The organism is Prochlorococcus sp. RS04 (assembly GCF_001989455.1).
Classification (GTDB): domain Bacteria; phylum Cyanobacteriota; class Cyanobacteriia; order PCC-6307; family Cyanobiaceae; genus Prochlorococcus_A.
On sequence record NZ_CP018346.1, the window covers coordinates 397,227 to 508,461 of the forward strand.

Here is a 111,235-nt window from a genome sequence, read left to right on the forward strand (position 1 = left end):
TATCTAAGACAGCTCGGATAACAGCTGCATTAACACCTTGAGATCCAGACGTAAGGATATTATGTCCTTCCTCTGCTAAAGACCGTGCTATCAACTCAATTAAGTGGATATCTACAATCGGTACGTGTCTAGTACCTAAAAAAGCAATTCTCCTTTTCCCATTATCTTGGAGTTTTGCAAGTTCTTGAGCTAAGGCATCAACACCTTCAGTTGCTGGTAGATCTAAAGAGCGACTCAAAATAATAAAGTTCCTATATTTGAAATTAGCATTTATCTGAAAAATTGCAGGGAAAATCTATCTTTTCGAGAATTCTTTTTAGATTTACATGCTCTTGAACTAATTGAATAGCATAAGAAGCTTTAATAGATTCATGTATTCTGACATGACCAAAAGCTTGTTCAATAATTTCAACGGAGGAAAGAGTATCTAATTCCACCTTTAAAATTGGCACCTCCAATTCCTCCGCTCTATGAATCAATTGTGACAAAGGATCTCCTAAACCAGTTAAAATAAGGCATTGAGTCGAAGCCTCTAAAGCAGCAAGTTGGATATCAGTTCTATCAGCTCCTGTAACTACAGCCATATTTCGTCTTCTCCTGAAAAATTCCATTGCAGAATTCACACCCATTGCACCAATACTCAATGTTTCGACAAGCAATTGATCTTTTTCTGAGCAACAAATAACTTGGGCATCTAGTCTTCTTACAAGCTCACCTACGGTGACACTTCTAAGAAGTGGTGATTTAGGCATCACTCCAAATACTTCAATACCTAGATCTTTAAGAGAGGGTATTATTTCATTTTTAACTTTTTCGACTTCTTGCGGCAAAACTCCGTTTAATACAACTCCAGCCAATTTCTCACCTAATTGTTTTTGCGCATCAAGTAATGCATCGACACTTTTACAATCTTCCCATAAATTCACAATTAAAACTTTCGCATCTAAATCCTTAGCTAGTTGTGGGAGACTTAATCCATAAATCATACCCTCATGAAGACTTCCGGCTGCCTCTAAAATATTCAGACCTTCAAAATCATCATTAACCAATCCTTCAATCTGATCAAAACCTTTTCCTGGAAGTAAGTCTTTATTGAAGATTCTTTTTTCAGCTGAGATATTATCCAATAATCCTACTGAGGAAATTAAATTCTCCTCTTCGATATTTAATGTTGATCCAATAAACTTAACATCATCATCTATTAATCCTTCATAAGACATTGAGGGAAGATTAGTAAGTTCAATACATGTTGCTAGAGGTTTTCCTATGCGTACTTTTTTTTTCTTCTGTAAAAGTTTTTTTGCTATCCCAAGAACCATTGCAGACTTACCACTAAATGGCTCACATGAGCCAATTAACAATATATCGCTCATAATTTAGTAAATTTTTTATTAATAGGTTTAAGATAATATTTTTTTCATAACTAAACAAATATTTATTTATGAGTTTTAATCAAATAAAAAAATAAATAATCTTTTTTTGATAAATTTATTTTAATTCTTTGGTATCTAATAAAAATCAAGCAAAATGATAAATCCAACCAAAAACGAAAAAACCATAGGGATTACTGGAGCCTCAGGTGCGCTAGGAAAAGAATTAACAAAGTTGTTTCGTCAAAAAGGATATAAAGTGATTGGATTTACTCATAGTAAAACTAATTATGAAATAAATCTTGAATCTCCAAATGAATGGATTAAATGGGAATGTGGGAAGGAGTCTTCATTAAAAAAACAATTAGAGAATATAGACATTTTAATTTTGAACCATGGTATCTATGATTTGAGTAGAGAAAATTCTAATTATGAAAACTCAATTGAGATAAATGCATTAAGCAAATTCAAATTTTTAAATTTATTTGAAGATATTGCTCTAAGCAATGATTCACAAGTAAAAAAAGAGATTTGGATAAATACATCTGAAGCAGAAATATTACCCGCCCTAAATCCGTCATATGAGATTAGTAAATCCCTTATTGGTCAATTAGTTTCGTTCAAAAAAAATCTACTGGACAAAAATACAAAGAAAAAATTAATAATTAAAAAAATCATTTTAGGGCCTTTTAAATCAGAATTAAATCCTCTCGGAATAATGAGTCCAAAATTTGTTTCTAAAAAAATTTATGATTTAGCTAATTCAAAAAATTATTTAGTAATAATTAGTCCAAACCCTTTAACATATGTACTTTTCCCATTGAAAGAATTTTTTAATTTTTTATATTGCCGAATTATCTATAAATACAAATCTTAGTCCCTAAAAATCTCGATCTGTCAATATTTCAATACCATCTTTTAAAACAACTATTGTATGCTCCCATTGGGCCGATAGTTTTCCATCTTTTGTTATTACTGTCCATCTATCATTTAATGTTTTACAAAATTTAGTCCCTTCATTAACTATAGGTTCCACCGCTAATGTCATTCCTTCGCGAAGGACGACGTTAGGCAATTCTTTGGTCCGAAAATTAAATACGGATGGTTCTTCATGAAGATTTCGTCCAACTCCATGACCTGTATAGTCTTCTACAACACTAAAGCCATTTTCTACAACAACGTCTTCGATTTCCCCAGCCACATCAAGAAGTGTATTCCCTGCCTTGATTTTCGAAAGCCCCGCATACAATGCTTTAAAAGCTATATCACTAAGTTTTTGAGCCTTTGGACTAACTTCTCCTACACAAATTGATATACAACTATCTCCATGGAAACCATCTAAATATGCCCCTGTATCAATTTTAACCAAGTCACCATTTTTAATTATTTTATTTTTACTTGGAATTCCGTGAACAACCTCATTATTAATACTAGAACATATACTTGAAGGGAATCCATGGTAGCCCTTGAAACTTGGGACAGCTCCAAAACTTTTTATTCTCTTTTCTGCAAAATCATCTAAATCTTTTGTACTCATTCCAGGTTTAATTAAGTCATTAATTTCTCTCAAAACAGTAGCTACAATTCTGCTAGATTTTTTCATCAAATTTATTTCCCGTGAAGACTTTATTTCGATTCCTCTTCTCCTCTGAATAAATGGAACTTGATCATTAGCTTTGGAATTATTTTTATTTAACAAAAGATCTGCAAAATGTCTCATTGGAATAAATAATAGTAATAGGTAAATATCTTCAAAATAGCCTTTATGATCTTGGCTACCTTAAATCTATCAATAACAATAGGAAAGAAACAAAAATGAAAACTTTATTTAATTCTAGGCAATTTCATAAGGCTTTGGCGCCCTGGATTTTTCTTCCATTATTTATATCTTCAATTACTGGTCTTCTTTATAGGGTTTCAAAAGATTTACTGGGTTTCTCTAGAGAACAAGTTCATTGGTTAATGTCTCTCCATGAGGGCGAATGGCTTGGAGATAATGGAGAACTTATATATGTGATATTTAATTCCCTTGGAGTTTTATGGATGCTCGTCACAGGATTCCAAATGTTTTCAAAAACAATTTCATTTACCAAAAAGGTTACTAAAGGCGAGTCAAAAGGTTAAGATATAGAACTTGTAGGATAATAATGACCAAAATGGCCAAAGAGAAACAAGAGAAGGATTTAGAAACCGGTATTAAAGCTGACACATCAGTTGATGTAACAGTTGAACAAAAAGAAAAAAATACGGTTTCTGAGACTACGCAAACCTTAAGCGCATCAAATCTTATTAAGGAATTTGAGAATGAACAATTAAAAAAAGAACTACCTGAAATATATGTTGGGGACACTGTTAAAGTTGGAGTGAAAATTACAGAAGGTAATAAAGAAAGAGTCCAACCTTATGAAGGCGTTGTCATAGCAAAAAGACATGGAGGAATAAACCAGACTATTACAGTTAGAAGAATTTTTCAGGGTATAGGTGTTGAAAGAGTATTTATGCTACATAGTCCACAGGTTGCCTCTCTAAAAGTTGAACGTAGAGGTAAAGTAAGAAGAGCTAAATTATTCTATCTGAGAGATAGAGTAGGAAAAGCTACTCGCGTAAAACAACGCTTTGATCGATAAAGTTGTAAATTAATCAACTTTTTGTTCACAAAGACGCTTATAATCATTTAAATGCGTCGTTAGTTCAGTTGGTAGAACGCAGGTCTCCAAAACCTGATGTCGGGGGTTCAAGTCCTCCACGACGCGTTTGATCAACATTATGTAAATCATTTTTTCATAAGATGGAGTTAGATCTTCAACCTGGGGACGTAGTTAAAGTCCTAGAATCAGCAGCTTTAGGATGGGTTCGTGCAAGAGTTATCAGAGTTAAGTCTGGTGGGAGAGTCGTCGTACAAAGTGACCAAGGCAGAGAATTTACTGCTAGAGGCAATCAAGTTAGGTTGATAGAGCCTGCTGGTTTTAGACCTCAAAAATAAATAGTTGTTTAAACTAAGTCAGTTAAAAAACTAATTATTTCTGTAAATCCTCAAATTAATAAATTTTTTTTATTACAACCCCATAAATTAAGTATTATGATCTGATAATTTTAAGAATGAAGTTCTAAATAAATTTAGAACAAAACTCTGGGACCGTAGTTCAACTGGTTAGAGCACCGCCCTGTCACGGCGGAAGTTGCGGGTTCGAATCCCGTCGGTCCCGTTTTTTCTAAAAGAAATTTGGAAAAACGTTTAAGACTAGCCCCGAGTCCAACGGGTTTATTTCATATCGGGACAGCACGAACAGCACTATTCAATTGGTTGTATGCACAAAAAATAGGTGCAAAATTTCTTATCAGAATAGAAGATACTGATTTTCTTCGATCTAAATCTGAATATACAAAAAATATATTAGAGGGCTTGAAATGGCTTGGACTTAAATGGGATGAAGAACCTATAAAGCAAAGTGACCGAATTTCGATTCACAAAAGTTATATCAAAAAACTATTGGAATGTGGAGCTGCATATAGGTGCTTTACATCAGAAGATGAAATATCTGAATTAAGAGAAGAACAAAAAAAGAAAGGATTACCTCCAAAGCATGATAATAGACACAGAAATCTTTCAAAAGAAGAAATAGAAACATTCATATCCCAAGGGCGGACTTCAGTAATAAGATTTAAGATTGATGAAAAAATTGATATTAAATGGATAGATCAGATAAGAGGCGAAATCAAATGGCAAGGGAAGGATTTGGGCGGTGATTTAGTTTTATCAAGAAGGGCTAAGGGATATGAGATTGGTGATCCTTTGTATAATCTTGCAGTTGTAGTTGATGATAATTTCATGCATATTACTCACGTTGTAAGGGGTGAAGACCATATTTCGAACACTGCAAAACAAATATTGATTTATAAAGCATTAAATTTTAATTTGCCAACTTTTTCGCATACACCCTTAATACTAAATAGCGAAGGGAAAAAATTATCTAAGAGAGATTGCGTTACTTCAATCGACGAATTTAGAGAAATGGGATATTTACCTGAGGCCCTATCGAACTATATGGCATTTTTAGGTTGGTCTCCAAAATCTGCCGACAGAGAAATACTTTCACTTGGAGAGATATCTGAAATTTTTGACTTATCAGAAATAAATAAAGCTGGAGCCAAATTTAGTTGGGAAAAACTCAACTGGATTAATTCTCAATATATAAAAAATATGGAATCAATAAAGTTAATTGAGATCATCAGAAAATACTGGGATGACAATGGTTGGGAGCCTCCATCTCAAGAATGGGCACATAAATTAGCAATTTTGATTAGAGACTCTATGACTCTTTTAAAAGATTCAATTGATCAATCAAAACCATTTTTCTTAATACCTACAATTCAAAAAGAAGGTCAAGATTTTTTGGAAAACCGGGAAAGCAAATTATCTTTAAAACTAATCTTAAATTATTTAATTGAGCAAAATACAATAAATCTAAATAAAGAGAAAGCCAAAGAAATAATTAACGAAATCTCAAAAAAGCATAATATAAAAAAAGGGATATTAATGAAATCATTAAGAGTAGCCTTTTTTGGATCTCTTAGTGGTCCAGATTTAATTCAAAGTTGGGAGCTTTTCGCAGAGAGTAAAACTGATAGAACTCGAATTGAAAGATGTCTTTAATCAATCAAGATTATTTTTTTGGCCTAATTTAAGTCTATTTACCAAAGGTTTAGCAGAAAGTCCTTGTATTCCTACCGTCATCAAAATAGTAAGAAAAACTAAACCTTGTAGACGGCCAGCCCCAAGGATACCAGCCTGCTCTAATCTGATAGAAAAAAGAGAAGCTACAGCTGCAGTAACAATACCTCTTGGAGCTAACCAGGCTAAAAATATTTTTTCTTTTAAGTTCAAGTCTCTCCCCATAGTTGCTATCCAGATAGAGATAGGGCGAACAATTACCATCAACATAAAAACGCAAACAACCCCTCCCCAGCCTAGGGGACTTAATTCACCCCAAGAAACGTCAGCGGCCAAAAGAGGGAAAAGAACTGTTATTGCTAATTGAGCTAATTCACCTATTAGATTATCCAATCTCTCCTTATCTATAACTTCTCTTTTGCCTACAATAAAACCTGCAGCGACTGAAGCCGGCAAGCCTGATTCTGGTAAAAAATATTCGCAAATTCCATACACAAGGAAAATAAATCCAAGGGTAACTTGAAGCTCTATACCAAATGAGGCTTCATTTTTTATTTTTTTTAAAATTTCTGATAGTAACCATCCCGCACTTAATCCGATTAAAACTCCTCCCCCTAATCTTTGCATTAATGCTATAAATACATCTCTAATCCCTCGAAGATCCCCTAAAGTCAATTCTAAAAGCAGTAATGCTAGTACTGCACCGATTGGTTCAAGCAGCAACCCCTCAGCTTTTAAAACTTCCGAGAGTGGGGAAGCTAATTTTATTTGTTCCACTAATGGAGAGACAACTGTTGGTCCAGTAGCTAGAACTATGGCGCTATATATTCCTGCGACTTGCCATGAGAGGCCAGCCAGCCAATGAGCAATGAAAATTCCAGCTGATAATGAAATAAAAAGTCTTACCAATGAAATTTTTAAAACAGTAGTTCTTATATTCCCCTCAGGCAATTTTAAATTTAATCCCCCTTCAAAAAGAACCAAACAGACCAAAAGCCCCACAATAGTTTCAAGCCCTTGCCCGAGATCTAAAGGCTCAACAAGTCCCAATCCTGATCTTCCAATTAATAATCCAGAAAGCAATAAAATAACAACACTTGGGAATCCTGTAAAAGAAGAAAATAATCGAGCGAAAGCGCCTGCAAATACAGTTATCCCCCAAAGTAATCCAAGCCTTTCAGGCGTCATATAAAATTATAAATAATAAAAACATTCATTATTTTGATTAAATCAATAATCTTATCTCTAGTCCAATAAAAACAATACTTTTTAATTTAATTAATCAGCTAAAAGAATAATTTTAAAAATTTTATCAAAACTACTTTTAAAAAAAATTAATTTTATTTCTATTAAGAAAACTGGCTTATTAAAGCAATAATTATAAAAATAATTCCTATGCCAACAGTTGCCATCCTTCCATTCCATATTTCAGCTTGAGGGGTAAAACCTCTTTTCCACAAATTCAATTCCTTTTTATCAACGAAGTTTTTTGTCTCTTTAATCTCGATTTTAGGTTGTTTGTTCATTGAAATTAGAAAGGAGGGTTTTCTTCATAAAGGGTATTTGCTTGTTCAATTGATAGTCTTCCTGCGACTCCTAATTTAAGGGAACTTAAATGATCCTTAAATTTGATTCTGAACAACGCCGCCGCTCCAATCATTGCCGCATTATCTGTACAAAGATCGAGAGGAGCTAAATGAACTTTAATAGATTTTTTACTAGCTTCACTAATCATCATTTTTCTTAATGTATTGTTAGCAGCTACTCCCCCAACCACAACAACATTATCCAAGCTATGATCTTCTGCGCATTTTATTGTTCTCTCTACCAAGACCTCTGCCACTACTCTCTCAAAACTTGCAGCAATATCTGGAATTGGAACGGTCTTCCCAGCCAAATTTATTCTCTCAACTAATCTTAATACGGCAGTTTTTAAACCACTAAAAGAGAAATCATATTTAAGAAATCCACCTTTTTTATCAGAGATCTTACATTTTGGTAAATTAAATTTCATTGGGTCCCCATTTTTAGCAATCTTTTCAATTGCCGGTCCTCCTGGATAACTAAGACCTAATAGTCTGCCAACTTTATCAAAGGCCTCTCCAGCAGCATCATCAAAACTTTTCCCAAGTCTTTGCATCCCCCTACTATCATCTACCTTTATCAATTCAGTATGCCCACCGCTAACAAGTAATGTAAGAAAAGATTTTTTTGGATAGTTTTCTGAAAATAGAATTGAAGATAAATGCCCCTCCAAATGATGAATTCCCAAAAATGGTTTTGAATGTAAAAGGCAAAGTGATCTTGCGGTTATAGAGCCAACTCGTAAACAACCAACTAATCCAGGGGCTACAGTTGAAGCAATATAATCGACTTCCTCAATTTTAATTTTTGCTTCTTCTAGAGCCTTATCTAAAACAAAAGGTAATAATTCTAAATGTTTTCTAGCTGCAAGTTCAGGCACAACTCCTCCCCATTTTGAATGATCTTCAATTTGAGAGGCAATTATATTTGAATGTATTCTGAAAGTATCGCCAATATTAGAAACTATTGAGACAGATGTCTCATCACAACTTGTTTCAATAGCTAAAACTTTATGCATTTTTGATTCAACTTGTTCTATTTTAATATTAATTTCTTACTTAACACACTATAAGGAATTAAAGATTGCAACTTATGAAATTCTTTTTTTCAATCATAACCTCAGTTTTTCTGTTCCTCGGAATTACTCCAATTGCTCTAGCTGCAAATGGGCCTGCTTTAAACGCAGATAGAGCTAGCACAGAATATACCGCTTCAGCTCTCACAAAATGCTCTGAAAATCCTAAATTCATCGAGAGAGCAAATTCTGCAACTACTCAAAAAGACATAGCAAGATTTGAAAGATATGGAAAAGCATCATGCGGAGATGATGGTCTTCCTCATTTAATAATTGGACCTCCTCTTGAGCCATGGGGGGCCCTTTTAAATAGAGGTCATGAAGGAGATTTACTTATCCCCGGAGTATTGTTCATTTACATTGCTGGAATTATAGGTTGGTCAGGAAGAGAGTATCTCATTGAATCAAAAAAGACTAAGAATCCAGCAGATCTTGAGATCATTATTGACTTAGACTTAGCTAGAAAATGTCTTGTAAAAGGAGCCCAATGGCCACTTCTTGCTAATAAACAAGGTAGAAATGGAGATTTAAGAGAGAAAGATAACAATATTACACTTAATGGTCCTCGCTAAACATCCTTAAAAACTTTCATAAAACAAATGTTCAAAATTCTAAACACAAAATTTGTCAGATCTGCTCCAGTAGTAGCAGCAATTTGGCTAAGCCTTACAGCTGGAATAATTATTGAATTTAATAGATTTTTCCCAGATTTATTATTCCATCCAATGAGTTGATGAATAGAAAATAATCAAGTTTTTATTAACTTGATTATTTTTTTTGCTGTTTCATCAACATTGTGATTTGTTAATGCAAAATCAAATTCATTTGATACTGAAATTTCATAATTAGCCCTTAAGAGTCTTTTTTTAATTGCCTCTTCTTTTTCTGTACCTCTATTTCTTATTCTTCTCTCTAACTCTTCTTTATCCGGTGGAAGTAAAAATATTGACTGTGAATTAGGAAACTTATTTTTTATTTGCCTTGCACCCTCTACTTCAATTTCAAGTAGTACGATAAATCCCTTTTTTATTTTCTCATTAACAGAAGACAAAGGCGTTCCATAGTAGTTTCCAGCAAATTGAGCCCATTCAAGGAAAAGGTTTTGTTCAATCATTTCTTTAAACTTTTCTTGGTTTAAGAAATAATAATTTTCTCCGTCCTTCTCTCCCTCTCTAGGTTCTCTTGTAGTTGCAGAAATTGAAAGCCAAAAATTTTTTTCTTTACATAATATTTCTTTAACAACTGTTCCTTTACCTACCCCGCTGGGTCCAGTAAGGATAATAAGTTTTTTTTGATTTTTCATATTAAATTTTTTACAGTAAAATAGATATCTTGTGAATTAAAAAAGAATAATGCAAAAAGGTGTTCCACAGATAATGGATATTACATCTATTAGATCTGTCTTGCATTATTTGACAAAAAACATTTTACCTACAAAGTTTGAGACTGCCCAACAACCAGAGCCTAATACAATTCAATTATGTTTCAGAGGAGTTGATTCTCAAACATGGTTAGAAGTTTCATGGAATGGCGACTCTCCAAGAATACTAAAGATAAATAAGCCAGAAAAGATTGGGAGAGAAAGCACACTTTCTAAACAAATAAGATACGGATTAAAGTATATGGCTTTAATTTCGATTGATCAAGATAATTTCGAGAGAGTTATAAAATTTAGTTTTGCGAAAAAACCTGGAGATGAAATTAATAAGTATTTAATTTTTGAATTAATGGGAAAACATAGTAATATTTTTTATCTGGACAATAAACATAAAATAATTGCCGTTGGTAAACAAATTAAATCAAGTCAATCTAGTTTTAGAACAATTTCAACAGGATCGATTTATTCTGGCCCTCCAGTCAATCTCAAAAAACAACCTAGAGAAGATGAGTCTTTTCAATCATGGAAAGACTCAATTTCAATAGTACCTGAGTCTTTAAAATACTGTTTAATAAATACCTATCAAGGAGTAAGCCCTATCCTCACAAAACAATTAGAGGTTGCTAGCGCAACTGTTAATTCAGAAATAATGGAAAAAAATATTGACTTCATTAGCAACTCAGACTTAAAAGAGATATTTAAAAATTGGAAGATTTGGATAAACAGGTTTAAAAACAATAATTTTAATTTTTCTACATTCAACAAAGATTTTTATTGCGTTTGGTTTTTCGATAAGGAAACTAATTGCGAAAATAAGATAGATTTATGCACTAGCTTAGAGAATTATTATGATTATCATCTGAAACAAAAAAAACTTGAATTATTGGGAAAGAAAATTGAAGGGATAATTTTTAAACAGACCAATACTGAGAAAAAGAATTTAAATATTCAATATGATCTTCTGACAAAATCAGAAAACTACGAAATATATAAAGAAAAAGCTGATAATATATTCACCTCACATGAAATTAAAAAAAAAGACATTATAAAGGGACAAAAACTATATAAAAAATCAAAAAAACTAAAGAGATCTAGAGAATTAATAAAAGAAAGATTAAGTATTTACAAAACAAACATAGAGAGATTAGACGAATTCACTACGCTTCTAGAAAATTTAAATTCTTTAAATCATGAAAAACTTTCTATGAGAATCAAACTACTAGAAGAAATTATGGAAGAAATTAGTAACGAGTTTAATATTAATATCAAGAAGCAAAGAGAAGATCAGAAAAGTACTTATGAGATAGAGTCTTCACCAATTCAAGTTGACACTCCCACAGGATTAAAGCTTCAGGTAGGGCGAAATATGAGGCAAAATGATTTAATAAGCTTCAAGTTCTCGAAAAAAGGCGATTTATGGTTTCATGCACAGGAATCACCAGGCAGTCATGTAGTTTTGAAGTCTTCATCTCAAGTAGCATCTGAACAAGATCTTCAAATAGCTGCAGATTTAGCTGCTTTATTTAGTAAGGCAAAAAGAAACATTAAAGTTCCAATTAATTTAGTAAAGATTAAAGATTTGCAAAAAATCAAAAACGGAGGACCGGGTTGTGTTTCCTTTAAAAATGGAGAAATTATTTGGGGAAATCCTACAAGAGGAGAAGATTACATTAAAAAAAATCTTAAAACAGTAATTTAGTTTATAATAAAAAAAATTTTAAATCTAAATGTTTGATTTTCTTTTAGGCACTCATGAATTTTTAGGTAATCATAGTTTTCCAGAATTTATTGTTGGATATCTATTTGGTGCTGCATTAATAATTGGTGCTCCTACTGTTTTCTTACTACTTGCCTTCGTGAGCGCTTTAATGAAAACAAATGGGAAAATGGGTGGATATAGAGAATATGAAACTTATGGTGAATCATCTTTAAATGATGCCCCTCCTTTCTTATTACCAGATCCAACAAATCCTAAATTAAGCAAATAATTAAATTTATCGAAAAATAAATTGGACTTTGACAATAGTAGTTTTAAACCTTTTTTTTACACAATTTTTATCAAATAATAATGAGAGGGACAGGTCAAAGGGAAAAAAAATTATCAGCTTCGATGACTTTTAGTGATCATTTAGAGGAGCTTCGTCAAAGGATCTTAAATTCAATTTATTCAATACTTATTTCAATATTCTTTAGTTTTCTCATCATAAAGCCATTAATATCTTTTTTAGAAATTCCAGCTGGTGATATTCATCTACTACAACTTGCTCCAGGAGAGTTTTTATTTGTCTCTATTAAAGTTGCAGGTTACAGCGGATTGATAGTTTCTATGCCCTATATTTTTTATCAAATAATATTATTCATTTCTCCTGGTTTAACAAAACAAGAAAAAAGCCTTATCTTGCCTGCAGTTTTTGGTTCAGGTCTTCTATTTTTTTTAGGATTAATTTTTTCATGGTGGATATTAGTCCCTGCAGCAATAAATTTCTTCATTAGTTTCGGTGCTGATATTGTTGAACCAACTTGGTCTATAGAAAGATATTTTGATTTTGTTCTCTTATTAATGTCCAGCACTGCAATAGCTTTTCAATTACCAGTATTACAATTTATTCTTGGTTCTCTTGGAATAATCACAACAGAAAAAATGATTTCAAATTGGAAGATAGTTGTAATTTCCTCTGCAATATTATCTGCAGTGATTACCCCTTCAACTGACCCATTGACTATGTCATTGCTATCTATATCGATTGTGTTTTTATTTTTTGTGGGTACTGGATTAACTTACTTATCAGAAAATCTTAAGTCAAAAACTCTTTCATCTTCTCATTAAGATCTAATTGCAAGCTGACAGCTCTACCTAACCTTGGCTTAGCATTGACTTTCTTTAGCCATTCCCTTACTTCTTCTGAATATCCACATCTATTTAAAATCTCGATTTTATCAGCTATCGATTTTTTATATTCATCTTCACTTAAAGGGAATGATTCCTGTCCAAGAAATCCCCACATCATTTGAAAATACACGAACTTTCCTCTTCTAAAGAGTCTAAAATCATATTTTTTTCCCCAGCGATGAATCAAATAATGTATAACTTCATCTACTAGCAATGGGTTCATTTAAATCAATTAATTAAGACTTTCTAAACTTTTACTTTAAATTATTAAAAGTCCTATCTATTTGCAACAGAAATTGAGCAATTTGCTCCATAATAACTAATAAATAACAGAACCAAGTAGCGAATGACTCAATTAAGTTCCAATGATGTCCCTTCTATGGGTCGAAGGCAATTTATGAATCTTCTTACATTTGGTACTGCAACTGGTGTAGCTTTAGGAGCCCTTTACCCTGTAGCGAATTATTTCATGCCTTTAAGAGCAGGCGGTGGTGGAGGTGGAACTTCTGCCAAAGATGAATTAGGGAATCCAATAACTAAGACGGGTTGGTTAGCTACCCATCAAGCAGGAGATAGAAGTCTAGTTCAGGGTCTAAAGGGAGATCCAACTTATCTAATAGTTAATGAGGGTGGGGAAATAGGAGAATTTGGTTTAAATGCAATTTGTACTCATTTAGGTTGTGTTGTCCCATGGGATAGTGGTGCTAACAAATTCATATGTCCTTGTCATGGCAGTCAGTACGATACGAACGGGAAGGTTGTAAGAGGTCCTGCGCCTTTATCTTTAGCTCTAGCTCATGTCGATATTGAAGATGATGCTGTACTCGTCAAACAATGGTCAGAAACTGACTTTAGAACTAATGAAAATCCATGGTGGGCATAAAAAAATGAAAGGTCTTAAAAATCAAATCATGAAAAAAACAAGTTTACTTATCTGTACTCTGCTTTTCATTTCAAGCATTGTATTTTATCCAAAAATCAGTTTTGCTTATCCATTTTGGGCTCAGCAAAACTACGAATCCCCAAGAGAAGCCACAGGTAAGATAGTCTGTGCAAATTGTCATCTAGCTCAGATGCCTACAATTGCAGAGGTTCCACAATCTGTTGGAGCAGACAGTGTTTTCAAAGCTGTAGTCAAAATACCCTACAAAAATGATTTAAAAGAGATAGGGGCTGATGGTTCTGAAGTCCCATTACAAGTCGGTGCTGTTGTAATGCTGCCTGATGGCTTTAAACTTGCTCCACAAGAAAGATGGACCGAAGAAATAAAAGAGGAGACAGAAGGGGTTTATTTCACTAACTACAGTGAAGAGAAAGATAATATTATTATTGTCGGACCTTTACCTGGCGATACCAATAAAGAAATCGTTTTCCCTGTACTTTCCCCTGACCCATCCACTAATAAAGAATATCACTATGGGAAATACTCATTACATATTGGTGGCAATAGAGGTAGAGGTCAGGTATATCCGACTGGAGACAAGAGCAATAATGTAGTATTCACTTCTTCCACCGCAGGAACTATAAATTCAATAGCAACAATTGAAGATGGTAGCTATCAAGTCAATATAGAAAACGATAATGGTGAAATAACTACTGAAGCAGTGCCTGTTGGTCCTCAACTTATAGTAAAAGCGCAAGACAAAATTAATGTAGGTGACCCTCTTACTAACGATCCCAACGTTGGTGGCTTTGGGCAATTAGATGCTGAGGTTGTACTTCAGAGCCCTTATAGAGTTATTGGATTGATTGCATTCTTCATTGGTGTAGGCTTAACACAAATTCTTTTAGTGTTAAAGAAAAAACAAGTAGAAAAAGTGCAAGCAGCAGAGGGTATCTAACTTTCTCTAAATGCTTATACTTCAAGCTTTTATACAATCTCCAGGAGAAACTTTTTTAAATTTAGGATTTATAACTATTAGATGGTACGGACTTCTTATTTCGTTTTCAGTTTTAATAGGCCTATTTGTCTCTAAAAAACTTGCAAAGGCAAGAAATATTAACCCAGAGTACATTAGTGAAATACTTCCATCATTAATAATCTCTTCAATAATTGGCGCTAGAGCTTATTACGTAATTTTTGAGTGGAGACAATATAGCGGAGAGAACTTTTTTACTTCTTTTGAACTATTCAACAACATCATTCAAATACCTTCTTTTCTTGCAGTTTGGGAAGGAGGCATAGCAATCCATGGAGGTTTAATTGGAGGATTAATATCTATTATCTATTTCTGTAAGTCGAAACAAATTAATTTAAAAACCTTTATAGATATCTTAATACCCTCGATTATTCTTGGACAATCAATAGGAAGGTGGGGAAATTTTTTCAATAATGAAGCCTTTGGAGTTCCTACAAATTTGCCTTGGAAATTATTTATACCTATCCAAAATAGGCCTTTAGAATTTATTAATTATGATTTTTTTCATCCTACATTTCTCTATGAGTCATTGTGGAATCTTTTGATTTTCATCGTCCTTCTTTTTACCTTTAATAAACAAAATAAAACAGATTTTTTCAGGCCTGGCTTTATTAGCTGTCTTTATTTAATAAGTTATAGCTTTGGACGATTCTGGATTGAAGGTTTAAGAACTGACCCACTATGCATTGGTGGACTTCCACCTTTCTGTGATGGCGGTATAAGAATGGCTCAATTTATAAGTATTTTTCTATTTTCTTCTGGATTAATTGGAATATTTTTTTTAAGATTGAGAACATCTAGTGGGAAAAATAGAAAAAATGGATAACAAAATATCCTTTATTGGTGTTGGTCCAGGCGATCCAGAATTATTAACTTTAAAAGCATTAAAAAAGATAAAAATTGCAGATGTCATTATTTGGACTGATTCTCTAATTCCTGAAAAGATTTTAGATTCTGCAAAAGAAGGTTCTGAAAAAATAAAAACGAGTTCACTTAACTTAGAGCAAATCACCTCAATTATGATAGAAAAATTTCAGGCAGGTAAAACTGTTGTAAGGTTGCATGATGGAGACCCTTGCCTTTTTGGAGCAATTAGAGAGCAAATCGAAATTTTAAAAAATGAAAAAATTGAAATCGAGGTTGTTCCTGGAGTAAGTGCTTTTCAAGTTGCTGCAGCATATCATGAAGCTGAGTTAACCATCCCTGACATAACGCAAACAATAATTTTAACTAGAGCAGGAGGTCGAACAGGGATGCCAGAAAAAGAATCTCTGAAAGATCTTGCGAAACACAATTCCTCTATATGTCTATATCTAAGTGCTAGGCATGTGAAAAGGTCTCAAGAAACTTTACTAGAGTTTTACCCTCCAGAGACTAAAGTGATTGTTGGATTTAGAGTATCTTGGGATGATGGTTGGACATCATTAATAGAATTAAAAGATATGGAAAGATTTTCTATTGAGAAAAAACTAATTAGAACAACCATTTACATAATTAGCCCAGCAATTAGTAATTCGCAAAAAAGATCTAATCTTTATAATCCTTCTTATAAGCATCTCTTTAGGAATAAATAATCTTAAAGTTGATAGAAAAATATTAATTACTATAATTAGTAAAAATTTATTTGCTTTGAAAGAAATAAAATCTGTTTCGGAAATCAACAATAAAGGAGGAGATCCCTCTTTAAAAAGAATTGGAAATTTCATTAAAGAGGCTAGGTTAAGTAAAAATCAATCAATTGAAGAATTGGCTTCTGATTTAAAAATTGGAGCTCATCAACTAGAAGCTATAGAGGAAGGTAATGAAGAAAAACTACCTGAAAAAGTATTTATCAAAGCAATGATTAGAAGGATTTCACAGAAGCTAAAACTTGATACAGAATTTTTAATGGATGAATTCAAGACAGAGAGGAAAGAAGTGAAAATTGAAGAAATAGTTGAAGAAGTTTCCAAAAAAAACTATAAAACTAGGCAATCTAAGAATTTTAATCCACTAGGATTCCTAATATTTATTTTAATTTCAGGCTTTCTCGGACTAATCGCCTCTTCCTTAATTTTCAATTTATTTTCAGATTCTTCTCAGAATCAAACTCCAAAACAAGAACTTATTAAGAAAACTAAATAACTTTTAATTCCAAATTCTTTAGTTCTTTTATTACATTGCGGCATAATCCTAAGTTCCATTTTTCAAGAAGAAGATCATGTTTTCTATCTAAAGGTAAAAGTTGAAATGTAAGATTATTTTCCTGCAATTTTATTTGAACTGAGGAGATCACCTTGTCAGGTCTTTGATCAAGAGCAGCTGCTAGTCTCAGGATTAATGACATTTCTAGAACTAATGTTTTATCTTCTTTGGATATTAAATTTTGCCAAGACTCATGTCTTTTCTTGGGTAGAGTCTTTCTATGGTATCTAGCAATTGAAGCAATAATATTTGTTTCTGCTTCAGAATATCCCAACAACTCACAATTTTTTATTAAGTACCAAGAGTGTTTGTGATATGAATCAACATTCACATATTTCCCACAATTATAAAGATTAGAGGCTGCCCAAAGAAGTTCTTTAGCTTTAGGGTCATTACCGCTATGAAAGATATTTTTAGTCTGATCATAGATTTGAAAGGCAATATCAATAACTTTCTCAGCTCTTGTATTATCTACTCCAAACTTTCTGGCCTGATGAATTATGGTTGTTTTTCTAATATTGCCTTGAATATTTAACTCATTTTTAATTATCCCTTTACGTAGCATCCAATCCACAACCAAACCCTCTCGAAGCGCCCTCTCACTTATTATTAATTCATCAAAGTTCAACATCTCCATTGCGGTGTTTAATATCAATGCTCCTGGAATAATTATTTCTGCTCTTCTCTCACTTAATGAAGGTATTTTCTTGATTTCCGAAACTGGCAATTTAATTAGTTTTTCCAATACATTTTGTAAATTTTCCCTTTTAAATTTATAACCATGCAACTTTTGTTTAGATTCTCCCAAATCATCTGCAATCAAATTTCCTAATGAGGTTGCAGTGCCACTGGTTGCAATCATAGATAAATGCTTATCTCCCTTAGATCTACTCTTTATTTTTCGAACAGATGGTTCTAAAGATCCTTTAATAAAAGTTGTTAAAAAACTCGATCTTTCTGAAGTTATAGAGCCTTTATTTAAAAAATCATTTTTAAGTCTTACCGCACCAATTCTCGAAGTGGTAAGAGCTATAGCATCTTTTTTATCTGCAAGTATTAATTCTGTAGATCCTCCTCCAATATCTATGATTACAAAAGACTGATCTTCAAAAGACATACCAGAAAGAACACCAAGGTAAATTAATCTGGCTTCCTCAGATCCACTTATCATTTCTATTTGAATATCAGTTTCATCAAGAACTCTTCTAATAAAATCTTGACCGTTTGGAGCTTCCCTAACTGCACTTGTTGCTGCTGTTACTATTTGTTTTACTCCATTACTTTTACAATATTCCTTAAATCGCTTAAGAGTAACTAATGCCCTTTGGATTGATTCTTCAGTAAGATTACCCTCCTCATCTCTTTCTCCAAGACGAGTGGTTGATTTATCCGTAAATTTTATTGAAAATGATTTTAATTCTAGATTAATTTCTGCTACCAAGAGATGTGTAGAGTTAGTTCCAATATCAATAGAAGCTACTAAAATTTGCTTTTCTTGAAAATATCTTAAATCTTGTTTCAGTATCATTTCTCTTTATAAGACGAAGATATCTTTAATCCATTAATAAATATACCCAACATTGATTATTAAATAATAGAAATCATTTAATCCTAGTAAGATTATTTAAAGTTATGAAATATACAATAGGTAATATGCAAAATAAAAATCGACAAATTAAATTAAGTACTTTTTTTGAATTATTAAGGTGGAATAAGCCGACTGGAAGAATGATCTTACTTATTCCTGCTGGATGGAGTTTATATTTAACCCCAGATGCTAATCCAACATTTTTAATGTTGCTCAGAATAATACTGGGAGGACTACTAGTAAGTGGATTAGGCTGCGTGGTAAATGATATTTGGGACAAAAAAATTGACCAAAGAGTTGTTAGGACAAAAAATAGACCTTTAGCTGCAAATAAAATCGGTCTTAAAACAGCTTATTCAATTCTTTTGTTTTTAATTTTATGTAGCTTCTTTCTAACTTTGTCATTACCTCAGCCTGGAAGAAACCTTTCAATTTCACTTGCTTTTTTAGCTTTACCTATCATTTTAATTTATCCTTCTGCCAAAAGATGGTTTAAATATCCTCAATTAATCTTATCCATATGCTGGGGTTTTGCTGTCTTAATTCCCTGGGCCGCAAATGAAGGCAATTTAAACAGTATTGTTTTATTATTTTGCTGGCTAGCTACCATTTTTTGGACTTTTGGCTTTGACACGATTTATGCTTTAGCAGATAAAAAATATGATATCAAAATTGGAATTAATAGTTCCGCTGTTAACCTCCAGAACAATACAAGAATAACCATTCAAATTTGTTATTTTTTAACTTCTTTTTTTCTCGCAATATGCGGATTTATTAATCAAATGGATTTTATTTTTTGGCCAATTTGGCTTGCAACGTCAATCTTAATGCAGAGAGATATACTAAAAGTATTTCCTGAGGAAAAGCAATCAATAAAAAATATTGGCAATCACTTCAAAAATCAATCAATTTATGGAGGCGTCATTTTATTAGGAATTTTTATTGCCTCATAAATTCTAAATATGGTTTTTAGATTAAAAAAAGGGGATTTAATAGATATTTTAGCTCCAGGCTCTTTTATTGATGAAGACGAAAATTTTCAAAAAGGCATAGAAATCTTAAAAAACTGGGGTTTGGAAATTAATGAAAATAATTCTCTATCAAAAAAATTTGGTTATTTTGCAGGTGATGATCTAACTAGATTTGAAGAACTTGAAAAAGCACAAAATAGTAAGCTAATCATTTTTGCAAAAGGAGGCTGGGGTTCAGCAAGACTTTTAGAAAAAGAACCTTCTTGGCAGCATGGTTTAATGCTTGGATTCTCAGATACATGTTCTTTATTACTATCTAAATATTCTCAAGGATTTATAGGTTCTATCCATGGCCCCATGCTTACTAGCCTTTTCAAAGAACCAGAGTGGAGTCTTGAGAGATTAAGAAATTTACTTTTTGAGGGATATGTTGAGGACATAATAGGAATCCCTTTAAGAGGTGGGGAAGCTAAAGGAGAGATAATAGTTTCTAACTTAACTATTGCTACTTTTTTAATTGGTACTAATCACTTTCCAGATTGCAAAGGGAAAATAATAATTTTTGAAGACATTAATGAAGATATTTATAAAATTGATCGCATGTTGACTTACCTTAGGATGACTAAAACAATTTCTGAAATTGCGGGTATTGGATTCGGAAGTTTTTCTAATGATTCCTGCGACCTTGAATGGAAAGATTTACTAAAAAACTGCATTATTGAAAGACTTCAAGAGTTTGATTTTCCTATTCTTTTTGATCTCCCAATAGGCCACATATCAGGGAATGCATGCATCCCGTTAGGGTATGAAGCAACCTTAAATGGTGACAACGGCATTCTTAGTATCGATAAACCTTTTTAACTAGGAGTTCTTCACAAAAAGTTTTGCTATTTTCAAATCTATAGGGGATGTAATTTTTATATTTGAATAAGTTCCTTCAATAATCTTTACTTTCCAATTAAGCATTTCGAATAGAGAAGCATCATCTGTGACTTTCCAGTTTTTATCAATTGCCATCTTATGAGCTTTTTTTAATCTATCTACTAAAAAGCCCTGAGGAGTTTGCGCTGCCCATAAATAATTTCTATCTGGTGTTTCTTTAATAAAACCTTCATTATCAACAATCTTAATAGTGTCTGTTACCTTAGTAGCTAAAATTACAGCTTCATATTCATCTAATTGCTTAGCACATAGGTCTATCAATTCAGGATTAATTAGACATCTAGCCCCATCATGTATTAAAACTTTTTCAGCATCTTTTGGTAACGCTTTTAAACCATTAAAAACTGATTGTTGTCTGGTGTCACCACCATTAATCCAATGAACTTTATGGGCAAAATCCTTAGCTGAATTTAGTAATAAGTATTTATCTTTCGTTTGCCCAATTATTCCAACCCAGTTTGTTGAGCTTGCAGAAAATACAGATTTAAGTGTCCAATAAATCAAAGACTCTCCCTCTAAATCAATAAGTAATTTATTTTTTCCAGCTTTCATTCTGCTACCACTCCCTGCAGCTGGTATTAAAAAATGCACAATAAAAGGACTTAATATTTTCTAGACAATTATAAATAAAAGCAATATCTTTACACAAATAGTACTACGATTGAAAATTATAAAATTTCATAATGTCCAATACAGATTCATTATCAGGCAAAGTTGCTTTAATCACTGGAGCTAGCAGAGGAATTGGTAAAGAAATTGCTTTAGAACTAAGCCGCCTAGGAGCAGAAGTTTTTATTAATTACTCTTCTTCTGATGAAAAAGCTGAAGAAGTTGTAAATTCAATAAAAAATTCGGGAGGTAAAGCTCATAAATTAAAGTTTGATGTATCAAGAGAGGATTCTGTCAGTTCAGCTTTTGAAGAAATCATAAAAATTAATGGTTCCATTGATATTCTTATTAACAATGCTGGTATTACTAGAGATGGACTATTGATGAGAATGAAATCGGAACAATGGGATGATGTATTAAATACAAACTTAAAAGGGGTTTTTCTTTGTACAAAATATGCTTCAAAATTTATGATGAAAAAAAGAAGTGGTAGTATCGTAAATATTTCATCTGTTGTTGGAATAATTGGTAATCCCGGTCAAGCAAATTATTCTGCAGCTAAAGCTGGAGTTATTGGATTCACCAAAACTTGTGCTAAAGAATTTGCTTCAAGAGGTATAAACGTAAATGCAATAGCTCCAGGCTTTATAGAAACAGAAATGACTGAGAAACTTAATACTGAAGAGATACTTAAAGTTATCCCTTTAGGAAAATTAGGAAGTTGTACTCAAATTGCAAACTTAGTGTCATTCTTAGTTTCAAGTGATGCAGGAAGTTACATTACAGGGCAGACAATCAGTATAGACGGGGGTATGAGTATTTAGTTATGTACTTTCATAAGGCTGACCTAATTCATCTCTCAACCTTCTAATTTTTTGTAAAAGTTTTAGTCTTCGACTTCTAGCAGTTAATGTTAAGAAAAATCTTAAAGGAAAGTATATTAGTGTCATAGCAATCGCGAGGATTGCGGTAAGAGTAAAAATAAGATTATTTGTTTCTTCCATAACTTAAAGATACTCTTATTTGAGTTAATTTGTATGTTCTATCAAAAGAAATTCGGCTTTCCCCACTTAATTAAATATCCCCTAAAAATGATTCTATGGGAGATTAGAATAAGACAAAAGATCGAGTAAACATGGCTAAACAGTTAAGTTTTTCTAATGAATCAAGAGAAGCGCTAGAAAAAGGTGTTAATTTCGTAGCTAATGCGGTAAAGGTTACTATTGGGCCGAAAGCAAAAAACGTTGTAATAGAAAAGAAATTTGGTTCACCAGATATAGTAAGAGATGGATCTACAGTTGCTAAAGAGATCGAGATTGAAAACCCTATTTCTAATTTAGGTGCGAAATTAATAGAACAAGTTGCATCCAAGACAAAAGAGAGTGCTGGTGATGGAACAACAACAGCAACCATTTTGGCTCAGAAGATGGTTCAGGAGGGATTAAAAAATATTGCCTCTGGCGCCAACCCTATGGAGTTAAAAAAAGGTATGGAGGCAGGCCTAGCTTTTGTCTTAGAAAAATTAAGTTCCAAAAGTATTTCATTAAATGGTTCTGATATCCAAAAAGTTGCAACAGTTAGTGCTGGAGGTGATGAAGAAATTGGATCTATAATTTCTAAAGCAATGGATATTGTTACTTCAGATGGTGTAATAACTGTCGAAGAATCTCAATCACTAGAAACAGAATTAGATATAACTGAAGGTATGTCTTTTGATAGAGGTTATAGTTCTCCATATTTCGTAACAGACCAAGAAAGACAAGTTTGTGAACTTGAAAATCCTAAAATATTAATAACTGATCAAAAAGTCTCAACTTTAGTTGATCTAGTTCCAATACTTGAAGAAATTCAGAAGTCAGGCTCACCTTTTCTAATTCTTGCTGAAGATATTGAAGGAGAGGCTTTAACTACTCTGGTTTTAAATAAGAATAGTGGGGTTTTAAATGTTGCTTCCGTAAGAGCTCCTTTATTTGGCGAGAGAAGAAAAGCTGCCCTCGAAGATATTGCAATTCTCATAGGGGCTAAGTTAATTAGCGAAGATAAATCCATGACACTTGATAAAGTATCGATTAATGATTTAGGAAAAGCAAAAAAAATAACTATCACCAAGGATAAAACTACAATTGTTGCCTTCGAAGACACTAAAGATTTAGTTAAAGCGAGAGTAGAGCAATTAAAGAGAGAAGTTAAAATAACTGAATCTGAGTATGATCAGGATAAAATAAATGAAAGGATAGCCAAACTAGCCGGAGGAGTAGCGCTTATCAAAGTAGGAGCTGCTACAGAAACAGAGATGAAGCATAATAAGTTGAGAATCGAAGATTCCCTTAATGCTACGAAAGCTGCTATTGAAGAGGGTGTTGTTTCTGGAGGAGGACAAACTTTAATTGAAATATCAGATGACCTTTTAAATTTAAGTGAAACATCTTCAGATGATTTAAGAACAGGGATAAATATAGTCAAAGAAGCCCTTTTGGAACCCACCAAACAGATAGCAAAAAATGCTGGTTTTAATGGAGATGTAGTTGTCGCTGAAATTAAAAGACTTAACAAAGGTTTTAATGCTAATTCAGGAAAATATGAGGATTTAAAAGATTCAGGAATCTTAGATCCAACCAAAGTAATAAGATTAGCTCTTCAAGATTCAGTATCTATTGCAGCTATGCTCCTCACAACAGAAGTTGCTATGGCAGACATTCCAGAGCCTGAAGCCGCAGCCCCTGGAGGACCAGGTGGAGATCCAATGGGGGGAATGGGTGGCATGGGAATGCCAGGAATGGGTGGCATGGGAATGCCGGGTATGGGTGGCATGGGAATGCCGGGAATGGGTGGCATGGGAATGCCAGGAATGGGTGGCATGGGAATGCCGGGTATGATGTAAAAGCTAACTAGCTTTTTTATCGTTGTTAATCCACTTTCTTAAATTTTTAATATAAGGTAGGGGTAATTTTGGGGTTTCAGTAAATTGATTTATTTTATTGGAATTTTGATTTTTACTAGATATTTCATTGCTTCTAGCAGTTTCCAAGCTATTTGATTCTATCTTTGTTTCTTCAATATTTTCAAAAGTTTTTGATAATTCAAGCTTAATTTGTTCCTGATTTTCTTCATACACTTCATCAATTAAAGAGATATGTTCTTGATTTTCTTCTTCACGCTGATTTTCTTTTTGTAGTGAACTATGGATTAATAAATCATTTAATGAATCAATCCCAAATCTATGGACCCACTTAAGAACAACATTTTCTTTAAGCAAAAAATTATTTTCTAAAGAGGCTTGTTTAAAAACTTCTATTAAATGATTTTTTAAAAGCATAAAATTTCTAATTTAACTTTCTATTTAACAGAGGCCTTATAATAATCAAGGAAAAAACTGTTAAAGAAAATAAAATTGAGATACAACTCTTACAAGTTAAATCACCATATGGGGCATGTAAAGCCACTAATTCTAAATCAATAGTTTGTGTATAGGCAGTCCTAATAGGTTCAATAGCAAAAGTTAATGGATTTAATGAAGCTAACCAGCCCAGCCAATTTGGCATAAAAGAGATTGGAGCTAAAGCAGTACTAGCAAATAGAAGAGGTAAATTTATTACGAATATAAGAGCGATTAATTCAATATGTCCCGGCAAAACAAACGCTAAACATAAACTCATTGATGTCACAAAAAGAACTAATAAAATTAGTGTTGTAAATACAATTCCTAAACCATATAAGTTGGGCCATCCATAACCCAAAATGTATGAAACAATCATTATTACAATACTCTGAACGAAGCTCAAGATTGTTATGTAAAAAAAAGAAGATAAAACTATGGATAATCTACTGGTTAAAGGAGCCACAAGTAATCTATTAAGAAATCCAAACTCTCTATCAAACATTAAAGGAAGACCAGAGTTTAGGGCTCCGCTAAAAGCAGTAAAAACAATAAGCCCTGCTCCTAAAAAATTACCATAAGAATCAACACCTGGTAAGAAACCTTCAGGAGCTTTAGAGAATAATGCCCCAAATAAAAAAAGCCAAATTATTGGTTGTAATATTCCTGCTAAAAGAGTTGATGGTCTTCTTTTTAATTGAATAAACAATCTCTTTGTCAAGGCAAATGTTTCTTGATATAAAAAAAATATTTTATACTGTTGTAATTCCATAATTAGCCGTAATTAGAATTCATTATAGTGAGTTAACCAAAAGTTTTTTTATCGCATCGATTGCTTTGATTCTTTTTTTAGGTCTCTTTTCCCTGCCATAGAAATTTCAGCATCCAATAATGTTTTCCCAGTTGCCTGAAGATATACATCATCCAAGCTTGGCCGACTTTGGGTAAGAGAAAAAATTTCAAACTTTGAGAAAGCCAATTCCACTTTTAGCTTTGTAAGTAAATCTTTTTGCTTATCTGCTACGAAATTTATCGAGAACCCTTGAGCTTCATTTATGATAATCTGACTAATTCCATCTATTGAAGATAAAATTTTAGATATATTATTTGCTTCTTCCTGATTACTAAATTCTCTGACTTTCAAAGTTACTCTATCTCCTCCTAATTTATTTTTGAGCTCTGCTGGAGTCCCTTTTGCTATAACTCTTCCATCATCAATTATCGCTAATCTGTCTGCCAATTTATCTATTTCATCAAGATAGTGACTACTTAAAATAATAGTCATTCCATTATTTCTCAAATCTTTCAAAAGTTGCCATATAATATTTCTACTTTCAATATCTAAACCAACTGTAGGTTCATCCAAAATTAATACTTGGGGCAAATGTAAAAGTCCAGCTGCCAGATCTATTCTTCTTTTCATTCCCCCTGAATAAGTTCCGCACTTACGATCAATCCAATCATTCATTTCTAATTGATCTATTAATTTATTTATCCTTTCAAATTTTTTATTTTTGTTGATGTGATATAAATCTGATTGAAAATCCAAAAGCTCTCGTCCAGTTAATATTTTATCAAGTGCAATGTCTTGGGCAACATAACCAATTAATTCTCTAATTTTCCTTGAATTTTTTATCAGATTAATATTATTTATAAAAACTTCTCCACTATCAGGCTCTATTAAAGTAGCAAGTATTTTTATTAGTGTTGATTTGCCAGCACCATTTGGTCCTAGTATTCCGAATAATGTGCCAGCTTCAATTTCTATAGATAAATTTTTTAATGCCTTGATATCTGAATAAGATTTTGAAAGCCCTTTTACTTTTATATAATCCATCAAACTTACAATTTACTTAAAAAACATTTTACATCTAATTTAATTACTAAGCAGGGATACTATAGATAAAAATATTTGCATAGATTGTTGCTCAAATTCTACAGATAGTTGGGTTCTGGAAATTAATAACAAAAGACAAATACCAAACATATATAGAATAGACCACCTAAAGAGAGACTTTGCTCTTGAAAGATCATCAGGAGATTTGTTTAATTCATTTATTAATTGCAAAAATCTTCCATTAAATGGTAATAATATAATTCCGTATAAAAGACCCCCTTCAGGCAAGGCAAAAACTCCCATAACACTCATTAAAATTGTTGCCCATCCATAACGAGAAATCGCTTTAGCAGTAAAAACAGATCCTTTAACGGAAGGGAGCATAGGAATACCAACAGATGCGTAATCATCCTTCAACAAAATTGCAAGTGCCCAAAAATGAGCTGGGGTCCATAACATTACTAAACCAAACAACCACCAACCACTAAGACCTACATGCCCTGTAGCAGCAGATGCTCCAACTAAAGGTGGTATCGCACCAGCAACTCCTCCGAAGACAATATTTTTTGTTGTACGAGGTTTCAAAATAACTGTATATAAAATTACGTAGCTAAATAAACCAAGAAGAGTTAATCCCGCAGCCAAATAATTTACACCACTTACTAAAAGCATCGAAGCTGCCAAAGTACATGATACGGCTGCTAAAAATACAGTCTCAGATGACAACTTTCCAGCTGGCAAAGCTCTTTTGCTAGTTCTTATCATCCTCTTATCTAATTCCATTTCCCACAAGCAATTAAGAGCTCCTGCGGCTGCTGCTGCCAAAGCTCCGCCTCCTAAAGTACAGATAAGTTTTGGTGAAGACAAAGGCCATTCTTCAGTTAAAGCCATTCCTCCCAAAGTTGTTGCCAGTAAAAGTGGGATTAATCTGGGTTTTGCTACTTCAAGCCAAGGGGGCAAAGTTATTTTTTTTCTTGAAGGTACAACTTCATCCCTAATTGAAGATTTATAGTTCAAGTTTTCTAAGTTACTACTGTTCATGAATTGATCCCAACCATTTGAGAATTTAGGGAGTGGTTTAGACCTTTTTTGGTCAAAGGATTTCTAAAAATTAATGTTGTTAATATCGCAATAAATAAAGAGGCGTTAAGTTGATGACCGATAATAAAAATAGGTTCATTCAAATTTGTTTTAAGACTTAAAACACCCAAGGAAATTTGAGAAAACAATAGAAAAATAAGTGCTGAGAGATATTTCCAATTTTCATTTAGCAAACTTCTCTTGTAAATTGCAGTAGCAATAATCAATAGAATTGAAAAAGCAATTGGAAAAGCAAATAATTTATGAGTATTTAGAATTAAACATTGTTTATTAAAAGATAAACAAATATGTGCTGACCAGGTTGATGAAAGCCTTACTCCAATAAAAGATTGAATAAGAGTAAGTAAAAGAGGGAAAAACAATAAAAATCTCCACCAAATTAATGGCTCTTCTACATCGTCATTTTCTAAATTTTGATTTATTGAAATAGTTGTGATGAGAAGAAGAAAAGCTATTAAAAGATGGCCAGTAACAGTATATGAATCAAGCAAGTTTATTACTGTTAAAGCTCCAAAAGATCCTTGGACAATAACGAGAAAAAGTAATAGTGAATAAGTTTTAGGTAACCAATTTGGAATTTCATTTTTCCAAATAATTGAAAGGGAAAATTTAAAAAGAATTAATATTCCAACCAAAAAAGCATCTAGACGATGAAACCACTCTAGAAATACTCTTAGGTTCATATGATTAAAAGGCAAAAAAGATCCATAACATAATGGCCAATCTGGACAGGCAAGTCCAGCCTCCATGACTCTAGTAGCACCTCCAATTACGATTAGTGCGATGAGTGCGAATACACTATGACTTCCCAACCTTTTAAAAATTGTAAGATATTTTGATTTATATAATTGATTATTAATCAAATGGATAAAACCTATTATTTTGCATAATAAATTAGATTTAAAAACCAAACATTAATTAAAAATTAATATGTTTAATTTGAAAAATAATTTACTAATTTAATCTTTTTTCCCTGACAATTAACTCTAAAAAGTTATTAATAATACGCCTTTTATTTCATAAATCTTAAGAAGTTGTGAATTTAAATGTTTTTCTTTTAACAAAAGATGCAGAATTAAAAAAATTGAATATCTTGAGGATATAAATACAAATTTTTATAGCTCAATTGTTAAATAAAAGCTTTTATTTAATTCTAATTATTTCCCTCGTTTTTGCTATATCTTTTTGGATTGGTTTTAATGTAAATTTGCTCCCAGCTGAAGCAAGTATTAACGCACCAATTTACGATGAACTTTTTAAAATTCTTTTCATCATTGGATTAATCATTTTTATAGGAATGACAATAGCTGTTATATATAGCTTATTTAAGTTTAGGAAAAGAAATGATCAGATAGGCGATGGCATAGCTTTAGAGGGAAATTTAAGCTTAGAAATTGTATGGACAATTATCCCTTCAATAATTGTTTTATTAATTGGTTTATATAGCTACAACATCTACGATCGAATGGGAGGGATGAAAGAACTAAATCATAACCACGAAATGATGAGTTCCAATACTGAAAAAATTTGGGCTGGAATAAGTCAAACCTCGGATAATGAAACAGCAATAAATAATTTGTCAATTGAAGTTTCAGCTATGCAATTTGCATTTCTTTTCAATTATCCCAAGGGCAATTTCATATCAGGAGAACTACACGTTCCTGTTGATCAAAAAGTATCAATGAAAATGGAATCCAAAGATGTGATTCATGCTTTTTGGGTACCAGAGTTCAGAATTAAACAGGATATTATTCCTGGACAACCGACTATTCTAAATTTCACTCCAACAAAAGTAGGAAAATATCCGATAATTTGCGCAGAATTATGTGGTCCATATCATGGAGGAATGAGAGCCTCCATAATTGTTGAAGAAGAATCTGATTACAACGAATGGTTTAACAAAAATAAAAAATCAGAGGTAAATTTATGACAATATCAATTGATCCACAAAAAACTAATAATGAAAGTCTTCAACCTAAAGGCTGGCTTAGATACTTTAGTTTTAGCCTTGATCATAAAGTAATTGGGATACAATACTTAGTCTGCGGTTTTCTTTTTTATTTAATAGGCGGAACGTTAGCTAGCGCTATAAGAATTGAACTAGCTAGTCCGATGTCTGACTTTATGCCGAGAGATGTATATAACCAAGTTTTAACCCTTCACGGAACAATAATGATTTTTCTATGGATAGTGCCTGTAGTTAACGGTGCTTTTGGGAATTATTTAATTCCATTTTATGTAGGTGCTAGAGATATGGCATTCCCAAGATTAAATGCTGTGGCTTTTTGGTTAATTCCTCCTTCAGGTTTGATGCTGGTAGCAAGCTATTTTGTTGAGGGTGCTGCTCAGGCTGGATGGACGGCTTATCCTCCTTTGAGCATAACTACTCCTCAATCAGGACAAATTATTTGGATTCTGAGCGTTCTATTACTTGGAGGCAGTTCTATTTTTGGTGGAATAAACTTTATCGCGACCATTATCAAATTAAGAAGGCCAGGATTAAAACTTATGCAATTGCCAATGTATTGTTGGGCAATGCTAGGGACAAGTCTATTAGTTGTTTTGTCAACTCCTGTTTTAGCAGGCACTTTAATTCTACTTAGCTTCGATATCATTGCTAATACAGGTTTTTTCAATCCTGTTTTAGGCGGCAATGTCGTAGTTTATCAGCATTTATTTTGGTTTTATTCTCATCCAGCTGTATACATTATGGTCCTTCCTGCCTTTGGTTTAGTTAGTGAAATACTTCCTGTACATGCTAGAAAACCACTTTTTGGATATACAACAATGGTTTTTTCAATAATGGGGATAGTAGTTTTAGGTTTAGTTGTTTGGGCGCATCACATGTTTACGAGTGGAACTCCCCCCTGGATGAGATTGTTCTTTACTATTGCAACAGCATTTATTGCTGTTCCAACAGGTATAAAATTTTTCAATTGGGTTGCAACATTATGGGGAGGTAAAATTTCCATCAATAGTGCAATGTTATTCTCTTGCGGATTTATTATAAATTTTGTTTTTGGAGGTATTACAGGAGTTGCGTTGGCACAGGTACCTTTCGATATTCACGTACATGATACCTATTTCGTTGTAGCCCATTTTCATTACATAGTTTATGGAGGGACTGTTTTTATTATTTTCTCTTCAATTTATCATTGGTTCCCAAAAGTAACTGGAAAAATGCTCAATGAAAAATTAGGAATTTTACATTTTATCATTACCTTTATTGGGTTTAACTTGTGCTTTGCTCCTCAACATTGGCTTGGTTTAAATGGAATGCCAAGAAGAGTTGCAGAATATGATCCTCAATTCCAATTCGTTAATCAAATTAGTAGCCTTGGAGCTCTTTTGATGGCTATCAGTACAATTCCTTTTTTAATTAATGTATTCCTTAGTGTGAGAAATGGAAAAGATGCTGGAGATAACCCTTGGAATGCTCTTACACCTGAATGGTTAACATCTTCTCCACCTCCAGTTGAAAATTGGGAAGGAGAAGCTCCATTAGTTGAAGAACCTTATGGTTATGGTAAAGAAATCTCTTAACGAATATAAAAACATATGACAACTCTAGATAGCTCAAAAGAAATTCAAAAAAATAACTCTGAAGTTAAAGAAACACATGAAGACTTCAGAATGTTTGGTCTTATTACTTTCCTAATTGCGGACGGAATGACTTTTGCTGGATTCTTTGCTGCTTATTTAACTTATAAAGCAGTAAATCCATTACCTGATGGTGCTATTTATGAATTAGAACTACCAATACCTACACTCAATACAATTTTGTTACTTGTTAGTAGTGCAACTTTCCATAAAGCAGGCAAAGCACTTTTAAAAGATAAAAACTCTGAATCCCAAAAATGGTTATCTTTTACTGCTTTTCTTGGAATTATATTTTTAATATGTCAATTATTTGAATATTTTCATTTACCTTTTGGATTAACCGATAATTTATTTGCAAGTACTTTTTATGCTCTTACTGGTTTTCATGGATTACATGTAACTTTAGGCACTTTAATGATTTTAATTATTGCTTGGCAAGCGAGAATCAAGGGCGGAAGATTAACTAGTCAAAATATGTTCCCTTTGGAAGCTGTTGAATTGTACTGGCATTTTGTAGATGGAATATGGGTTATTTTATTTATTATTTTGTATCTTTTATAAAAAACTAAATTTTAAAAATTAAATATATTTTTTATTAATTTATATTGCCACAGTTCTCCTTTTTAGTAAGAATATATAATTAGAAATTTGTCAGATAATGCTAGAAGGAAAAGAACTTCTTGAAAAAGCAAAATTATTAAGTAAAAAATCTGAAGATGAGATAGCAAGAGGTTGTGGGTACGTAGGTCCTAGTGGAAGAATCTTAAGAAAAAGTTTTTATAGGGCCCTTATTGAAGCTAAGGGTTACAAAATAGGAAATGGTCGTCAGGGGAAAAATGGTAATAGAGCTTCAAGAGGCAGACAAACAGAATTCAAAACTAAAGTTCATGGCAATGGGAACCTATTAATTGGTCATGCCTACACCAAAAAATTAGGACTAGAACCTGGTCAGGAATTTAAAATCGATCTTAAAAAAGAATCAAAAACAATTTATCTGATTCCATTAAATTAAAAAAATATTTTACCAACCGTTTTCTTTAAGCCACTCGGAAGAAATAGCATTTGAAGATGAATCTTGATTACTATTTTTATTAAATAAAAGTAATTTCTCTACATATTTAATTAGTGCATCTGCCTCAAGGTTTACGAAGTCACCGATATTTAATTTTTTCAGATTTGTGTTATGCCAAGTATGAGGAATTATCGCAATAGTAAATATTTCTCCTCCCTGCTCATAATTTGCAATCGTAAGACTTATACCATTTACAGAAATACTCCCTTTATTAACTACATATTTTGAAAAATTATTATTTTTCCACTTTATTGATAAGAGCCAAGATTGCTCTAATTTTTCTATATTCTCAACTGTTCCAAGGCCATCTACATGTCCGCTGACTATATGCCCTCCTAGACGGTCAGAAACCCTAAGAGCGGGCTCCAAATTAACAATCTGATTAAGGTTCGACTTTACTCCTAAAGTTGTTTTTTTTAATGTCTCCTCACTAACATCAACAGTAAATTTATTTTGAAAAATCTCTTTAACTGTCAAACAAATTCCATCAACAGCTATGCTGTCACCGATTGCCATATCAAATAAATTATCTAGAATTTCAATTTCTAAAATATTTTTTTCTTGTCTTAGTTTTCCAACTGATTGAATTATTCCTGTAAACATAGGTTTAAGAAAAATATTTTTGCAAAATTTTGTATTCACTTTAATTTACTTTAAATGATTTTCAACTATAAATAAATTAAAGAGTAAATAAAAAGAAATTGATCATATTTAGATGATTATTAATTCACAAAAAAGATCATTTGGTAGAGGGGCAGAAGTGAGCTTATTCACCTTAGGGACAATGCGAGCAACTGAAAGTCTCGAAAAAATGTATAGCATAATAAAAAATGCATATTATGTAGGAATTAACCATATAGAAACAGCACCCTCTTATGGTGATGCTGAATCACTTATTGGAAATTCAATAAAAAAATTAGCAACAGAAGAGAATATAAAAGAAAAAAATTGGGTGATTACTTCCAAAGTTTTACCAAAGGGTGATTTTGACTTTTTAAAAAATAATTTTAAAAAGTCTCTTAAAGATTTAAATCGCGAGAAAATTAATAATCTTGCAATTCACGGACTCAACTTAAAACAACATCTAGATTGGGTTCTTGTTGGAGAGGGTAAGAAATTCATATCTTGGATACTGGAGAAGGAACTAGTTGATCAAGTTGGTTTTAGTTCTCACGGAAGTTATTCACTAATTAAAGATGCAATTAACTGTGAAGTTTTTACTTTTTGTAGTCTTCATTTACATTATTTAGATCAATCTAAGATTGCTTTAGCAGAGGAAGCTATAAAAAAAGGTATGGGAGTTTTAGCAATATCACCTGCTGATAAAGGCGGTAGATTGTATTCTCCAAGTGATATTTTGATAGAGGCCTCTAAGCCTTTTCATCCATTAGAATTAGCTTATCGATTTCTGCTGGCAAAAGGCATTACAACTTTATCCTTAGGGGCTACAAACAAAAAAGATTTTGAATTTGCGCATAAACTTAGAAACTCATTCGAGAAGCTTTCAAAACTTGAAAAAAGCGCCTTGAATAAAATTGAGGAAGTTTCTAATAAAAGATTAAATTCCACCAAATGTGAACAATGTAGATCTTGTCTTCCATGTCCAAATGAAGTGCCAATTCCAGAAATACTTCGTTTAAGAAATATATCTATTGGTTATGGCCAATTAGAATTTTCAAAAGAAAGATACAATTTAATAGGAAAAGCTGGCCACTGGTGGGAAGAAAAAAATTCCTCATTTTGTCAAGAATGTAATGTATGTGTTCCTAAATGTCCTAGTAAATTAGATATACCAAATTTATTAAAGGAAACTCATAACTTATTAATTGAAAATCCTACAAAAAGATTATGGGGATAAGGACTCACTCCAGATATTTTTAAGATTAATTTTTTGTTCATTTGTTAAGACAGGGAAAGACCAACTATTTTCCCAACATTTCTCAGAAGGTCCTGAGATGGGGAACATTTCAGATTTATATTTACTTTGCAAATAATCACTTTTGAATGGAAGATACCAACCCTGGCTTACTAATTTATCTACTATTGATTTATTTTCTAAAGATTTAATCCATTTTATTAATATTGCATTGTTTAGATTTGATCGACTAAGTAGAAAATGCCACATCAAAGGTACGCCTTGGCTTGGGAAAACTAAAGAAAGTCTTGGATCTATTTTTAAATATTTTGAACAAAGACTATGAGGAACTATTGCGACAATAGCATCAGAATTAATCAACCAATTGAGCATATTTTTATCATCAAATAACATTGCTTGGCTTTTGAGTTTATTTAAAGAATTAGATGAATTAATTTTTTGAGCAATTGACAAAATTATTCTGGAACTTTGTGGAAAAATAATTTTCCCAGTTAATTTTTTAGAAAGAAGAAAATCCCAAGATGTTCTTGCTGAATTTATTAATTCTTTATTATTTTTAATGATAATTGTATAGGGTACTACGCCAATAGGTAATAATTTACGCCTCTGATTTTGATTAAAACTTCCCAAAAAATCTTTCGATCTCTTATCCAAATTTTCGAACAGGGCATATTCATTTATTTTTTCAAATCCTGAAAAATCTATACTAGAAATCCATCCATCATTTATTAAAGTAAAGTCAGAATTGGAAATTGTGTTTCTATTTTTTTGTAGCCGAATATTTTCAAAATTAATTTTTTGCTGCTTCCAATCTTTTGGAATCGTATTTTTAAAAGATTCTGGATAAAAAGAATTTTGTAATGCAATTTTTACTTTATTAGGTAGATTACTGCAAGAGTTTAAGAAAAACAAAAGCGAAAGCTTACCACAATTTAAAAATTCTCTTCTGGTTGCAAATTTTGAAAACATTTAGCAATCCTTCTCTAAAGAAATTTGACCTAGGCCCTTCATCATTTCCAGATTTAGTTGACACAATGAAACTATTTCTTCATTTTTAAATCCATCTAAGAAAGCAAGCAATGATATTCCACCAGCACCTACACCTTCTTTTACATGACCTAATTCATAATCCCTCAATTCTTTGTATTTTGAAGATTTAAAATTTAAAGGACTGGCTAAACCTAATAATTTGACATCATATTTTTCATTAATTAGATTTACTAAATCAATTAGAGAATTATCTTTCACAAGCCACCCAGTTGTCGCAATAAAAACATCTTCAATAAATTCATCTTTATTTTTTTTATCTAAAAATTCTAATACAAGCAAAATGACTGCTAACATCTGACTTCCTCCAGACAAAATTACAGGTTGTTTTGCTAACCTGGCACCAATTAATAGACCCATTGAGAAAGCTTGGAAAGGATCACCTACTGCCGCGACAACGTCAAAAGAGTCAGAATCAGCCTTGAAATTTGCATTGAAAAGTCCTCTTTTAACTACTTGTCTTCTTAGTTCTCTTGGAGCTTTAAATAAACTACTACCTACTAAATTAGATACTTGCAAACCAAAAGCTTCCATTACTGCCTGAGCAGTTGTGGTGCCCCCCGGTACAGATTCAGAAATTAAAACTGGTTGTTTTAGGGATTTTCCTATCGCAAAACCTTTTTCATAAAGATTTAAAACCCTCTCTTTAGTCATCGATTTACCTGTAGTAACACAATTTGATGGGCCCAAATTTCTATCTTCAACAACCAAATGATTAAAATAAGGCTTTGCTCCTATTCCCAGAGGAACAATAACTGGATAAATATTTATAAGCTTTGAACAAACATGACTGATAAGGGCCGGAGTTACTCCTGCATTGAGAAGAGGTAATTTATATTTATGATCTTTTGAAGCACCCTCAAGCAAAAATTCGGCATCTGCGAGAGCAGTTTTTCTCCTTGATTTTGCATTAATACCTGCTGCGGAAATTCCTGGAATTTGAGATGTATTAGTGCCAGCAATTATAAGAAATATTTTTAAATTTTTAATATTCTTTTTCAGTATTTCTATCTTATTAAGTTGTCTTTTTTTATTGGATTCATCACCAAAAAAAATTATCCCTAATTCCTTACTGTACATTCTTACTTTTTTTAATTATTAAAATCAACTAAGCTATTTAATAATTTTGGAGGATCTGGGATGGTTAATTTAAATCTAGGAAATAGAGAATAGGCAACTACATGCACAGTTAAAACATAAACTATTTCTTGAAAAATTATTAATAAAATTGCACCTAATTGTATACTCAAAATTGAGGGATATAAAGGTAAATTAAATAATCCAATTAACTTTTCTATTAGACCATAACTCGCTCTAGTAATTAACACCCAAAGATTATCTCCAACCAAAGTAGATAATGCAATTACTCTTAGTAAGAAGCCAAGAGTTCCAATAACAACTCCCCCTGTTAAACTAAGTTTCCAACTTTTTTCTTTAAACCAACACCAACCTAACCAAAAAGCCAAGATCCCGTAAGGAAATAAAAATAAAGTTCCTCTAACAGGACCCATAATTATGAATAAAAGTAGAAATTGTATTAAAAGTCCTTCCAATGCAATTTTAGTTCCTCTTCTCAAGTGCAACAAGATCATTGGGAGGGGTAAAATCAACCTTAATAAAGCTCCCCCAATTGGCAGATAATATAATGCAACCCATAATAAAGACGAAAGAGAGGCTAAATAAGAGGTCTCGACAATATTTAATGCTTCATTTTTTGTTGTTATTTTCATTTTTTGTTAAATTTTTTAATTAATTTTTATTCATACTTTTATTTTTTGAATCTAAGATACGTTCAATCTTTTCTATTTCAAAATTTACCTCAGAATTACTTAATATGGAACTTAACTCTTCAGTAGGATCTTTTGGATCTACATCTTTTAAAATGAATATTATTTTGTAAGATTGAAGATCAATATTTCTTTTTCTTGTAGATTTCTTAATTTTTTTATCTTTTATACCATTAATTTCTTTATTTTCTTTTTCTAAATTTGTATCCTTTTTATTTACTAGAACATTTTTTTGCTTTTCTACTTTTTTAATTTTTTTATCTTTTATACCATTAATTTCTTTATTTTCTTTTTCTAAATTTGTATCCTTTTTATTTATTAGAGCATTTTTTTGCTTTTCTACTTTTTTAATTTTTTTATTTTTTTTATCATCAATTTCTTTATTTTCTTTTTCTAAAATTTTGTTATTTACTAAATTATTTTGTAAATCTTCATTTTGGCTTGTTTTTTCTAGATCATTAAAACTACTTTCAAGAAAATTTCCAATCCTTCCTCCAGAGCATGATTGCAAGAAAATTAAAAAAATTAATAAAAAAAATTCTTTTTTTTTTAAAATCATACTGTTTTCTAACTTTTCTTTTTCCTTGTAGTTTTTTTATTACTTATCTTTGTTTTTTTTAAAATAGAGCCTTTTTTATCTTTTAGTTTTTCCTCTAAAAGTAATACAGCATCATCTATTGTAAATTTTTCTAAATCAGTATCTTTTGCGAGAGAAACATTAGTTTTGCCATATTTTAAATAGACACCATATCTTCCATTTAATATTTGAATTTTTTCTTTAAATTCTTTTGGCTTTCCAAAGTCTTTGAGTACCTCTTGACCACCCCTACCCATTTTTGGCATCGCAAGAATTTCTAATGCTCGTTTTAAATCAACCTTAAAAACATCATCCTCTTTTTTTAATGATCTGTTTTCAGATTCATTTTCATTTTTAGTCCATTTAATATAAGGGCCAAATCTTCCTCTATCAGCCTCAACAACACCTCCTTCAGGATGAGCTCCTAACAATCTAGGCAAACTTAAAAGTACAAGCGCCTCATCTAGAGTTAGATCATCAGTTTTCAACTCTTTGGGTAATGAAGCTCTCCTTGGTTTAGCTTTATCTTGATCATTATTTCCCAATTGTACGTAAGGACCATAAGGGCCAAATCTTAAAAAGACTTTTTCCCCAGTTTTTGGATCAGTTCCAAGATCTGATGGCCCACTTAAAATTTGATCAACTTGCTTTTTATCTAAATCTCCAGGAGTAATATCCATTGGAAGATTACCTTTAGCCTGAATTTCGTTACCTGATTCATCAATTTTCGTACCTTCAAGCCATGGTCCATTAGAGCCTATTCTGACTACGCAAGGAAGGTCTTCGAAATCAACTTGCCTATAAGCCTTACCATCAATATCACCTTCTGTTTTCTGAACTTTTACCTCAAGACCATTTTTACCTTTATAGAAAGTCTCAAGATATGGTAGCCACTCAAGATTACCTGAAGATATTTCATCCAATGAAGATTCCATTTTTGCAGTAAAAGTAGTATCAACCAAATCAGGGAAATGTTCTTCTAATAGAGCGGTAACAGCAAAAGCTGTAAACGTTGGAGCCAAAGTATTGGAAGATATATTTGCATAACCTCTATCCACAATTGTTCCAATAATGCTTGCATAGGTAGATGGTCTTCCAATCCCTTCTTTTTCAAGAACTTTAACCAATGCAGCCTCTGTATATCTTGCGGGCGGTTTAGTTTCATGAAAAGTAGATTCTTTATTAGTAACTTCAAGACATGTTCCGATAGTTAAGTTTGGGAGAATAATTTCTTGTTGTTCAAGGGATGAACTTGGGTCATCACTTCCCTCGACATAAGCTCTGAAGAATCCTGGGAAATCAATACTTTTACCACTAGATTTAAATAATCCATCCCCAACACTGATTTCAGCATTAATCATTGTTAGCCTAGCTTCCGCCATTTGACTTGCTACAGTTCTTTTCCAAATTAAATCGTAAAGAGATAAGTCTCTACCTGTTAAATTAGTTTCCTTTGGTGTTTTAAATATCTCACCTGCAGGCCTAATTGCTTCGTGTGCTTCTTGAGCATTTCTTGCAGTCGAATTAAATTGTCTTGGTGAGTTAGATAAATATTCTTTTCCATACATAGAGCTGACACATTCTCTAGCAGCTTTTGTAGCTTGTTCGGAAAGATGAACCGAATCAGTCCTCATATATGTAATGAAACCTCTTTCATATAGCCCTTGGGCGCATCTCATTGTTTCTCTTGCAGACAAACGAAGCTTCCTATTTGCTTCTTGTTGCAATGTACTAGTTGTAAATGGAGGAACTGGCTTACGAGTAGATGGTTTTTTTTCGATTTTTGAGACTAACCAATCCTCAGAAGAAAAAATCTTCAATAATTCATTAACTTTTTCTTCTCCGATTATTAAAGATTTATTTCCTTGTTTTAATTTGCCGGTCTGTTCATCGAAATCGGAACCATTAGAAATTCTTTGACCATTTAAACTAAATAATTTAGTTTCGAAAGTAACATTATCTTTTACTAGGGAAGCTTTAATCCCCCAGTAAGTAGCTTTTTTAAAGGATCTCCTCTCTCTCTCTCTCCTAACAAGAAGTCTTACAGAAACTGATTGAACACGACCAGCAGATAATCGGGGGGCTACCTTCTTCCAAAGTAAAGGAGATAATTCATATCCAAAAAGCCTATCCAGGATTCTTCTTGTTTCTTGAGCCTGAACAAGTTCCATATCAATTTCCCTTGTTTGGTCTAAAGCTTTATTAATTGCCTTTTTCGTAATTTCATGAAAAACCATTCTCTTAGTTGGAATTTTAGGCTTAAGAATTTGCAAGAGATGCCAGCTAATACTCTCTCCCTCTCTATCTTCATCAGTTGCCAGTAATAGCTGAGTCGCACCTTTCAATGCATCTTTTAACTCTTTAACAACCTTTTTCTTATCTTTTGGAACTATATAAAGTGGTTCAAAATCTTCTGTTGTATTAACTCCTATCCTTGACCATTTTTCCTTTTTAACTGCAGCAGGTATTTCAGCAGCTCCTTTTGGAAGATCTCTTACATGTCCCATTGAAGCTAGAACTTCATAATTAGAAGGCAAAAACTTTCTTATAGTTTTTGCTTTGGTGGGACTTTCAACAATAACAAGTGTGTGATCCAAGGTTTATTTCAAAAATTGGTGTTTTTGTTCAGTTAGGGCATATTATGATTATTTGAAGCTTTTTCAAGTAATTTCTTTTTAAAATTTCAAAAATCATACTCACAAATTATAATCAAGTTAAGATTAACTCTTAGACCCTTACAATCAAACATCTAATTTAATCCAATTTAATAAAGTGCCCAACGAAATCTTTACAATTAACTTAAATGCTCAAGCCATTATTCCAGAGGCTTTTATTTTATTAGGTATTGTTGGAACACTTCTTGTAGATCTAGCTGGAGAAAAAACTGCATCAAAATGGGCACCAATAATTTGCTATTTATCAATTGGCAGCTCCCTTGTTAGTTTGGCATTGCAATGGAGTAATCCGGTAGAAAGCGCATTTCTTGGGTCCTTTAATTCAGATAATTTAGCAATCGCATTTAGAGCAATAATTTCTTTATCAACCTTAATATCTCTACTTATAAGTTGGCGCTATACAGAACAAAGTGGTAGCCCAATTGGCGAGTTTGCCGCGATAGTTCTTTCGGCCACCCTTGGAGCAATGCTTTTGTGTGGATCTACTGACCTTATTAGTGTATTTATATCTCTGGAAACTTTATCTGTAGCAAGTTACTTACTTTCTGGTTACCTCAAGAGAGATCCAAGAAGTTCAGAAGCGGCCTTAAAATACCTCCTTGTTGGATCAGCGGCTGCTGCTGTCTATTTATATGGATCCTCTTTTCTTTATGGATTAAGTGGTTCAACAAACTTAGCGACAATAGGTTTAGAGATTATCAATAAGCCATCCTTTATTACATCTCTAGCTCTTGTATTTGTCTTATCAACAGTTGCATTTAAAATTGCTGCTGTTCCCTTTCATCAATGGACTCCTGATGTATATGAAGGTTCACCTACACCTGTAGTAGCTTTTTTATCTGTTGGTTCAAAAACAGCGGGCTTTGCATTTGCAATAAGAATATTGAGTACAACTTTCTCTTCTTTTGACGAAGAATGGAAACTTTTATTTACCATTTTGGCCATATTGAGCATGGCTCTAGGCAATGTTGTAGCTCTAGCTCAAACATCAATGAAAAGGATGCTAGCTTACAGTTCTATTGGACAAGCCGGATTTGTAATGATTGGAATAGTATCTGGCACGCAAGATGGTTTATCATCAGCTGTTTTATATTTGGCTGCATATTTGTTTATGAATTTGGGTGCATTTTCTTGTGTAATACTTTTCTCACTAAGAACTGGTTCTGACAAAATTCTTGATTACTCCGGACTTTACCAAAAAGATCCCCTCATTACATTAGGTTTAAGCCTTTGTCTTCTATCTCTCGGAGGTTTACCTCCAATGTTAGGATTTTTTGGAAAGATATATTTGTTCTTTGCAGGTTGGGCAAATCATCAATATCTATTAGTAATAGTTGGATTAGTAACTTCAGTTATCTCTATTTATTACTACATTTCAGTGATAAAAATGATGGTTGTTAAAGAACCACTGGAAGCTTCTGAAATAGTTAAATCATATCCTGAAATTAATTGGGGCATTGTAGGATTACCTCCCTTGAGGATTGCACTATATACTTGTGTCGCAGTAACTGCTCTTGGAGGAATCCTGTCCAACCCTCTTTTTAAATTAGCCAATACAGCAGTTTCAGAAACTCCTTTCTTACAAGATATTATTGCTACAGCAAACAATATTTCCTAGAAAAATTACTCAATAAATGTCTAATAAAGTCGCGAGTTTAGAAAATATATCTAAAACATATGGGGAAGAAGATCTAACTGTTAAAGCTTTAGACAGCATAAACTTAGAAATTTATAAAGGTGATTATTTAGCTGTAATGGGAGCTAGTGGCTCAGGCAAAAGTACAGCTATGAATATTATTGGATGTCTAGATAGACCATCTGAAGGTATTTATAAATTAAATGGTATTCCTGTTGAGAATTTATCTGATGATGAGCTCGCAGAAATACGTAACCAAAAATTAGGCTTCGTTTTTCAACAATTTCATCTTCTATCAGACGCAACTGCACTTGAAAACGTAACTTTGCCAATGATTTATGCTGGTATTGACCCTGAACAAAGATTAGAGCGAGGTAAGAATGCATTAAAAAAAGTTGGCCTTTCAGAAAGGATGAATAATCGTCCAAACCAATTATCCGGAGGTCAACAACAACGAGTTGCTATTGCGAGGGCTATTATCAACAACCCTGCAATTTTGTTAGCAGACGAGCCTACTGGAGCACTAGATTCAAAAACCACTGAAGATGTATTAGATCTTTTTGAAAAGCTGCATGAATCTGGAATAACTATAGTTTTAGTTACCCACGAAGATGAAGTTGCGAATCGCGCAAAAAAAATAGCCAAATTTAAGGATGGAAGAATAGTTGAATTAAAAGTAAATTAAACTCAAAACCTTCTAATTACCTTCAGTTGAGTTTTATTTTCAATTCTTAAATTCCCATTGGAATCAATATCTTTAATTTTCCATTTATGAGGACAATAACCACTTGGCAAAAAACTTTTAGTCAGAAACTTATTTGCAGATTTAATCACATATTCTTTATTCTTATTAGATTCAATTGAATCATAAAAAGCTTTAAGAACTTTGGCTGTCCAATAATATTGATTAATATTCTTAGTTTGAAGTACTTTTGATAATGAAATACCCTCTGATGGAGTGTAATTTAAAACATTCATGCCAAGTCCTACTCTTACATAGATAATTTCTTTGCCTCTTGTTATCACCCTTGGTAAAAATCCAATCAACTTTTTTGAACCAAAAAAAATATCATTTGGCCATTTCAAACAAACATTAATATTCTCTTCTCTAAGTATTTCACATAACTTAATACCTAAAGACAAATTAAATATTTGACTTGCAAATTGTTTTGAAAATATTGGGTAAGCGGCACTTAACCAAATTCCGCCATTTGGAGAAACCCAAGTTTTTGAGTTTTGTCCAAACCCTGAGAATTGTTCTCTCGCGATTATCGCTACTGGCTGGTTTTTCTTTATTTCAGAATATCCAAGCAGGTTTGTTAGCTCATTTTCAGTACTTTTACATTTTATTTTGTAAAGAAGTCTCCAGCTTGGATATTGACCCTGAATTTTCTTTAAATGAAAAACTGTCTTAGCTGCAGACCCAATAACTTTCACAAATTCTTTATTAAAACAACGAGCATCTTTTTGAAGATTAGATTAACTTTAGTCTTAATAAGTAAATTTTACAAATTGGACAAAAAGTATTTGCCAATAGTGAATAAAAGAAATCCACATCCATTAAAAAATTGTCTTGATAATTTCAAAAAATCATGGGGAGATTTAGATAAACTTTCCAAAATTAATGAAAACTGGAAAAACTTAATCGGTTTGGAACTATTTCAAGAATGCAAACCATTAAATATTGAAAAAAAAATACTTACTATTGCAGTAAATCATCCACAGTGGCGCCAAGCTTTAATTTATAACAAGCATAAATTAAAAGAGAGAATCGAGAAAATTGGAATAACTTTAAATGAAATAAAAATAATACAAAATTACGAAATTAAAAATAAAAATATTAAAGCTAATAATGCAAAGATAGTTTGGGCAAATCATCCAAGCAGAGTCCATAAAAATAATATGTGCATTTGTACTCTCTGTAATTGCCCAACTCCTGAGGGCGAAATCAAAAGATGGGGAAAGTGTTCTTTTTGTTGGAGAAAAATAAAAAACTAAATTCTTTATTTAGTTAAAATAAGTATTCCCATTTGCGCCCCCCAAATAGTCCTATATTCGGCTTTTTTAAATCCAACTTCCATAGCAATATTTATAAGTTCTTTTTTCTTTGGAAAATTTCTAATACTTTTCTCAATATATGCGTACTCTGGACCTAAATTAAAAAGCCGCGAAATGGTTACCACAATTAATCTCAAATAAATTTTCTGAAAAATGTTGGATAAAGAATTTTTTTTTGAGTGATTAAAATCCAAAAATCCTGCCCTTCCTTTATCCTTCAAAAGATAAAAAACTTTTTTTATTCCTTCTTCAACATTATTCAAGTTTCTTAGTCCATATGACATGCAAATCCCATCAAATTTTTTTGAATGATTATTAATTTCCAATACATCTTTAATTTCCCACTTAATAAATTTATTTTTTTTTAGATCTGATTTTTTCTTTGCAATATTTAAAATATCCTCAGCACTGTCAATTCCAGTTATTGAGCCCATTGGACTAACTCTCTCAGAAATTAAAAATGCTAAATCTCCAGTTCCACAGCATAAATCAGCCCAATCTTCACCATTTAAAGGTTCCAATAAATCAACTAATTTTCTTTTCCATAATCTATGCAGCCCAAAACTTAATAGATTATTTAAAAAGTCATATTTATAAGAAATTTTATTAAATATATTTTTGACTTCGATAGTTTTTGTGAATTTCATTTTTAAAGTTTTAACTTATTTATTTTTGTATTAAATTAAATTTTTTATTCATATGGTCTAATTGGAAGCTTTTTTTCGAGGAGGAAAGTCTTTATTTCTCTTAAAGAAAGTTTATTATCATGAAGTAATGATGCTAAAAGTGCGGCAGATGCCCTGCCCTCATTGAAAACATCATAGATATCTTCTAAAGAACCCGCTCCTCCAGAAGCAATCACTGGGATGTTAACAATACTGGCAACAGATTCAGTCAGATGTAAATCATATCCATTCTGCGTGCCATCACCATCCATGGAAGTAAGCAAAATTTCCCCTGCGCCTAACTCCTCAACTTTCTTTGCCCAACTTAATACATCTATTCCAGTATTTTCTCTCCCTCCTTTTACATATACCTCCCATTCATCAGTCTTATTAACTTTTCTTTTAGCATCAATTGCTATAACGATACATTGATTGCCAAATTCTCTAGAACTTTGAGAAATTAAATCGGGATTTCTTACGGCTGAGGAATTCAAACTCACTTTGTCCGCGCCAGCTCTTAAAAGATCATTAATTGAAGAAACAGAATCTATTCCACCACCTACTGTAAATGGGATTTTTACTGATTTTGCGGTCCTAGAGACAAGGTCAACTAATGTATTTCTATTTTCTACACTAGCTCTAATATCTAAGAATACTAATTCATCTGCACCCTCATCAGAATACCTACAAGCCAATTCAACAGGATCGCCTGAGTCTCTCAAGTTAACAAAATTTACGCCTTTCACCACTCTGCCATGGGCGACATCTAAACAAGGAATTAAACGAAGAGCTACCATTTTAGTAAAAATTGTCCAAATGCTGTTAATCTTGCATAATAGCTTCCATTTTACCTCTTATGGCTGAAACAAAATTATTACCCAAAATCGGTAGTAAAATCAAAATTAACATTAACAAAGTAAAAGATAGACTACCAGCAAAATTAATTGATCAAATATCCTCGAATCCTAAGGCCGTAATAACAGGCTATAAAATGACAGACGGCAGAAGTATTGGAATCACCGCAAAATTTCAGAATGGTGAGCAAAATTGGTTTTTCCCAGAAGAAATTGAGAAAGGTTAAAGATTAAAGTGAATGATCCAAAACAACTATTAGGAATTAAGGGTGCCTCTGAAACATCAAGTATATGGAAACTCCGTATACAGTTAATGAAACCCATAACGTGGATACCTTTGATATGGGGAGTTATTTGTGGAGCAGCTGCAAGTGGGAATTTTGAATGGACATATAGTAATGTTTTAGCTTCATTAGCATGTATGTTGATGAGCGGACCACTTCTGGCTGGTTATACCCAAACCATAAATGATTTTTTTGATAAAGAAATTGATGCAATTAATGAACCAAATAGACCAATTCCTTCTGGGAAAATTTCAATTAAAGATGTAAAAATACAAATCTGGGTATTACTCATAGCGGGTTTAATAGTTGCTTTTTTATTAGATTTATATGCTAAGCACAGCTTCCCCTCCGTCTTACTTTTGGCATTAGGAGGTTCCTTTGTTAGTTATATATATTCTGCTCCACCACTCAAATTAAAACAGAATGGTTGGCTTGGAAATTATGCATTAGGAGCATCTTATATAGCTTTACCTTGGTGGGCAGGACAAGCCTTGTTTGGTAAATTAACTATCGTGACGGCGATACTAACACTTGCTTATAGCCTCTCAGGACTTGGAATTGCTGTTATTAATGATTTCAAAAGTGTTGAAGGAGACTCAAAGCTAGGCTTAAATTCTCTACCAGTAGTATTTGGAATTAAAAATGCAAGCAGAATAAGTGCAGGACTGATTGACATTTTTCAATTAGCAATGGTTGTAGTATTAGTTATTATCGGTCAACATTTAGCCTCAGTAATTTTGGTTTTATTGATAATTCCACAAATTACATTTCAAGATATGTGGTTACTAAGAGATCCTCTAAAGTTTGATGTCAAATATCAAGCAAGTGCCCAACCGTTCCTTATAACTGGAATGTTAGTTACAGCTTTAGCGATAGGACATAGTTTTTTAGTTGCTTAAGGTGCAAAAGATTAAATTCAAATCTTTTGTTTTAATAATTCCAATATTAATTTTTTTTGGAATATCTTTTTATTTTTTTAGTCTAATATTTAGTACCTTAAAATTTGACGTTTCTAAAAATAAAAAGTCTCGGGAAACCAAATATTCTTACGTTATATCATCTTCTGATAATAAGATACTAAGCAAATTAAGCCGCAAATTTGAAATAGATAATAGTTATCATAAAATTCCATTTTTTCTTAAACATTCTTTTATATCTTCTGAGGATAAAAGATTTTATAAACATAATGGAATAGATTTAAAAAGTATTTTACGTGCCCTTATTCAAAATATTAGAAGTGGTTATGTTAAAGAGGGAGGGAGTACGATTACACAACAAGTTGCTAGATTACTTTTTCTAAATAATGATTTAAGTTTTCAACGAAAAATCAAAGAAATATTTATATCACTCATACTTGAATTTAGATATAACAAAAATCAAATTTTAAAATTATATTTAAATAATATTTATCTAGGATCAGGAGCATACGGGGTAGACGAGGCTGCCCAAGTTTATTTTGGAAAATTTATAGATGAATTGACATTATCAGAGATCGCATTAATTGCAGGCTTAGCTCCTGCTCCATCAATTTATTCACCTTATCAAAATTTAGAACTAGCTATTAAAAATAGAAATAAAGTTCTTGAATCAATGTATGTTGATGGATATATTTCTTTTGCAAATAAGAATAAGGCTATTAAAGAAAAAATAAAGTTAAATTATCAAACAGCTGATAATTTTTTAGATGATAAATTACTAATAAACTTTATTCTTCAGGAAACAGATAAAAAAATTGGAAGTAAAAATGATTATAAGTTTTTAAGAATTAAATCTTCTATCAACAAAGATTGGCAAGAAAAAGGTCAGAAAATATCAAGATTCGCAGGGCCTAAAGAACTTGAATTTGGACTGTTATCTATCGAATCAAACACAGGACTAATCAGGACAATGATAACCAGCAAAAATCCATCAATTAATGAATACAATAGAGTTATTTCATCTGTAAGACCTTTAGGTTCTACTTTTAAAATAATCCCTTATGCTGCTGCATTAATAGAAGGAATAAAATTAAGCGATAAATTTGAAGACTTACCAATATGCTGGGAAACTTATTGCCCAAAAAATTTTTCAGAAGAATATAGAGGTTCAATATCTTTGATTGAATCATTTAAAAGTTCATCAAATATCGTTCCAATATCAATAACAAAAAAAATCGGCTTAAAAAATATTATTAATTTAGCTAATTCATTTGGACTAGGTTACGAACAAGAGTTTAAGGAATTTCCATCATTAGCTATTGGCGCCTACGGAGATAATCTTTTAAACATCACAAATGCATATTCTGCAATAAACAATAATGGGAAGATTCAAAGCCCTGAAATCATAGAAAAAATAGAATCATTTAAAAAACAACCTATTTGGGGAAATAAATCTATTTCCAAGAAAATATTAGATTTAAAAATAAACAAGAAAATAAATAAACTTCTTGAAAAATCTGTAAAAGAAGGAACTTCAAAAGCAGCCTTTATAAAAGGAAAGCAAATTTATGGGAAAACAGGAACATCTGATGGAAATAAAGATCTCTGGTTTATTGGTTCCATTGATAACCTTACAACAGGGATCTGGATAGGTTACGACGATAACAAGGAATCTGAATTATCTAGTGGGAATGCAGCTTATTTATGGAAGAAGTTCATATCTGAAATTTATAAAATTCCAATTAAAAAATAAATTATATTTTCAAGATTTATAAGAAATTATTGCAGAATAAAATCCATCACCAGGATAATCCAAGCTAGGTAAAATTTGCTTTTGGCTAACCAATTTTAAAGTTTTGTTTTTTTCAATAAATCGTTCAATTAATAGATTATTTTCGTCAGGACAAATAGTACAAGTTGAATAAACTAAAGTACCATCTTTTTTCAAAAGAGGTAAAATATTCTCCAAAAGTTTTTCCTGTAATAAAGTTAAAGATTTTATTTTTTCTTTACTTAAAGACCATCTAGAATCTGGATTCCTGGAAAGAGTTCCAATGCCTGAACATGGAGCATCTAATAAAATCTTATCAAAATAAGATATAAAGTTAGGATTTAATTCAATCAAACTTGTAGCATCAGCCTTAAGGGTATTAACAGATTTCAAATTTAACCTTTCTAAATTTGAATGCAGTATTTTCAATCTTTTTGCTGATCTATCTACGGCAATGATTTCAGCACTATCATTTGTTAATTCTGCAAGGTGGGTAGACTTACTTCCTGGGGCTGCACAAGCATCTAAAATCTTTTCACCTTCTTTTGGATTTAATAGAGGTGCTATCCACTGAGAAGATCTATCTTGAATTGTCCAAAGTCCATCACTATATCCTGGTAAATTTTTTATAGATCTTGGATTAGATTTTAAAGTAATTCCATTATGTAAATCTTTAATAATTTCAGCATCAATTTTATTTTCATGAAGTACTTTCATAAAGTTATCTAAATTAGTTTTTAATTGGTTAATTCTCAAATCAATTGATGGTTTTTTATTAAATGTCTTAATGATATTTTCACCCTTGCTATTGCCGACCCATTTATAAAGATCCTTCACAAGCCATAATGGAAATGATTCAAGATATGAAATTCTTTCTTTTCTATCAGAAGATAATTCCGGAAAGATTTTTTGTTCTAATTTTCTTGATGCATTTCTCAATATCGCATTTACAGTTCCCGCTAAACCATTTAAATCTGTTTTTTTAGCTACTTCTACAGTGGTAGAAATAGCAGCAGGAAATGGGATTTTATCCATTTTCAATAGTTGGTACAAACCTATATGTAGAAGCCATCTTAACTTTGGAGGCTGCTTTTTATGAGTAATTTTTGATGTATGATCCGTCCAAAGATCAAGAAATTTTCTATACCTTATGCATCCAAAAGATAATTCCGTAATAAAAGCTATATCAAGAGGATTAAATTGATAATTTTTTAAAACCTTTTCAAGAGCATGATCAGAAAAATCACCAGAACTAACTTTTAATAAAATTTCCCAAGCTGCCTTTCTTTGTAAATATCCTATGCTCAAAATATAATTAATTTTTTAAAGATAACTTTAATATACAAAAAATTCAAAAATTTAAACTCCTTTTTCAATTGAAGAATTAAACCAAATAAAAGCTAAGATAGAAATAAGTGAAAGATTAAATCCTAAAAAAAGAAAGATATTTAAAGAATGGATTCTTTCCCGAAAAAATATTTTTTTCTCTTTTTGATACTTCATTATTTAAATAAAAACTTATTCAGGATTTCAAACGACAACCAATATTGATAGATCCTGCATCAAGCATTCTGCCTAATTTAATTGCTATGGATTCCTCCAACCTAGTGAAATTAGATTGATGGGTAGTTATCCAATCTAATTCAGAAAAAGTGATAATTCCCGTCGAATTACTTTTTAAAAAAAGTGTTCCAATTTCCAATAGATAAATCTAATTTTTAATAAATTAACATCCGTACTTAATATTTCTTCATAACATAATATTCTTTTAATTTTTCAAAGACAACTGTAGTTTATTACTCTTAATTTATTGAATATCTCTTAAAAATTTATCGGCCGTTTTTAAGTGATTATTTAATTTTTCCTCTGACATTTTATCGAGATTTCTCGTTAACATTGCCAGACGATATTGCTTTCTAAAAAAGCTTTCATTATCTTTAATAAATTTCCAAAATAAGCCATCCCATATTTCACACCATGGGCCACTTTTAAAATTAGACATTTTTTTTACATAATTAGAGCTTGATATATATGGCTTTGTTGAAAAGATACCACCATCACTAAACTGACTCATTCCGTAAACATTTGGGACCATAACCCAATCATAGGAATCAATAAACATTTCCATAAACCATTTATAAACTTGGTTGGGATGAATTCTACATAGAAGCATAAAGTTGCCAACAATCATTAGCCGCTCAATATGATGACAATAACCAAATTTAATAATATTTTTTATAACAACGTCTACTGGTTCAATTCCTGTATTTCCTTGATAAAAAGATTTTGGAATTGGCTTATCTTCAAAATTCCAAAAATTACTATTTCGCATCTTTGTTCCGTACTTTTTATAGACGAGGCAAATAAATTCTCTCCATCCAATAATTTGACGAATAAAACCCTCTAGAGAGTTAATAGGAACATTATTATTTTTTGCAAAAAGTAATGCTTTATTTACTACTACATCTGGGGTTAATAAGCCGCTATTTAAAAGAGGAGAAAGTAAACTGTGCCATAAAAAAGAATTTTCTTTAGAAATAGCATCCTCGTAATCTCCAAATAAGAAAAATCTATGTTTAAAAAAATCATTTAACCATTCATCTGCCTCTTCAAAATTGGTTGGATATAAAAAGTTATTACTTTCTCCAATAAACTCGATATCATAATTGGTTAATGACCTTTCTGCATTAACTACAAATTTATTTTTTTGTAATTTAGGTGTATCGGGTATATTTATTTTTTTTGGTAATTTTTTTCTATTCATTTCATCGAAACTCCATTTACCACCTTCAGGTGTATCATCAGGATTAACTAATATCTTTTGGCTCTTTCTTTGATTCTCATAAAATCTCCCCATAAGAGGTTTTTTTGCATTTGATGCGAATAAATCTTTTAAATCTTCACTGCTCATAAACATAGGTGAAGGCAAAATATTTAAAGCTAAACTATTACTTTCAACAAAATTATTAATCCTCTTCATTATTAAAAAATCATGAGGGTCAATAAGATTTATTTTCTGATATTTATTTTTAATAAATTCTGATAAGTAATCAACTGTAGAAACATTATTCTTGTTTTCGATATATAAAACTTTAAAGCCAGATATTTCTAAATAATTTTTATAAGCGAGCATAGATGCTCTATGAAAAACTAACTTATTTTTATGGTTAATTAATTTATGAAATTTATCATTTCCAAAAAATAATGAATCTTCCAAAATCAAAACATCACAATTTATTTTTAAGATTGGGCTTTCTCTAAAAAGTTGATTAGGGAAAATAATTGATACTTGTTTCATCTTTGCGACTTCCTGTTACTGCATCTTTTTGAACAGTAGATAACATCATCCCAACAGTTTTTCCATTTTTTACGCCACTCAAACGGCCTTTTGCAAACAGGACAAGTTTTAGTAGAAAGATTTTTCAAAATTTATAATTTTCTTTTATGAGTAGATTTAAATCTAGTTGAATCTTTAAGGGCCATATGTTTTGTATTTCTTCCCGAAACTCTCTTTCTCCAGACTTTGAAAGATTTGGGTTTAAGATTTTGACGCATAATTTTTATCGCTTCTTCCTCTTTTAAACCAAATTGGTACTCGATAGCTTCAAAAGGTGTTCTATCTTCCCAACACATTTCTATTATTCTGTCTATGTCGATACTTTCCATATTTATCGTTCACATTGTGAGGTACAAAGTTTTTCAATATCGGATCTACCTGTAATTTGAAGTCTATATTTTGCCCAATATCTGTAAACCATTCTCAATAATGGAGATAAGAGCTTAATCTTCAAGGGATAATAAACCCAACCTAAACCAACTATTTCATAAGAATATGCAAGTACATCTAGTCCCCTAATAATTTCACCATTTTCAATAATCCCATGGAGGTTTGACATGGCTTCTGAATATGAGATGTCATTAAAAAGACTCCGATCATAATCTTTACTATTAATATCTATAAATGCAATTTGATTTAAGGTATCTCTTTTTTTAAGAAAATTTGTTTCTCTCAAACAAAGTGGACAACCACCATCGAATAAAAAAGTTAATTTATTTTTCATATTTTTATTCAAATATAGAAATTAAATAACTTTTTTGTGGAATAAAAAATTTTTTTTAGAGTACAAGCTTTATAAAGCCTTAATAATTGCCAGTTCTAATTTAGTGAAATTATATTATCTTATTAATTAATAAGCCATTGATTAAGGGATACATCAATGGTTTAAAATTATTTATGATCAGTCATCTAAAAGATGAACTCCTTCTCCTATGTCAGGAGTAAATTTACAATATTTTTCAAAAATAAGTCCAACACCTCTCATTTTTTCTCCTAATTCATCGTTAAATTTATTCCATTCTTCCGATTCACGATCAGGTAAATCCCACCCTTGTTTTTCAACCATACTTGTTATTACTGTATAGTCCCATTCTATATATGCCATTGAGTTGACTTAAACTACTAAAATAGTATAAACGAAGAGATTTAATAGTTAATCAATATTTTTTGAATATAATTTAAAAGTGTGAAAAAATTATAAATGTCAATTTTGCCAAGAAGATTTGAACGAATAAAAAGTGTTTTAGATTGCAGAATGAAAAACTTGACTGTTTTAGTTGAGGATGTAAATAAACCACATAATTTATCTGCGATATTAAGGACATGTGATGCAGCAGGAGTTTTCGAAGCAAATTTTATTAGCAAAACGAATGCCGTTAAGACTTTTAATAGTACTGCTCAAGGAAGTCAAAAATGGGTAAAATTGAAAAATCATGAAAACACTATCTCGGCAATATCTGATTTAAAGAATAAGGGTTTTAAATTATATGGAACGACTCTTAATAGTGAATCAGTAGATTATAGAAATTTTGATTATTCTCAAAATACATGTTTTGTTTTAGGAGCAGAAAAATGGGGACTAAGTAATGAACTTATATCAATGGTTGATCAATCAATTTTTATACCTATGAGAGGTATGGTTCAATCTCTAAATGTTTCAGTTGCTGCTTCTATATTATTATTTGAAGCTGTTCGCCAAAGAAAAAATAAAGGTATATTGCCCGCTAATGGAGAAGGGTTAAATATAGATGAATATCAAAAAACACTTTTTGAATGGTGTTACCCAGAATTAGCTGCGGTGTATAAAAAATCTGCTAAAGAATATCCAAAGTTGAATTATCAAGGAGAAATTGATCCTATTACAGATAACTAAATTTATTCAGAATTTTTACTATCAAAAATTTCTTCAAGGTCCTCTCCTATAAAAGAAAGACCTAAAACTAAAAAAAACATTGCCAAACCTGGGAACAAAGCCGTCCACCAGATACCTGTTGGTAAAGCGGCAAGAGCCAGATTTAAATCACTCCCCCACTCTGGGACATCTGCAGGAACGCCAAGGCCTAAGAATCCTAAACTTCCTAATACCAAAACAGCATCTGCAGCATTTAGCGTAAGCAGAATAGGCAATGGTGTTATTACATTTGGGAGAATATATTTAAAAATAATTTTTTTAACATCAGCTCCTGCAACTTGAGCTGCCTCTACATAAGTTTCGGATTTAACCAATATTGTCTGATTTCTGATTAATCTAAAATATTGAGGAGAGTAAACAATACACAATGCAAAAGCCGCGTTAAGGATACCCTTACCCAATACAAAAGCCACAACAACTGAAAGCAAAATTACAGGTATTGAAAAAATAGTATCCATTATTAGTGATAAACATTTATCAAAAAAACCACCAAAATATCCACTTAATAATCCCAATGGCAAACCCAAACTTAATGAAAAAAGAATAGCTAAGAATACAACTTCTATAGCTAATGATGATCCTTGCAAAGTTCTTAAGCAAACGTCTCTTCCTAATCTATCTGTGCCACAAAAATGATTAAGAGAAGGAGGGGCAAAGATATCATTGCTTAACATTGAAAATGAATAGCCAAAAAAATTATTAGCCTCTAAAAATTTCATTATTAAAACAACAAGAAGATAAAAAAGTACAATTAAAAATCCAGCTTTTCTGATATTTGCGCCGACACGATTAAATGAGTTAATATCCAAAATCTTTTTTTAAAGATATAAATGAAATATACCCAATTCTTTTAAAAATAAATAGCTGTAAATTTTAAATTAAAGGAAATTACTGGTTTAATTTCAAGACTGCCATAAAAGCTTCTTGAGGAACTTCAACTTTACCCATTGCCTTCATCCTCTTTTTACCTTTGGCTTGTTTCTTTAAAAGTTTCTTTTTCCTAGAAATATCCCCTCCATAACATTTAGATAAAACATCTTTTCGCAAAGCACTTATGCTTTCACTTGCAATAATCCTGCTACCGATTGATGCTTGAATAGGTATTTTAAATTGTTGTTTTGGAATAAGTTCTTTTAATTTCTCAACTAAACTTCTGCCAATTCCATAAGCCTTATCTTTATGAACAATAGAAGTTAATGGATCTGCTCTTTCTGAATTTATTAGAACATCTAATCTAACAAGGTCATTTTTTCTATAGCCAATCAAATGATATTCCATTGATGCATAACCTTGGGTTCTACTTTTCATTTGATCAAAGAAATCTGTAACAACTTCTGCTAATGGAATTTCATAAATCAAGGTAACTCGATCTGTTGTTATGTATTTCATATCTATAAATACTCCCCTTCTTTCCTGACATAAACCCATTAATGTTCCATTAAATTCATTGGGTGCATAAATTTCCATTTTCACATAAGGCTCTTCTATTGATTCTCTAAGTTGTGGATCTGGAATTGTAGAAGGATTATCAATAAAGATATGTTCCTGCTGATTTAAATTAACTTTATAAATAACTGATGGTGCCGTTACGATTAGATCCAAGTCATATTCTCTTTCTAATCTTTCTTGAACAATCTCCATATGAAGAAGTCCTAGGAATCCGCACCTAAATCCGAAGCCCATTGCGCTACTGGTTTCGGGCTCATATTTTAAAGCTGCATCAGATAATTGTAATTTTTCAAGAGATACTCTTAAATCTGGGAATTGATCAGCATCAGTCGGGAACAAGCCACAAAAAACCATAGGATTTGCTGTCTTATAACCAGGCAAAGGATCTTTAGCAGGTGAATTTAAAAGAGTAATCGTATCTCCCACTCTCGCATCAGCAACTGATTTTATAGACGCAGCTAAATAACCAACTTCTCCTGCATGTAATTCATCAACTTGCTGCTGATCAGGGGCCATTATTCCTATCTCATCCAGTTCATAATTTTTTTTACTCGCCATTAATAATATCTTTTCTCTCTTATTAAGAGACCCAGATATCACCCTGAAATAAACAATAACTCCCCTATAAGGATCATAATAAGAATCGAAAATGAGTGCCTTTGTAGGTAGTTTAATTTCCTCTTGAGGAGGAGGTACTCTTCTTACGATTGCTTCCAAAATATCTTTAATACCAACTCCAGTTTTTGCTGAACAATTTATTGCATTAGATGTATCAAGTCCAATAATTTCCTCTATTTCTTGTTTTATTTTTTCAGCATCAGCACCTGGCAAATCAACTTTATTTAAGACCGGAATAATTTCAAGATTATTTTCTAAGGCAAGATAAACATTAGCTAAGGTTTGAGCTTCTACTCCTTGACTTGCATCAACAACGAGTAAAGCGCCTTCACAAGCTTGAAGAGATCTACTAACCTCATAAGAGAAATCAACATGCCCTGGAGTATCTATTAAGTTCAAAACATATTCTTGGGAATCGTCAGCTTTATATTTCATCCTAGCGGCCTGTAACTTGATAGTAATTCCTCTCTCTCTTTCAAGATCCATACTGTCCAAAAATTGTTCTTGCATATCCCTTTGCTGCACAGTACCAGTATCTTGAAGCAACCTATCTGCAAGGGTAGATTTACCATGGTCAATATGAGCGATTATGCAGAAATTTCTAATTTTTGAAACCGATATATCAGTCATATAGAAAGAAAAATTCTCCTCTTATTACATCTTGATTAATACTAGCTAATTAGAATTATGGATGGAAACCAAAAATGGAATTATTTCTTTTTTTAATTTCTTTTATGAAGGTACTGTAATTTTCAGAGACTGATAGTTCTGGATAAATTAAGTCATTTATTTTTTTCTGAAGATTATGCTTATTATTTAAAAATAAAACAGATTTTTCTAGAACCTCAACCATAATTGAAACCGCAGTACTTGCTCCCGGAGAGGCTCCCAACAAAGCAGATAATGATCCATCAGAAGAATTTACAATCTCAGTTCCAAATTTCAAAGAACCGCCACCTTCAGTTTTTTTAATTATTTGGACTCTTTGACCAGCATTCTTTAAATACCAATCAGAAGGATTAGCTGATGGCATCATATTCTTTAAATTCTCAACTCTTGAGTTATGGTTCTTTAATGATTGTGATATTAGGTAATTAATTAAATCGTTGTTCTTGAAACCAACGTCTAACATAGAAAAAATATTATTCTTTTTAATTGAACTAAATAAGTCAAAGTATGAACTTTGTTTTAGAAATTTCGTTGTGAATCCAGCAAAAGGTCCATATAAAAGAAGTTTTTTATTATCAATCCATCTGGTGTCTAAATGAGGCACTGACATTGGTGGCGATCCAATATCAGCTTTACCATAAACTTTTGAGTTATGTTTTTCTGTTAGATCTTTTTTCTCGCAAATAAGCCATTTCCCACTAACAGGAAATCCACCATAACTTTTTGCTTCTAGAATTTTTGATTTTTGTAAATAATTAATTGTTTTTCCACCAGCACCAAGAAACACGTAGCCAGTTCTAATTGAAGTTTTTCTACCTTCAGAACTGATTTCTAGTTCCCATTGTTTTTTATCAATTTTCTTTAAATCTACTAATTCTGTTTTGTATCTAATTTCAACATTTTTGTTTAAGGAAACTAATGACAAATACTCTTTAGTTAAAGCCTCAAAATTAATATCAGTTCCTCTACCTATTCTGGTAGCAGCAATTTGAGTAGATGGATTTCTATCTTTTGTTATTAGAGGAGCCCATGATGAAATTTCATCAAAAGATGTAGAAAATTCCATATCGATAAATTCAGGATTTTCGGTCATTTTCTGAAATCTTTTTTTTAAAAAAGAAATATTATCCTGACCAGAAACAAAGCTAATATGAGGAATAAATTTTAGAAACTTCTTAATATCAATTTTCCCGGCTTCATACAATGAGGCCCATAAAGACATGGATGTTTCAAAAGAACGATTTATTGAGAGCGCTTTATCTATTTTTAGATTTCCTTTTTCATCTAAAGGGGTGTAGTTTAATTCGCAATTAGCGGCATGTCCTGTACCTGCATTATTAAAAGCGCCAGTACTTTCACTTCCTGAAGCATTTAATTTTTCTATAATAAGAAATTTTATATCTGGTAAAACTTCTGAAATTAGAAGGGCTAAAGTACTACTCATTATCCCTGCTCCTACTAAGACTGCATCAAAGTAGCTATTGTCATTAGTGGGATTTTTAGATGAAGTCACAACAGAAAATTATCTTTTTTGCAATTAATCAGATTCCTTTCTAGGCTTATTATAAAGTTAATCCAAAATTATGAGTACTGAAACACTCTCGCTGACAAACGAAAATGTAGAAAAAGTCCTTGACGAGCTAAGACCTTTTTTAATTTCTGATGGAGGTAATGTAGAGATTGCAGAAATAGATGGTCCAATTGTCAAAGTCAGACTTCAAGGAGCATGTGGTAGTTGCCCAAGTAGCACTATGACTCTCAAAATGGGGATTGAAAGAAAGTTAAAAGAAATGATCCCTGAGATAAGCGAAGTTGTCCAAGTTTTATAAAAATTTTCAACTGAAATATATATTATTTAGTTTTTAATTCCTTCAACAAAGATGATTCCATATCAAGGCAATCAATTGGAAGTCCTTGACCAATAGCGATTAAAAGTGGTGCAAGAATTCCTAAAGTAAAAACTAAATTTGATTGGCTTACATCATATTTACTCAAAGTAAAAGTTATCAAATAAATAATTGAAAAATAAGCATGTAGTGAAAAAAATTCTTTTGGCTTTAACACTGGCCACCTTAAAGTATTTCCCAAGAAATATAAAAAACCTGTCATAAATAAATAGTTACATGAAGATTAAACCAAATATAAACATAAACCTTTTTAGAGACTATTTATAAAAAAATTTACCTAAGATAATAATTAAAAAAACATTAAATCTTCGTTTCTATTTGTAAAAGCTAGACATGCCGTCAAAAATACGCTTATAATTATTTGGTAGCGATTGCTACTTTTTCGTTCACCCTCATTTGAGGGCGCAGTTCGAGTCATACCATGGAACGGGGGATGGCCGTGTTGTCACATCGAAACATGACTACTTTAACTTACAGAGGTAAAAACTACGTTCAAAACAAAGAAGCTGCTAAAAAGCAACTTGTTGAACTTACCTACAGAAGAAACGTATACACCAACAGAATGGATGACGCTTCTTCAAGTAATGAAAAAGCAGAATTAAATTACAGAGGTGTTAACTACACTAAATAATTTAATTAAACAAATTAAAAGCCCCTTTATAGGGGCTTTTTTTTTGGCTATATTTATCAAGAGTCCTTTAAAAAATATGTCTGAAAGTTGCTGTAATACAAAATCATCGAATAAAGCACCTAATCAATTCGATCATAAAGATGCGATTCAAGAAAGATATGGCTCAGCGGCACAAGAAAAAGAAAGTTGTCTTTGTACACCAGTTGGGTTTGATCCCGTTTTACTAGAAGTAATTCCTCAAGAGGTTATAGAAAGAGACTATGGGTGTGGTGATCCAACAAAATATGTTCAAAAAAATGATATAGTCTTAGATCTTGGAAGTGGTAGCGGCAAAAATGCCTTCATTTGTGCCCAAATTGTTGGGAAAGAAGGGAAAGTTATTGGAGTTGATCAGAATCCTGACATGCTTTCTTTATCAAGATCAGCATCTAAAGAAGTTACAAAAAATATAGGTTTCAACAATACAGAATTTCTTGAAGGTTCAATTGAAAAACTTGATGAATTAGATAAAGATTTAAATCCATTAATCGCAGATAAATCAGTTGATATTATTTTAAGTAATTGCGTTTTAAACTTGGTAAGTCCAGAATCTAGAAATAACCTTCTAAATAACATAAAAAGAGTTTTAAACGATAATGGAAGAATTGCAATTAGCGATATCGTCTCTAACAAAAAAGTTCCTTTAAGATTGCAAAATGACCATGATTTATGGACAGGATGTATTAGTGGAGCATGGTATGAGCCAGAGTTTATAAGTGATTTTAAAGAACTAGGATTTAAAAATTTAAAATTTGTAGAAAGGAGTGCTGAACCTTGGAAAGTAATTGAGGATATTGAATTTAGGACAGTAACTTTAGTGGGCAATATTTAAAAAATTCAAGAGTTGAAAATATAATATAAATTTCCATGAGAAATAATCTAAGAGATCAAATACCCGCATTAAAAAATAAGTATTATTTCAACTATGGCGGTCAGGGACCATTACCAAAATCTTCTCTAGAAGCAATAGTTAAAACTTGGGAGATTATCCAAGATTTAGGACCATTTACCAATGATATGTGGCCTTTTATTTACAAAGAAATATTGACCACAAAAAGAATCATTGCGCAAAAATTAGGTGTCAATTCAAAGAATCTAGCTTTTACCGAAAATATCTCTTCCGGTATGATTTTGCCCTTTTGGGGAATAAAAGTAAAAGAGGGAGAAGAGTTGTTAATAAGTGACTGTGAACATCCTGGAGTAGTGGCTGCAAGTCGAGAATTTTGCAGAAGAAATAAATTAATATTCAAAATTTTGCCAATCCAAAAAATTAAAAATCTAAACGACGAAAATATAATTCTAGAGATTTTGAAAAATCTAAATAGTAAGACTAAGATTCTAATTATTTCTCATATCTTATGGAACTTTGGATATAAAATTCCTTTAAAAGAAATTTCTATCGAATTAAAAAATAATCGAGAAAACTCTTATTTACTTGTTGATGGTGCTCAAACCTTTGGGCACATAAATATTGAAAAAGAAGTTTTTTATTCTGATTTATATTCAATAACTTCTCACAAATGGGCATGTGGACCAGAAGGACTTGGAGCCATTTATGTCTCAGATAGATTTATTCGTGAAACAGATCCAACAATAATTGGTTGGAAATCATTAAAAAAAGAACAAGGCATTTATGAGCCTTCAGATAATCTTTTTCATGATGATGCAAGGAAATTTGAAATAGCCACCTCTTGTATTCCTTTACTTGCTGGGCTTCGGAATTCTTTAGATCTTTTGGATAAAGACTGCCATGAAAAAGAAAAAAACAAAAATATCAAAAAATTAAGTGGAAAACTTTGGGATGAATTAAATCAATCAAAGGGTGTTGAATTAGTTTTAGAAAAAAAATATTTAAATGGGATTGTTAGTTTTAATATCGAAAATATTAAAGATAAGGATAAATATGTAAAGAAACTTGGAGAAAAGAAAATTTGGATTAGAGTTTTAGAAGATCCAAAATGGTTCAGAGCATGCGTACATCAAATGACTACAGAAGCTGAGATTGATTTACTTGCTAGAGAAATAAAAAAAATATTGACTTAAAGATCTATTGATATAAAAAAAATTTAGTTTACCAAGGTATCTCCGAGTTGTCCCATGCAATAAATTTTCCTGTAGATTCTGGTGATTGATTTTTAATAATATTGATCAAGAATTGGGAGGATTTTTCTTTACTAAATAATTTATGTTCTGGAACAAATTTATGAAAAGGTCTAGATAAATCAGTATCTACTGTTCCTGGATGAAGCAATGTGATAGCAGCCTTTGGGAAACGTCTAGCCCATTCAATACTTAAAGATTTAAAAAACTGATTTTGCGCAGATTTTGCAGCTCTATATGAATACCAACCTCCAGTTTGATTATCTCCAATGCTACCAACTCTTGCACTTATACTTGCAAAATTAAAATCAAAATCTTTTGGTATGAATTCTTCAATCGCTTTAGCTAATAAAATAGGAGAAAAGGCATTTATTGAAAAGCTTTCCATCATATTTTTTTTATCAAGATGTTGTAATCTTTTTTCTGGTTGAAGAGAATCACTATGAAGTCTACCTGTAGCATTAACAACTAGCCTTAATTTTGAAGGATGATTTGATATTTTATTTTTCAACTGCAAAAGGGATTGAGAATCCTCTATATCTAATTCCCAAAAAGGGTTAAATTCACTTTTTCTTCCACACAAAACAACCTCTAAATCTTTTTCACTTTCATTCAGATCTTTAGCTAGTTGTGTTCCAATTCCACCTGCGCCTACAACTAAGGCTAAGCCTTTCATTTTATTAAAAATAACTATATTGATTCTAAGAAACTTTTCTTGTGATTTGCGTAAAAATCTTTCTTATTTAATAAGGAAATTTTATTGAGATTTATTTTTTTCTTTTAATAATTTATAAGCTATTTTTTTATCATCAAAATAAATAACTTTATCATTGAGAATTTGGTAGTCTTCATGTCCTTTTCCTGCAATTAAAACAATATCTTTTTTATTGGCAAATTTAATAGATTCATTTATTGCTTTAAATCTATCAATTTCAATTGTTATTTTTTCTCTTTTTTTTATACCCATCAAAATATCATTTACTATCTTTTGGGGTTCTTCTGATCTTGGATTATCTGAGGTTATAAAAAGTTGATCAGACAACTCTTCAGCTATTGATCCCATCAAAGGCCTTTTACTACGATCACGATCTCCGCCACAGCCAAAAACAGTTATTAGTTTCCCTTCACAAAGTTTTTTAATTGATTGCAAAACTTTTTTTAATCCATCAGGAGTGTGGGCATAATCAACAATTACTGTTGGAAGAGATCTTGAAACGTCATTATCATCAATTTGTATTTTCTCCATTCTCCCAGGAGCACCAGGGAAAGATTGTATTAACTTTGATAAATCTTTTAAAGAAAAATTCAGTTTATACAAAATTGTTATTGCTTGAATCGCATTCATTAAATTAAATTCACCAACAAGTGGAACAAAAAGTTGAATTTTTTCCCTAGGTGTATGAAAAATACAAGTGGAACCACTTTCAGTAAATTTTTTATCTGTTACGAAAAAAAAATCATCATTTTCAAATTCACTTTCAGTAATCTTTGTAGAGACTAATAAAGATCTTTTTTTAAGATCAGATGATAATTTAGATATCCAATGGTCATCATGATTTAATACACAAATCCCATCTTTTTCTTTTAAGTAAGGTGGGAAAAATAATTTTCTTTTTGTTTGAAAATATGATTCCATATCTTGGTGATAATCAAGATGATCTTGAGTTAAATTAGTAAAAATAGCCGCCTCAAATTCGCATCCTGATATCCTGTTTTGAGCAATAGAATGAGAACTTACCTCTAATATCGCGAATTCAGATTCTGCCTCAAGAGCAGCATTTAATTTATTTTGAATTTTATCAGCGAAATCAGTTGTATGAGAAGCTACTTCAGAGAAACCGGGCCATCTATTGAATAAGGTCCCAAACAATGCAGTTTTTTTTCCTAATTTTTTTAAAAGATATTCCAATAAAAAAGTAATCGTCGTTTTTCCATTTGTACCCGTAACACCAATAAGTTTAAGTTTTCTTGAAGGCCTATTCCAAAACTCAGCGACTATTTGACCAAAAATATAATCTAAATTATCCTCTATAACCAAAATCCTTTTTCGATCAATAGATCCAATTTTCTGTTTTGCAGCAGGCCCAATAATGGCAGCCTCTGCGCCATTTTCAATTGCCTCAATACAAAATTTTCCTCCATCAACATTTACACCAGGCATTCCTAAAAATAAAGTTCCTTTTTGTACTTCTTTAGAGTTAAAAGAAATATTATTAATTTCTTGATCGATAAGATTTGATGAAGGAATAATTCCTACCAAATCTAAAAGTTTATGTAATTTTATAGATCTCATATAAAAAAATTATTTCTCCAGAATGGTACTAATATTTTTTTGAAACCAATTCTTTAATTGATCATCTTTTAATCTTGGAGAAATGCGAGGCAATTCTATGATCTCCTCGGACCTAATTCTTTCAACAGCAATAACAGGTACTTCATAATCATATTTTTTATATTTATCTTTATATAAATCGACCCTATCAATATCAATTTCTTTAAGCTCCTCTAGATTAGGAAAAAACTCATTAAGATTTATTTTTGCCAGTTTGTTTTTTAATGAATCACAAAGGCAACATCCCTGCCTAACAAAAATAAATATTTTCATTCATTTAGTCAGGCACAGGGTCACATCCACAGGGAGTTAAAGGATGACATCTGCTTAATCTTTTTAAAGTTAACCACCCTCCCTTCCAAGGACCATGTCTAGTAATTGCCTCATATCCATAAGAGCTGCAACTTGGAATAAATCTGCATCTTGGTCCAAAAAAAGGAGAAAACCACTTTTGATAAAACGAAATCATAAAAAGAAGTATAGAAGTAATTGATTTATTAATAGTTTTGAACACTTTAATGATGTAAAATAATATTTCAAGTAGTAATTAGTTTAATTGAATTTAATCAATTATCCAATTTATTGCAATTTTTTATTTAATTTAAAATTATGTCAAGATACCGCGGCCCCAGATTAAGGGTTACGCGTCGCTTGGGAGAACTACCAGGTCTCACTAGGAAAGCTTCAAAGAAGTCTAATCCTCCAGGTCAGCACGGCCAAGCCCGTCGCAAGCGATCAGAATATGCAATTCGTCTAGAAGAAAAGCAGAAACTTAGGTTTAATTATGGAGTTTCTGAAAAACAACTAGTACGTTATGTGAAAAAAGCTAGAGCTCAAGAAGGGTCTACAGGTACTAACCTACTAAGACTTTTAGAAAACAGACTTGATAATGTTTGTTTTAGATTGGGTTTTGGAGGTACCATTCCAGGCTCAAGACAGTTAGTAAACCATGGCCATGTAACCGTTAATGGAAAGGTTCTTGATATTGCTGGTTATCAATGCAAATCAGGCGATGTAATCGGAATTAAAGAAAACAAAGCAAGCAAAAAACTTGTAGAAGGTAATATAGAATTCCCTGGCTTAGCAAATGTCCCACCTCATCTTGATTTAGACAAGCCTAAATTAACGGGAAAAATAAATGGGAAATGCGATAGAGAGTGGGTGGCTCTTGAAATAAACGAACTACTAGTTGTTGAATATTATTCAAGAAAAGTTTAATACTACTTTTCTTTGGATTATTAAATCTCTCATTTTTCAAAAGAGAGATTTAATTTAATTCTTATTTTTAAAAATAATGGGAAATAAGGAAAATAATATAAAAAAGCCAGGTTTTAAGACCTTATCTATTCACCATGGGGAAACATTTGCTGAAGAAACTGGATGCGTTATGCCTCCTATTTTTTCTACATCTACTTTCAAACATGGAAATAAAGATAATTTCGACTACACCAGATCAGGCAATCCAAACTTTAGAATTCTAGAAAACATCCTTAAATCAATAGAAGATTCTAAATACTGTACAGTTTTTGGATCTGGAATTAGCGCGATAACTGCAATTTCATCAACACTGAAATCAGGTGACAAAATACTCTGCGAGTCAAATCTCTATGGTTGTACAGTGAGGATGTTCGAAAAAGTTTTCAAGAAATTTGGACTAGAAGTTTTATACACAGATTTTACAAACGAAAATAATGTCAAAAAGATTTCAAACTTCGAGCCAACCTTGATATGGCTAGAAAGTCCAACTAATCCACTTTTGAAAATACTCGATATTAAGGCGATTTGTGATGAAGCGAATAAACTCGAAATACCAGTAGTTGTAGACAACACATTTTCTACAGCGCTTATTCAAAAACCATTGGACCTTGGTGCAACACTATCGGTTGTAAGCACGACAAAATTCATTAATGGACATAGTGACGCACTTGGCGGAGCAGTACTTACAAATAATGAGGAATGGAATAATAAGATGCTTTTCTCCCAAAAAGCTCTCGGGCTTCAACCATCTCCTTTTGATAGTTGGCTCATTACGAGAGGAGTAAAAACTCTTCCTTTAAGAATCGAACAACAAACTAAAAGTGCAGAATTTATTTCTGAAGAATTAGGTAATCATAAAATTATTAGTAAAGTAATTTACCCTTTTAATCAAGAACATCCCCAATTTAATTTAGCAAAATCGCAAATGAAATCTGGAGGTTCAATGATCACCCTAAAATTAAATTTAAATAAAGAGGATACTTTTAAATTTTGCAAATCTCTCAAATATTTTTCTCTAGCAGAAAGCCTTGGAGGAGTTGAAAGTTTAATTTGTCACCCTGCAACGATGACTCATGCTTCTGTTGATGACAAAACAAAAAATCTACTAGGGATAGATGATGCTCTTGTCAGATTATCAATTGGATGTGAAGATACAAACGATTTAATCCCGGACATTTTATTTGCTTTAAATAAATTCTGAAAATTGAGAGATTTACTTAAAAAACCTATATGGAAAAATTTAGAGTTGGGATATGCAATTCCTGATAGTATTCATGCTGTTTCTGTAGCATTACCAACTTGGAATGATGTAATAAATTACGAGGAAAAAGATCAAGAATGTATGAATTTATTGAAGTCCATTTACCCACGATTCGGGCTAAACCCCATAGTGAAAAGATTATGCGAAAAAGTAAAAAAACAAAATTACTACAACAATAAAAGTATCTGGCCATATCCGAATGAAAGAATAGCTTTTAAAGCTAAAAAATACATTGATAGAAATACTTCTGAACAATTCTCGTTAATAGAAAAAAGAAATAATTTAGCTTTCTTAATAACTGAAAAAGAAGGAAGTATATATGCAAAATATTTTTGGCAACATACTGGTCTTGGTCTATCTTCAAGAGCTGCCGCTATAGAACTAGGTCTTGAAAATTGCCCTCCAAAATCTTACGTAAATGAATGTTCTCAAAGAATAAAAAATAGAATTTCTAAATCTACAAAAATTGACTCTAATGATATTCACTTAACTTCATCTGGAATGTCTGCATTGCATACATCGTTAGAAATCATATATAAATTATTTCCAGCTAAACCAACACTCCAAGTTGGTTTTCCATATGTAGATGTACTTAAATTACCAATGAAAATCTTTCACGGAGCAAAGTTAATTACAGAAGAAAATTGCCAGGATATTGAATTAGAAATCAAAAGAATAAATCCATCAGCATTAATTATTGAACTTCCAAGTAATCCAATGCTCAAATGTGTAAACATTAAAAAAATTTCAAAAATTGCAAAAAAGCTAAATATTCCGTTAATTGTTGACGATACAATTGGTTCGAATTTAAATATAAATTCCATAGAACATGCAGATATAGTTTTTACTTCACTTACAAAAATTTTTTCAGGTAGTGGTGATATTCTTGCCGGATCATTAATACTAAATCCAAAAAGTAAATGGATTGATCAGTTTAGAAATGCATTAAACGAGATTAATATTCCAATACTTTCCGATGGAGATATAGTTTATCTAGAGAAAGTTAGTAGAGATGTAAATCAAAGAGTTTTTGAACAAAATAAAGCATGTTTAGAATTAAAAAAAAGATTAGAGACTCATAGCGAGATTAAAAATATTTTCCATCCTGAAAATTGTCCAAATTTTAATTCTTTACTTACTTCTAATGGGGGATACGGCTGCTTATTATCGTTTGAATTAAATGGAGGATTGAACAAAGCTAAAAAATTTTATGATTCTCTAAAAGTATCTAAAGGACCTAGTTTAGGTACAAAATTTACTCTAGTTTGTCCTTATGTTTTACTAGCTCATTATGACGAGTTGGATTGGGCTAAAAGTTTTGGTATACCCTCGCACCTTATTAGAGTATCAGTTGGATTAGAAGACCAAGATCAATTATGGAAAACCTTTTCTGAAGCACTAAATAATTTCTAAATTCCTAGTATTTACCGTATAGAAACTTATATACTCTTTTTCTGAATAATAGTTAGTATTAATATATATTTTCTCAATATATAAATGGCAAAAATTTATGAGGACAACAGTTTTGCTATTGGAAACACTCCATTAGTAAAATTAAAATCAGTTACTAAAAACGCGAAAGCTACAGTACTTGCAAAAATTGAAGGTAGAAACCCCGCTTATAGTGTCAAATGTAGGATTGGCGCAAACATGATCTGGGATGCCGAGAAAAGTGGGAAACTTACAAAAGACAAAACTATTGTTGAGCCAACTTCTGGAAATACAGGAATTGCTCTAGCTTTCACTGCTTCAGCAAGAGGTTATAAACTGATCCTTACAATGCCAGAATCCATGTCAATTGAAAGAAGAAGGGTTATGGCAGTGTTGGGTGCTGAAATCGTTTTAACAGAGGCATCTAAAGGTATGCCTGGAGCAATAGCTAAGGCTAAAGAAATTGCAGAAAGTAATCCTTCTCAATATTTCATGCCAGGTCAATTTGATAATCCAGCAAACCCTGAAATTCATTTCAAAACTACTGGACCAGAAATCTGGGATGATTGCGATGGTGAAATTGATGTCCTAGTTGCAGGGGTTGGAACTGGCGGCACAATTACAGGAGTTTCAAGATACATTAAGCAAGAGAAGGGTAAGAATATTACTTCTGTAGCCGTAGAACCATCACATAGTCCTGTTATTACACAGACAATGAATGGAGAAGAGGTTAAATCCGGACCCCATAAAATCCAAGGAATTGGAGCAGGATTTATTCCTAAGAACCTTGACTTATCAATTGTTGATAAGGTCGAACAAGTAACAAATGACGAATCAATTGAGATGGCTCTTAGGTTAGCTAAAGAGGAAGGTCTATTAGTAGGAATATCTTGTGGGGCTGCCGCTGCTGCTGCTGTTAGATTAGCTGAACAAGATGAATATGCTGGGAAGACAATTGTAGTTGTTCTACCTGATTTAGCGGAGAGGTATTTATCATCAATTATGTTTACTGAAGTTCCAAGCGGAATCATTCAAGAACCAGTCAAAGCCTAAATCTATTTTTTATCCAGTAGTGAATCTGGTGAAATATACATAGCATCGCCATAAGAGAAGAATCTAAATTTTTCTTTTATGGCTTTCTTATACAGTTTTAATAATCTTTCTCTACCAATCATTGCACTTACTAAAAGTAATAATGAACTTTTAGGCAGATGAAAATTAGTTAATAATCCATCAACTACCTTAAATTTATAACCTGGCTTAATTACTAAATCTACGTATTTAGCTATGGGAATAAAGTCATTAATTTCGTGCGAATAACAACTTTCAAGAGCTCTTACGCTAGTTGTACCAATAGCAATTATTTTTCTATCTGTTTTCTTTATTCTTTTTATTTCCTCCACTACTTCCTTATTAACACTTACCCATTCTTTGTGAAGTTTTAAGTTACTTAAATCTTCTTGATCAATTGGTTTGAATGTTCCATAACCCACATGCAAAGTTATCGGTAAGATTATTACGCCTTTTTTTTTTAGATTGGAAATAAGACTTTTGCTTAAGTGTAAACCAGCTGTTGGTGCAGCAACTGCCCCCGGATTTGTTGCATACTCAGTTTGATAACTTTTCTCATGAAAAGATTCTTCTTCGGAATTCTTTATATAAGGAGGAAGAGGGATTTCCCCGTATTTATCAAGAAGTTCATTCATTGAATTGAGACAAGTTGTATTTTCCGGAAATTTAATATATCTCCCTCCAGTTTCTTCATCAACTCCATCAACAATCAAATTAATATCTTGTGCTAATGGAGATTTTAATTTTAATTTTCTATTTATTTTTAACTTTTTTGCTGGCTTTGCCAAACATAACCAAACACATTCATGGGATCTTTCTAAAACTAATAATTCGACTAATGTCTTATTTTCTAATTCAACCTTTAACCTAGCTTTCATAACTTTAGTATTATTTACAATTACAAGATCCCCTTCTCTAAATTCATCTAAAAGATTCTTGGTAAATTTATTAGTTAAACAGTCTACTTCTAAAAAACTATTTCTAACTATCATCAATCTTGATTCATGCCTAATTGCAGAAGGTTTACTAGCAATTAATGAAGGATCAAGTAAATAATCATAAGCTTCAAGCTTATAATCTCTTTCTTCATTATTAATTTGAGAAATCAATTAAATTTAGGAGACAAGAGTCTCTGGCTCATCTTCAATTAGGGAAGCCAAGTCTTTTAAGAATGAAGCTCCATCAGCTCCATAGATCACTCTATGATCAGCTGTTAGATTTACTTGCATTATTTTTTTAACAGATATTGAACCATCACTATTAGCAACAACGGTTGGTTTCGATGATGCTATGGCTAAAATAGCACCGGTACCTGGAGGAAGAATTGCGTCAAATCTATCAACTCCAAACATCCCTAGGTTAGATAAAGTGAAGGTTCCCGTTGAGTATTCATCAGGTTCTAATTGTTTTGATCTTGATCTTTTTACGAGATCTTTCCATTCCCTAGACAATTCAAATAAATCAGTATTGCATGGTTCTTTTAGAACTGGAGTTATTAGTCCACCATCTTCCATCGCAACAGCAACAGCAATATTTATATTTTCTGGATAAGAAATTCCATTCTCTGAAAAACTTGAGTTAACTTGAGGATGTTTCTTTAGTGTCTTTGCAACTGCCTTTACTAGTAAAGCAGTCATGGTAACTCCGTTCTGTTTTACTTTTTTATAGAAATTATCTAATTTATCTGTGTTAATGGAATAACCCACCCTAAAACATGGCATATCTAAACTAGATTCCATATTTTTATTTACCGCTTTCTGAAGAGTATTAAATTGAACTGTTTCTCCGGGATTACCAAAACTATTTCCTGAAGTTTCTGGCTTACTTTCAACTCCCAAATTTGCACCAGGTATACTTGCAGGAGAACCTCCTTCACCTATCCATGGTATAGAGACTGGTTGGCCATTAGCTTTTAAAATATCATCGGCTTGAATCCTTCCGTGAGGTCCGGATCCATGAACCTTTGCTAAATCAACGCCCATTTGAGAGGCAAGTTTTTTAGCTCTTGGAGATGCAATCACCCTCGAAGAAACATTACTCGTAGCAGCATTTATTTGATCACTATTAAAAGATGAGGCTGCCTTTTCACTCATTAATAAGACTTCTTTTTCTTGTTTTTCAACAATTTTACTTTGAATTACAGGTTTTTCTTCCGTTTTATTGCTTACCAATTCAAGTTGATCCGAACTAGAAACTTCGGGTTGTTTTCCTTTATTTTGTTCTTGAACAGAAGCTATCTCATCCTCATTTTCTACAATAAGACCGATAGTCTCTCCTACTGGTGCAGTGCTGCCAGCAGGCATTAAAACAGCTGCAAGATATCCATCTTGAAAAGATTCAACATCCATATCTGCCTTGTCAGATTCAACAACCAAGACAGATTCACCTCTTTCAACTTTATCTCCTGGATTTTTCAACCATTCCACAATCTTGCCCTCTGTCATAGTAGAACTCAAGGCAGGCATGAATATTTCGTGAGCCATAAGAAAATTGTTATTGCATAAGTTTCAAGGGATTTCTACCAAACTTCCTAAAGTTTTTTTGGTTAAGAACCCTTTAAACTCTTGTTTTAATTATACGAAATCATGTTCACAGTGGGAACTCTTAAAACTTAAGAAAGTAATAATTTAGATTGATTAGAATTTAAACTTTTCGAAATTAAGATTTACTTATATTTATCAAAAATACTAAATCTTCTCTTTAATTATTATCTATAGATTGAATAACTCCATCCTTAACCGTAATCGATACTTGCATTTTTTCAATAAGATTGTCTCCCACAGTGACATCACAGAAACTATCCACTTGCCCTTGATCAACAATTTCGTCCATTTTTAATTCGCGAACTTGACTCTGTTGTTGAAGAAGATTTCTTTTTTGTTCTTCAATTTCATTTCGTTTTGCTGCGACTTGTTGTTGCACTTGACTAACCTGTTCTTGAACTCTTGGATCTAGGGGATTAACCGATTGGGATCTAATATTATTTACTATTTGCTGCCCCTCTTGCTCCAGTTGCGACAATTGCTGATCAATGTTTGAAATTGCTTTACTTAATTCTTTTTCAGCATCTTCCTTCCAAGTTGGTGTAACTACAGCTTTAATAGCTATTGAGCGCTTTATAGATATTGAGTTTTTTGTTTCCATAAAAAATTAAATTACCTTTTCAATATAGATAGAACAAATCAAATTTTCTTACTAAATTTGTTTTCATACATATTTTCTATTTGTAATGAATACTTTTTTTCTATTTCTTTTCTTTTTTGTTTAAGAGTTTGTGTTAATAACCCATTTTCTAGAGTAAAGGCATCAACAAAATAACAATCTAATATTTGTTCTTCTGATCTTGCTCCTAATCGACTTTTAAGCAAATTATTAATTTGTGATTTGAAAAATGTACCAATTTTCTTATTCAGGTTTAATTTTGAAAGGTCTTCTTCCAAAAACTTGCTTTTAACCAATTCGACATTAGGAACTACGAGAGCTGTTAAACATTTCTTATCTTGTCCTACTAATTGAATCTGATTAATAAATTCAGAACTAAGAATTTCAGTCTCTAGGGGATTCGGTTCTATATTTTCACCACTTGATAGCACTATTGTATCCTTGGCTCTTCCGGTTATAAAGAGAGAACCATTTGGTATTAGAAAACCTAAATCACCAGTATCAAACCAACCATCCTTGGATAAAACATCATTTGTAGCTATTTCATTATTAAGATAACCTTTCATTACTTGCGGCCCCCTAACAAGAATTTTTCCGACTTCTCTGAACTTCAGAATCTTTTTTTTATCATCATTCACTATTTTGATTTCAGTAAATGAAAGAGGCTGCCCAGATGATCCTCTAACATTTAATTCTCTTCTCCTACAAGTTAATACTGGACTAGTTTCTGTGAGTCCATATCCCACCAAAACATCTACACCTAAAGATTCAAAAAAAAGATCTACATGTTCTGGCAATGCACCTCCACCATTAATAGGGAATTTCAGTTTTTCTCCGCATAGTTGTCTAAGAATATTCGGCCATAAACAAATAGTAGACAATTTATGTAAAGGGTATCGGCTAATAACAGAACCCAGTAAGGGGATTTTTGATTTAAAAGTGATTTGATTTATATCTATATTTCTTATCTTTCTAAGACTTCTTTTAAAAACCGAACTATTACTTATTAAAAACTTAATAAGTTTTTGCTTTTTGGAAGGCATTTTTTTCAAAGCCTGAAAAAAACCATCATGTATTGCTTCCCATAGTCTCGGTACAGTAGCCATGACAACAGGTTTTATTTGTGTAATATCATCTTTAAGAAATTTTGGAATTGTATAGTATTGAGAACAACCGCATGAAAAAAAGAAGTATTCAGCACTTCTCTCATAAGAATGCCAGATAGGCAAAACGCTTAATACAGAGGTCCCTGGTTCTGGATCAGCGATATAGGCTAAATTGATTATTTGATGTAAAAAATTTGCATGAGTCAAAGGCACACCTTTAGGTTTTCCAGTCGTCCCAGAAGTGTAAAGAATAGTAGCGACGTCATCAATTTCTGGATTAAATTTTTCAAGATTATTATTTTGTGAATTTTCTTTTTTTACTGAACTTATGAATGTACTCCAACTTATTAAACTTTCAAATTGTTCATCTTCTAAATTGATTATAAATTTGAGTCTTTTTTTTAATTCTTCTTTGTTGTTTAACTTTAGCCAAATTTCCTTAGATTGAACTATTAGTCCTACTGAATTAGAATGCCCAATAATATAGTCTAATTCTACTGAAGGAGAATTAATACCTCTCACTGCATTTATAGCTCCTAAACGCATTAAGCCTTGATCTACTGCTAGCCATCTTGGAGAATTTTCAGATATTACAGTAACTACATCCCCCTTTTTTAAACCATAATTTTCGAAAGAAAAAGAGACTTTTGTTATTAAATCAGCTAGCTCAGAATAAGAAAATTTTTCTTTGTATTTCCCTCTTAAATCGCAAACAGCTAAAGTATCACCACATTTAATTTTTAATTTTTCCCAAATTTGATCTATATGATCAAGGTTCTTAATAAAATCTCTATTTTTGGCAAATGTATTTTTTTTAGAAAGAGGTTTGGCTGCAGGCCAATACGCTAAATCACCCATATTAAATTGATTTTGAAATTTTAATTTCTATTTTGATATAAAATCAAAATTAAATTCTTCCTCGATGGTTTTTTTAACAATTCTCTTGACTTCTTGAATATTTAAATTTTTGTTGTAATCAATCATATTTGCCATAAGACAATTTTCTATTCCGCAAGGAACAATCTTATTAAAGTTTTCTAATTCGCAGTCAATATTGATTGAAAATCCATTTATCGTAATCCATCTTTTACACCCAATTCCAATTGATGCGATTTTCTTATTTCCTATCCAAACACCAGTAAACCCTTTTCTAGAGTGACAATTTATATTAAAAGCGCCAAGGATTTTTATAATAATTTCTTCAATTTTTCTTAAGTACCAATTTAAATCTTTTTTAAAATTTTTCAAATCTAAAACCAAATAAGTTACTAATTGTCCTGGCATATGACAAGTTACCTCACCACCTCTATCAATCTTAAAAACATCATATTTAGCATCATTTAGCGAAAATAGTAAATTATCGTAATTAGATCCTCTCCCCAATGTATAACAGAGTTGATGCTCCCCTATCCAAATAAAATCAGGGTTAGAATTATCTAAAATCAATGCCTCCTGATATTCTTTTTGTAATTTATAAACATCATTAAAACAAGAAATATTATCAGGTTGTTTAATTATTGCTGTTCTATTATCCATATTTAAGTAGATTTAGAAAGTAAGTAAATATTTTTAGATTTGTTATGAAAATTTTAATCCATGGAAAGAATCTTGAGCTTACTGGAGCATTAAAAGAATATACTGAGGCAAAGATAGAAAAAGCAACACATCACTATAAGGATATCGTTAAAGAAGCTGACATACACCTTTCAATTGAAAAGAATCCAAGAGTCTCGTTCCAAACTGCAGAAGTTACTATTTTTGCAAATGGTACCGTAATTAGAGCTGAAGAAAAAACTGAAAATCTATACTCAAGCATTGATTTAGTTTCAAATAAACTTTGTAGAAAATTACGCAAATACAAAGAAAGAAACAATAAAACATTTCATAATAAACAATTTAAAAATAAAGATTCTTTACCAATTGAAAGTATGGAATCAAATTTTTTAGATAAAGCTTTTTTTAAAGAAGGAACTGAAGCAAGTCTGCCTGAGCCATCTATAAAAAATAAATACTTTGAAATGACTCCAATTTCAACAGACGAAGCAAGAAAACAATTAGATCTAATTGATCATGATTTTTATGTTTTTCGAAACAAGAAAAATAATGAACTTCAAGTTATATATAAAAGGAATCATGGAGGTTATGGATTGATTCAATCTAAATAAGTTTTAAATGCCCAATATTGAATATGAATTAAACGAGAAAATTCATGCGATTATTATTAACCCTTATTTATCATGGGAAGATTTCTGTGTGAATTGCGGTTTAATAAGAAAATACAATATCAAAAATATTTCTACTTCACTAAATTATTTAACTGATCTTAAAAACTGTTTGGGTAATTACAGTGCGGATATAAACGCACTTATTTCTTACCCCTTAGCAGATTTACCAGTTTCATTTATTGAAGAATTAGTTTCTTTTGCAAAAGATAAGGGTGCAAAAGGAATTGAATATATCCCAAACTTTATCAATTTATCCAAAAGAAATTTAGAAACTTTCGCTGCTGAAATTGAGCAAGTTAAATTATCTGGATTACCAGTTTCAATAATCATAAATAAATCAAAACTACAAGAAGAAGTTTTTATTAATGCGATAGAAATATGTTTGGAATTAGGAATAAAAAATTTTCAATTCGGGGACGGGTTTGGATCTCCTTTTACATCTAATGATGTCCCCGAAATACTAAAAATAACAGGCTCTCAAAATCAAATAAAAGTTGTAGGTGGTATAAAAAAACTGACACAAGTTATTGATTTGTTTGATAATGGAATTAGTTGCGTTGGAACTTCTAATTTTTGTGAGATTTTCCAAGAAGTAAATTTTTAAATGTCTGGTTCTGGTGAGTGCAGACTAGAGGGTCTCTGTATTAAAGCTTCTCCATTAGGCGAAAATGATAGATTAATAACTATTCTTACTGATGAGCAGGGGATTGTTCGATTAGCGGTACCTGGTGCTAGACGTCCTAAAAGTAGTCTTGCAGCAGCTACTCCATTAACATATTTAAGTCTGCAAATTTTTGGGAAAAGAAATCTTAAATCAGTACGTCAAATTAAAATATTAAAAAGCTATTCTGGTCTAGGGAAAAATATTGAATGTCTTGCAGCCGCGCAAGCAATAACTGAATTAACTTTTTTATTAGTAGGTAATAATGATAAGCAACAAAACTATTTATCATGTGTTCTTGCACATCTAGATAGGATTCATTTGTATGAAGAATCTAAAGAAGAAGATATTAAAATGCTCTCAATGAGTATTCAATCTTTAATCCATCTATTAGCCATTGGAGGTATAAATTTACCAATTCATCATTGCTGTAAAACTGGAGAACCTATTATTCCGCCTTTAGGAAATTGGGAATGGAGTTGTTATTATTTGCCAAGTGAAGGGTTTTCGTCAATTGAAGATCCTCAAAGTAATCTAAAAATAAATGCATCTGAAGTTGCTCTATTACAAAGACTTCTTTTTCCCGAATTACCAATAAAATCTAATGGAGAGTTATTGGGACCTAAAAAAGTCTGGCTTAAAATATTATTTATTATTGAGACTTGGATCTCTGCTCAACTAGAGAAAGAATTATCTTCACTAAAAATTTTGAGAGAAATATATAGTTAAGATTTTCATAAATCATAAAAAAATTTAAAAATTATGATCATAGCGGCTCTTACTGTTAACTTTATAAATAGCTAAATCAATTAATGTGGTTCATATTGCCTGGTTGGGTAAAAAATCCCCTTTTTGCGGAAATGTAACTTATGGCAAATCAACTACTAAGGAATTGAAGGCCAGAGGGCATAAAATTAGTTTTATTCATTTCGACAATCCCTCTAGTTCAAATTCATCAAAACCATTATTTCTTGCAAATGATCCTGATGTAAGTCTCCCATATTTAATTAAATCTCAGGTTTATACAATACCCTCACCAAGGGCAGAAAAAGAACTAAGACTATCATTGGAAAGATTAAAACCTGACATAGTACATGCAAGCCTAACTTTATCTCCATTAGACTTTAGACTTCCAGAGCTTTGTAATGAAATTAATGTTCCTCTTATAGGAACATTTCATCCACCATTTGATGCAAAAAATAGAAATCTAACTGCGAGCACTCAACAATTAACCTATCAACTTTATGCTCCATCTTTAGCAAAGTTCGATAAAATAATTATTTTTTCTGAACTTCAAAAAAATGTTCTTGATAAATTAGGAGTACCTACAGAAAAACAAATAGTTATTCCAAACGGCGTTGATGAAAATATTTGGAAACCTTTTTGCGAAAAAAGTAAAAAATATGATCAGGTAAAAAACAAACTTGGAAATGAAAGAATCTTTTTATATATGGGAAGGATTGCAAATGAGAAAAATATCGAGGCACTTTTACGTTCTTGGCGCCAAACAAAAACTCAAAATTGCAAATTAGTTATTGTTGGGGATGGACCAATGAAGCCAACACTTGAAAATAGTTTTTCTAACCTTGGTAATGAGAAATTAATTTGGTGGGGTGCCGAATTAGATTTAGAAACTAGGATAGCAATAATGCAAATAGCAGAAGTTTTTTTCTTACCAAGCTTAGTAGAAGGTTTATCATTATCACTTTTAGAGGCAATGTCTGCTGGTACTGCTTGTGTAGCTACAGATGCCGGAGCTGACGGTGAAGTTTTAGATAACGGAGCAGGAATAGTAATTTCAACTGATAATGTGGCTTCACAACTAAAAACTATAATCCCAATTCTTGTAGAACACCCTTCATTTACAAAAGATCTTGGAGAGAAAGCTAGAGAACGTATACTTCAGAGATACACAATTAGTAAAAATATAAATTCACTTGAAAAAGTTTATATGAACTTAAAAGATAATTCAAAAACCTAACGAAACTCCTTACTTCTATTACTAGCTGAAACTATTGATTCAATTAATGCTGACCTTACACTCTTTTTTTCTAAAACCCTTAAAGCAGAAATAGTTGTTCCACCTGGAGAGGTTACTAAATTTTTAAGCTCAGAAGTAGTAAGTTTATTTTCCTTTATTAGAAAAATAGTCCCTAATATCATTTCCATAACAAGTTCCTCTGAAATTATTTTTGGTAATCCCCCGCTTAATCCTCCATCACTTAATGCTTCTATAATTAAAGCAATAATTGCAGGACCTGATGAAGTTAAAGCTAAAAATATATCAAGGTAATCTTCAGTAAATTCATAAATTTTACTAGTATTTTCAAATAATTTTTTTGTGAATTGTTTCTGATCTTCTGTAATTTCTTCTCCCCAAGAGATCCCTGTTAAACCTTTTCCAATAGTTATTGGAATATTTGTAACCACTCTCACACATTTATGATTAGGAAACTTTTGAGCAAGTCTATTTATTGAAACTCCGGCAAGAATAGAAACTATTAAATTGTCCTTATTTTTTATATGATGGGCCTCACTTATGTCATTTAATTGTTGGGGTTTTATCGAAAGAAGTTTATATTGACAATCCCAAATTATTTTTGACTCTTTAGAGCCTGATTTATAAACGTTTATATTATGTTTATAATTATTTTTTATTTTTTCTAAACTTTTTTCTGTATTTACAACACAAAAAACATTCTCTGGATGAATTAATTTGTTATCTAATAGAGGAGTAACTATAGCACTTGCAATATTTCCAAAACCAATTACCGCAATTTTATCTGTCACAGATTCATCATGAATAAGCACTTAATTTAGAATTACCCCATGCTGGTTCAGGAGTAGTATTTTTGCTCAAACTATATTGTGGTGTGTTTTCTGTAGATACAGAAGAAGGAGAAGCTTCTTCTGGGGAAGAACTAGTTACATTTACACAACTTGGAGCAAAAAGAAAAATACTTTCACCGACTCTCTCTTGATGTCCATCAATTGCATATGTGCCCCCAGCAATAAAATCAACCGCTCTTTGAGCTTGATCAGGATCCATCATAGTTAAATTGAGTATTACAGTTTTTCTTTCTCTTAATGCTTGTATCGCTTGAGGCATCTCATCAAAACTTCTTGGTTCCATTAAGCTTACTTCTGAGGATGAATTTGTAATTCCAGGCATACCAACTACTTTTGATGATCTGTTATTATTCATAAAATCGAATGGATTGGAATTTGCAAGGGCATTTGCATTTTTTGGATTTTGTTTGAAATTATTAATATCATTTAATTCATCCTCTGAAGCATAATCCAACTCATCAAAATCATCATCGAGATACTCATCCCCTGCAACTACTGCCTTTAATCTAGAAATAAGTGACACCTTTTAAATCCTCTTGAAATTGATTACTAAGGTTTAAGAACCTTAAGTAATAGATTCATTTTTTAAATGAATAAACTACCTATACTTAAATAACGTTAGTTGAACTTAACTGCAAGTTTATAAATAAGATTTTTATAAAAAAATTAACTAATTAGGATCTACCTCCAAAAATCAATGATCCTAATCTTAACCAAGTAGATCCAGCGTCAATAGCTTCCTCCCAATCACCAGACATCCCCATTGAACAATCTGGTAGTTGCAGTGAATCAGCGAGAGCACGACATTTTTTGAACAACCCTGAATTTTCTTTAGAGCTAAGTCCTTTAGGATTGATAGTCATCAAACCAGTTAATGAAATATTTTTCAACTCTTGAATTTCTCTCCAATTCATTATTAAAAATTCAGGATTAAAGCCTCCTTTAGTAGGGTCATCACTCAACTTAACCTGCAACATTATTAATGGATTTTTCTTCTCTTCACGTGAAATATTAGAAATCTTTTGCAACTTTTCAAATGAATCTACTGAATGAATATATTTAAAATTTTGAACTATTTTTCTTATTTTATTACTTTGTATTCTTCCAATAAAGTGCCAATTTATTTGTTTATGTTCTTTTAAGGTTAATTGTTTTTCAAGCGCCTCTTGAACCTTACTTTCACCAAAATCGTTCTGACCTATATTTTGAATAGTCTTGATTTCTTGACTTTTAAATCCTTTACTTACCGCAAGAATATTTACATTTGAAGGAATTTTATTTTTTATTTCTAAATAATTTGCAGGGTTCACATTTTATAAGAAAGTTTGCGTAAATAAATTCTCCCATTTAGATAGTTCTTCAGATCCTTTTCTTCTAGCTTTTTGAAGGTTTAATTCCGCCTGATTACGAGCATCTAAGTAAGGTATAACTTCAAAAAAAACTTCTCTCTGTCTAACTTCTACCAAAAAAAACATTTTTTGAGCGTATAAAGTCGCATAAATATCTCTTCCATCATTTCCAGGAGAGACTTGGTACAACATACCAAATGTTGGATGGTTTAAATAACGCTCAGAACTCAAACCTAAATATTATGTTATTTATAATGCACCATACAGTTTTCTAAGAAAAATTGCTATGCAAATAAAACAAATCGATAATGTATTAACAATTACATTGAGTGATTTTGAAGGATAAAGAGTTCTAAATCTGTTGGTTTTAACAATAATATTTTTTTTTGAAAGTAATGATTCTGCTCCATGATCAATTCTCAGAAAAATATTTTGAAATAATCTCTCCACTAAGATTAACAAAACATTAAAAGATTTCTTTAATCCTAAATTTCGAAAATTTATTGATCTAACTGACACTGATTTAATGATATTTTGAAGTTCTTCCTGCACTAGAGGAATAAAACGTAATGCAATTAACAACTGAAACAGCCACTTACTAGTTGGCAATCCAATCTTTCTTAATGGATACATAAACCAACTTAATCCCCATACAATGTCTTCCTGCAATGTGGTTAAAAGCATCAAATTCACACTATGAATAACGGTAAATATCAAAGTGGAGGTTTTTATTCCTAGTTCAAAGGCTTTTCTTGATAAGTTATAGGGACCAAAATTAATAAACCATATCTTCTGCAAAGGAATTTGCAAAATATTCCATTTTTTTTGGCTTTCCAGTACTACTTGCAACTCATTGGGATTTCTCAAGTAGCCATCAAGAGATTGAATATCAGAAGAGGCAAGAATTGATATACATCCAATTAAAAGTGACAAGCATGAGAGAAAAAATAGTGATCGCCACCATACTCTAGATGGCAATAAACTTAAAAAAGTAATTAAAAGTAAAAAACCAACTAAACTCAATCTCCATATTGGACCTGCCCAGATTGGAGTAATTAAAAATATCATTACGATAATTATTTTTAATCTACTATCTATAATTCTTAGCCAACTTCTATTACCATGAACGTATTGACCAACAGAAAATTTGGTTAGCAAATTCATTAATCTTTTTGAATTAACTCAATATTTTCTCTTTCGACTTCTTTATTTAAAACTCTTTGCTGTTTCCCTCTCCAAAGTAAAATAAGGGGTGTCCCTTCAAAGCCTAAATTTACTCTAATTTGTTTTTCAATATATCTTCTATAAGTTATTCCAAATAATTTAGGGTCATTTACAAAAAGAGTAAAAGTGGGAGGTTTGTTCTTTACTTGAGTACCGTAATAAAGCCTACCTTGCTTTCCGCTTCTCTTCGTTGGAGGACTTTTCCAACTGATTGATTCTTTAAGTACTTCATTAACTACAGATGTTGTAACTCTTCTTCTATGTTGATTTACAGCATTAAGAGCATGCTCAAAAATATTATCAACCCTTTGACCAGTTAGGGCAGATATAAAAATCATTTTTGACCAGTGTAAAAAATAAAGTTTAGATCTAAGTTCTTTTTCTACTTGATAGATTGTTGAACTATTTTTTTCCACAAGATCCCATTTATTAACAACAATTATGCAAGCTCTGCCTTGTTCTTCTATGCGCCCAGCCAGCTTCTGGTCTTGATCAGTTACTCCATCAATAGCATCTATAACTAAAACACAAACATCACTTCTATCTATAGATTTAAAAGCCCTATTAATACCAAAAAATTCAGTGCCATATTTAACATTTTTCTTTCTTCTAATCCCTGCAGTATCAATAATTTTCCAATGATTATCACCTTTTTTAATGAGCGTATCTATTGAATCAGTTGTCGTACCACTAATATCACTAACTATTGCTCTTTTTTCTCCACAGATTGAATTTAACAAACTAGATTTACCAACATTAGGCCTACCAATAATAGACATCATTATCTTTTCTTCATCATCCTGGATATTATTTTCAGGAAGTTCGCCAATAACGAGATCTAATAGATCTCCAGTACCTGAACCATGAATAGCTGATACAGGATTAGGTTCGCCCAATCCTAATTTCCAGAACTCTGAGGCTAGGGATATTCCTAGAGTAGTCGATTCACATTTATTAACAGCAACAATTGTTTTACAGTTTGAGTTTCTTAACCATTTTGCTATTGATAAATCACCATCAGTAACGCCTTGATTCCCATCTACCACCAGTAACGCGAGTGAAGCCTCTTCAAGAGCTAAGAAAACTTGTGTCCTTATCTCTGGGAGAAATTCACTATCATCATCAAAAACTAAACCTCCAGTATCAACTATTTGAAATTCCTTACCTCCCCATGAAGCATTTTGATAAGTTCTATCTCTTGTAACACCTGGCTTATCAAATACTATTGCATCATTACTTTGGCAAAGACGATTAACTAAGGTAGATTTCCCAACGTTAGGTCTTCCGATAATTGCTATTGTAGGAAGAATCAATTCTTCTCTCCAAAGAAAGTAGTATCCATTACAACTATACCTTTAATAGAATCATTTACCTTTTTCAAAAAACTTATTTAATTTCTGGATCGCCAAAATGTCCTTTAACTGGATTAACAGGGGGTGAACTAGGACTTGGCATGAATCCACTATCTTTTGAAAAACAATCATTTTCAATCGCCCAATAAATCAACCAATTTACTGCCGTCGCTCTTCTAGTTCTTCTTGGATAGAGTTCATTAATCTTATAACCTTTAAAATTGAGAAAATTTTTCAATCCCTGTTTATATTCTTTTGGAATTGATCGAGTCAAATGTATTGAGGCTGGTCGCTCTGAAATGATTTGAGGAGCTTTTTCAAATTTTTCTGACCAATAAAAAGGAGTCAATGCGCTAAATGCCCAATCATTTTTAGAGAGTTCTTTAGTATAAAAAAGTCTTTCCCAAACCAATTCACAAACAAAAACATCACTAACTCTATCTTCGAGAACGAGAAATAATAGATCCTTGCATATTGGCCATGTAAATTTATTTTCAACTAATTTTTCTTTTTTATACATTAATCGAACCTTATCAAAATCAAAGAAAAATAAGGCATAAATTCCTTATTATATTGTGATGCATATTGAATAATTTGATCAGGCATCCCAACACTCAAAGCTATTAATGTTGTATTGATAATATCCTCTTTTTTTAAAATTTCCCTAACTAAATTCCATCTTTTGCCAACTTTCATAATGGCCAATACCGTTTTATTTGCCTTACTTTCCCTAATTAGGGTTGTTAGTTCAGATTCTGAAGAAGGGCATTCTTTGATGATTAATGTCTCGCCTTTTTTTACCAAATCAAAATCATTCAAAGCTGCTGCCGCTGAAATAGAGGAAATACCAGGTATTGTTTTGGTAATAATTTCAGCATGATTATTTTTTATTAACCTCAAGATATTAGAAGAACTTGCAAATAGCGAAGTATCTCCAAGACAAAGTAAAACAACTGATTCGCCATTTTGTATAGATTTCACAATTTTTTTTGCAGCATTAGACCATATTTCATCTGGATCAAAATCCTTCCTAGCCATTGGAAAGATGATAGGGATATTTTTTTTAAATTTGGTGTATTTCTTGACTATTTCCGCAGCAAAACTCTTTTTATTATCATCTGATATTGGGAAAACTATAACTTTCGCTTTTTTTATTGCATCCACAGCAGCAATTGTTAAAAGCGATGGATCTCCAGGGCCTACACCAACGATGGTTAATGTTGGTAAATCAGTTTTATATGGATTAAGTAAACTTAAGAACTTTTTTATTATCATTTTTATTTTATTAACTTTAGCTATGTACCCTTGGCAATATAAAAGTTTCAGCCAGTATTGCTGACTCAATTGCAGACAATTCCTCTAACCTTTTGAAAGTTTGATCTTTAGAGAATTTAGTTTGCGCTAGTTTCCAGTAAACTCCAAAATGCCTTGCCTCACTCTCTAGCAGAGACTCATAAAGGGATTTAAACGATTTATCTTCATAATTCAGCGCAAGCAAGCTTAATCTTTCATGACTTCTTGCTTCAATAAGTCCTGCTATTAAGAAACTATCAAGCATTCTATTGGGCTCTTCCTTTCTTATATTCTTGGACAACTCAGCTCCATATGGAGGCGGTTTTAAGGACTCAAGAGAATGTCCAAGATCCTTTAAAAAATAAAGTATTTTCTCAAAATGCTCTAATTCCTCTCTCGCTATTGGACTTAAAACTTCTGCCAGATTTGGTTCTGATGGATATCTAAACATCAATTGAATAGCTACTCCTGCTGCTTTTCTTTCACAATGAGCATGGTCAATAAGAATATCTATTGGATTAGATAATGCGAGTTTGATCCACTCATCTGAGGTAAATGATGATAAATATTTAATATGAGAAATGGGCCTTTTAAAATCGACTAGCATTTAATCTTTAATACTCAAATATCCAATAATTCCTTCAAGAGCTAAGGAATAACTTGATATGCCGAATCCACTAATAATTCCTATAGCTTTATCTGTAAGAAAAGATTCTTTACGAAAATCTTCTCTACTGAAAATATTTGAAATATGTAACTCTACAAAAGGGATTTTCGATCCAATTAAAGCATCACGAATAGAAATCGAGGTATGAGTAAAAGCACCAGCATTTATAAGAATACCTTGGATACTTTTTACAGACTCCTGAATTTTATCTACTATTTCTCCTTCGTGATTACTTTGAAAACATTCAAGATTAATACTTTTTTCTTTAGCAACTTTAATTAAATCTTTTTCTATATCACTCAATGTTTTATTACCATATATTTCAGGTTCTCTAGTGCCCAAAAGATTAAGATTTGGTCCATTTATCAATAAAATATTCATCATCAATAAAGTCTTTTCTTTACAAATGCTATCTAGAAAGAAGCAAAAAAACCAAAACAATTTCACACAAAGTGTCCATTAACTGATAAGTTCAAATAGTGGGGGTCGGTGCCCGAGTGGTTAAAGGGGGCGGACTGTAAATCCGCTGGCTCTGCCTACGTTGGTTCAAATCCAACCCGGCCCACTTTAAAATTGCCCTTGTAGCTCAGCGGTAGAGCACTCCCTTGGTAAGGGAGAGGTCTCGGGTTCAAGTCCCGACGAGGGCACTTGAGCATTTGATTAATATAATTGAGATCTCATAGATCAGCATTTTAAATAGAATTCAAATATATTTAACATAGTTTGTCTTTAGTAATGGCACTATCGTCATATCGGATGCACAAAATATATATTGCAGCAACTATGAATTATGGTCTTGGTTCTGATGATCCAGAGGAGTTGTCCTACTACAACAAAATCAGGAAAGAGATGGATGATATGAAAAAACAACCAATTAAAAAAGGGATTTCCCTCAATTGGGATACTCCCGAAGGAAGGGATAAATGAAGCTAAATACTTTTTTATTAATTGATGGGAGTTTGATGCTTATTGGTCTACCTTTTTTGATGATTCTTAAAGGCAAAAATTGATCAAAAATTCTTTACATATTACCCATATTTAAATTCAATTGTCGATCCTTTATCCGTATATTGGAGTACCTCAAACCGTACATATTTATTAGTCGAATAGCCTCTCTAACTAGTTAGAACATAGATGTAGTCGTCATGAGCAAATGTCTACCAAATCCACACTAAAAGAAAATCATATATCTGAGATTGAAGAAAGATCAGAAGAAGAAATTCTTGAGGAAGAAATCAGGAATCAGCAAACATTGGATAGCTTTGTTGAATCTGATAAAAACTGGAGCTGATTAAATTTTATTTATTTTGGAGAAAGTTATGAACTTAAAAAGATCACCATTTTCAATTCTGGACAAAGAAAAGAGAGAAATGGACTATATCAAAGGAGTTTACAAGAGAAAAATTCAAGCTGAAATTGCATCTTATAAAGATCCCGAAGACGAAGATAAGAGAGATACAATCCAAGCTCAAGATGCATTGATGCTTGATAGTATTTCAATCTAGTTATTTTTTTTCTTCTTCTTATTTTTCTTTTTCTTCTTTACCTTTTCATAAACCTCATCAGCTTTCTGTTCAATACTGTCCAGCTTATTTGAGATTTCTTTTATAGCTTCTGCTTTCCCTTCTTTAACTACAGCATCTTTTACCTCAATAATTTTAGCTGGCTCTCCTTTAACTACAGTATCTTTTGTCTCTTCAGTTTTAATTACAAACTTACCTTTAATAAAATTGGCTATAAAAATAAGAACAGGTACATGAGCTAAACCGCCTATTACTATTCTTGTTTCTGAATAAGTCATTTAATAGTTAAAATTTCTGAGATATTTAAGCATAAATTTAATTTTTAAATTCGTATTATTAAGCCAATAAATATTAGTAATCATTTCTTGATTCGTAGATCAAAAATCTTGCTATTAATTAAGTAGAGACTTTTTTATTAAATGCCATTAGACGTATTTCTAATGAACATGTGTGTTGTAGTTATAGCATTGCTTATCAGAAGGGAAATCAAACTTAAGAAGGCGAGATAAATTATGAAAACACAAATTTTAAAAGAGCATTACATTCCAAATATCCATGCTATAACAATTTTACTAATGCTTCTTGTATGTCTATGGTTACCTCTAGCACTTAGATTCTTATTAATAATTTAGTCGAACTAATTAGTTAATAATCTTATATTTAGACTCTGGTATAACCTAATTTTGTTTTAAAAATCTTATGCGGAACTCCTGTTTCGCATTATTTACATAGGTTTAAATAGTTAGTGTTTTGACTACTCAGAAACCCAACTTGTAATTTTCGTTGTGCTATAAATATGCCCTCCAGATTCTATATTCTTGATGGTTTCTGGATCTGAAAAAACATGCTTAGCCACGCCTTCTTCAGCTTGATGAATAACAATCACTTCTTTTGGATCAATTAAACTTTTGCCACGATATAAAGGAGTAAGGCCTACCGTTTTATGAAATGCATCTATCTCTGGACTGTCAAACATTTTTACCCACTCCTCAAATGTATTTGAAAGTTTAAATGTGAAAACAGTAGTTTCAAGAGACATTAATTTATAGATAATTCTCCTATCTTTTTAGCAACTAATCTTGATAAACAAGTTAAAAATATGGATTATCTAAAAATTAAGAAAGTTAATTTGGTATCGCATGTACCGTTTATATGTTTTTTGAGAGCTATTAATTGGATATGAGTTATTTTGCTGAACCAAACCATATTGAATATGATGCATGGTTCGATGAAAACATCGACCCAGTGGATCTTGTGAATTACTCAGATGAAAAGGAGTTCAGTGATTCGGTACACTTTAAGTTCCATAAGATGTCCACTAAAAATTTAACGATTGGTTCTTCTGATAATTTTCACTGGTAAGTAAAAGATTTTCACTCCATAGATATTTATGAATCTTACGTAGAGTATGTTCCATCACTTTCTCTTCTTGCCTTAGCCAATACAATTTCATCTACAACTTTTTCAATCATGTAAGCACTTTTTTTACCAAAGCATTTTTCTTTTCTAATGCTCTCAAAATCATTTGGGATAAAATCATTATGTTCACAACAATCGCATTTAATATCAATTTTCATACCTCTGAAAACCTCCAAAGCCCTTGAGAAAATCCATTGCTGAACTGAAATACTTTCCCAACTATCAAAATTAGACCATTCATCAAAATCCCTATTAAGGACGCCTTTTAATCCATCAGCCTGATTTACATATACTAAGTGTGAATCTTTTCTTGGATCATCATTTATTCCAATTATTTTGACAGAATTTTGATTCATCCCAAATACATTTATTAAGTAGCCTTATAAATCTAGAGGATAATTTCAAAAATATAAACAAAAAAATGTCTCAAATAAGATCATTAATTGCTTTATCCAATCTAGAAGTATGATTTGTATTTCTGAGTAATTCAAAATCCTCAAAATCAAAGCCCGGGGCAACACAACAACTCACTAAAGTAAATTCGCCTGTACTTTTTGCAGCTTGCCAATGTCCAGATGGGATCATTTCTACTGGATTATTGGAATCTAAAATTAAATTTCTTATTAACTTATTATCATTATCTAGGCACCATAAATTAAGAGGATCGCCCCTTAAATAAATCCAAATTTCATCAGCATTTTTTACTCTGTGCCAAGCACTTTTTGCATCTCTTTCCAAAAGATAATAAATTCCCGTAATAAAGTTTCTACTTTGGCCATCTTCCCTTCTTAGAGAATTTTCACTCCTTACTATCTCTCTAAACCATCCGCCCTCAGGATGAGGAGATAAATTGAATTGTTTAATTATTTCTATGTTTTTTTTATTAGGTATCACATCATAAAATATTTTTTAAATTTCTCTTATAATTAAAAGTTTACTGAAAAAAAATCAAAATAAACTATATTTTCTAAAAAATTAAGCACAAATAACTGACAAATCTACAAAATTTTTATTTTCATCTGCCAGTTCAGTAATGATTCTGTTGAGCCATTCAGAGGTCGTTTCACAATAGCCAACATTTAAAATAGTTTTTTGCTTTGATGTTTCTTCTTTATTCATAGTTAAAGTATTTTTATATAAATTAGTCTTTAATTAAATCTATGTGAATAAGTCTTAATTACTATCTATTTTAAAAAGTTGTATTTAATACATATTAAAGAACTGCTAGTAAACAAATAAAATTAAATCGTTGACAAGAAAATGTATACAAGTAAGAGTAGAAAAAATTTATTATTTAACCTATGAATAACATCAAGATTGAGGAATTGATGAAAGTAAGGTTCGATGGTATTGCTAATAGAATTGGGCAATTAAGCAAAAGGGAAAGTGAGTCTTTATTACTTGAGCATCTTGAGTGGTTGGAGGGAGGATGGGAGACTGAAGAAATCTTATTTTTAAAAAAGCCCTACAGAAAATGGTGGTTCTAACTCCACTTCTATAAATTATTAATGATGGCCTAAGGGACCAGGGCCAGAGCCTATTTTATAAGAATTGTCTAAAGATTTCTCAACAAATAATTTCGCTTTTTGTATAGAATCAAATAGATCAAAACCTAACGCCTTGTAACCACAAATAGCAGCACTCAAAGTACAGCCGCTACCGTGAGTATTTTTTGTTTTTATAAAATTATTAAATAGCCACTCTTTTCTACCATTTAAGTCAAGGAAAAAATCCTTCCCTTTCATATCTTTTAAACCGCCACCTTTTATAAGCACCGCTTTAGCTCCAAGACCAATGATTTTTCTTGCTGAATTTTCGATATCCTCTTTACTCCTTATTTCTAAACCGGAAAGTAGATTTGCTTCATAAATATTTGGAGTTACCAAATCAGCAATTGGTAATAAGAGTTTTTTATAAGCATTAATAGCAGAATCTTCCAGTAATTTAGAACCAGTTCTTGTAACCATTACTGGGTCAATAATTTTGGTTATTTTGTATGTTTTTAATTTTGAAGCAGTATCATTAATTATCCTTTCATTTAATAACATTCCAGTTTTTAAGGCATCAATACCAAAATCAGCAAATAAAGTATCTAACTGATTTAATAAAGTATTCTTCTCTACTGGTTGTACGCACGTAACCTCTACACTATTTTGTGCAGTAATACATGTAATAACAGAACATCCATGTACTTTAAGGGCCATGAAAGTTCTTAAGTCAGCCTGTATCCCTGCTCCACCCCCAGAGTCACTACCTCCTATTGAAAGTACAATTTTAGAATACATAATTTATTAACTTGTTTTTGAAAGTACTATAAGTAAATTTTAATTTAAATCAGAAATCTGAATATGCATTAAAAAAATCTAACTCCAATTCCATAGCTTTCCTGTATAAATATTTGGCCTGATTAATATCATATGTTTCTTTATTAGTCTCAATAAGATTTTCAAGTGAATCCGCTAGCTTTTCAAAGCTCTCATCAGAATAAGTAATTATCCATTCTTTATATTTAATGTCAAAATCCTCCTTATACAAACTTTTTCCTATCCAAGAATAAAGTCGCATACATGGAGTCATTGCAAACATTATTTCAACGGAGCTAAGTCTTTTAGAAGTATCATCAAGAAAATCTGTATAATTTTTAGTGGCTTTTTTTATATAGTTATTAGACAAATCAATATCCCATTCTTTTGCATACGTTTCATGAAGTATTAACTCCTCTGAAACACCCATTAACAGTTCACTTAACTTCCTTATTGAGTACTTATCTTTTGATTTGGAAACAGCAAGACCATAAGCCTTAGCAAAAGTCTCTAAAAAGAAATAATCTTGAGCTAAATATTCTTGAAATATATTTTTAGGGAGACTTCCATTCTTTAAACCTTGCACAAATTTTGTATTTAAACTTAGTAAAGCAATTTCATAATTATCCTGCCAAAGTTTTTTTGTTATTTTCATTTTTTTGATTTTTAGTTATTCTAAAATTTTTTATATTTTTTACCTACAAACTTAATCTTATTTTTCTAGGATTAAAAGAAAAAATTATGAAAGAAATAAATATCTTATGGTTTAAGAAAGATTTAAGAATTTTTGATAATGAAGCTCTCTGTGAGGCTATAAAAGACAATGATATTTTACCTATATTTATTATTGAGTTAGATATTTGGAGCCAAAATACTCACTCAGATAGACAATGGCAATTTTGCAAAGAAAGTTTAATAGATTTAAGAAATGCACTTGCTGAGATTGGACAACCATTAATTATTAGGACTGACAATGTTATTGATATATTTGATGAAATTAGTACAAAATTTAAAATCAAAGGTATATATAGCCATCAAGAAACCGGAGATTGGCTTACTTACAAAAGAGATCAAAAAGTAAGAGAATGGGCTTTAAGCAAAAATATTATTTGGAAGGAATTTCTACAATTTTCAGTTTTTAGAGGAAATTTAGATAGGAATAATTGGTCTAAAAAGTGGCAAAAAAATTCCGAAAAAAACATACTTAAAGCTCCATTAAGTATTAATCCTATTAACTTTAATATTGGAGAAATACCTTCAGACGAAATTTTTTCCTTTAAAAAAGAAAAGTGTCCAGGAAGAATGCAAGGTGGAAGAAAGAAAGGTTTAGAGAGAATGCAATACTTCTTTAGTAATAAATTAGATTCTTATTCAAAAGATATATCTAGCCCAGAAAAATCATTTGATAGTTGTACAAGACTATCCCCATATATTTGTTGGGGATGCATTTCATTAAAAGAAATTTTTAAAAAGGCAAATATATCAAAAAATAATAATTCTACGATGTTAAAAAGCAGATTAACTTGGCATTGTCATTTTATTCAGAAGCTTGAAAGTGAACCAGAACTAGAGTTTAGTGAATACCATCCTTTTTTTAAAAATATTAGAGAAAAAAATAATGAATTACTTTATTCATGGAGTTCAGGTAATACGGGCTTTCCTTTTATAGATGCATGTATGCGTTCATTAAATTTCAATGGATGGATTAACTTCAGGATGCGAGCGATGTTAATGTCTTTTGCTAGCTATAATTTGTGGCTACCATGGCAAGATTCAGGTTCTGAATTAGCAAATAAATTCGTAGATTATGAGCCTGGAATACATTGGAACCAATGCCAAATGCAATCTGGAACTACGTCTATAAATACGAATAGAATTTATAATCCTATTAAGCAGGGAAAAGATCATGATCCTGAAGGAAAATTTATAAAAAAATGGATACCAGAATTAAAAGATATATCACTTAATTTCATTCATGAACCATGGCTACTATCTAGATTTAATCAAGAAGAATATGAACAAATTAATTACATAAGACCAATAATTGACATCCCAATTAGCACTAAAACTGCAAAGAAGAAAATTCAGGAAATCACTAAAAAGGATGGATATTGGGATATCTCAAAAGAAATTTATTTAAAGCATGGCTCTAGAAAAAGGTCTAGAAAAAACATAAATAATAAAAAAAATGTCTCTAAGGAAAAGGAAAAACAATACGAACTGAAATTAGATTTCTAAATTTTATTGTCAGAAATTTCCAGATTCCTTTTAGCGCCTAGGAAAGTTTTTTAAATTTTGAAATTAAATAAATAATTCCACGATGAACTAATGCAAGCTTTAATGTATTTATTAGATTTTATTAATTATGTCTGAAAGATTTCAATGGGACGATACCAATAGTTCTGGTATATGGTGGAGTACTAATGTAAGTATTAGAGACGAGTGCATTTTGCTCAAAGAAGATTCTCAATGCGAAGATTCTGATATCGTCGAACTTCTTAGGAGTATTGCACAAAATATTGAAGATAATGGCCTTTAATTTTTAAAGGAATATTCTCTCTTTTAGAGATTTTGGATTCCTTTTACAGCTTTTATTAATTCTTTAGTAATGCCCTTTTCACTCATTGAATGACCAGCATCATTAACAATAATTAATTCAGAATTCTTTAATTTCTTATTTAGATCCCAAGCGCTCCTAACAGGACAAACAACGTCATACCTACCTTGAATTATTTTTGTTGGAATCGATTCTATTGTTTTTATATTTTTCAAAATAAAATCATCTTCTAAGAAAATATTATTAATAAAATAATGACATTCGATCCTTGCAAATGCATCTGAAAAAGAATTAACTTGAGACTTATCAAAATCGAATTTTTTATTTATTAAATGACTAGTTGACAGTTCCCATTTTGTCCAAGCTGCTGCTGCTTTTGATCTAAGATTTGAATCTGATGATGTTAGATATTTATAAAAAGAACTTATCAAATTATTTCTTTCTTCTTTTGGTATCACAGAAATATATTCTTCAAATTCATCTGGGAATATCTCACTTGCACCATATTGATAGAACCACAATAATTCAAACTTTCTACATAAAAATATTCCTCGCAAAGTTAAGCTTATAACTCTTGAGGGATTTTTAATTGCATATATAAGTGAAAGTGTTGAGCCCCAAGATCCACCAAACAAATGCCAACTATCTATATTTAATAGAATCCTTAATTTCTCAATATCATCAACTAAATGATTAGTCGAATTTTCTTTTAATTCTGAGAAAGGAGTTGAAGAACCGCAACCTCTTTGGTCAAATTGAATAATATCGAATTTATCTGGATCAAAGTATCTTCTATATCTTGGTTGACTTCCTCCTCCTGGGCCTCCATGAATAACTAGTATTTTTTTACCATTTGGATTGCCTGATCTTTCCCAATAAATTGTATGAATATCACTTACTTGTAAGTGACCCTTTTCACGAACTTCAATTTTAGGAAACAAGACTTGATCTTTCATTGTGAAATATTTTTAAACACTTAATAAATCCATATTATCCAAATAGAAGTCTAGTTTAGAAGTAATTTGTTAAAAAAAAAGGACTGGTGGTACAGTCCTTTTTGATATTTGATCTCCTTCTAACAGGATATAAAATTACATATTTTAAAGTCTATTTACTCATAAACCTAGAATACGTGAATTCGGGGATTTCTATCGATAATTTCAGTCCCTGTTGTCGCTAGTAATTATAAAGCGAAGTCTTATCAGACTAATTGATTGAACTTGAATTTTCGAATAATCCCATTCTCAGGAATACGCTTCCTATATTTTGGAATTTGCTAAATTTCAGGCGGACTATCAATCATTTAGATTGCCTCCGAACTCAACATTTATAAATTACTCCTTTTTATATTTTCAGTAAATCCGTAAATATGCTGATTTACTTTTTTCTTAATTTGTAAGAGGATTTTTATGATCCTTTGTTTTTTATAGTTAAATTTAAAAATTAAAGTCTATAATCCTTAGCTATTCAGATTCATAGAGCAAAATAGATTCAATTATTCTTTTATCACTATCAGAAAGTTTATAATCTTCCAATTTCCACTCAACAAACTGTACACACTCATCAATAGAAGGATTCTTATCCCGGCACTTACGCCACTCTCTAATCCAATCTGCCAAGGCAAAAGTTATTTTTGTGGTAAGCATATTTACCAATTAGGGTAATTAAAATCTCTGCCAGTAGGTTCTTCATAAAATCCTCCATCCTTTATACCTTTATAATATTTTTCAATAATCTTTTCGCAAGAAGCTATTGAGGGAACTAAATGTCCTAAATATATTGGCTCCATCGTAATTGATATAATGATTTAAATTATTTATTATTCTATATAAGAATTTAATAAATAGATTATTAATATTCATTATGGATTTCATCAAAAAGAACAAGATCTTAACATTAATGGCTGTAATTGCAGTTTTATCATTTGTATTAGAAAAAGTAGGCATAATACACCCTTAAATTAATTAAGTTTATTTGATAAATACTTCCTAATGAAATAAGTAAACAGATACTATTACTGCAAAAATAAGAAATGGAGATAATAATGTAAAAATTAAAGTTGAAAGATCAATAAGCATAAATTTTAAATAAAACACAAATTTAATAAACATCACTTTTAAGCATTTGCAATAAGTAAAATTTAAATTATTACGATATAAAAAAACATTTGATTAAAGAGAGATATAAAAAAGAATATGAAGAGGGCTCAGACTTACTATGGCCTAGTGATAAAGAAGATAAAATAACTCGGCAATTTTATAAAGATTTATCTATTCTTTCAAATAACATAAACTATAGTAAAAAGAAAAAGCTAAAACTTTTTGAACAAGTAGTTAGAATAATAAAAGGCAAAGGCTGGGGTTAATTAATATTCAAATTAAAATGAAAAATGTAATGATACTAATTAGAAGTTTTTTTCTTTTAAGACCAAGATTTTTATCCACTATATTTTTTATTCCTATTCTTTATGGCATTGGCTTGGCTTTATCTCAGCCACTTTTATTGTTTAATTTTGAAAAAGAAAATTTATCCTTAATTGGTACTATTATTACTTTCTTACTTTTTATCCTTTTACTTCCACATTGGTTTTATATCAAACGAAACAAATCAAGTGCTTGGATAATTCTTGGGATAACAAAAGACAAATTCTTAAAAAACCTTGTCAATTTTTCTCAAGGTATTTTATTTGCTTTAGTTTTAATAATTCTAATTCTGGTACCACTATTGCAAAAAAATTATATTTCTTGGATAGGTGAATTCTCGCCAATAATATTGTTAAATTCTATTGTACTGGGATTAGGTGTTGGATTCGCAGAGGAAATAATTTTTAGAGGCTGGTTACAAGAAGAATTAAAATTTGAATATGGCACAAAAATATCAATAGCTTTGCAAGCTATAATTTTTAGCTTCGTTCATAATTTATCAAATGAGATCTTTTGGGACATCGCAGGATTACGTTTGGGATTTATTTTACTTGGGATATTTCTATCATTAGTAAAAATTAGAGATAAAGGTTCTTTATGGAATTGCATAGGAATTCATGGAGGACTTGTGGGCATTTGGTTTTTATTAAATAACGGATTAATAGAATTCAAAGAAAATACACCTTCTTTTTTAGCAGGGCCTTTTACACAAAATGTTCCGAACCCAATCGGAAGCTTTAGTGCAATTATAATATTACTTTTGTTATGTATTTTTTATACAGTAAAATCAAAAAGGATTTTTACTAGACGTTTTAATTAGATATAAATACGGATTGATTTTTGATTAGTAATTGTCAGAGTAAAATAAAGCTTAATATTCATATGAACTTTGAGGCAGGAATAAGGTTTATTGTGTTTTTAATAATTTTTGGTGTTACAAACTATCTAATGATGTTGAGAAGATATGAAAACGACATCAAAAAAAAGAAATATTTACAGCAGAAAAAAATTTCCAGGCTATACCCTAAAGGTTCATTTATTTTCTGAAATTAAAAAAGGTTTTTTGTAGAATTTCCTTACCATTTTTTATTAGTTTTTTGCCAACCTTCATTTAACAATTTTTGCCATAATAATCTTGCTTCTTCAATAATAATTTTTTTTCTAGTTTTCATTAATGGAGGATTTTCACCATGAATTCCCATAATAATTCCTTCTTCAATAAACATATAATCAATAGATTTATCAGAATTATCTCTATCTTTGTAAAAACGCATCACCCCTACAAAATTGGAGTCAATTAACCAGAAATCATTAGTTGTATTCAAAAATCCAAAATGAAATTAAATTAATAATATGCTTTCATTACAATTTGCGAGGGAAATATTTATTTAGTTTATTTAAATTTGATATGTTTTTTCTTTTTGTCTATTTTTTTTCAATTCTCCACGTTTTTTCTTAACCTCAACTCTTTTCTTTTGTGATGCTTTAGTGGGTTGCGTATATTTTCTTAATTTAAAAGGTTTATTTAAAGCATTTTTTATTATTGAACTAAATTTCATTAAAGCTAGCTGCCTATTTAATAATTGATTTCTGTGTTGTTGAACCGCTATACGTAAGCTATTATTCACTAATTTATTTTTCAAGTTTCCCTTAAGAATTTCTTTCTGATAATCATTTAATACTTTGGAATCTTCTAAATTAAAAATAATCTCTACTCTGCTTTCAATTTTATTTACATTTTGTCCTCCAGGACCTGAGGATCTAGAAAATCGCCACTTAATTTCGTTGGATGGGATTACTAATGTTTTAGTAATTTTTAAATCCATTTTTAGTTCTTTTTGATTTAGATCTTTAGAATCATCTCCTTAATACTTTAAAACATACCTTAAAATTCGATCGGTAAACACTGGGCGGTTAAGTTAGGTAAACCGAAATTCGGTGTATTTGCCGTAACAATATCTTCGGTATTTATCCTTTCATATTTCAAAGAATTATCAGATATTTAATTTGTACTAATTCAAAGGTCACTTATGTATTCAATGTTTGATCTTCTTTTTGAAACACCTTCATATCGCCCTGTATATGTTATTTCCGATAGTGAAATGAAGGAGTTAAAGAAAAACCAACATCAAGAAGAGCTTGATGAAATTACAACACAAAAAGTAAGACTTGAAGATGCTTTTAAAGCTCAACTAAAACATCTTGAAGAGAGAGAAAAAGAAGTAAAAAAAGAACTTAAAGTACTCTCAGCCTCAAAAGATAAATAATTTATTTTTAGAGAAATTACTTTTTTCAAAGACGGTTAAAAACCGTCTTTTTTAATTCTTATAGTTTTAAAAGATATATTAAATCCACAAATTTTAAAAATATTTTCCATAATTAGAAAATGAATAATAACAAAGAAAAAATAAGAATGTTCTTACCCTTTAGTTGGGTAATCTGTGCAGCAATATCTTTTGCTTATATAAATTTGCATTTAATAAATACCTAATATAAATGTCTTATCTCTCAAGAGACGAAATACTTGCATCTTCAAAAGGGTGGGTAGCATCTTTTTTAAATTTTCTTCCTGGTTTAGGATCGGGTTACTTATATCAAAGAAGATGGAAACCCTATTTTTTTACCCTCACTGCTAGTACTGCTTGGTTCGCTTTAGGTATTTTTTTACAAGGTGATTCAGAGCCTTCTCAAAATGAACAAATAATTGGAATTTCTGGTCTTTTTTTCATATCAATAGTTACAGTTATTGAAGCCAACTTGGCTTTCAAAAAAGCAAGAAATAAAACAAAAGCTGAAAAACAGAAAATAATATCCACTACCAAAAAAGCATGGTTTAAATAATTCAAAAAATTAGATCTAAAAAATATTTTATTAGTTCTAAGTTTTTTAATTTAAGTAAAAAATTCCCATATATAATTTTTAAGATAATTTAAAATTTTTTTTAGTTATAAAAAAATAAAATTTCCTTTTCTTTGAGACCTTCCCATCCCGAGTCTATTAATAATTGATTCAATGTTTCTTTATCAAAATGCTTAGAACCCGTTTTGACGCATCTATTTCTCATTGATTTTTTAACACCACTCCTTTGTCTTTTATTCTCCTCATCCATAATTCTATTGTATAGATCTAGCATTTTTTGAGGGATTGGAGTGCCGTCAAGATCCACTCCATTTTGAATAGCAAGATCAACAGCCTGCATTCCCATTTTCTCCATATATTAAAAAAAAGCTGAAACTATAATAAAACAAAACTTATTAATCTAAAATTCTTTGAATAATAATTTATTGATTTTGAATTTCCTTAAGTACTCTAATAGCCTCTTTAATGTGTTCAGGACCATTCAATAAATCTCTAAAAATATGCCTAACTGTTCCTTTGCGATCAATAACGTAAGTTACCCTACCATCCATGAAACCTAATACTTTAGGAACTTTAAAAGTTTTCCTTAGAGAGTCATTCGTATCACAAAGTAGTGGATATTGTAATTTATTTTTATTAGCAAATGCCAAATGACTTGAGGTACTTCCATTACTTACTCCCCAAACTTGTGCCCCTAATACTTTAAATAAGTCATATTTATCTCTAAATCCGCAAACTTCTATAGTGCAACCCGGCGTATCATCTTTGGGATAAAAAAACAAAACAAGGGGGGTTTTTAAACCCTTATTTGATCTTTTAACTCCATTTTGATCCAGTAAAGAAAATTCTGGAATTTTATCTCCAATCTGCACAATGATTCTTATAAAGTTCCATATTAGAGGTTAATATGTTTTTTTTGTGGCCTTAAAGTAAATAACTGATATTAAAGTCAGTTTTTTTGTTTTAAAAGATACTAAAAAATTATTGAAATAAACTAGGGTGAATTTATTAATTCAATAATTATGGAATTAATAATTTATATTTTTTTATTTCTAATTCTTTTTTTGGGAGTTATTTTTAACTTAAAAATAACTAATTTTAAAAAAATTAAAGAAATACGAAACAAAGCCAAAGATTATTCAAAAAAGAATAACTAATTAAGTATTGCTAAGATTAAAATTCAATTTTTTCATTTGGAGTAAATACTGAGCAATATTTTTTTACAAGGTCCTTTGGCTGAATAGTGGAAGGATTCGTTAATTTTAATTTTAGTTTTTCTATAGTCTCATTAGCATTAATCTCACCTAGTCGATATCTTGCACACGTATCCAATACTTTAAACATTTTTGTGGTAACGGCTTCAGCTGGATAAATTAGAAAAAAAAGGTAAAAAACAACAAATAAGTACTTCATTTTTTTTTTGATAGTAGATATATAGCAAATGGTTTCAATAGTTTAGAAAAAAATTAATTTAGAAAAGATTAAAATTTAATAGAATAATCTATTATGAATTGAATCTAGGATTTCTATAAAATAATAATAAAAGAAATTAAGATAAAATAAGTGTTAGTAATAAATAATCTCGGTGAAAATGAGAAAATTAATAGACAAACATATAACTCTTATAAATTGGTACCAAAAAAAATTCAAATTGAGTGATTATCAATTACTTTGGTTAGTTTTCTTTAAAGGAGTATTAATAACAATAATATTTTTCAAAATTTTTTAATATTAAAAAAAGCTTTTCCGAGAATGAAATTTTCACATGGTTTGACTATATTTAAGAGTAGATTTCCTTATTAGTTAAATAGTTATCAGTTATGAATATTTTTGGTGTAGGTTTGCCTGAAGTTACTGTAATACTTGTCTTAGCTCTTTTAATTTTTGGTCCAAAAAAGCTTCCAGAATTAGGGAAACAGCTTGGTAAAACTTTGAAAAGTCTTAAAAAAGCATCGAATGAATTTCAAAATGAAATCGACCAAGTTATGAACGAAGAAGATAAAGATGAATCTCCTAAATCTATAGAAAGCAATCAAACCAACGAAATTAATCAAGAAAAAATAGATTCAGAAAACAGCAAAAAATAATATCTTGGATAGGCCCATAACCCCCATAGACGAATTTGAAAGAGCATTAGATAAAGCAGCTCTTACTAAAGAAGAATATGAATTGATAGACTACATCCGCTATACAAGTGTTTTTACACAACCTAGTCTTATTAAAGATTTAAAAAGGCCATCAAAACCACCCCTTTTGTCAGTTCTATGTCAAATTTGCAGAAAAATTGGTTCGGAGATGCCAGATCATTTCAAAAAAGTAATTGAGTGGTCAATTGAAATAAGTGATCACAATACAAAATGGGATGCTCATTTAATTTGTGCAGAAGCATTAAATATAGACAAAATCCCATTAAGTCCTATTCATGGAACAACTTTATTTGATGTTCTTGTTGTACACAAAGAATTATTTCTAGGCTTTGATTAAATTAAATTAAATTAATCATCTACAGGCACAGAATCAGTATCTATAACTTCCGAATCATCATACTTATTTATTTTATTTTCAATCCAGTTATTTATATAACTAACTAAAGGCAATGAACCTCTAAAAATAAAAATAGAGGTAGGCAAAGCGCTTAATAATCCGACTACAGGACTTTTAAAAAGTAATCTTCCTGCTTTTATGTTAAATAAAATAATAAGCGCTGAGGGGACTATAACTTTAACTACTGTTTTGAGCGCCTCAAGCCAACCAACACGATATATCCACCATATTAAAATTATGCCAACTATATATAGGAATAAGTAAGTCATAAAAATAGTATAATGATTATCTATTTATCTTGTTCTTACTAAAAAAAGATTTTATAAATTTCTTTTACATCAATCAATCAAATTTAGTAATGAGTTTTTCTGAAAAAAAAAATTTTTAATCAAGATGCAATCTGATGAAGACTTAAAAAAGCAGGTTACAACATCCTCTACAGCGGATGATGTAGCCCTAATTGGTCAACGCTTAGGTTATGACTTTTCCGGAGATGATCTATTAAGATTTAATGGACAAAAAGTTGATAAAATTACCGTAAGAAAGGTAGATCATCCAGGAGAATATCACTAAATTAAGACTTAACCCATATTGCAAGCCCTCCGCCCCTTCCTCGAGCACATAACCAATTATCTTTAGTGCTAATTCCTACAAGAGAGAAAAAAGGCATTTTTTTTTCTTCTGGTTTTTTTAATTCCTTATTAAATACTGGAAAACTACTAATACTAATTTTCAATTTTTCAAAATAAAAAGCCAATAAAGGTCTAAGCCCTTTTAATTCTGCACTGCCTATAAAAGTAATATTTAATAATCCGAAATTAATTGAATTTTTTATTTCATAATTTATTTGATCCTCTTTATTTTTACTTTTTAATTCGAGTCTTGCCGACAATACTTGGAGAATAGAACTGGGTATATTTTTGATTTCATCTGAATCCTTTCCCCATACATACTTAAACTTCCATATTCCTAACAATTCCTCATATAAAATTCCGCTACCGTTTTTTTGAGAATTTTTTTCTAAAAGTTTTATCTCATTAATATTAGGAAATTGTTTCATAATAGATTTTAATCTAAGAATCAAATACTAAGATAACTCTATAAAAAATGTTCTTAGTTAAAAATATCTCCAAAAAGATTTCTTTATTTCAAAATATTTCCAAAAAAATAATTTTATGGCACACATAAGGAACAATATCTCGTTATTATATTTACATAAAGTAACTAAATCAATGGATTTTATTTCCAAAAGCCAAGGATACATCCCTCTAAAAGCAGTCCCTTACATATTTTTCTTAGCTGTTGTACTAAGCATTACAACTTCAACTAATACATTTGTCTAAAACTAATTAGTTTTTAGAGAAGAGTAAAGTAAAATATTTAATGGAAAAGTTCGATGTTGTAATAGTTGGTAGTGGAATAGGAGGATTATGTTGCGGTTCGATTCTCGCTTTATCAGGCAGAAAAGTACTTATATGTGAAGCTCATAGCCAGCCAGGAGGTGTTGCTCACAGTTTCAGAAGAAATGGTTACACTTTCGAATCAGGTCCTTCATTGTGGAGTGGAATAGGTAAATGGCCGACAACTAATCCCCTAGGGCAAATTCTTAAATTACTTGATGAAGAAGTTGAACTACTTAAATACAAAGGTTGGCAAGTAATTGTACCAGAAGGCAATTTTAATCTTGATGTAGGGGTAGAACCTTTTAAACATACTATTAAAACTTTAAGAGGTGAGAAATCTGTTAAAGAATGGGAATCATTTATTTCCGGAATAAAACCTCTTAGCCAAATAATAAATGAAATACCTTTACTCTCATTCTCTCCCGAATCAATAAATTTCTTAGATTTAATAAATTTAACCTCAAAATTTTTACCTAATATCAATCAAATACCAAAAATTAATAAAGGCTTTGGGAATTTAGTAAATAATCATCTAGAGGATCCTTTTCTCAGGAATTGGGTTGATTTATTGAGCTTTTTGATAAGCGGCATGTCAATGCATGATACAAATACAGCTGCGATGGCTACTTTATTTAACGAATGGTTTGAACCAAATTCATACCTTGAATATCCAAAAGGAGGTAGTGAATCTATCGTAAAAGCTTTAATTAATGGATTTAAAAAAAATGGAGGAGAATTAATTCTTTCTTCGAGAGTAAAGACAATTAACTTCAATAAAAATTTAGCCACAGGTATAACTCTGAATAATGGTTCTAGTTATAGTTGTGAATTTGTTGTCACGAATACTGATGTTTGGAATTTAAAAAAGTTGATTCCAAATGAAATTTCAAAAAAATGGAATACAAAAGTTTTGAACCCTAATAAATGTGATTCTTTCCTTCATATACATCTAGGTTTTGATGCTGATGGTCTTGAAAATTTGCCAATACATGCAATACATGTTGATGAGTGGGAAAAAGGTATAACCGCAGAAAGAAATATAGTCGTATTTTCAATCCCATCTGTTTTAGATAAAAATATGGCCCCTGAAGGAAAACATGTTCTTCATGGATATACTCCCGCAAATGAACCTTGGGAAATTTGGGAAAACCTAAATCCAAAGGAATTAGAATATAGAAATTTGAAAGAAGAAAGATGTTCAATATTTCTTAATGCAGTGCGAAAATTCATCCCTGATATAGATGAAAGGATTGATTTAAAGATGCTAGGAACCCCAATCACTCATAAAAAATTCACCAATACCTATTGCGGTAGTTACGGCCCTGCATTATCTGCAGCAAAAGGTCTTTTCCCAGGCTGCAAAACTCCAGTAAAAAATTTATTTACTTGCGGCGCAAGTACATTTCCAGGTATTGGAATTCCTGCTGTTTCAGCAAGTGGCGCTTACGCAGCTGAAAAAATTATTGGTAAAAAAGAGTTTAAAACTCTTCTTAAGAAAATAAATTTATGAATCAAGTTATTTTTTATAACTCTACAAATACTTAGTTAAGAAATAAGAATAAAGAAAGCAAAAACGTTCAATAATGATAATCTTTATCTGAACATAAACTTAACTTATAGCTCTTATATGTTTTTCTTATCAATTCCTCAAGCCTGGCATTTAGTTGGCACTTGGTCAGAACAACTTCCAAACGAGTCAAATCTTATAGGAATGGGCCAAACAGAATTAATGATGACTTTGCATTCAATATTCGTTCCTCTCTTACTTGTAATTTCATATTACCTATTCAATAGACTTAACAAAAACGAATCAAAGAAAATTAAAGGATGATCTTTTAAAGTTTATTTAGCTGAACTTCTTCTAACTACTTTTCTGCCTGTAGAAGTATCAACTCCGCTTGAATCTTTAGTTTGTGAATTAGATTCAACATTATCAGCATCACTTTTATCCATTTCTGCGCAAACACCTACTACCATGGCAGCTTGCATTTGATCTGGTAAATCTCCAATAGTTAATAAGGCCTTTAAAACTAATTGAAGTCGAGTTTGACGATCTATTTCAGGTCTTAGTTTTTTTACAGTATTCCAAAGTTCTTGGGTAACTTCTTTTAAAAGTTCTCGATCAACAGCCAAATTAAAACCTTCTTGTATTTCTACTAATCTAACAAAAAATTGGATCTCGTAAAATAATATTCTATAAAAAGATTGTTAGTTAATATTTTTCTATCCGAATACGAGTTGCATTTGTTGGTGCAATGCATTCTTCTCTTGCAAAAGTTTATCTTTTTCAGTCTTTTTTAAAGTAAAAGTCCTATAAAATTTTTTTTGAATCTTTATTGGAGTATTTTCAAACTTTACATTTTTGCTTATTAGAGAATTCCACTCTTTTGAATTAAAAGGGGCATAAGGAGAAGATGAAATCACTTTCATGTCTTGACAATACATCTGTACTAATAGTAGTACAGATTTACTATTATGCAACAACTGAGTCGACTTTTCTTAAATTTTAAAATGCCTTTGAGAATGGATTGATTTTTTTTATCTAATTTGTGGGAATTATAAGTTTGATAAATGAATAAAAGTATCATAAGTAACTTATTGATCTCTTTTTTTAGTGTCTTAAGACTTTTATTGCTTAAAAACCTCTTAGAATAGTGAATTTGTTGAAATTAACATTGACAAGATATATTTAATAATCCTTCCTATAAAAAGAATAATGAATTGATCGCAAAATGCTTCTTAGTAATTCAAAAAGACTAAAAATCCAAGGAATAATTAAAAGAATTGCTCAAGATAAATCAATTACATTAGAAGAAAGAATATATGTCGAGAAATTTGCACACCATAACTCTACAATTTCTCTTTGGCTTAAAAAAGCTAACAGTTTCAGAAGGAATGGTACGAAAAATGATGGGGGGATTGATAACCTCTTACAATCATTTGGGATAGATGGACTAGATAAAGAAAATCATTTCAACCCTAATGAAGATGATATATCGGATTGGTTTGGCGGTGCTCCTGGTTGGCTAAGGAGAAGCTAGATCCATTAATTATTCAATTTACCCAGGCTATATTACACAAATATAAACTCATAAAAGATATAAATACCCAAAAAACCCATGGTATAAATTTAATCGGAACTAAATATTTTTTTGAAAAGGTTTTCATATTTATTTTTCTTTTAGATTATTTCTTCCTTACAGTTTTTGAAAATAGGTTTAATTGCTCTATTTATAAATTAAACAATATTCGAAACCTCAAAGATATTAAATTACTTTAAAGTAGATAAACTTTATTAGCCTTAATCTTCACAATCTAAGCAACTTTATTTTCAATGTTCTTTGAAAAATTTACTATTTTTGCCTCATGATGGTCTGAATCATTCCAAAATTTTATAAGTCTTTCTAATTCATCAATCCTTTTTTTGGCATTTGCAATTTTTTCAGTAGTTGTCATATAAAATTTTTATCTATCCAATTAATGCATGAAAAAAAAATATTTCAATGGAAGTAACAATTTTTAGACTATAAATATTAATTTTTGGTTAATTACTTCAATACATCATAGTCCTCGAGTGGTTGAGTAATTATACTTAAAGAAAAGCTAAATCTATGAAGAAATTAAATTCTTTGATTTTGAATAGCACAGTTAACTTTTTAGACTTCATATACTCTGGTAGATCTTTACAAAGGTTTTGGGTTTTAGAAGTTATAGCTAGATCACCTTATTTTGCATTTCTTTCAGTTCTTCATTTTAAAGAATCTCTAGGAATTAAAAATGAGAAAACAATGATTTTAATGAAAGAACATTTTTATCAAGCTATTAACGAAACTGAGCATCTTAAAGAAATGGAGAAAAGAGGAGGAGATAGGTTCTGGATTGATAGATTTTTTGCGAGACACCTTGTTCTTGTGTATTACTGGATTATGGTTTTTTATTATTTCCTCTCTCCAGCTAATGCTTATGATGTCAACATAAAAATCGAAGAACATGCATTTGAAACTTATTCCAAATATTTAATAGATAATCCAAATGATCAAAAAATAAAAGAAATTGCTCAAGATGAATTAAATCATGTCCAAGAACTTAACGAAGCTTTATCAATGCTTACAACAGTTTAGATTATTGCTGAGAAATCTATTAGCAATATTGAGAGTATCACCGAAGAAGAAATTAATCCTAGGCTGATCATTAATGAGACGTAACCTTTTTTTCTAGGCAATTTATAAAAAGATATTCCAATAATTAATATCATTATTAATGAGAAAAAAATTATAATTTTTTCATTTACTAAATTGAGATGTATAACTAAATTTTTTTCTTCAAAAAATTTAAGAAATTCAGATAAAACTAATTCCTCTTCTATTTTCTTAAAATAGTCAAATAAGCTTATAAAAGCAGAACTTAATAAAGATAATGCAACAAGTGCACTAACTGGTTTTGTTAACCTGTTAAGTGTTCTGTTAAAACTTGCCAATAAAATAAGAATAAAAAAAGAGGTTACTAAAGGTATTAAAGGTATAAGAGTTGTTGAATTTATGAAATTTCCCACGGAAAAAATATGTATCTAACTTAAAATTTTATATTATTTCGATGCGTTATTTTATTAAATAAAATTTTTTAAAATCTAAAATGTAATTAGTACCTATTGCATTCTGTGTAAATTGATACCAAAATTAAATTAGTATTGAAGAATAAAATGTTAGCCATTTCTGAAATTATTATTGCAAGTGCTATCTTCCTAGGAGTTGTATATTGGGAAGTCAAATTCCTATATACCAAAACTACTGTAGCGAAATAAATTCACTCAAAACAGGAAAATTAAAAGTGTAGAAAATTTAAATAAAATTTAAGAATTTAAGTTGACAAAAAAAGCTCTAAATATGAGAGAATAAACACAAATATTTAACCCCTCTAATGAGCGAAGTCCAAAATCCTAATACTAACTCAACTCAGCAGCAGCAGCAGCAGCAGCAGCAATCCTATTCAGACAGCAAAATTAACTCTGCTGAGTGCGAGAGACTTTATCTTGAGATGAAAGAAGCTTGGCTTTAAATTTAATTCGTGTTTGAAATAATATTTCTATAATTTTCTTTATTTTGAAGTAATCAATACTTTTTTATTTTCTATACCCTTTAAATTTTGTTTAACCACAAGATTAATTTGTTGAGAAAACTTAAGCAGTTAGAGAAAATTAACGGAAGGCTCGCAATGGGAGGGTTAATATATTTAGTTTTTACAAAACTAGTTTCCAACCGTGCCGACATATTAGACCAGCTTAAATCTTATTTAATTTAAGAAATGAATTAGAAGTATTTATTATCCAGGAATATTTCGTTCTATATAAGCGTCAGTTAGAGCTAAAATTAACCCCAATAATGTTGAAAATATAGCAATTTCAGTTGATTCCATTTTATTTTTGAATTACCCCTAGTTTGCTAAATAATTCAAAGTTCAGCAACAAAACTAATAACTTGCTATAGTACGTATATACTATTAATCATTTATTGTGAGCTCAGCAACTCCTGAGTTTCTTTTCGTTAGGCCTGGTGATTATGTCGCAATTAAAAAAGAAAATTGCGAAGATACTAAGGAAAAGAATGAAAATTATTGGGTCGGTCAAGTTATCGACTGTATTGGAGGAGCTAGAAATCCAAATTCATGGACCTTGTTTCAAGTTGCCAATATTGACAATGGAGAGATCACTATAATCAACGCTGATATTGTAGAAAAAATTTTGAAACCTTCTGGAAGTTAATCTTAATCAAACAAACTTCTTTCAGTATTACAGAAACAAAAGGGGAAATGAACGTTTTAAAGGAAATCATCCCAGTTCCAAGCAGGCAAGTCCATATACTTGATTCATAGGGCAGGGAGGTTGAATACCTTTATACATTCTGTAAGTTTTTGATATTTCCTCAAATCCCAAACTTGATAAAAGATAATTTGCATAAGGGTTCAGATTAGAGCAATCCAATAAGATTTGAGTATCTAAATCACCAACTAACTCCCTTATTAATAATTCAGCAAGTGGTGGAGTATCCGCTAAAAGTGGGCCAATTCTCCAGCCTTGCTCATTATCCTCCAATACACAAGGTCTTATCCTGCCAAATCCATGGCACATCCCATTATTATCGACAATTGCACTGACATTACCATGAGAATTTTTCAACCAGTCATTTAGAAAATGTGGTCTGGGACTAGGTTCTCTTTGATCATCATAAATTAAGACTGCTTCAGAAGAAATTTTATTACCCGGGACAACTTTAAAAGAATGAAATTGATCTTTATAGAAATTTCTCAATGGCAAATCTTGAGAACCATTTAATTTCCATCGATTTGTAATGGAAGATTTTCTAAACCCCCACTTTGCGTAATCATTTAATCTATCTGGGGCAGCCTCAAGACCAATACAATCAACATTTTTCAAATATTCGAGGGCATGTTTCCATAATCTCACTCCATATCCATTATTCCGGAATTCTTTTTTAACGATAAATAAACCTATAAAACTATAAGAGGAATTATATTTTATACACGCAATAGAGCCTATAGGATTATTGTTTAGACAAGCTACCCATACCCCTTGTTTATCTGTATTTCTATAAATTGATAAATCATCCATTCCAGGAGAAAATCCTTCTAACCTTGCCCAGTTTGTGACTTCTGGTATTTCATTTATAGATATCAATCTAATTGAAAAATTTTCCCTCATAGAAATATACTAACCAAGAAAAATTTGAATTTTTAATAGCAATATTAATAAATTTGATTATTTCTCATAAACCATTCACTTTGATTGAACTGCCTAAAAACCTGAGTTATTTACAATTTATCCTCTGATATATTTAATACTATTCAAAGGTAAAAAATGAAAATTTCTGATAAATTTCATTTAGAAGACATCTATAAATTAAAAAATACAGTTCTCACTGGCAAAACTGAAGATATAAAATGGCGGATCCATCATATCAATATAGTTTCTAAACTTTTGGATGAAAATATAAAAGAGATAATTAAATCACTTTTTGTTGATCTCGGCAAATCTGAAATTGAAGGGCTTTCAGAAATTCTTTTAGTGAAACAAGAAATTTCACTCATAAAAAAGAAACTCAATTCTTGGATGCGACCAAAAAAGATTGATACACCTTTTTATCTTTTTCCATCATCCTCACAAGTTATTTATGAACCTCTTGGGTGTGTCTTAATTCTTGGTCCTTATAATTATCCATTACTTTATGTTTTAAAGCCATTGGTAAATATTTTCTCAGCAGGAAATACTGCAGTTATAAAACCATCAGAGAAATGTCCTGCGACCTCAAAACTTATTAAAAAGCTTACTTCCAAATATTTCCGTAAAGATGTCCTAATGACAGTAGAGGGTGATAATAAACAATCCATAAAATTAATTGAACAAAATTTTGACCACATTTTTTTTACAGGAAGTACTGAAACTGGAAAATCTATAATGAAATTAGCTTCAAAAAACTTAACTCCATTAACTCTTGAGTTAAGCGGAACAAACCCTGTAATTGTCTTCAAAAATGCAAATTTAGAAGTGGCTGCAAAAAGAATTGTTTGGGGCAAATTTTTTAATTCTGGTCAATCCTGTATGGCTCCGAATCATATCTTTGTAGATAAAGAAATTGAAAATATTTTTATAGAAAAATTAAAGAAATACATAGTAAGTTTTTACGGAGATAATCCAATTATTTCCGCAAATTTATCAAAATTAGAAAAAAAGCAATTTTCATCAACTGTAGAAATTCTCAAACAATATAAAAAAGAAAAAAGAATTTTATTTGGGGGGACTGTTTGTAAAAAAAAGTTGAAAATATCTCCTACAATCTTAAGAACTAAACTAAATGAAACAGATATTTTGCAGAAAGAATTATTCAGTTCATTGCTTCCAGTAATTGGGATCAATGATAAGGAATCAGCTTTAAAACAGATTAGTCAAACATCAAAACCCTTAGCAATCTACTTATTTGGAGGCAATAAAAAAATCCATAAGCATATTTCAAAAGTAACCAGCTCAGGAACAATTTGTATAAATGATGTTATGTTACCAGTCCTTATTCCAAATTTACCGTTTGGAGGTGTTGGGCAAAGTGGTATTGGCAAATTTCATGGTGAAGAAGGGTTTCGCAATTTTTCAAATCAAAAATCTATTACTTCTAAAGGTTTTTTATTTGATTCAAATCTGCGGTATCCTCCCTATGAAAGAGTAAAGAAATTTTTAAAGTTTATTTTTCAGGTTTAAATTACTTAAATTGTTTTCAAAAAGCTAGCGATTTTAAATTTAAAGATTATCTTTAAATAAATAGTGAGTTTTATGAAATTTGCATTTTTAGTAATTGCCATATTTATTAATTTTTTTAATCACTCATTGATAAAATCAGAAGAAATATTTTCAGCAAATAATAAAATTGAGAATTTTGCTAGAAAAGAATCAATTACTGAAGAAAAAACTGAAATAAAAAAAATTCATATTGTAAAAAGTGGAGATACATTATCGAGTATTTCAAAACTCTATTCGACAAATAAAGATTTAATTATTAAATTGAATAAATTAAAAGATGAAAATTATATCTTTGTTGGCCAAAATCTTATTATTTCCGAATCTACTGAAAATAATACAAAAAAATCTGATTTAATTAAAAATTATCATATTGTTCAAACTGGTGAAAATCTTACTGACATATCGAACAAATATAATTTAAAAGTAATCGAACTGATAGAGATTAATAATATCAATAATGCTGATTCAATAAAAATTGGTCAAAAGCTCACAATAAGAAAAAAGAACACAATTAATTCAGAAAATCATGAAACAACTGAAAATAAAAAAAATAATGATTTAATTGAGTTAGATAAAAAAATTTATGGTCCTATAATTATCCAAAGTAAAACATCTAAAGATATTAAAGGTAGAAAAGTTTTAAACGTTCTAAATCAAGAAAATAAAAAACTGATTATTTCAATCAATTGTGATAAAAATGAATTAGATGTAAGAATACCTGGCAGGAAATGGATGGGAAGTAAGCCTGCTAAAGAAGAATTCGAAAATAATTTAATAAATGATTTTTGTTAAAACTTTAATTAATATGTGTGAATAATTTGTCTAAGAATATTAATGATGAGTTATTCTACAAAAAGTTAAATTAACAGTAATGGCAATTTCAAGAGGAGATCTCGTAAGAGTAAAAAGACCAGAATCATATTGGTATAATGAAATCGGTAAAGTTGCTTCAGTTGATACCTCAGGCATTAAATATAACTGTGTAGTCAGATTCGATAAAGTAAATTACGCTGGTATAAGCGGAACTGATGGTGGAGCAAATACAAATAATTTCGCTGAAAGTGAATTAGAGAAAGCTTAAATAATTGCCTGAATTACCAGAAGTAGAGACAGTTCGCAGAGGTTTAGAGCAAAAACTTAATAACTTTATTATTAAAAAAGTAGAAGTCTGTAGGGATTCAACTGTTGCATTCCCAATAAACAAAGATGAATTCATTAAAGGACTTCTGAACTCACTTATTTATAAATGGGATAGAAGAGGAAAATATTTAATAGCTCAATTGAAAGAAGTTCAAAATGAGAATGCCCAATTTCATCTAGATAATTCAAAAAATAACGGATTTCTTGTAGTTCATCTAAGAATGACTGGATATTTTAAATTTATTGAAAACTCAAGTCATCCTTGTAAACATACAAGAATTAGATTTTTCGATAAAAATAATAATGAGCTTAGGTACATTGACGTAAGAAGTTTTGGCCAAATGTGGTGGATTAATAAAGACCTATCACTTAAAAAAATAATAAAAGGATTAGGTTCATTAGGACCAGAACCATTTTCTAAAGACTTTGATGCGAATTACCTTAAGAAAGTTATTTCAAAAAGAACAAAATCTATAAAAGCTATTTTATTAGATCAAACAATAGTGGCAGGAATAGGTAATATTTATGCTGATGAAAGTTTATA

The 111,235-nt window shown here is 31.0% G+C and carries 143 protein-coding genes and 4 tRNA genes (2 of these 147 only partly in view); 70 read left to right on the forward strand and 77 right to left on the reverse strand.

Features of this window, described 5'->3' with window-relative positions; genetic code table 11:
* Both BS621_RS02280 and BS621_RS02285 read right to left on the reverse strand, forming a co-directional pair.
* On the reverse strand, positions 1-238 hold the beginning of the coding sequence (locus BS621_RS02280; RefSeq protein WP_077141684.1) for a DNA recombination-mediator protein A. It extends 275 nt beyond the left edge of the window; 238 of the gene's 513 nt are visible here — the first part of the coding sequence; its start codon is at positions 236-238; its stop codon lies off the left edge, out of view.
* A gap of 25 nt (positions 239-263) precedes the next feature.
* Positions 264-1,373: a phosphotransacetylase family protein gene (locus BS621_RS02285; RefSeq protein WP_077141685.1), complete on the reverse strand. Its 1,110-nt coding sequence runs from the start codon at positions 1,371-1,373 to the stop codon at positions 264-266.
* A 154-nt stretch (positions 1,374-1,527) separates the two neighbouring features.
* Between BS621_RS02285 and BS621_RS02290 the strand changes: the two genes are divergently transcribed.
* Positions 1,528-2,247, forward strand: coding sequence for an SDR family oxidoreductase (locus BS621_RS02290; protein WP_077141686.1), 720 nt, complete (start codon positions 1,528-1,530; stop codon positions 2,245-2,247).
* Between the two features lie 3 nt (positions 2,248-2,250).
* On the opposite strand, the gene map is transcribed toward BS621_RS02290, so the two are convergent.
* Positions 2,251-3,090, reverse strand: a complete 840-nt coding sequence (gene map / locus BS621_RS02295) for a type I methionyl aminopeptidase (RefSeq protein ID WP_077141687.1) — start codon at positions 3,088-3,090, stop codon at positions 2,251-2,253.
* A gap of 95 nt (positions 3,091-3,185) precedes the next feature.
* On the opposite strand from map, the gene BS621_RS02300 reads away from it, so the two are divergent.
* The 6 genes from BS621_RS02300 to gltX all read left to right on the forward strand — a co-directional run bounded on the left by BS621_RS02300 (position 3,186) and on the right by gltX (position 6,024).
* Entirely contained in the window at positions 3,186-3,494 is a 309-nt protein-coding gene (locus BS621_RS02300) for a PepSY domain-containing protein (RefSeq protein ID WP_077141688.1), read from the forward strand.
* A gap of 23 nt (positions 3,495-3,517) precedes the next feature.
* Positions 3,518-3,997 carry a 50S ribosomal protein L19 gene (gene rplS, locus BS621_RS02305; RefSeq protein WP_077141689.1) on the forward strand — a complete coding sequence of 160 codons (480 nt, stop codon included), beginning with the start codon at positions 3,518-3,520 and terminating at the stop codon, positions 3,995-3,997.
* 53 nt (positions 3,998-4,050) lie between these two features.
* Positions 4,051-4,123: transfer RNA gene (locus tag BS621_RS02310), tRNA-Trp, on the forward strand.
* Positions 4,124-4,158: 35 nt separating this feature from the next.
* A complete protein-coding gene (locus BS621_RS02315; RefSeq protein ID WP_002807701.1) occupies positions 4,159-4,353 on the forward strand; it encodes a hypothetical protein in 195 nt (64 codons plus the stop codon).
* A gap of 149 nt (positions 4,354-4,502) precedes the next feature.
* Positions 4,503-4,576: transfer RNA gene (locus BS621_RS02320), tRNA-Asp, on the forward strand.
* Between the two features lie 17 nt (positions 4,577-4,593).
* Positions 4,594-6,024: a glutamate--tRNA ligase gene (gltX, locus tag BS621_RS02325; protein ID WP_077141690.1), complete on the forward strand. Its 1,431-nt coding sequence runs from the start codon at positions 4,594-4,596 to the stop codon at positions 6,022-6,024.
* Here gltX and BS621_RS02330 read toward each other — a convergent pair whose 3' ends face one another.
* The 3 genes from BS621_RS02330 to tsaD form a co-directional block, all read right to left on the reverse strand.
* Entirely contained in the window at positions 6,025-7,230 is a 1,206-nt protein-coding gene (locus BS621_RS02330) for a cation:proton antiporter (protein ID WP_077141691.1), read from the reverse strand.
* 161 nt (positions 7,231-7,391) lie between these two features.
* Positions 7,392-7,568: a high light inducible protein gene (locus BS621_RS02335; RefSeq protein WP_025933243.1), complete on the reverse strand. Its 177-nt coding sequence runs from the start codon at positions 7,566-7,568 to the stop codon at positions 7,392-7,394.
* Positions 7,569-7,573: 5 nt separating this feature from the next.
* A complete protein-coding gene (tsaD, locus tag BS621_RS02340; protein ID WP_077141692.1) occupies positions 7,574-8,644 on the reverse strand; it encodes a tRNA (adenosine(37)-N6)-threonylcarbamoyltransferase complex transferase subunit TsaD in 1,071 nt (356 codons plus the stop codon).
* Between the two features lie 74 nt (positions 8,645-8,718).
* Here tsaD and BS621_RS02345 point away from each other — a divergent pair, with 74 nt between their 5' ends.
* Both BS621_RS02345 and psaJ read left to right on the forward strand, forming a co-directional pair.
* Positions 8,719-9,273, forward strand: a complete 555-nt coding sequence (locus BS621_RS02345) for a photosystem I PsaF protein (subunit III) (RefSeq protein ID WP_011817979.1) — start codon at positions 8,719-8,721, stop codon at positions 9,271-9,273.
* A 27-nt stretch (positions 9,274-9,300) separates the two neighbouring features.
* Complete coding sequence (gene psaJ / locus BS621_RS02350) at positions 9,301-9,435, forward strand: photosystem I reaction center subunit IX (RefSeq protein ID WP_011862490.1); 135 nt, start codon at positions 9,301-9,303, stop codon at positions 9,433-9,435.
* Between the two features lie 14 nt (positions 9,436-9,449).
* Here the strand turns inward: psaJ and gmk are convergent, their stop codons facing one another.
* On the reverse strand, positions 9,450-10,004 hold the full coding sequence (gene gmk / locus BS621_RS02355; protein WP_077141693.1) for a guanylate kinase: 555 nt from the start codon (positions 10,002-10,004) through the stop codon (positions 9,450-9,452).
* A 73-nt stretch (positions 10,005-10,077) separates the two neighbouring features.
* Between gmk and BS621_RS02360 the strand changes: the two genes are divergently transcribed.
* The 3 genes from BS621_RS02360 (at position 10,078) to tatC (ending at position 12,906) form a co-directional block, all read left to right on the forward strand.
* Entirely contained in the window at positions 10,078-11,778 is a 1,701-nt protein-coding gene (locus BS621_RS02360; protein WP_077142640.1) for an Rqc2 family fibronectin-binding protein, read from the forward strand.
* A 28-nt stretch (positions 11,779-11,806) separates the two neighbouring features.
* Entirely contained in the window at positions 11,807-12,067 is a 261-nt protein-coding gene (locus tag BS621_RS02365; protein ID WP_011376025.1) for a hypothetical protein, read from the forward strand.
* A gap of 80 nt (positions 12,068-12,147) precedes the next feature.
* Positions 12,148-12,906 carry a twin-arginine translocase subunit TatC gene (gene tatC, locus BS621_RS02370; protein ID WP_077141694.1) on the forward strand — a complete coding sequence of 253 codons (759 nt, stop codon included), beginning with the start codon at positions 12,148-12,150 and terminating at the stop codon, positions 12,904-12,906.
* Here tatC and BS621_RS02375 read toward each other — a convergent pair.
* Complete coding sequence (locus BS621_RS02375) at positions 12,875-13,192, reverse strand: DUF3067 family protein (RefSeq protein ID WP_025890486.1); 318 nt, start codon at positions 13,190-13,192, stop codon at positions 12,875-12,877. The genes tatC and BS621_RS02375 overlap by 32 nt on opposite strands.
* A gap of 123 nt (positions 13,193-13,315) precedes the next feature.
* On the opposite strand from BS621_RS02375, the gene petC reads away from it, so the two are divergent.
* From petC to BS621_RS02400, 5 genes are read left to right on the forward strand one after another with little or no spacing between them, the layout of a single operon-like run.
* Positions 13,316-13,852: a cytochrome b6-f complex iron-sulfur subunit gene (gene petC / locus BS621_RS02380; RefSeq protein WP_011817974.1), complete on the forward strand. Its 537-nt coding sequence runs from the start codon at positions 13,316-13,318 to the stop codon at positions 13,850-13,852.
* 25 nt (positions 13,853-13,877) lie between these two features.
* Complete coding sequence (gene petA, locus BS621_RS02385; RefSeq protein WP_423246164.1) at positions 13,878-14,810, forward strand: cytochrome f; 933 nt, start codon at positions 13,878-13,880, stop codon at positions 14,808-14,810.
* 10 nt (positions 14,811-14,820) lie between these two features.
* Positions 14,821-15,714, forward strand: coding sequence for a prolipoprotein diacylglyceryl transferase (gene lgt / locus BS621_RS02390; protein ID WP_077141695.1), 894 nt, complete (start codon positions 14,821-14,823; stop codon positions 15,712-15,714).
* A complete protein-coding gene (cobM, locus tag BS621_RS02395) occupies positions 15,707-16,462 on the forward strand; it encodes a precorrin-4 C(11)-methyltransferase (RefSeq protein ID WP_077142642.1) in 756 nt (251 codons plus the stop codon). Before lgt ends, cobM begins: the two co-directional genes overlap by 8 nt.
* 55 nt (positions 16,463-16,517) lie before the next feature.
* Positions 16,518-17,012, forward strand: coding sequence for a helix-turn-helix domain-containing protein (locus BS621_RS02400; RefSeq protein ID WP_077141696.1), 495 nt, complete (start codon positions 16,518-16,520; stop codon positions 17,010-17,012).
* Here the strand turns inward: BS621_RS02400 and BS621_RS02405 are convergent.
* A complete protein-coding gene (locus BS621_RS02405; protein ID WP_077141697.1) occupies positions 17,005-18,600 on the reverse strand; it encodes a Ppx/GppA phosphatase family protein in 1,596 nt (531 codons plus the stop codon). The two genes, BS621_RS02400 and BS621_RS02405, sit on opposite strands and share 8 nt — an antisense overlap.
* A 125-nt stretch (positions 18,601-18,725) precedes the next feature.
* On the opposite strand from BS621_RS02405, the gene BS621_RS02410 reads away from it, so the two are divergent.
* Together BS621_RS02410 and BS621_RS02415 are read left to right on the forward strand one after the other, a co-directional pair.
* Complete coding sequence (locus tag BS621_RS02410; RefSeq protein WP_156858213.1) at positions 18,726-19,613, forward strand: 4-hydroxybenzoate polyprenyltransferase; 888 nt, start codon at positions 18,726-18,728, stop codon at positions 19,611-19,613.
* Positions 19,614-19,622: 9 nt separating this feature from the next.
* Positions 19,623-20,492, forward strand: a complete 870-nt coding sequence (locus tag BS621_RS02415) for an LD-carboxypeptidase (RefSeq protein ID WP_077141699.1) — start codon at positions 19,623-19,625, stop codon at positions 20,490-20,492.
* Here the strand turns inward: BS621_RS02415 and ispD are convergent, their stop codons facing one another.
* Complete coding sequence (gene ispD, locus BS621_RS02420; protein ID WP_077141700.1) at positions 20,493-21,164, reverse strand: 2-C-methyl-D-erythritol 4-phosphate cytidylyltransferase; 672 nt, start codon at positions 21,162-21,164, stop codon at positions 20,493-20,495.
* Between the two features lie 92 nt (positions 21,165-21,256).
* Here ispD and fabG point away from each other — a divergent pair, with 92 nt between their 5' ends.
* Positions 21,257-22,006, forward strand: coding sequence for a 3-oxoacyl-[acyl-carrier-protein] reductase (gene fabG / locus BS621_RS02425; protein ID WP_025931480.1), 750 nt, complete (start codon positions 21,257-21,259; stop codon positions 22,004-22,006).
* Here the strand turns inward: fabG and BS621_RS02430 are convergent, their stop codons facing one another.
* Positions 22,007-22,186 (reverse strand): hypothetical protein, encoded by a 180-nt coding sequence (locus BS621_RS02430; protein ID WP_011862475.1) that lies wholly within the window; start codon positions 22,184-22,186, stop codon positions 22,007-22,009.
* A 131-nt stretch (positions 22,187-22,317) separates the two neighbouring features.
* On the opposite strand from BS621_RS02430, the gene groL reads away from it, so the two are divergent.
* Positions 22,318-24,063 carry a chaperonin GroEL gene (gene groL, locus BS621_RS02435; protein WP_077141701.1) on the forward strand — a complete coding sequence of 582 codons (1,746 nt, stop codon included), beginning with the start codon at positions 22,318-22,320 and terminating at the stop codon, positions 24,061-24,063.
* Positions 24,064-24,066: 3 nt separating this feature from the next.
* Here groL and BS621_RS02440 read toward each other — a convergent pair whose 3' ends face one another.
* From BS621_RS02440 to BS621_RS02460, 5 genes are read right to left on the reverse strand one after another with little or no spacing between them, the layout of a single operon-like run.
* Positions 24,067-24,498: a glycoprotein gene (locus BS621_RS02440; protein ID WP_077141702.1), complete on the reverse strand. Its 432-nt coding sequence runs from the start codon at positions 24,496-24,498 to the stop codon at positions 24,067-24,069.
* A 7-nt stretch (positions 24,499-24,505) separates the two neighbouring features.
* Entirely contained in the window at positions 24,506-25,330 is an 825-nt protein-coding gene (locus tag BS621_RS02445; protein ID WP_077141703.1) for an ABC transporter permease, read from the reverse strand.
* A gap of 48 nt (positions 25,331-25,378) precedes the next feature.
* On the reverse strand, positions 25,379-26,395 hold the full coding sequence (locus BS621_RS02450; RefSeq protein ID WP_077141704.1) for an ABC transporter ATP-binding protein: 1,017 nt from the start codon (positions 26,393-26,395) through the stop codon (positions 25,379-25,381).
* Between the two features lie 39 nt (positions 26,396-26,434).
* Positions 26,435-27,436 (reverse strand): heme o synthase, encoded by a 1,002-nt coding sequence (locus BS621_RS02455; protein WP_077141705.1) that lies wholly within the window; start codon positions 27,434-27,436, stop codon positions 26,435-26,437.
* Complete coding sequence (locus BS621_RS02460) at positions 27,433-28,359, reverse strand: COX15/CtaA family protein (RefSeq protein ID WP_077142643.1); 927 nt, start codon at positions 28,357-28,359, stop codon at positions 27,433-27,435. Before BS621_RS02460 ends, BS621_RS02455 begins: the two co-directional genes overlap by 4 nt.
* Positions 28,360-28,622: 263 nt before the next feature.
* Here BS621_RS02460 and coxB point away from each other — a divergent pair, with 263 nt between their 5' ends.
* From coxB to BS621_RS02480, 4 genes are all read left to right on the forward strand, one after another.
* Positions 28,623-29,426: a cytochrome c oxidase subunit II gene (coxB, locus tag BS621_RS02465; RefSeq protein WP_077141706.1), complete on the forward strand. Its 804-nt coding sequence runs from the start codon at positions 28,623-28,625 to the stop codon at positions 29,424-29,426.
* Complete coding sequence (gene ctaD / locus BS621_RS02470; RefSeq protein WP_025924233.1) at positions 29,423-31,039, forward strand: cytochrome c oxidase subunit I; 1,617 nt, start codon at positions 29,423-29,425, stop codon at positions 31,037-31,039. The genes coxB and ctaD overlap by 4 nt, the downstream gene beginning before the upstream one ends.
* A 15-nt stretch (positions 31,040-31,054) precedes the next feature.
* Positions 31,055-31,657 (forward strand): cytochrome c oxidase subunit 3, encoded by a 603-nt coding sequence (locus BS621_RS02475; RefSeq protein ID WP_025931471.1) that lies wholly within the window; start codon positions 31,055-31,057, stop codon positions 31,655-31,657.
* Between the two features lie 97 nt (positions 31,658-31,754).
* Positions 31,755-32,108, forward strand: coding sequence for an AbrB family transcriptional regulator (locus BS621_RS02480; RefSeq protein WP_025922214.1), 354 nt, complete (start codon positions 31,755-31,757; stop codon positions 32,106-32,108).
* 9 nt (positions 32,109-32,117) lie between these two features.
* Here BS621_RS02480 and BS621_RS02485 read toward each other — a convergent pair whose 3' ends face one another.
* On the reverse strand, positions 32,118-32,771 hold the full coding sequence (locus BS621_RS02485) for a riboflavin synthase (protein ID WP_077141707.1): 654 nt from the start codon (positions 32,769-32,771) through the stop codon (positions 32,118-32,120).
* 112 nt (positions 32,772-32,883) lie between these two features.
* On the opposite strand from BS621_RS02485, the gene BS621_RS02490 reads away from it, so the two are divergent.
* On the forward strand, positions 32,884-34,026 hold the full coding sequence (locus tag BS621_RS02490) for an aldo/keto reductase (protein WP_077141708.1): 1,143 nt from the start codon (positions 32,884-32,886) through the stop codon (positions 34,024-34,026).
* Here the strand turns inward: BS621_RS02490 and BS621_RS02495 are convergent.
* From BS621_RS02495 to topA, 5 genes are read right to left on the reverse strand one after another with little or no spacing between them, the layout of a single operon-like run.
* Positions 34,015-35,013 carry a hypothetical protein gene (locus BS621_RS02495; RefSeq protein WP_077141709.1) on the reverse strand — a complete coding sequence of 333 codons (999 nt, stop codon included), beginning with the start codon at positions 35,011-35,013 and terminating at the stop codon, positions 34,015-34,017. The genes BS621_RS02490 and BS621_RS02495 overlap by 12 nt on opposite strands.
* Positions 35,014-36,171, reverse strand: a complete 1,158-nt coding sequence (cobT, locus tag BS621_RS02500) for a nicotinate mononucleotide-dependent phosphoribosyltransferase CobT (RefSeq protein ID WP_077141710.1) — start codon at positions 36,169-36,171, stop codon at positions 35,014-35,016. It lies immediately after the preceding gene.
* 11 nt (positions 36,172-36,182) lie between these two features.
* A complete protein-coding gene (locus tag BS621_RS02505; protein WP_077141711.1) occupies positions 36,183-36,821 on the reverse strand; it encodes a DUF2232 domain-containing protein in 639 nt (212 codons plus the stop codon).
* Between the two features lie 19 nt (positions 36,822-36,840).
* On the reverse strand, positions 36,841-37,437 hold the full coding sequence (locus BS621_RS02510; protein WP_077141712.1) for a hypothetical protein: 597 nt from the start codon (positions 37,435-37,437) through the stop codon (positions 36,841-36,843).
* An 8-nt stretch (positions 37,438-37,445) separates the two neighbouring features.
* Positions 37,446-40,052: a type I DNA topoisomerase gene (topA, locus tag BS621_RS02515; protein ID WP_077141713.1), complete on the reverse strand. Its 2,607-nt coding sequence runs from the start codon at positions 40,050-40,052 to the stop codon at positions 37,446-37,448.
* 175 nt (positions 40,053-40,227) lie between these two features.
* Between topA and BS621_RS02520 the strand changes: the two genes are divergently transcribed.
* Both BS621_RS02520 and BS621_RS02525 read left to right on the forward strand, forming a co-directional pair.
* A complete protein-coding gene (locus BS621_RS02520; protein WP_077141714.1) occupies positions 40,228-41,748 on the forward strand; it encodes an NAD(P)H-quinone oxidoreductase subunit N in 1,521 nt (506 codons plus the stop codon).
* 16 nt (positions 41,749-41,764) lie between these two features.
* Positions 41,765-42,451, forward strand: coding sequence for an ABC transporter ATP-binding protein (locus BS621_RS02525; protein ID WP_077141715.1), 687 nt, complete (start codon positions 41,765-41,767; stop codon positions 42,449-42,451).
* A 2-nt stretch (positions 42,452-42,453) separates the two neighbouring features.
* Here BS621_RS02525 and BS621_RS02530 read toward each other — a convergent pair whose 3' ends face one another.
* Complete coding sequence (locus BS621_RS02530) at positions 42,454-43,203, reverse strand: biotin--[acetyl-CoA-carboxylase] ligase (RefSeq protein ID WP_077141716.1); 750 nt, start codon at positions 43,201-43,203, stop codon at positions 42,454-42,456.
* 99 nt (positions 43,204-43,302) lie between these two features.
* Here BS621_RS02530 and BS621_RS02535 point away from each other — a divergent pair, with 99 nt between their 5' ends.
* Positions 43,303-43,764, forward strand: a complete 462-nt coding sequence (locus tag BS621_RS02535) for a DUF721 domain-containing protein (RefSeq protein WP_077141717.1) — start codon at positions 43,303-43,305, stop codon at positions 43,762-43,764.
* Positions 43,765-43,769: 5 nt separating this feature from the next.
* Here the strand turns inward: BS621_RS02535 and ubiE are convergent, their stop codons facing one another.
* Both ubiE and hisF read right to left on the reverse strand, forming a co-directional pair.
* The gene (gene ubiE / locus BS621_RS02540) at positions 43,770-44,471 is read right to left on the reverse strand and encodes a bifunctional demethylmenaquinone methyltransferase/2-methoxy-6-polyprenyl-1,4-benzoquinol methylase UbiE (protein WP_077141718.1); all 702 of its coding nucleotides are present in this window, start codon (positions 44,469-44,471) and stop codon (positions 43,770-43,772) included.
* A 44-nt stretch (positions 44,472-44,515) separates the two neighbouring features.
* Positions 44,516-45,286 (reverse strand): imidazole glycerol phosphate synthase subunit HisF, encoded by a 771-nt coding sequence (hisF, locus tag BS621_RS02545; protein ID WP_077141719.1) that lies wholly within the window; start codon positions 45,284-45,286, stop codon positions 44,516-44,518.
* A gap of 59 nt (positions 45,287-45,345) precedes the next feature.
* On the opposite strand from hisF, the gene petP reads away from it, so the two are divergent.
* The 3 genes from petP to BS621_RS02560 are packed head-to-tail and all read left to right on the forward strand — an operon-like array spanning position 45,346 to position 48,297.
* Positions 45,346-45,570 carry a cytochrome b6f subunit PetP gene (gene petP, locus BS621_RS02550; protein WP_011375988.1) on the forward strand — a complete coding sequence of 75 codons (225 nt, stop codon included), beginning with the start codon at positions 45,346-45,348 and terminating at the stop codon, positions 45,568-45,570.
* Between the two features lie 8 nt (positions 45,571-45,578).
* The gene (chlG, locus tag BS621_RS02555; protein ID WP_025931458.1) at positions 45,579-46,526 is read left to right on the forward strand and encodes a chlorophyll synthase ChlG; all 948 of its coding nucleotides are present in this window, start codon (positions 45,579-45,581) and stop codon (positions 46,524-46,526) included.
* 1 nt (position 46,527) lies between these two features.
* Positions 46,528-48,297 (forward strand): transglycosylase domain-containing protein, encoded by a 1,770-nt coding sequence (locus BS621_RS02560; RefSeq protein ID WP_077141720.1) that lies wholly within the window; start codon positions 46,528-46,530, stop codon positions 48,295-48,297.
* 9 nt (positions 48,298-48,306) lie between these two features.
* On the opposite strand, the gene BS621_RS02565 is transcribed toward BS621_RS02560, so the two are convergent.
* The 7 genes from BS621_RS02565 to BS621_RS02595 form a co-directional block, all read right to left on the reverse strand.
* Entirely contained in the window at positions 48,307-49,623 is a 1,317-nt protein-coding gene (locus BS621_RS02565; RefSeq protein WP_077141721.1) for a 16S rRNA (cytosine(967)-C(5))-methyltransferase, read from the reverse strand.
* A gap of 214 nt (positions 49,624-49,837) precedes the next feature.
* Positions 49,838-50,017 carry a hypothetical protein gene (locus tag BS621_RS02570; protein ID WP_025887585.1) on the reverse strand — a complete coding sequence of 60 codons (180 nt, stop codon included), beginning with the start codon at positions 50,015-50,017 and terminating at the stop codon, positions 49,838-49,840.
* Positions 50,018-50,122: 105 nt separating this feature from the next.
* Positions 50,123-51,613 carry a cryptochrome/photolyase family protein gene (locus tag BS621_RS02575; protein ID WP_077141722.1) on the reverse strand — a complete coding sequence of 497 codons (1,491 nt, stop codon included), beginning with the start codon at positions 51,611-51,613 and terminating at the stop codon, positions 50,123-50,125.
* The gene (locus BS621_RS02580; RefSeq protein WP_075487685.1) at positions 51,610-51,741 is read right to left on the reverse strand and encodes a DUF2256 domain-containing protein; all 132 of its coding nucleotides are present in this window, start codon (positions 51,739-51,741) and stop codon (positions 51,610-51,612) included. The genes BS621_RS02575 and BS621_RS02580 overlap by 4 nt, the downstream gene beginning before the upstream one ends.
* 3 nt (positions 51,742-51,744) lie before the next feature.
* Positions 51,745-51,981: a TIGR03643 family protein gene (locus tag BS621_RS02585; RefSeq protein WP_077141723.1), complete on the reverse strand. Its 237-nt coding sequence runs from the start codon at positions 51,979-51,981 to the stop codon at positions 51,745-51,747.
* A gap of 2 nt (positions 51,982-51,983) precedes the next feature.
* Positions 51,984-52,376, reverse strand: a complete 393-nt coding sequence (locus BS621_RS02590; protein ID WP_077141724.1) for a thiol-disulfide oxidoreductase DCC family protein — start codon at positions 52,374-52,376, stop codon at positions 51,984-51,986.
* Positions 52,377-52,553: 177 nt separating this feature from the next.
* Positions 52,554-52,757 (reverse strand): hypothetical protein, encoded by a 204-nt coding sequence (locus BS621_RS02595; protein ID WP_025891460.1) that lies wholly within the window; start codon positions 52,755-52,757, stop codon positions 52,554-52,556.
* 96 nt (positions 52,758-52,853) lie between these two features.
* Here BS621_RS02595 and trmH point away from each other — a divergent pair, with 96 nt between their 5' ends.
* The gene (gene trmH, locus BS621_RS02600) at positions 52,854-53,525 is read left to right on the forward strand and encodes a tRNA (guanosine(18)-2'-O)-methyltransferase TrmH (RefSeq protein ID WP_077141725.1); all 672 of its coding nucleotides are present in this window, start codon (positions 52,854-52,856) and stop codon (positions 53,523-53,525) included.
* A 2-nt stretch (positions 53,526-53,527) separates the two neighbouring features.
* On the opposite strand, the gene BS621_RS02605 is transcribed toward trmH, so the two are convergent.
* The 3 genes from BS621_RS02605 to BS621_RS02615 all read right to left on the reverse strand — a co-directional run bounded on the left by BS621_RS02605 (position 53,528) and on the right by BS621_RS02615 (position 57,813).
* The gene (locus tag BS621_RS02605) at positions 53,528-54,283 is read right to left on the reverse strand and encodes an ABC transporter permease (protein ID WP_077142644.1); all 756 of its coding nucleotides are present in this window, start codon (positions 54,281-54,283) and stop codon (positions 53,528-53,530) included.
* Positions 54,284-54,452: 169 nt separating this feature from the next.
* Positions 54,453-56,261 carry a translation elongation factor 4 gene (lepA, locus tag BS621_RS02610; RefSeq protein WP_077141726.1) on the reverse strand — a complete coding sequence of 603 codons (1,809 nt, stop codon included), beginning with the start codon at positions 56,259-56,261 and terminating at the stop codon, positions 54,453-54,455.
* A 55-nt stretch (positions 56,262-56,316) separates the two neighbouring features.
* Positions 56,317-57,813 (reverse strand): malate:quinone oxidoreductase, encoded by a 1,497-nt coding sequence (locus tag BS621_RS02615; RefSeq protein WP_077141727.1) that lies wholly within the window; start codon positions 57,811-57,813, stop codon positions 56,317-56,319.
* A gap of 70 nt (positions 57,814-57,883) precedes the next feature.
* Between BS621_RS02615 and BS621_RS02620 the strand changes: the two genes are divergently transcribed.
* Positions 57,884-58,129 (forward strand): NifU family protein, encoded by a 246-nt coding sequence (locus BS621_RS02620; RefSeq protein ID WP_002805305.1) that lies wholly within the window; start codon positions 57,884-57,886, stop codon positions 58,127-58,129.
* Between the two features lie 22 nt (positions 58,130-58,151).
* On the opposite strand, the gene BS621_RS02625 is transcribed toward BS621_RS02620, so the two are convergent.
* Positions 58,152-58,409, reverse strand: a complete 258-nt coding sequence (locus tag BS621_RS02625; RefSeq protein WP_011375974.1) for a hypothetical protein — start codon at positions 58,407-58,409, stop codon at positions 58,152-58,154.
* A 255-nt stretch (positions 58,410-58,664) separates the two neighbouring features.
* Between BS621_RS02625 and BS621_RS02630 the strand changes: the two genes are divergently transcribed.
* The 3 genes from BS621_RS02630 to BS621_RS02640 all read left to right on the forward strand — a co-directional run bounded on the left by BS621_RS02630 (position 58,665) and on the right by BS621_RS02640 (position 60,920).
* A complete protein-coding gene (locus tag BS621_RS02630; RefSeq protein WP_071813219.1) occupies positions 58,665-58,838 on the forward strand; it encodes a DUF4278 domain-containing protein in 174 nt (57 codons plus the stop codon).
* A 76-nt stretch (positions 58,839-58,914) separates the two neighbouring features.
* Complete coding sequence (locus BS621_RS02635) at positions 58,915-59,709, forward strand: methyltransferase domain-containing protein (RefSeq protein ID WP_077142645.1); 795 nt, start codon at positions 58,915-58,917, stop codon at positions 59,707-59,709.
* Between the two features lie 35 nt (positions 59,710-59,744).
* Complete coding sequence (locus tag BS621_RS02640; protein WP_077141728.1) at positions 59,745-60,920, forward strand: aminotransferase class V-fold PLP-dependent enzyme; 1,176 nt, start codon at positions 59,745-59,747, stop codon at positions 60,918-60,920.
* Positions 60,921-60,948: 28 nt separating this feature from the next.
* Here BS621_RS02640 and BS621_RS02645 read toward each other — a convergent pair whose 3' ends face one another.
* The 4 genes from BS621_RS02645 to yidD all read right to left on the reverse strand — a co-directional run bounded on the left by BS621_RS02645 (position 60,949) and on the right by yidD (position 63,823).
* Positions 60,949-61,653 carry an SDR family NAD(P)-dependent oxidoreductase gene (locus BS621_RS02645; RefSeq protein WP_077141729.1) on the reverse strand — a complete coding sequence of 235 codons (705 nt, stop codon included), beginning with the start codon at positions 61,651-61,653 and terminating at the stop codon, positions 60,949-60,951.
* 81 nt (positions 61,654-61,734) lie between these two features.
* On the reverse strand, positions 61,735-63,270 hold the full coding sequence (locus BS621_RS02650; protein ID WP_077141730.1) for a UDP-N-acetylmuramoyl-L-alanyl-D-glutamate--2,6-diaminopimelate ligase: 1,536 nt from the start codon (positions 63,268-63,270) through the stop codon (positions 61,735-61,737).
* Between the two features lie 9 nt (positions 63,271-63,279).
* Positions 63,280-63,582, reverse strand: a complete 303-nt coding sequence (locus tag BS621_RS02655) for a glutaredoxin family protein (RefSeq protein ID WP_077141731.1) — start codon at positions 63,580-63,582, stop codon at positions 63,280-63,282.
* Between the two features lie 4 nt (positions 63,583-63,586).
* Positions 63,587-63,823: a membrane protein insertion efficiency factor YidD gene (yidD, locus tag BS621_RS02660; RefSeq protein WP_025922190.1), complete on the reverse strand. Its 237-nt coding sequence runs from the start codon at positions 63,821-63,823 to the stop codon at positions 63,587-63,589.
* Between the two features lie 95 nt (positions 63,824-63,918).
* Between yidD and rpsD the strand changes: the two genes are divergently transcribed.
* The 4 genes from rpsD to cysK all read left to right on the forward strand — a co-directional run bounded on the left by rpsD (position 63,919) and on the right by cysK (position 68,311).
* On the forward strand, positions 63,919-64,527 hold the full coding sequence (gene rpsD, locus BS621_RS02665) for a 30S ribosomal protein S4 (RefSeq protein WP_011817920.1): 609 nt from the start codon (positions 63,919-63,921) through the stop codon (positions 64,525-64,527).
* Between the two features lie 76 nt (positions 64,528-64,603).
* Positions 64,604-65,767: a trans-sulfuration enzyme family protein gene (locus BS621_RS02670; protein ID WP_077141732.1), complete on the forward strand. Its 1,164-nt coding sequence runs from the start codon at positions 64,604-64,606 to the stop codon at positions 65,765-65,767.
* A gap of 3 nt (positions 65,768-65,770) precedes the next feature.
* Positions 65,771-67,240, forward strand: coding sequence for a PLP-dependent transferase (locus BS621_RS02675; protein ID WP_077141733.1), 1,470 nt, complete (start codon positions 65,771-65,773; stop codon positions 67,238-67,240).
* 84 nt (positions 67,241-67,324) lie between these two features.
* Entirely contained in the window at positions 67,325-68,311 is a 987-nt protein-coding gene (gene cysK / locus BS621_RS02680) for a cysteine synthase A (protein ID WP_002805805.1), read from the forward strand.
* Between the two features lie 2 nt (positions 68,312-68,313).
* On the opposite strand, the gene queA is transcribed toward cysK, so the two are convergent.
* The 5 genes from queA to lipB form a co-directional block, all read right to left on the reverse strand.
* Positions 68,314-69,438, reverse strand: coding sequence for a tRNA preQ1(34) S-adenosylmethionine ribosyltransferase-isomerase QueA (gene queA / locus BS621_RS02685; RefSeq protein WP_077141734.1), 1,125 nt, complete (start codon positions 69,436-69,438; stop codon positions 68,314-68,316).
* A gap of 6 nt (positions 69,439-69,444) precedes the next feature.
* A complete protein-coding gene (locus BS621_RS02690; RefSeq protein WP_077141735.1) occupies positions 69,445-70,812 on the reverse strand; it encodes a dihydrolipoamide acetyltransferase family protein in 1,368 nt (455 codons plus the stop codon).
* A 217-nt stretch (positions 70,813-71,029) separates the two neighbouring features.
* A complete protein-coding gene (locus tag BS621_RS02695) occupies positions 71,030-71,473 on the reverse strand; it encodes a YlqD family protein (RefSeq protein WP_025880659.1) in 444 nt (147 codons plus the stop codon).
* A 38-nt stretch (positions 71,474-71,511) separates the two neighbouring features.
* Entirely contained in the window at positions 71,512-73,455 is a 1,944-nt protein-coding gene (locus tag BS621_RS02700) for an AMP-binding protein (RefSeq protein ID WP_077141736.1), read from the reverse strand.
* 27 nt (positions 73,456-73,482) lie between these two features.
* A complete protein-coding gene (gene lipB / locus BS621_RS02705; protein ID WP_077141737.1) occupies positions 73,483-74,133 on the reverse strand; it encodes a lipoyl(octanoyl) transferase LipB in 651 nt (216 codons plus the stop codon).
* 44 nt (positions 74,134-74,177) lie between these two features.
* Here lipB and hpf point away from each other — a divergent pair, with 44 nt between their 5' ends.
* The 4 genes from hpf to BS621_RS02725 all read left to right on the forward strand — a co-directional run bounded on the left by hpf (position 74,178) and on the right by BS621_RS02725 (position 77,464).
* On the forward strand, positions 74,178-74,762 hold the full coding sequence (hpf, locus tag BS621_RS02710; RefSeq protein ID WP_077141738.1) for a ribosome hibernation-promoting factor, HPF/YfiA family: 585 nt from the start codon (positions 74,178-74,180) through the stop codon (positions 74,760-74,762).
* A gap of 7 nt (positions 74,763-74,769) precedes the next feature.
* Positions 74,770-75,426: a 2-deoxyribose-5-phosphate aldolase gene (locus tag BS621_RS02715; RefSeq protein ID WP_077141739.1), complete on the forward strand. Its 657-nt coding sequence runs from the start codon at positions 74,770-74,772 to the stop codon at positions 75,424-75,426.
* The gene (gene recO, locus BS621_RS02720) at positions 75,427-76,212 is read left to right on the forward strand and encodes a DNA repair protein RecO (RefSeq protein ID WP_077141740.1); all 786 of its coding nucleotides are present in this window, start codon (positions 75,427-75,429) and stop codon (positions 76,210-76,212) included.
* Between the two features lie 85 nt (positions 76,213-76,297).
* A complete protein-coding gene (locus tag BS621_RS02725; protein WP_077141741.1) occupies positions 76,298-77,464 on the forward strand; it encodes a glycosyltransferase family 4 protein in 1,167 nt (388 codons plus the stop codon).
* Here the strand turns inward: BS621_RS02725 and proC are convergent.
* From proC to aroQ, 10 genes are all read right to left on the reverse strand, one after another.
* Positions 77,461-78,273 carry a pyrroline-5-carboxylate reductase gene (gene proC / locus BS621_RS02730; protein ID WP_077142646.1) on the reverse strand — a complete coding sequence of 271 codons (813 nt, stop codon included), beginning with the start codon at positions 78,271-78,273 and terminating at the stop codon, positions 77,461-77,463. The two genes, BS621_RS02725 and proC, sit on opposite strands and share 4 nt — an antisense overlap.
* Positions 78,274-78,280: 7 nt before the next feature.
* On the reverse strand, positions 78,281-78,856 hold the full coding sequence (locus BS621_RS02735; protein ID WP_077141742.1) for a cell division protein SepF: 576 nt from the start codon (positions 78,854-78,856) through the stop codon (positions 78,281-78,283).
* Between the two features lie 151 nt (positions 78,857-79,007).
* A complete protein-coding gene (locus BS621_RS02740; RefSeq protein ID WP_077141743.1) occupies positions 79,008-79,643 on the reverse strand; it encodes a YggS family pyridoxal phosphate-dependent enzyme in 636 nt (211 codons plus the stop codon).
* Positions 79,644-79,646: 3 nt separating this feature from the next.
* On the reverse strand, positions 79,647-79,913 hold the full coding sequence (locus tag BS621_RS02745; protein WP_025880619.1) for a PII-interacting protein PipX family protein: 267 nt from the start codon (positions 79,911-79,913) through the stop codon (positions 79,647-79,649).
* Between the two features lie 18 nt (positions 79,914-79,931).
* Positions 79,932-80,846, reverse strand: coding sequence for an energy-coupling factor transporter transmembrane component T family protein (locus tag BS621_RS02750; protein ID WP_077141744.1), 915 nt, complete (start codon positions 80,844-80,846; stop codon positions 79,932-79,934).
* The gene (gene der, locus BS621_RS02755; RefSeq protein ID WP_077141745.1) at positions 80,846-82,219 is read right to left on the reverse strand and encodes a ribosome biogenesis GTPase Der; all 1,374 of its coding nucleotides are present in this window, start codon (positions 82,217-82,219) and stop codon (positions 80,846-80,848) included. Before der ends, BS621_RS02750 begins: the two co-directional genes overlap by 1 nt.
* 73 nt (positions 82,220-82,292) lie before the next feature.
* The gene (locus tag BS621_RS02760; RefSeq protein ID WP_077141746.1) at positions 82,293-82,778 is read right to left on the reverse strand and encodes a DUF1823 family protein; all 486 of its coding nucleotides are present in this window, start codon (positions 82,776-82,778) and stop codon (positions 82,293-82,295) included.
* Positions 82,778-83,533 (reverse strand): precorrin-2 C(20)-methyltransferase, encoded by a 756-nt coding sequence (gene cobI, locus BS621_RS02765; RefSeq protein ID WP_077141747.1) that lies wholly within the window; start codon positions 83,531-83,533, stop codon positions 82,778-82,780. Before cobI ends, BS621_RS02760 begins: the two co-directional genes overlap by 1 nt.
* A gap of 16 nt (positions 83,534-83,549) precedes the next feature.
* Positions 83,550-84,158 (reverse strand): tRNA-(ms[2]io[6]A)-hydroxylase, encoded by a 609-nt coding sequence (locus BS621_RS02770; RefSeq protein WP_077141748.1) that lies wholly within the window; start codon positions 84,156-84,158, stop codon positions 83,550-83,552.
* Positions 84,159-84,599 carry a type II 3-dehydroquinate dehydratase gene (gene aroQ / locus BS621_RS02775; protein WP_025944467.1) on the reverse strand — a complete coding sequence of 147 codons (441 nt, stop codon included), beginning with the start codon at positions 84,597-84,599 and terminating at the stop codon, positions 84,159-84,161. It lies immediately after the preceding gene.
* Positions 84,600-84,701: 102 nt separating this feature from the next.
* Between aroQ and BS621_RS02780 the strand changes: the two genes are divergently transcribed.
* From BS621_RS02780 to BS621_RS02795, 5 genes are all read left to right on the forward strand, one after another.
* Positions 84,702-84,783 (forward strand) — tRNA-Tyr (locus tag BS621_RS02780).
* 10 nt (positions 84,784-84,793) lie between these two features.
* A tRNA-Thr gene (locus BS621_RS02785) sits at positions 84,794-84,865 on the forward strand.
* 88 nt (positions 84,866-84,953) lie between these two features.
* On the forward strand, positions 84,954-85,145 hold the full coding sequence (locus BS621_RS02790; RefSeq protein ID WP_077142647.1) for a hypothetical protein: 192 nt from the start codon (positions 84,954-84,956) through the stop codon (positions 85,143-85,145).
* A 226-nt stretch (positions 85,146-85,371) separates the two neighbouring features.
* Positions 85,372-85,509: a hypothetical protein gene (locus BS621_RS09390; protein WP_198025605.1), complete on the forward strand. Its 138-nt coding sequence runs from the start codon at positions 85,372-85,374 to the stop codon at positions 85,507-85,509.
* Between the two features lie 28 nt (positions 85,510-85,537).
* Entirely contained in the window at positions 85,538-85,723 is a 186-nt protein-coding gene (locus BS621_RS02795) for a hypothetical protein (RefSeq protein ID WP_077142648.1), read from the forward strand.
* Here BS621_RS02795 and BS621_RS02800 read toward each other — a convergent pair.
* The 5 genes from BS621_RS02800 to BS621_RS09395 all read right to left on the reverse strand — a co-directional run bounded on the left by BS621_RS02800 (position 85,720) and on the right by BS621_RS09395 (position 88,279).
* Complete coding sequence (locus BS621_RS02800; RefSeq protein WP_077141749.1) at positions 85,720-86,019, reverse strand: hypothetical protein; 300 nt, start codon at positions 86,017-86,019, stop codon at positions 85,720-85,722. The two genes, BS621_RS02795 and BS621_RS02800, sit on opposite strands and share 4 nt — an antisense overlap.
* A gap of 476 nt (positions 86,020-86,495) precedes the next feature.
* Positions 86,496-86,780 carry a DUF3764 family protein gene (locus tag BS621_RS02805; RefSeq protein ID WP_025931405.1) on the reverse strand — a complete coding sequence of 95 codons (285 nt, stop codon included), beginning with the start codon at positions 86,778-86,780 and terminating at the stop codon, positions 86,496-86,498.
* Between the two features lie 358 nt (positions 86,781-87,138).
* Positions 87,139-87,516, reverse strand: a complete 378-nt coding sequence (locus BS621_RS02815) for a phosphoenolpyruvate carboxykinase (RefSeq protein WP_077141750.1) — start codon at positions 87,514-87,516, stop codon at positions 87,139-87,141.
* Positions 87,517-87,586: 70 nt separating this feature from the next.
* A complete protein-coding gene (locus BS621_RS02820) occupies positions 87,587-88,054 on the reverse strand; it encodes a cupin domain-containing protein (protein WP_077141751.1) in 468 nt (155 codons plus the stop codon).
* 81 nt (positions 88,055-88,135) lie between these two features.
* Positions 88,136-88,279: a hypothetical protein gene (locus BS621_RS09395; protein ID WP_011862401.1), complete on the reverse strand. Its 144-nt coding sequence runs from the start codon at positions 88,277-88,279 to the stop codon at positions 88,136-88,138.
* Positions 88,280-88,461: 182 nt separating this feature from the next.
* On the opposite strand from BS621_RS09395, the gene BS621_RS09240 reads away from it, so the two are divergent.
* Positions 88,462-88,647 carry a hypothetical protein gene (locus BS621_RS09240; RefSeq protein WP_032515599.1) on the forward strand — a complete coding sequence of 62 codons (186 nt, stop codon included), beginning with the start codon at positions 88,462-88,464 and terminating at the stop codon, positions 88,645-88,647.
* A gap of 18 nt (positions 88,648-88,665) precedes the next feature.
* Here the strand turns inward: BS621_RS09240 and thiD are convergent, their stop codons facing one another.
* Both thiD and BS621_RS02830 read right to left on the reverse strand, forming a co-directional pair.
* The gene (gene thiD, locus BS621_RS02825; RefSeq protein WP_077141752.1) at positions 88,666-89,445 is read right to left on the reverse strand and encodes a bifunctional hydroxymethylpyrimidine kinase/phosphomethylpyrimidine kinase; all 780 of its coding nucleotides are present in this window, start codon (positions 89,443-89,445) and stop codon (positions 88,666-88,668) included.
* Between the two features lie 49 nt (positions 89,446-89,494).
* Positions 89,495-90,118, reverse strand: coding sequence for a TenA family protein (locus BS621_RS02830; RefSeq protein ID WP_077141753.1), 624 nt, complete (start codon positions 90,116-90,118; stop codon positions 89,495-89,497).
* An 86-nt stretch (positions 90,119-90,204) separates the two neighbouring features.
* Here BS621_RS02830 and BS621_RS02835 point away from each other — a divergent pair, with 86 nt between their 5' ends.
* Together BS621_RS02835 and BS621_RS09400 are read left to right on the forward strand one after the other, a co-directional pair.
* A complete protein-coding gene (locus tag BS621_RS02835) occupies positions 90,205-91,701 on the forward strand; it encodes an FAD-binding domain-containing protein (protein WP_077141754.1) in 1,497 nt (498 codons plus the stop codon).
* A 127-nt stretch (positions 91,702-91,828) separates the two neighbouring features.
* Positions 91,829-92,002, forward strand: coding sequence for a hypothetical protein (locus BS621_RS09400; protein ID WP_198025604.1), 174 nt, complete (start codon positions 91,829-91,831; stop codon positions 92,000-92,002).
* 23 nt (positions 92,003-92,025) lie between these two features.
* Here the strand turns inward: BS621_RS09400 and pip are convergent, their stop codons facing one another.
* The 3 genes from pip to BS621_RS09405 all read right to left on the reverse strand — a co-directional run bounded on the left by pip (position 92,026) and on the right by BS621_RS09405 (position 93,809).
* Positions 92,026-92,976 (reverse strand): prolyl aminopeptidase, encoded by a 951-nt coding sequence (gene pip, locus BS621_RS02840; protein ID WP_077141755.1) that lies wholly within the window; start codon positions 92,974-92,976, stop codon positions 92,026-92,028.
* A 507-nt stretch (positions 92,977-93,483) separates the two neighbouring features.
* Positions 93,484-93,666, reverse strand: coding sequence for a hypothetical protein (locus BS621_RS02845; protein ID WP_077141756.1), 183 nt, complete (start codon positions 93,664-93,666; stop codon positions 93,484-93,486).
* 2 nt (positions 93,667-93,668) lie between these two features.
* A complete protein-coding gene (locus BS621_RS09405) occupies positions 93,669-93,809 on the reverse strand; it encodes a hypothetical protein (protein ID WP_198025603.1) in 141 nt (46 codons plus the stop codon).
* A 378-nt stretch (positions 93,810-94,187) separates the two neighbouring features.
* On the opposite strand from BS621_RS09405, the gene BS621_RS02850 reads away from it, so the two are divergent.
* Both BS621_RS02850 and BS621_RS02855 read left to right on the forward strand, forming a co-directional pair.
* Positions 94,188-94,385 (forward strand): hypothetical protein, encoded by a 198-nt coding sequence (locus BS621_RS02850; protein WP_077141757.1) that lies wholly within the window; start codon positions 94,188-94,190, stop codon positions 94,383-94,385.
* A 29-nt stretch (positions 94,386-94,414) separates the two neighbouring features.
* Positions 94,415-95,263: a CPBP family intramembrane glutamic endopeptidase gene (locus tag BS621_RS02855; protein ID WP_225866711.1), complete on the forward strand. Its 849-nt coding sequence runs from the start codon at positions 94,415-94,417 to the stop codon at positions 95,261-95,263.
* 256 nt (positions 95,264-95,519) lie between these two features.
* On the opposite strand, the gene BS621_RS02865 is transcribed toward BS621_RS02855, so the two are convergent.
* Complete coding sequence (locus BS621_RS02865; RefSeq protein ID WP_077141760.1) at positions 95,520-95,768, reverse strand: DUF1651 domain-containing protein; 249 nt, start codon at positions 95,766-95,768, stop codon at positions 95,520-95,522.
* A 72-nt stretch (positions 95,769-95,840) separates the two neighbouring features.
* Positions 95,841-96,269 (reverse strand): alternative ribosome rescue aminoacyl-tRNA hydrolase ArfB, encoded by a 429-nt coding sequence (gene arfB, locus BS621_RS02870; protein ID WP_077141761.1) that lies wholly within the window; start codon positions 96,267-96,269, stop codon positions 95,841-95,843.
* A 204-nt stretch (positions 96,270-96,473) separates the two neighbouring features.
* On the opposite strand from arfB, the gene BS621_RS02875 reads away from it, so the two are divergent.
* Together BS621_RS02875 and BS621_RS02880 are read left to right on the forward strand one after the other, a co-directional pair.
* On the forward strand, positions 96,474-96,710 hold the full coding sequence (locus BS621_RS02875) for a hypothetical protein (RefSeq protein WP_012007144.1): 237 nt from the start codon (positions 96,474-96,476) through the stop codon (positions 96,708-96,710).
* A gap of 229 nt (positions 96,711-96,939) precedes the next feature.
* Positions 96,940-97,284: a hypothetical protein gene (locus BS621_RS02880; RefSeq protein WP_077141762.1), complete on the forward strand. Its 345-nt coding sequence runs from the start codon at positions 96,940-96,942 to the stop codon at positions 97,282-97,284.
* Between the two features lie 100 nt (positions 97,285-97,384).
* On the opposite strand, the gene BS621_RS02885 is transcribed toward BS621_RS02880, so the two are convergent.
* The 3 genes from BS621_RS02885 to BS621_RS02895 all read right to left on the reverse strand — a co-directional run bounded on the left by BS621_RS02885 (position 97,385) and on the right by BS621_RS02895 (position 98,646).
* The gene (locus BS621_RS02885; RefSeq protein ID WP_025891416.1) at positions 97,385-97,657 is read right to left on the reverse strand and encodes a small RNA NsiR4-regulated ssr1528 family protein; all 273 of its coding nucleotides are present in this window, start codon (positions 97,655-97,657) and stop codon (positions 97,385-97,387) included.
* Positions 97,658-97,724: 67 nt separating this feature from the next.
* Complete coding sequence (locus tag BS621_RS02890; protein ID WP_025933129.1) at positions 97,725-98,174, reverse strand: peroxiredoxin; 450 nt, start codon at positions 98,172-98,174, stop codon at positions 97,725-97,727.
* Between the two features lie 301 nt (positions 98,175-98,475).
* Positions 98,476-98,646, reverse strand: a complete 171-nt coding sequence (locus tag BS621_RS02895) for a hypothetical protein (RefSeq protein WP_225866713.1) — start codon at positions 98,644-98,646, stop codon at positions 98,476-98,478.
* A gap of 476 nt (positions 98,647-99,122) precedes the next feature.
* Between BS621_RS02895 and BS621_RS02900 the strand changes: the two genes are divergently transcribed.
* Positions 99,123-99,389: a TatA/E family twin arginine-targeting protein translocase gene (locus tag BS621_RS02900; protein WP_077141764.1), complete on the forward strand. Its 267-nt coding sequence runs from the start codon at positions 99,123-99,125 to the stop codon at positions 99,387-99,389.
* A gap of 4 nt (positions 99,390-99,393) precedes the next feature.
* Positions 99,394-99,786: a hypothetical protein gene (locus BS621_RS02905; protein WP_002806001.1), complete on the forward strand. Its 393-nt coding sequence runs from the start codon at positions 99,394-99,396 to the stop codon at positions 99,784-99,786.
* An 11-nt stretch (positions 99,787-99,797) separates the two neighbouring features.
* Here BS621_RS02905 and BS621_RS02910 read toward each other — a convergent pair whose 3' ends face one another.
* Positions 99,798-100,115 carry a hypothetical protein gene (locus BS621_RS02910; protein ID WP_077141765.1) on the reverse strand — a complete coding sequence of 106 codons (318 nt, stop codon included), beginning with the start codon at positions 100,113-100,115 and terminating at the stop codon, positions 99,798-99,800.
* Between the two features lie 124 nt (positions 100,116-100,239).
* Here BS621_RS02910 and BS621_RS02915 point away from each other — a divergent pair, with 124 nt between their 5' ends.
* Entirely contained in the window at positions 100,240-100,419 is a 180-nt protein-coding gene (locus BS621_RS02915; RefSeq protein ID WP_077141766.1) for a Nif11-like leader peptide family natural product precursor, read from the forward strand.
* Position 100,420: 1 nt separating this feature from the next.
* On the opposite strand, the gene BS621_RS02920 is transcribed toward BS621_RS02915, so the two are convergent.
* Complete coding sequence (locus tag BS621_RS02920) at positions 100,421-100,906, reverse strand: hypothetical protein (protein WP_077141767.1); 486 nt, start codon at positions 100,904-100,906, stop codon at positions 100,421-100,423.
* 323 nt (positions 100,907-101,229) lie between these two features.
* On the opposite strand from BS621_RS02920, the gene BS621_RS02925 reads away from it, so the two are divergent.
* Positions 101,230-102,759 (forward strand): phytoene desaturase family protein, encoded by a 1,530-nt coding sequence (locus BS621_RS02925; RefSeq protein ID WP_077141768.1) that lies wholly within the window; start codon positions 101,230-101,232, stop codon positions 102,757-102,759.
* Between the two features lie 117 nt (positions 102,760-102,876).
* On the forward strand, positions 102,877-103,080 hold the full coding sequence (locus BS621_RS02930) for a hypothetical protein (protein WP_025922916.1): 204 nt from the start codon (positions 102,877-102,879) through the stop codon (positions 103,078-103,080).
* Positions 103,081-103,091: 11 nt separating this feature from the next.
* Here the strand turns inward: BS621_RS02930 and BS621_RS02935 are convergent, their stop codons facing one another.
* Both BS621_RS02935 and BS621_RS02940 read right to left on the reverse strand, forming a co-directional pair.
* Positions 103,092-103,382, reverse strand: a complete 291-nt coding sequence (locus BS621_RS02935; RefSeq protein WP_077141769.1) for a TIGR03894 family protein — start codon at positions 103,380-103,382, stop codon at positions 103,092-103,094.
* A gap of 90 nt (positions 103,383-103,472) precedes the next feature.
* Complete coding sequence (locus BS621_RS02940; RefSeq protein ID WP_225866714.1) at positions 103,473-103,730, reverse strand: hypothetical protein; 258 nt, start codon at positions 103,728-103,730, stop codon at positions 103,473-103,475.
* A 251-nt stretch (positions 103,731-103,981) separates the two neighbouring features.
* On the opposite strand from BS621_RS02940, the gene BS621_RS02945 reads away from it, so the two are divergent.
* The gene (locus tag BS621_RS02945) at positions 103,982-104,290 is read left to right on the forward strand and encodes a hypothetical protein (protein ID WP_025890437.1); all 309 of its coding nucleotides are present in this window, start codon (positions 103,982-103,984) and stop codon (positions 104,288-104,290) included.
* A gap of 274 nt (positions 104,291-104,564) precedes the next feature.
* On the opposite strand, the gene BS621_RS09410 is transcribed toward BS621_RS02945, so the two are convergent.
* On the reverse strand, positions 104,565-104,705 hold the full coding sequence (locus BS621_RS09410) for a hypothetical protein (protein WP_198025602.1): 141 nt from the start codon (positions 104,703-104,705) through the stop codon (positions 104,565-104,567).
* Between the two features lie 155 nt (positions 104,706-104,860).
* Between BS621_RS09410 and BS621_RS02950 the strand changes: the two genes are divergently transcribed.
* The gene (locus tag BS621_RS02950; protein WP_025890435.1) at positions 104,861-105,370 is read left to right on the forward strand and encodes an alternative oxidase; all 510 of its coding nucleotides are present in this window, start codon (positions 104,861-104,863) and stop codon (positions 105,368-105,370) included.
* Here BS621_RS02950 and BS621_RS02955 read toward each other — a convergent pair.
* On the reverse strand, positions 105,367-105,801 hold the full coding sequence (locus BS621_RS02955) for an NADH-quinone oxidoreductase (protein WP_077141770.1): 435 nt from the start codon (positions 105,799-105,801) through the stop codon (positions 105,367-105,369). The genes BS621_RS02950 and BS621_RS02955 overlap by 4 nt on opposite strands.
* A 365-nt stretch (positions 105,802-106,166) precedes the next feature.
* Here BS621_RS02955 and BS621_RS09415 point away from each other — a divergent pair, with 365 nt between their 5' ends.
* Together BS621_RS09415 and BS621_RS02960 are read left to right on the forward strand one after the other, a co-directional pair.
* Entirely contained in the window at positions 106,167-106,304 is a 138-nt protein-coding gene (locus BS621_RS09415; RefSeq protein WP_198025601.1) for a hypothetical protein, read from the forward strand.
* Positions 106,305-106,758: 454 nt separating this feature from the next.
* Positions 106,759-107,007, forward strand: a complete 249-nt coding sequence (locus tag BS621_RS02960; protein ID WP_025922913.1) for a DUF3104 domain-containing protein — start codon at positions 106,759-106,761, stop codon at positions 107,005-107,007.
* Positions 107,008-107,073: 66 nt separating this feature from the next.
* Here the strand turns inward: BS621_RS02960 and BS621_RS02965 are convergent, their stop codons facing one another.
* Positions 107,074-107,964 (reverse strand): GNAT family N-acetyltransferase, encoded by an 891-nt coding sequence (locus tag BS621_RS02965; RefSeq protein WP_077141771.1) that lies wholly within the window; start codon positions 107,962-107,964, stop codon positions 107,074-107,076.
* 156 nt (positions 107,965-108,120) lie between these two features.
* On the opposite strand from BS621_RS02965, the gene BS621_RS02970 reads away from it, so the two are divergent.
* The 4 genes from BS621_RS02970 to BS621_RS02985 all read left to right on the forward strand — a co-directional run.
* Positions 108,121-109,512, forward strand: coding sequence for an aldehyde dehydrogenase family protein (locus BS621_RS02970; RefSeq protein ID WP_077141772.1), 1,392 nt, complete (start codon positions 108,121-108,123; stop codon positions 109,510-109,512).
* 72 nt (positions 109,513-109,584) lie between these two features.
* On the forward strand, positions 109,585-110,343 hold the full coding sequence (locus BS621_RS02975) for a LysM peptidoglycan-binding domain-containing protein (RefSeq protein WP_077141773.1): 759 nt from the start codon (positions 109,585-109,587) through the stop codon (positions 110,341-110,343).
* Positions 110,344-110,422: 79 nt separating this feature from the next.
* Complete coding sequence (locus BS621_RS02980) at positions 110,423-110,632, forward strand: photosystem I reaction center subunit IV (protein WP_011817817.1); 210 nt, start codon at positions 110,423-110,425, stop codon at positions 110,630-110,632.
* A gap of 4 nt (positions 110,633-110,636) precedes the next feature.
* Positions 110,637-111,235 carry the 5' portion of a DNA-formamidopyrimidine glycosylase gene (locus BS621_RS02985; protein ID WP_077141774.1) on the forward strand. Its footprint extends 280 nt past the window's final position, so 599 of the gene's 879 nt are visible here — the first part of the coding sequence; its start codon is at positions 110,637-110,639; its stop codon lies off the right edge, out of view.

Bases quoted from the DNA above. Each gene is read 5' to 3' on its own strand.
- BS621_RS02285 (WP_077141685.1), bottom strand. From the start codon at position 1,373: ATGAGCGATATATTGTTAATTGGCTCATGTGAGCCATTTAGTGGTAAG.
- BS621_RS02290 (WP_077141686.1), top strand. From the start codon at position 1,528: ATGATAAATCCAACCAAAAACGAAAAAACCATAGGGATTACTGGAGCC.
- map (WP_077141687.1), bottom strand. From the start codon at position 3,090: ATGAGACATTTTGCAGATCTTTTGTTAAATAAAAATAATTCCAAAGCT.
- BS621_RS02300 (WP_077141688.1), top strand. From the start codon at position 3,186: ATGAAAACTTTATTTAATTCTAGGCAATTTCATAAGGCTTTGGCGCCC.
- rplS (WP_077141689.1), top strand. From the start codon at position 3,518: ATGACCAAAATGGCCAAAGAGAAACAAGAGAAGGATTTAGAAACCGGT.
- BS621_RS02315 (WP_002807701.1), top strand. From the start codon at position 4,159: ATGGAGTTAGATCTTCAACCTGGGGACGTAGTTAAAGTCCTAGAATCA.
- BS621_RS02330 (WP_077141691.1), bottom strand. From the start codon at position 7,230: ATGACGCCTGAAAGGCTTGGATTACTTTGGGGGATAACTGTATTTGCA.
- BS621_RS02335 (WP_025933243.1), bottom strand. From the start codon at position 7,568: ATGAACAAACAACCTAAAATCGAGATTAAAGAGACAAAAAACTTCGTT.
- tsaD (WP_077141692.1), bottom strand. From the start codon at position 8,644: ATGCATAAAGTTTTAGCTATTGAAACAAGTTGTGATGAGACATCTGTC.
- BS621_RS02345 (WP_011817979.1), top strand. From the start codon at position 8,719: ATGAAATTCTTTTTTTCAATCATAACCTCAGTTTTTCTGTTCCTCGGA.
- psaJ (WP_011862490.1), top strand. From the start codon at position 9,301: ATGTTCAAAATTCTAAACACAAAATTTGTCAGATCTGCTCCAGTAGTA.
- gmk (WP_077141693.1), bottom strand. From the start codon at position 10,004: ATGAAAAATCAAAAAAAACTTATTATCCTTACTGGACCCAGCGGGGTA.
- BS621_RS02360 (WP_077142640.1), top strand. From the start codon at position 10,078: ATGGATATTACATCTATTAGATCTGTCTTGCATTATTTGACAAAAAAC.
- BS621_RS02365 (WP_011376025.1), top strand. From the start codon at position 11,807: ATGTTTGATTTTCTTTTAGGCACTCATGAATTTTTAGGTAATCATAGT.
- tatC (WP_077141694.1), top strand. From the start codon at position 12,148: ATGAGAGGGACAGGTCAAAGGGAAAAAAAATTATCAGCTTCGATGACT.
- BS621_RS02375 (WP_025890486.1), bottom strand. From the start codon at position 13,192: ATGAACCCATTGCTAGTAGATGAAGTTATACATTATTTGATTCATCGC.
- petC (WP_011817974.1), top strand. From the start codon at position 13,316: ATGACTCAATTAAGTTCCAATGATGTCCCTTCTATGGGTCGAAGGCAA.
- lgt (WP_077141695.1), top strand. From the start codon at position 14,821: ATGCTTATACTTCAAGCTTTTATACAATCTCCAGGAGAAACTTTTTTA.
- cobM (WP_077142642.1), top strand. From the start codon at position 15,707: ATGGATAACAAAATATCCTTTATTGGTGTTGGTCCAGGCGATCCAGAA.
- BS621_RS02405 (WP_077141697.1), bottom strand. From the start codon at position 18,600: ATGATACTGAAACAAGATTTAAGATATTTTCAAGAAAAGCAAATTTTA.
- BS621_RS02410 (WP_156858213.1), top strand. From the start codon at position 18,726: ATGCAAAATAAAAATCGACAAATTAAATTAAGTACTTTTTTTGAATTA.
- BS621_RS02415 (WP_077141699.1), top strand. From the start codon at position 19,623: ATGGTTTTTAGATTAAAAAAAGGGGATTTAATAGATATTTTAGCTCCA.
- fabG (WP_025931480.1), top strand. From the start codon at position 21,257: ATGTCCAATACAGATTCATTATCAGGCAAAGTTGCTTTAATCACTGGA.
- BS621_RS02430 (WP_011862475.1), bottom strand. From the start codon at position 22,186: ATGGAAGAAACAAATAATCTTATTTTTACTCTTACCGCAATCCTCGCG.
- groL (WP_077141701.1), top strand. From the start codon at position 22,318: ATGGCTAAACAGTTAAGTTTTTCTAATGAATCAAGAGAAGCGCTAGAA.
- BS621_RS02440 (WP_077141702.1), bottom strand. From the start codon at position 24,498: ATGCTTTTAAAAAATCATTTAATAGAAGTTTTTAAACAAGCCTCTTTA.
- BS621_RS02445 (WP_077141703.1), bottom strand. From the start codon at position 25,330: ATGGAATTACAACAGTATAAAATATTTTTTTTATATCAAGAAACATTT.
- BS621_RS02450 (WP_077141704.1), bottom strand. From the start codon at position 26,395: ATGGATTATATAAAAGTAAAAGGGCTTTCAAAATCTTATTCAGATATC.
- BS621_RS02455 (WP_077141705.1), bottom strand. From the start codon at position 27,436: ATGAACAGTAGTAACTTAGAAAACTTGAACTATAAATCTTCAATTAGG.
- ctaD (WP_025924233.1), top strand. From the start codon at position 29,423: ATGACAATATCAATTGATCCACAAAAAACTAATAATGAAAGTCTTCAA.
- BS621_RS02475 (WP_025931471.1), top strand. From the start codon at position 31,055: ATGACAACTCTAGATAGCTCAAAAGAAATTCAAAAAAATAACTCTGAA.
- BS621_RS02480 (WP_025922214.1), top strand. From the start codon at position 31,755: ATGCTAGAAGGAAAAGAACTTCTTGAAAAAGCAAAATTATTAAGTAAA.
- BS621_RS02485 (WP_077141707.1), bottom strand. From the start codon at position 32,771: ATGTTTACAGGAATAATTCAATCAGTTGGAAAACTAAGACAAGAAAAA.
- BS621_RS02490 (WP_077141708.1), top strand. From the start codon at position 32,884: ATGATTATTAATTCACAAAAAAGATCATTTGGTAGAGGGGCAGAAGTG.
- BS621_RS02495 (WP_077141709.1), bottom strand. From the start codon at position 35,013: ATGTTTTCAAAATTTGCAACCAGAAGAGAATTTTTAAATTGTGGTAAG.
- cobT (WP_077141710.1), bottom strand. From the start codon at position 36,171: ATGTACAGTAAGGAATTAGGGATAATTTTTTTTGGTGATGAATCCAAT.
- BS621_RS02505 (WP_077141711.1), bottom strand. From the start codon at position 36,821: ATGAAAATAACAACAAAAAATGAAGCATTAAATATTGTCGAGACCTCT.
- BS621_RS02510 (WP_077141712.1), bottom strand. From the start codon at position 37,437: ATGATTTTAAAAAAAAAAGAATTTTTTTTATTAATTTTTTTAATTTTC.
- BS621_RS02525 (WP_077141715.1), top strand. From the start codon at position 41,765: ATGTCTAATAAAGTCGCGAGTTTAGAAAATATATCTAAAACATATGGG.
- ubiE (WP_077141718.1), bottom strand. From the start codon at position 44,471: ATGAAATTCACAAAAACTATCGAAGTCAAAAATATATTTAATAAAATT.
- hisF (WP_077141719.1), bottom strand. From the start codon at position 45,286: ATGGTAGCTCTTCGTTTAATTCCTTGTTTAGATGTCGCCCATGGCAGA.
- petP (WP_011375988.1), top strand. From the start codon at position 45,346: ATGGCTGAAACAAAATTATTACCCAAAATCGGTAGTAAAATCAAAATT.
- BS621_RS02575 (WP_077141722.1), bottom strand. From the start codon at position 51,613: ATGAAACAAGTATCAATTATTTTCCCTAATCAACTTTTTAGAGAAAGC.
- BS621_RS02585 (WP_077141723.1), bottom strand. From the start codon at position 51,981: ATGGAAAGTATCGACATAGACAGAATAATAGAAATGTGTTGGGAAGAT.
- BS621_RS02590 (WP_077141724.1), bottom strand. From the start codon at position 52,376: ATGAAAAATAAATTAACTTTTTTATTCGATGGTGGTTGTCCACTTTGT.
- BS621_RS02595 (WP_025891460.1), bottom strand. From the start codon at position 52,757: ATGGCATATATAGAATGGGACTATACAGTAATAACAAGTATGGTTGAA.
- trmH (WP_077141725.1), top strand. From the start codon at position 52,854: ATGTCAATTTTGCCAAGAAGATTTGAACGAATAAAAAGTGTTTTAGAT.
- BS621_RS02605 (WP_077142644.1), bottom strand. From the start codon at position 54,283: ATGAAATTTTTAGAGGCTAATAATTTTTTTGGCTATTCATTTTCAATG.
- lepA (WP_077141726.1), bottom strand. From the start codon at position 56,261: ATGACTGATATATCGGTTTCAAAAATTAGAAATTTCTGCATAATCGCT.
- BS621_RS02620 (WP_002805305.1), top strand. From the start codon at position 57,884: ATGAGTACTGAAACACTCTCGCTGACAAACGAAAATGTAGAAAAAGTC.
- BS621_RS02625 (WP_011375974.1), bottom strand. From the start codon at position 58,409: ATGACAGGTTTTTTATATTTCTTGGGAAATACTTTAAGGTGGCCAGTG.
- BS621_RS02630 (WP_071813219.1), top strand. From the start codon at position 58,665: ATGACTACTTTAACTTACAGAGGTAAAAACTACGTTCAAAACAAAGAA.
- BS621_RS02635 (WP_077142645.1), top strand. From the start codon at position 58,915: ATGTCTGAAAGTTGCTGTAATACAAAATCATCGAATAAAGCACCTAAT.
- BS621_RS02640 (WP_077141728.1), top strand. From the start codon at position 59,745: ATGAGAAATAATCTAAGAGATCAAATACCCGCATTAAAAAATAAGTAT.
- BS621_RS02645 (WP_077141729.1), bottom strand. From the start codon at position 61,653: ATGAAAGGCTTAGCCTTAGTTGTAGGCGCAGGTGGAATTGGAACACAA.
- BS621_RS02650 (WP_077141730.1), bottom strand. From the start codon at position 63,270: ATGAGATCTATAAAATTACATAAACTTTTAGATTTGGTAGGAATTATT.
- BS621_RS02655 (WP_077141731.1), bottom strand. From the start codon at position 63,582: ATGAAAATATTTATTTTTGTTAGGCAGGGATGTTGCCTTTGTGATTCA.
- rpsD (WP_011817920.1), top strand. From the start codon at position 63,919: ATGTCAAGATACCGCGGCCCCAGATTAAGGGTTACGCGTCGCTTGGGA.
- BS621_RS02670 (WP_077141732.1), top strand. From the start codon at position 64,604: ATGGGAAATAAGGAAAATAATATAAAAAAGCCAGGTTTTAAGACCTTA.
- cysK (WP_002805805.1), top strand. From the start codon at position 67,325: ATGGCAAAAATTTATGAGGACAACAGTTTTGCTATTGGAAACACTCCA.
- BS621_RS02690 (WP_077141735.1), bottom strand. From the start codon at position 70,812: ATGGCTCACGAAATATTCATGCCTGCCTTGAGTTCTACTATGACAGAG.
- BS621_RS02695 (WP_025880659.1), bottom strand. From the start codon at position 71,473: ATGGAAACAAAAAACTCAATATCTATAAAGCGCTCAATAGCTATTAAA.
- BS621_RS02700 (WP_077141736.1), bottom strand. From the start codon at position 73,455: ATGGGTGATTTAGCGTATTGGCCTGCAGCCAAACCTCTTTCTAAAAAA.
- lipB (WP_077141737.1), bottom strand. From the start codon at position 74,133: ATGGATAATAGAACAGCAATAATTAAACAACCTGATAATATTTCTTGT.
- hpf (WP_077141738.1), top strand. From the start codon at position 74,178: ATGAAAATTTTAATCCATGGAAAGAATCTTGAGCTTACTGGAGCATTA.
- BS621_RS02715 (WP_077141739.1), top strand. From the start codon at position 74,770: ATGCCCAATATTGAATATGAATTAAACGAGAAAATTCATGCGATTATT.
- recO (WP_077141740.1), top strand. From the start codon at position 75,427: ATGTCTGGTTCTGGTGAGTGCAGACTAGAGGGTCTCTGTATTAAAGCT.
- BS621_RS02750 (WP_077141744.1), bottom strand. From the start codon at position 80,846: ATGAATTTGCTAACCAAATTTTCTGTTGGTCAATACGTTCATGGTAAT.
- BS621_RS02760 (WP_077141746.1), bottom strand. From the start codon at position 82,778: ATGTATAAAAAAGAAAAATTAGTTGAAAATAAATTTACATGGCCAATA.
- cobI (WP_077141747.1), bottom strand. From the start codon at position 83,533: ATGATAATAAAAAAGTTCTTAAGTTTACTTAATCCATATAAAACTGAT.
- BS621_RS02770 (WP_077141748.1), bottom strand. From the start codon at position 84,158: ATGCTAGTCGATTTTAAAAGGCCCATTTCTCATATTAAATATTTATCA.
- aroQ (WP_025944467.1), bottom strand. From the start codon at position 84,599: ATGAATATTTTATTGATAAATGGACCAAATCTTAATCTTTTGGGCACT.
- BS621_RS02790 (WP_077142647.1), top strand. From the start codon at position 84,954: ATGGCACTATCGTCATATCGGATGCACAAAATATATATTGCAGCAACT.
- BS621_RS09390 (WP_198025605.1), top strand. From the start codon at position 85,372: ATGTCTACCAAATCCACACTAAAAGAAAATCATATATCTGAGATTGAA.
- BS621_RS02795 (WP_077142648.1), top strand. From the start codon at position 85,538: ATGAACTTAAAAAGATCACCATTTTCAATTCTGGACAAAGAAAAGAGA.
- BS621_RS02800 (WP_077141749.1), bottom strand. From the start codon at position 86,019: ATGACTTATTCAGAAACAAGAATAGTAATAGGCGGTTTAGCTCATGTA.
- BS621_RS02805 (WP_025931405.1), bottom strand. From the start codon at position 86,780: ATGTCTCTTGAAACTACTGTTTTCACATTTAAACTTTCAAATACATTT.
- BS621_RS02815 (WP_077141750.1), bottom strand. From the start codon at position 87,516: ATGAATCAAAATTCTGTCAAAATAATTGGAATAAATGATGATCCAAGA.
- BS621_RS09395 (WP_011862401.1), bottom strand. From the start codon at position 88,279: ATGAATAAAGAAGAAACATCAAAGCAAAAAACTATTTTAAATGTTGGC.
- BS621_RS09240 (WP_032515599.1), top strand. From the start codon at position 88,462: ATGAATAACATCAAGATTGAGGAATTGATGAAAGTAAGGTTCGATGGT.
- thiD (WP_077141752.1), bottom strand. From the start codon at position 89,445: ATGTATTCTAAAATTGTACTTTCAATAGGAGGTAGTGACTCTGGGGGT.
- BS621_RS02830 (WP_077141753.1), bottom strand. From the start codon at position 90,118: ATGAAAATAACAAAAAAACTTTGGCAGGATAATTATGAAATTGCTTTA.
- BS621_RS02835 (WP_077141754.1), top strand. From the start codon at position 90,205: ATGAAAGAAATAAATATCTTATGGTTTAAGAAAGATTTAAGAATTTTT.
- BS621_RS09400 (WP_198025604.1), top strand. From the start codon at position 91,829: ATGTCTGAAAGATTTCAATGGGACGATACCAATAGTTCTGGTATATGG.
- pip (WP_077141755.1), bottom strand. From the start codon at position 92,976: ATGAAAGATCAAGTCTTGTTTCCTAAAATTGAAGTTCGTGAAAAGGGT.
- BS621_RS02845 (WP_077141756.1), bottom strand. From the start codon at position 93,666: ATGCTTACCACAAAAATAACTTTTGCCTTGGCAGATTGGATTAGAGAG.
- BS621_RS09405 (WP_198025603.1), bottom strand. From the start codon at position 93,809: ATGGAGCCAATATATTTAGGACATTTAGTTCCCTCAATAGCTTCTTGC.
- BS621_RS02855 (WP_225866711.1), top strand. From the start codon at position 94,415: ATGATACTAATTAGAAGTTTTTTTCTTTTAAGACCAAGATTTTTATCC.
- arfB (WP_077141761.1), bottom strand. From the start codon at position 96,269: ATGGATTTAAAAATTACTAAAACATTAGTAATCCCATCCAACGAAATT.
- BS621_RS02875 (WP_012007144.1), top strand. From the start codon at position 96,474: ATGTATTCAATGTTTGATCTTCTTTTTGAAACACCTTCATATCGCCCT.
- BS621_RS02880 (WP_077141762.1), top strand. From the start codon at position 96,940: ATGTCTTATCTCTCAAGAGACGAAATACTTGCATCTTCAAAAGGGTGG.
- BS621_RS02885 (WP_025891416.1), bottom strand. From the start codon at position 97,657: ATGGAGAAAATGGGAATGCAGGCTGTTGATCTTGCTATTCAAAATGGA.
- BS621_RS02895 (WP_225866713.1), bottom strand. From the start codon at position 98,646: ATGTTTAAAGTATTGGATACGTGTGCAAGATATCGACTAGGTGAGATT.
- BS621_RS02900 (WP_077141764.1), top strand. From the start codon at position 99,123: ATGAATATTTTTGGTGTAGGTTTGCCTGAAGTTACTGTAATACTTGTC.
- BS621_RS02910 (WP_077141765.1), bottom strand. From the start codon at position 100,115: ATGACTTACTTATTCCTATATATAGTTGGCATAATTTTAATATGGTGG.
- BS621_RS02915 (WP_077141766.1), top strand. From the start codon at position 100,240: ATGCAATCTGATGAAGACTTAAAAAAGCAGGTTACAACATCCTCTACA.
- BS621_RS02920 (WP_077141767.1), bottom strand. From the start codon at position 100,906: ATGAAACAATTTCCTAATATTAATGAGATAAAACTTTTAGAAAAAAAT.
- BS621_RS02925 (WP_077141768.1), top strand. From the start codon at position 101,230: ATGGAAAAGTTCGATGTTGTAATAGTTGGTAGTGGAATAGGAGGATTA.
- BS621_RS02930 (WP_025922916.1), top strand. From the start codon at position 102,877: ATGTTTTTCTTATCAATTCCTCAAGCCTGGCATTTAGTTGGCACTTGG.
- BS621_RS02945 (WP_025890437.1), top strand. From the start codon at position 103,982: ATGCTTCTTAGTAATTCAAAAAGACTAAAAATCCAAGGAATAATTAAA.
- BS621_RS09410 (WP_198025602.1), bottom strand. From the start codon at position 104,705: ATGACAACTACTGAAAAAATTGCAAATGCCAAAAAAAGGATTGATGAA.
- BS621_RS02950 (WP_025890435.1), top strand. From the start codon at position 104,861: ATGAAGAAATTAAATTCTTTGATTTTGAATAGCACAGTTAACTTTTTA.
- BS621_RS09415 (WP_198025601.1), top strand. From the start codon at position 106,167: ATGAGCGAAGTCCAAAATCCTAATACTAACTCAACTCAGCAGCAGCAG.
- BS621_RS02965 (WP_077141771.1), bottom strand. From the start codon at position 107,964: ATGAGGGAAAATTTTTCAATTAGATTGATATCTATAAATGAAATACCA.
- BS621_RS02970 (WP_077141772.1), top strand. From the start codon at position 108,121: ATGAAAATTTCTGATAAATTTCATTTAGAAGACATCTATAAATTAAAA.
- BS621_RS02975 (WP_077141773.1), top strand. From the start codon at position 109,585: ATGAAATTTGCATTTTTAGTAATTGCCATATTTATTAATTTTTTTAAT.
- BS621_RS02980 (WP_011817817.1), top strand. From the start codon at position 110,423: ATGGCAATTTCAAGAGGAGATCTCGTAAGAGTAAAAAGACCAGAATCA.